The following is a 115,343-nucleotide window of genomic DNA, read 5'->3' as shown; positions in this document are numbered from 1 at the left end:
GCCGCGACGATCGCTTCAAAGAGGGGCAAAGCGTGGTGCTCACCGGCTGGGGCGTGGGCGAACACCACTGGGGCGGGTTGGCCGAGCAGGGGCGCGTCTCCGGTGAGTGGCTGGTGCCGCTGCCGAACGGCCTGGATGAGCGCAAGGCGATGATCATCGGCACCGCCGGCTTTACCGCCATGCTGTGCGTGATGGCGCTGGAGGAAGGCGGAGTGCACCCGGACGACGGCGATATCCTGGTCACCGGCGCCAGCGGCGGCGTGGGCAGCACCGCCATCGCCCTGCTGGCGGCGCTGGGTTACCGGGTGACCGCCATCAGCGGCCGCGACAGCAATACCGACTACCTGAAAGCGCTCGGCGCCAAAGAGGTGATGCCGCGCGATGGCTATATCGACATGCCGCGTCCACTGGAGAAACAGCTGTGGGCCGGCGCGGTGGACACCGTCGGCGACAAACTGCTGGCGCGGGTGCTGGCGCAGATGAACTATAACGGCACCGTCGCCGCCTGCGGCCTGGCGGGCGGTTATCAACTGCCGACCACCGTGATGCCGTTCATTCTGCGCAACGTGCGCCTGCAGGGCGTGGATTCGGTGCATACGCCGCTGCATCGCCGCCAAACCGCCTGGGAACGGCTGGCCGGCATTCTGCCGGACAGCTTCTATCAGCAGGCCACGCACGAAATCTCCCTCGAGCAGGCGCCGGCCACCGCCGCCGCGCTGTTGAACAACCAAATCACCGGCCGCACCCTGGTGAAAATCCGCTGACCCTTTCCCCCCGGCGACGGGGGGATCGCCCGCTTCTGCGAAATTTCATATTTTCCCGCGTCCCCTCGCTTCCGGCCGCCTTTAGCGCCATGCTTATTTCATGGAGACCCGTTAGCCGCTCGCAGGCGGCGGGAATCAGTCGCGGAGAACATAAGCATGAACAAACACCCCAAATTGACCGAGGCCGACGTCACGCCGGAGAGCGTATTCCACCAGCGGCGCAAGGTGCTGCAGGCGCTCGGCATCACCGCCGCTTCGCTGGCGCTGCCCACCGGCGCACAGGCGGACCTGTTGTCGTGGTTCAAGGGCAACGATCGCCCCAAGGCACCACCGGGCAAAGCGCTGGAATTCAGCAAACCGGCCGCCTGGCAGGCGCAGCTGGCGATGACGCCGGAAGACAAGGTCACCGGCTACAACAACTTCTATGAGTTCGGCCTCGACAAGGCCGATCCGGCCGCCAACGCCGGCGGGCTGAAAACCGAAGGCTGGAAAGTGCGCATCGACGGCGAAGTGGCGAAGCCGATAACGCTGGATATCGACGATCTGATGAAGCGTTTCCCACTGGAACAGCGCATTTACCGCATGCGCTGCGTCGAGGCCTGGTCGATGGTGGTGCCGTGGATCGGTTTCGAACTGGGCAAGCTTATCAAGCTGGCCGAACCGAACGGCAACGCGCGCTACGTGGCCTTCCAGACGCTGTACGATCCGGAGCAGATGCCCGGCCAGAAAGATCGCTTTATCGGCGGCGGCCTGAAATACCCCTACGTCGAAGGGCTGCGGCTGGACGAGGCGATGCATCCGCTGGCGCTGCTGACCGTCGGCGTGTACGGCAAAACCCTGCCGCCGCAAAACGGCGCGCCGCTGCGGCTGATCACGCCGTGGAAATATGGCTTCAAAGGCATCAAATCGATCGTGCATATCCGTTTGGTGCGCGATCGGCCGCCGACCACCTGGAACCAATCCGCGCCGAACGAGTACGGTTTTTACGCCAACGTGAACCCGCACGTCGATCATCCGCGCTGGTCGCAGGCTACCGAGCGTTTCATCGGCTCCGGCGGCATTCTCGACGTCAAACGCCAGCCGACGCTGCTGTTCAACGGCTATGCCGACCAGGTGGCGTCGCTGTATCGCGGCATGGATCTGCGGGAGAATTTCTAAGTGCGCCTGACGCCTGTTCATATCAAATGGCTGAAAGCCGCCCTGCATCTGGCGGCGTTTCTGCCCTTTCTCTGGCTGGTGCTGGCGGTGGATCAAGGCTGGTTCAGCGCCGATCCGTCCAAGGACATCCAGCATTTTACCGGCAGGATGACCCTGAAACTGCTGCTGGCCACGCTGGCTATCGCCCCGCTGGCGCGCTACGCCCGCCAGCCGCTGCTGATCCGCTGCCGCCGCCTGGTGGGGCTGTGGTGCTTTGCCTGGGGCACGCTGCACCTGATAAGCTACTCCACGCTGGAGCTGGGGCTGAGCAACCTCGGCCTGCTGGGCAGCGAGCTGGTGAACCGCCCTTATCTGACGCTCGGCATCCTCACCTGGCTGATCCTGCTGGCGCTGGCGGCCACCTCGACGCTGTGGGCGATGCGCAAACTGGGCGCCAAATGGCAACTGTTGCACAACTTCGTCTATCTGGCGGCGATCCTCGCCCCCATCCACTACCTGTGGTCGGTCAAAACGTTTTCCCCTCAGCCGTTCATCTACGCGCTGCTGGCGGTGGCGCTGTTGGGCCTACGTTACAAGAAATTCCGCGCCTGGTGGCGCTGAACTACGCGGCGGCGCGCGTTATTGGTACGGAAAAACGCGCGCCGCCGGCGGGAACTTTTTCTGTGTTCCAGCGCTCATATTCCTGTCACGGATCCCCGAGTTCGTCGATTTGGGGTTGAATATCTTCGCTGATAAGACCAGTATTTAGCTGCGAATTGCTACGATATCGTTATAATGCCCGACCTTGTTTCTGTTCTCAGGGTGAATTTGCCCCTTAACAGGTGACAAATCGATAACATCGGGTTATTTTCTACGATGATGGTTTTATTGCCGGAGATACCAGCACAATGGCGGATAAGTTTCACATTTTGCTTCTGAACGGCCCCAATCTCAATCTGCTGGGGACGCGTGAGCCGGAGAAGTACGGCAGCACGACGCTGACAGAGATTGTTAACGGATTGGAAAACCAGGCATCCGCATTGGATATTACCCTGAGCCATCTGCAGTCCAACGCCGAGCATCAGTTGATCGATCGCATCCATCAGGCGCGCGGCAACACCGATTTCATTCTGATAAATCCGGCGGCGTTCACGCACACCAGCGTGGCGCTGCGCGATGCGTTGCTGGCGGTGCAGATCCCGTTCATCGAGATCCACCTGTCCAACGTGCACGCCCGCGAACCTTTCCGCCATCACTCTTACCTCTCGGACGTAGCGGTAGGGGTGATTTGCGGCCTCGGCGCGGATGGCTACGCTTTCGCTTTACAGGCAGCGGTTAACCGTCTGTCGAAAACCCACTAATTGCTCCACAAAAAGAGTACGGAATCACACTCATGGATATTCGTAAAATCAAGAAACTGATCGAACTGGTTGAAGAATCAGGCATTTCTGAACTGGAAATCTCTGAAGGCGAAGAATCGGTTCGCATCAGCCGTGCCGCACCGGCGCAGGCTTATCCCGTCATGCAGCAGGCCTACGCGATGCCGGCACAGCAGCAGCCAGCCCTGGCTAACGCCGTTGCCACCGCGCCTGCGGCAGAAACCCCTGCAGCACCGGCGGCCGTGAGTGGCCACGTCGTTCGTTCCCCAATGGTAGGCACCTTCTACCGCACCCCAAGCCCGGACGCGAAAGCCTTCGTGGAAGTGGGCCAGAAAGTGAACGCCGGCGATACCCTGTGCATCGTTGAAGCCATGAAAATGATGAACCAGATCGAAGCGGACAAGTCCGGCGTCGTGAAAGCCATCCTGGTGGAAAACGGCCAGCCGGTCGAATATGACGAGCCGCTGGTCGTCATCGAATAACGAGGCGCCCCCATGCTTGATAAAATTGTTATCGCCAACCGCGGCGAGATCGCGCTTCGCATCCTGCGTGCCTGTAAAGAACTGGGCATCAAGACCGTTGCGGTTCACTCCGCGGCCGACCGCGATCTGAAACACGTGCTGCTGGCCGACGAGACCGTCTGCATCGGTCCTGCGCCATCGGTAAAAAGCTACCTGAACATCCCGGCCATCATCTCGGCGGCGGAAATCACCGGCGCCGTGGCGATCCACCCGGGCTACGGCTTCCTGTCCGAGAACGCCGACTTCGCCGAGCAGGTTGAACGCTCCGGCTTCATCTTCATCGGCCCGAAAGCCGAGACCATCCGCCTGATGGGCGACAAGGTTTCCGCGATCAACGCCATGAAGAAAGCCGGCGTGCCGTGCGTACCTGGCTCCGACGGCCCGCTGACCGACGACATGGATAAAAACCGTGCCTTCGCCAAGCGCATCGGTTATCCGGTGATCATCAAGGCCTCCGGCGGCGGCGGCGGTCGCGGCATGCGCGTGGTGCGCAGCGACAAAGACCTTGAGCAGTCCATCAACATGACGAAAGCGGAAGCCAAAGCGGCTTTCAACAACGACATGGTGTACATGGAAAAATACCTGGAGAATCCGCGCCACATCGAGATTCAGGTATTGGCCGACGGCCAGGGCAACGCCATCTATCTGGCCGAGCGCGACTGCTCCATGCAGCGCCGCCACCAGAAAGTGGTCGAAGAAGCGCCGGCGCCGGGCATCACCAGCGAAATGCGCCGTTACATCGGCGAGCGCTGCTCGAAAGCCTGCGTGGAAATCGGCTACCGCGGCGCGGGCACCTTCGAGTTCCTGTATGAAAACGGCGAGTTCTATTTCATCGAAATGAACACCCGTATTCAGGTAGAGCACCCGGTTACCGAAATGATCACCGGCGTGGATCTGATCAAAGAGCAACTGCGCATCGCTGCCGGTCAGCCGCTGTCGATCAAACAGGAAGAAGTGAAGATCCACGGCCACGCGGTAGAATGCCGCATCAACGCCGAAGATCCGAACACCTTCCTGCCGAGCCCGGGCAAGATCACCCGCTTCCACGCGCCAGGCGGTTTCGGCGTGCGTTGGGAATCTCATATCTACGCCGGTTATACCGTACCGCCGTACTATGACTCCATGATCGGCAAATTGATCACCTTCGGCGAAAACCGTGACGTGGCGATTGCCCGCATGAAAAACGCCCTGGCTGAACTGATCATCGACGGCATCAAAACCAACGTTGAGCTGCAGCAGAAGATCATGAACGACGAAAACTTCCAGCACGGTGGCACCAACATCCACTATCTGGAGAAGAAGCTGGGTCTGCAGGAAACCTAAGGCAGCACGCAGCATCGTCTGACGAAAGGCCGGTTAATCACCGGCCTTTTTCTTTGGCGTTGCCGCCAGTAACGGCTTGGCAAAACGCCGTCATGCCGTAAAATTCCCTACCTTTGATGAATCCATCACCGTAAACCTATGGGAGACACGGATGGACAAACGCTTTATTCAGGCGCACCGCGAAGCGCGCTGGGCGCTGGGGCTGACGCTGCTCTACCTGCTGGCCTGGGGGCTGGCGGCCTATCTGCCGGACAGCGCTATCGGCGTCACCGGCCTGCCGCACTGGTTCGAAATGGCCTGCCTGCTGGTGCCGCTGCTGTTCATCGGCCTGTGCTGGCTGATGGTGCGCACGGTGTTCCGCGACATTTCGCTGGAGGACAGCGATGCAAACTGAAGTGATCCTGCCGCTGGTCGCCTACCTGCTGCTGGTATTCGGCCTGTCGGTATACGCCTATCGCCGCCGTCAAAATGGAAATTTCCTCAGCGAATATTTCCTCGGCAACCGCTCGATGGGCGGCTTTGTGCTGGCGATGACCCTGACCGCCACCTACATCAGCGCCAGTTCGTTTATCGGCGGCCCCGGCGCCGCCTACAAATACGGCCTGGGCTGGGTGCTGCTGGCGATGATCCAGCTGCCGGCGGTGTGGCTGTCGCTCGGCGTGCTGGGCAAGAAATTCGCCATCCTGGCGCGCCGCTACAACGCTATCACCCTCAATGACATGCTGTATGGCCGCTACCAAAGCCGCCTGCTGGTGTGGCTGGCCAGCCTCAGCCTGCTGGTGGCGTTCCTCGGCGCCATGACGGTGCAGTTTATCGGCGGCGCACGCCTGCTGGAAACCGCCGCCGGCATTCCTTACGACACCGGCCTGCTGATCTTCGGCATCAGCATCGCGCTGTACACCGCCTTCGGCGGCTTCCGCGCCAGCGTGCTGAACGACGCCATGCAGGGGCTGGTGATGCTGCTCGGCACCGTGCTGCTGCTGGTGGCGGTGATCCATGCCGCCGGCGGACTGGACAGCGCAGTCAGCAAACTACAGCAGATCGATCCGGCGCTGGTGTCGCCGCAGGGCGGCGATCAGATCCTCAGCCTGCCGTTTATGGCGTCGTTCTGGATCCTGGTGTGCTTCGGGGTGATCGGCCTGCCGCACACCGCCGTGCGCTGTATCTCCTACAAGGACAGCAAGGCGGTGCACCGCGGCATTCTGCTCGGCACCGTGGTGGTGGCGGTGCTGATGTTCGGCATGCACCTGGCCGGCGCACTCGGCCGCGCGGTGTTGCCGGATCTCAAGATCCCCGATCAGGTGATCCCGACGCTGATGATCACCGTGCTGCCGCCGTACGCCGCCGGGATTTTCTTGGCGGCGCCGATGGCGGCGATCATGTCGACCATCAACGCCCAACTGCTGCAATCCTCCGCCACCATCATCAAGGATCTCTACCTTGGCGTACGCCCACAGCAGATCCACAACGAGCGGCTGATCAAGCGCTTCTCCAGCCTGACCACGCTGATCCTCGGCCTGTTGGTGCTGTTGGCGGCCTGGCGGCCGCCGGAGATGATCATCTGGCTCAACCTGCTGGCTTTCGGCGGGCTGGAGGCTGTGTTCCTGTGGCCGCTGGTGCTGGGCCTGTACTGGGAACGCGCCAATGCTCAGGGAGCGCTTAGCTCAATGGTGTCGGGTGCGGTATGCTATACGCTATTGGCCAGCTTCAACCTGCAGCCGGCGGGGCTGCACCCTATCGTGCCTTCGCTGTTGCTCAGCCTGTTGGCGTTTTATCTCGGTAACGTCGTCGGCGAAAAGCGCCGGACGGCGTCATCATTACCCTCTTGAAGAGAATTGCTATGCCTTGGATCCAACTCAAACTGAACACCACCGGCAGCCAGGCGGAAGACCTGAGCGACGCGCTGGTGGAAAGCGGCGCCGTGTCGGTGACCTTCCAGGACACCCACGACAACCCGGTGTTCGAACCTTTGCCGGGTGAAACCCTGCTGTGGGGCGATACCGACGTGATCGGCCTGTACGACGCGGAAACCGATATGGCCGAGGTGGTGGCGATGCTGGAACAGCACCCGCTGCTGGGCGCCGGTTTCCGCCACAAGATAGAGCAGCTGGAAGATAAGGACTGGGAGCGCGAATGGATGGATAACTTCCACCCGATGCGCTTCGGCGAGCGTTTGTGGATCTGCCCGAGCTGGCGCGACGTGCCGGATCCCGATGCGGTCAACGTGATGCTCGATCCGGGCCTGGCGTTCGGCACCGGCACCCACCCGACCACCGCGCTGTGCCTGCAGTGGCTGGACGGCCTCGATTTGGCCGGCAAAACCGTTATCGACTTCGGTTGCGGTTCCGGCATCCTGGCAATCGCCGCGCTGAAGCTGGGTGCAGCGCGCGCTATCGGCATCGACATCGATCCCCAGGCCATTCAGGCCAGCCGCGACAACGCGCAGCGTAACGGCGTTTCAGAGCGTCTGGAGCTGTATCTGCCGAAAGACCAGCCGGCGGACCTGCTGGCGGACGTGGTGGTCGCCAACATCCTCGCCGGCCCGCTGCGCGAGCTGGCGCCGCTGATCGGTTGCCTGCCGAAGGCCGGCGGCCATCTGGGGCTGTCCGGCGTGCTGGCCAGCCAGGCGAGCAGCGTTGCGCAAGCCTACGAAGAGAAGTTCACGCTCGACCCGGTCGCCGAGCGTGAAGAGTGGTGCCGCATCACCGGCCGCCGCAAGTAAGCGTCACGGTCTATTGCTCCCTCATCCACCGGCCCTGCGCCGGTGGATTTTTTTTGCCTGGCGATCGGCCCGCGGGCGAGACAAAATTTTATGCAATTTTTCGCCGTTCAACGACGGATCGCCCTGACAATGCGCCTTCTAGGCAGGCTATCCCGGCAAAAAACGCGGGTGAATGCAGATAATATTCTGCGCAAAGGTGAATATTTTACCGCACACAAAATAAGCACTTTTCGTCAACTCATTGTAAAATATATACAATATTTTTATGAATCACTGCGCAGCGCATTTTTTGCCCTAATATCGCGCCAATTGGTTAAAGTTTGGCCTTTCATCTCGGCGCAAAAATGCGTAATATACGCGCCCTTGCGGACACAGTATGGTCACTCTTTGTCTATGCGCATTGGACACCACCAGCTTACTAATTGCCTGATTGCGGCCCCGATGGCCGGTATTACAGATCGCCCGTTCAGAACCCTCTGTCATGCAATGGGTGCTGGGATGGCTGTATCCGAGATGCTCTCCTCCAACCCGGAGGTGTGGCGGACGGATAAGTCGCGTCTGCGTATGGTGCATAGCGATGAACCAGGGATCCGCTCCGTGCAGATTGCCGGATGCGATCCTGATGATATGGCCGCCGCCGCGCGTATCAACGTGGCCAGCGGCGCGCAAATCATCGACATCAATATGGGATGCCCTGCCAAAAAAGTGAACCGGAAGCTTGCCGGGTCCGCTTTGTTGCAGTACCCGGATCTGGTTAAACGGATCCTCCACGCGGTGGTTGACGCAGTGGATGTGCCGGTAACGCTGAAGATTCGCACCGGCTGGGCGCCAGAGCATCGTAACTGTGTAGAGATTGCCCAACTGGCCGAAGACTGTGGTATTCAGGCCCTGACGATTCACGGCCGAACCCGCGCCTGTCTGTTTAACGGCGACGCGGAATACGACAGCATTCGGGCAGTTAAGCAGAGTGTTTCCATTCCGATTATCGCGAATGGGGATATTACTGACCCGCATAAAGCCAGAGCAGTGCTCGACTACACCGGGGCCGATGCCCTGATGATAGGCCGCGCTGCTCAGGGGAGACCCTGGATCTTCCGGGAAATCCAGCATTATCTGGACACTGGGGAGTTGCTGCCGCCGCTGCCGCTTGGCGAGGTGAAGCGCTTGTTGATTGGGCACATTCGGGAATTGCACGGCTTCTATGGCCAAGGCAAGGGATTCCGGATTGCTCGTAAGCACGTGTCCTGGTATCTCCAGGAACACGCTCCGAATGACCAGTTTCGGCGCACATTCAACGCCATAGAGGATGCCAGCGAACAGCTGGAGGCGTTGGAGGCATATTTCGAAAATCTTAGCGTAAAAAAAGAGCTGACAGAACTATGTTCGAACAACGCGTAAATTCTGACGTACTGACCGTTTCTACCGTTAACTCACAAGATCAGGTGACTCAAAAGCCTCTGCGTGACTCGGTTAAACAAGCACTGAAGAACTATTTTGCTCAACTGAACGGTCAAGACGTAAATGACCTGTATGAGCTGGTACTGGCTGAAGTTGAACAGCCACTGTTGGACATGGTGATGCAATACACCCGTGGCAACCAGACCCGCGCAGCCCTGATGATGGGCATCAACCGCGGCACGCTGCGCAAGAAGCTGAAAAAATACGGCATGAACTGATACTAGTCAGTTAACGTGTTGAAAAGGCGCTTTATCTCATTTGATAAGCGCCTTTTTCTTTTGGGGCGCGCCCGGTTTGCGGGCAATAAAAAAGGCCGCAGCGCGGCCCTTGTGGCAAAGCGGCGACCTTATTCGGTCACTTTGTTCTTGAGGCTTTCCGCCCCTTGCTTGGTCTTGTCCCAAGCCTTCTCTGAACCTTGCTTGGTGGAGTGCCAGGCCTTTTGCGAGCCTTCGCTCACTTTGCTGCCGACGCTGTCGCTCTTGCCTTCGGCGGCGTGCTTGGCTTTCAGCTTCAGCTCTTCACCCTTGTCCTGAGACTGGTGCAGCTTTTCTTTGGCGGTATCCGCTCCTTTGTGCGCTTCGGCAACGACCTCGTTGCTGGCGTGAGCGGCGGTGTCGGTCGCGGTCTCAGCGGCGAACACCGGGGAAGCGAGCAGCAGTGCAGACAAGGCAATGATTGATTTCTTCATAAGTCCCTCTTTTCTCAGATACGTGCCATTCGTCATGAAATAAGATGGCACACAATCCCGTTAAATAAACCTAAGAATAGTACGAAAACCAAAAATACCAACATAAAATATCAACACTCACATCTTTATTAACTTTTCATGCCATCAACGTTCAACAACGGCGAAATGGCACGAAAAAGTTAAATTTTATCTGTCACAAAACTATAATTTTTACGTTTTTTACCTCGTAATAATCAGTAATGACAGGGATGGATTCTATGGTTGCCGTCATCATCATAGGCGTTTTTATCGTCAGCTTCCTTTACGCACACTCCCGCGGCAAGGAGAAACAAAAGCTTACCCGCCAACTGTTCGATCACTCCACCTTTATGGGGCCGATCAATATGTTTATGACCGGTTTCTCCCGTTTGCCCGCCAGGCAGCCCTATTTCGACGAAAAAGTTTTCCCGGAGCTGCAGACGCTGACCGACAACTGGCAGGTGATCCGCGAGGAAGCGGTGCGCTTGCAGCATCACATCAAAAAGGCGCAGTCGCACAACGATGCGGGGTTCAACACCTTCTTCAAACGCGGCTGGAAACGTTTCTATCTGAAGTGGTACAGCGACAGCCACCCTTCGGCGCAGACGCTGTGCCCAAAAACCGTCGAGCTGCTCAACCGCATCCCGTCGGTCAAGGCCGCGATGTTCGCCGAGCTGCCGCCCGGCAGCCATTTGGGTAAACACCGCGATCCTTACGCCGGCTCGGTGCGCTATCACCTGGGGTTGATGACGCCCAACGACGATCGCTGCTTCATCGAGGTGGACGGCGAGCAGCACAGCTGGCGCGACGGCGAGGCGGTGATCTTCGACGAAACCTACGTGCACTGGGCGCAGAACGCCACCGAACAGACGCGCATCATTCTGTTTTGCGACGTCGAGCGGCCGATGAAATGGCGCTGGGCGCAGGCGGTCAACCACTGGGTCGGCGCCACGCTGATGTCGGCGGCCAGCTCGCCAAACGACGATCAGGACCGCACCGGCGGCATCAACCGCATCTTCAAATACGTCAACGCGGTGCGCGATGCCGGCCAACGCCTGAAGGCGCGCAACCGCCGCGGTTACTACCTGCTGAAATGGCTGGTGATCGCTGCGATTTTCGCCGCGATTATCATTCCCAGCCTATAAAACGAGCCAATCTTCAACTCAGGGGCAACGCGAATGAGAATATTCGCATGCCCCTCTTCCTCTGTACCCCGTACCCTGTGTTAACATACACGTTCCTAGAGCCGCCTCCGCTGGCCAACAGCTATCCCTCCGAAGCCTGATAGCAGCGCAAACCGCCCTTCGAATGTAAATGTTTAGTCAATTATGGAATTCCGACTAAACCCTGGCCGTACTTGGGTGTCTGAGTAGTCGTATCGCTATCGAGTGGATCCTTTATGCGTTACAGGTTGCTACCCCCTAACGCATAAACGAGCTGCTATGAAACGCCAAAAGAGATTTCAACTTTCCTTGCTGCACCCGCGCTACTGGCTGACCTGGTTCGGCCTGGCCCTGCTGTTCCTGCTGGTACAGCTCCCTTACCCGTTGCTCAATCGGCTGGGGGTGTGGATGGGGCGCACCTCGATGCGTTTTCTTAAGCGTCGCGTCACCATTACCCGCCGCAACCTCGAACTGTGCTTCCCCGAGATGGACGAAGCGCAGCGCGAACGTAAAGTGGTGGGCAACTTCGAATCGCTCGGCATGGGCCTGCTGGAAACCGGCATGGCCTGGTTCTGGTCGGATAAACGCGTCAAGCGCTGGTTCAACGTCTCCGGCATCAACCACCTCAAAATGGCGCAGCGCGACGATCGCGGCGTGCTGGTGATCGGCGTGCACTTTATGTCGCTGGAGCTGGGCGGCCGGGCGATGGGCCTGTGCCAGCCGATGATGGCGATGTACCGCCCGCACAACAACAAGGCGATGGAGTGGGCGCAGACCAAGGGTCGCATGCGCTCCAACAAGGCGATGATCGATCGCAAGGATCTGCGCGGCATGGTGCACGCGCTCAAGCGCGGCGAGGCGGTATGGTTCGCGCCGGATCAGGACTACGGCCCGCGCGGCAGCGTATTCGCGCCGCTGTTCGCCGTCGATCAGGCCGCCACCACCAGCGGCACCTTCATGCTGGCGCGTATGGCCAACCCGGCATTGGTGCCGGTGGTGCTGATCCGCCGCGAAGGCGGCCGCGGCTACGACCTGCTGATTCAACCGGCCCTGGAAGACTACCCGCTCAGCGACGAACAGGCGGCGGCGGCTTACATGAACAAAGTGATCGAGAAAGAGATCATGCGGGCGCCGGAGCAATACATGTGGCTGCACCGCCGCTTCAAAACCCGACCGGCCGGCGCGCCCTCGCTGTACTGACCCTCTTTTTTCCAGCCCGGCCAACGCCGGGCTTTTTTGTGCGCCACGTTTAAAAAGCGGCGGCTCGACACTCTACTTTCCTGTAATCTCCTTTTTTACCCGCACAGGAAAGGAAATGATGAAAGCTCAAGTTCGCATTGCTCTGGTCGGTGATTACAACCCGCAAGCCGTGGCCCATCAGGCCATCCCCGTGGCGCTCCAGCTCACCGCCGCCCATCTCGACATCGACGTGCAGCCCCAATGGCTACCGACAGAAACCCTGACCTCCCCCGACGTCCTGCAAAATTTCGACGCCATCTGGGTGGTGCCGGGCAGCCCGTATCGTTACGACGACGGCGCCTTTATGGCGATCCGCCATGCGCGGGAAAACGACGTGCCGTTCCTCGGCTCCTGCGGCGGTTTTCAATACGCCATCGTCGAGTACGCCCGCAACGTGATGGGCTGGCACGACGCCGGCCATGCGGAAACCGACAGCGGCGGCCGATTGGTGATCGCCCCGCTGAGCTGCTCGCTGGTGGAAAAAACCGGCGACATCGTTTTTCAGCCTGACACCCGCGTCGCGCAGGCCTACGGCAGCCTGAACACCCATGAAGGCTACCACTGCAACTTCGGCGTGAATCCGGAATTCGTCGCCGATCTTGAGCGCTTCCCGCTGATCGTCAGCGGCCACGACACCGAAGGCGACGTGCGCGCCATCGAACTGCCGGGCCGGCGTTTTTACGTCGCCACGCTGTTCCAGTCGGAACGCGCCGCGCTGCGCGGCGAGCTTTCACCGCTGGTGGTGGAACTCGTCAAAACCGCCGCCAACGGGTAAAAAAAAGCCCTCTTGCGAGGGCTTTCTCATCGGATACATCCCGCCGGCTTACGCCTGTCCGAGCTCGCGCAACGCCAGATTGAAGTGTTGCCCCAGCTCACGCCGATGAACCGGATGCTCCATCATCGACACATGGTCGCCGTTGACCTGGCTGACGCGGACGGTCGCCGGCGGCAGCAGCTTATCCCATCCCAACGCGGAAGCGTCTTCGCGGCAATATCCCGCCTGCTTGATCCTCTGCCAATACGCCTGGAACTGTGCGTTCTGCGAATTGACGGAAACCTGCTCCTGCTTCGCCTTGAACAGATGGATTTTCAGCGATGCGGGCTGCACCAGGGTCGCTTCCACCAGTTTGGCGTAGTGGTGCCGCTGCTGCCAGAGCGCCGCCTCGTCGGCCACTTCCTCACGCTGAGTCTTGATCCCGGCGCGTTGCACGGCCGCGATCGCCTCCGGCAACGGCAGCTCGGCCAACTGCTGACAGAACTGCGGATCCGGCCTTTCCTGCGTTGACTCCACCCAGTTCAGCAACAGCTGGACCGGGCTGTGCATCGCCTCCACCGGCCGCAACGTGTCGATCAACCCCAGGAAGGCGACCGCTTCCCCGGCCGATTGCAGCTGCTCGGCGATGGCATAGGCCAACACCCCGCCGGAAGAGTACCCCGCCAGATGGTATGGCCCCTGCGGCTGCACCTCGCGAATCAACGCCACGGCGCTGGCGGCCATATCGGACATGGTGGCCGGCTTCTCCTCCACCGCCGGCCACGGCACGGCGTAGACCGGGAAGGTCTCGTCGATCTCCTTGGCCAATTCAAACACGTAGGAGTGGTCGCCAAAGCCGGTCGGAACGAAGAATAGCGGCGGCCGGCTGCCGCTGCTGCGAGCCGGCACCGCTTTGCGCAGCGGAGCCTCTGCGGTGCGACGATCTATCCGCTCGGCCAGCTCGGCCAATATCGGATGGTTGAAGATCGCCTGTACCGGCAAGGTGATGCCTTGCTGACGCAGCTGGCTGGAAAGACGTACCGCCAGCAGCGAATGGCCACCGAGCTCGAAGAAATTGTCGTGGCGCCCTATCTGGCCAATCTCGAGCAGCTCACACCATACCCGCGCCAGCGTCGTTTCGGTTTCCCCCTGAGGCGCCGCATACTCCCGAGTGCCGACTGCCGCACGCTCCGGCTCCGGCAAGGCGCGCCGATCCAGCTTGCCGTTGGCGGTCAACGGCAGCGCATCCAGCCAGACATAAGCCGACGGCACCATGTACTCCGGCAAACGTTCGCTCAGATAGGCCCGTAGCTGTCCCTGCAACGCGCTGCGGTCAACGTCGGCCGTCGGTACGATCCAGGCGACCAGACGCGGATGATGTTCCGTCGAACAAACCTGCACCACCGCTTCCCGCACCCACGGGCTCGCCGCCAGCTGCACCTCAATCTCGCCCGGTTCGATGCGGAACCCGCGCAGCTTGATCTGCTGATCGCATCGCCCCTGGTATTCAAGACTGCCGTCCGGTAAATAACGCGCCAGATCGCCGGTGCGATACATGCGGCCGCCGCCGACCGGATTGAACGGATCGCTCAGGAAGCGCTGTGCCGTCAGTTCCGGTCGGTTCAGGTAGCCCAACGCCACCCCCACGCCGCCGATATGCAATTCCCCCACCGCCCCCATCGGCACCGGGCGCCCGCGGGCGTCCAGCAAGTAAGCGCGGGTATTGCCGATCGGTTTCCCAATCGGCAAGCGCGCCTCCCCTTCAGCCCGCTCGATACGTGCCGTTGTCGCAAAGGTGGTGATCTCCGTCGGCCCATAGGCATGGATCAGGTGCACCGGCCCCCGCTCTTGCAACAACCGCGCATAAGCGCCCGGATCCTCTTTCTCCCCCCCGCTGATCAGATATTTCAACTGCGCCAGTGCGCCGCTGATGCTGTGCACATACTGATTGAACAGCGCAGTGGTCAAGAACAGCGTGGTGATGCGATGGCGTTGCAGTTCGGCCGCCAGACGCTCGGCCTCCATCATCACCTCCGGCGCGATCACCACCAGCGCACCGCCATTCAACAGGGCGGCCCAAACCTCCATCGTGCTGGCATCAAATGCCGGATTGGCGGCAAAGGCGATGCGGTCGTCGGCGTCAAAGGCGGCGTAGCGGTTGTTGCGCACCAGACGCGTGATCCCCTGGTGCGGCGTCATGACGCCTTTCGGCGTACCGGTCGAGCCGGAGGTATACATGATGTAGGCCGTCGCGCCGCTCGACACGCGCAACGCCGGGTTACCGTTATGATCTTCAGCTTCGCGATCCTCGACCGTCAGCTGCGGGATCTCCTCGTCGCCGATGGCGTCCGTCAGCATCAGGCAGGCGCCGCTGTCATCGGCGATCCACGCCTGACGCGCGGCCGGCAGTTGCGGATCGATGGGTACATACGCCGCTCCGGCCTTGATTACCGCCAATTGGGCGCAGACCAGTTCGATGCTGCGCGCCAGCCGCACCGCGACCCGGTCGCCCGGTTGTACGCCGCGCTCAATCAGCCGATGCGCCAACCGGTTGGCGCGCGCATTCAACTGTGCGTAGCTGAGCCGTTGCGCATCCTGGATCAAAGCGATGGCCTGCGGCGTCAGCCGCGCCTGCTGTTCAAACAGTTCGTGCACGCAGGTATCCGCCGGGTAAGCTTCCGCCGTATGATTCCAGCGGCACAGCTGCAGCGCATACTCTTCATCCGGCATCACCTCCAGTTCACAGACCGGTGTCTGAGGCGCCTGCTCCAATGCCTGCGCCAATGCGCTCAACGCCTGCGCCATATAGCCACACACGCGCTGCGCTTCAATCGGCTGCCTGACCTGCGCCGTCAGGCCCAGCGAATCACCGCCGTCCTCGACCGACAGCACGAACGGATAGTTGGTGCGTTCCTGGCTATCGAGCAGCGTTACGCCGGTCGGCAATGCGGTGTCCTCGCCACTGTTATGCCGGTAGTTCAGCAGGGCACTGAACAGCGGCGTGCCCGCGGCGACGCCGCTGCAGCGCTGCGCCAACGCCAGCGGCGCATGCTCATGGGCCAGCAGCCCGCTCAGCCGGATGTGCGCCTGCAACACCACCGATTCCGCGCCGACCTCGTTGACATCCAGCCGCAGCGGCAACGTATTGATAAACAATCCGAGCGCCCGTTCCGCCCCGTCTCCGGCCTGCATGCGGCCCAACAATACGGTGCCGAATACCACCTCATCGCGGCCGGTAGCGCGCGCCAACACCTGCGCCCAGGCCAGGTGGCACAGGCTGGCCAGGCTGACGCCCAGCCGCCGCGCCTGCCGCCGCAGCTGTTGGTTGAGCGCAGGCGGTAAGGCCAGGTGTGCCGTCGAGATATCCCGCCCTTCGCCATGCACGTCGCTCAGGCCGAACGGCAACGACGGTTCATCGATATCCGCCAGCATAGTGCGGAAGAACCGTTCGTGTTCGGCCTTGCTGACGCCGAGCCTTGCCTGCGCCACCGCGTTGCGGAACGGCGGCGCCTTGGCCAGTTCGTCCCCGCGCCCGGCCAGGATCAGGTTGATCTCCTCCTGCATCACCGCCAAGGTCGAGTGGTCGCCGATCAGGTGATGCCATTGCTGGAGCACGCACCAACTGCCTTCTTCCCCCTGTGCGGCGACAAAGCTCAGCAACGGTGCGCGCGTCAGATCAGGCCGCACGCGGCGCGGATCAAACAACGCCGTCAGCCGCGAACCGATCTCGCCCTCTGCCGGATTGAGCCGCAGTTCTCGCAGCGACAACTCGGCCTTGCGCCACACCACCTGCACCGGTGATGACACGCCCTGCGTGATGAACGCAGTACGCAGAATGTCATGGCGATCGATCACCTGCTGCATCGCCGCCAGCCAGGCGTCCAGGCGCGCACGGCTGTCGAAACGCAGCACCGCGGACAGCTGGTACGGGTCGCCCCGTTCCGCCAGCAGATGGTGGAACAAAATCCCCTCCTGCAGCGGCGACAAGGCGTAGATATCCTGTACGTTGGCCACGCCGCCCGGCACCTGCGCCACCACCGCGTCGATCTCCGGCTGACTCAGCGTCGCCAGCGGCAACATCTCCGGCGTAATGGCTACGCAGCCCGGCAGGATACCGTTGGCCGGCACGCTCACTTCCTGCTGCGTGACCAACGTCTGCGCCAGCGTTGACAGCGTCGGCGCGGTGAACAGCGTTTGCACCCCGGCGCTCAGCCCGACACGGCGCAGCTGCGCCATCAACTTCACCGCCAGCAGCGAGTGGCCGCCCAATTCGAAGAAGTTATCGTGGCGCCCGACCCGCTCAATGCCCAGCAGCTCGCGCCAGATCCCCGCCAGCAGCGTTTCCAGTTCGCCTTCAGGTTCGGCGTAAACCTCACGCACGTAGGCGTCCTCCTGCGGCTCAGGCAGCGCGCGCCGATCCAGTTTGCCGTTCGGCGTCAGCGGTAGCGTATCCAGCGCCACCCAGGCCGCCGGCAGCATAAACTCCGGCAACATCCCCGCCAGATACTGTCGCAGCGTCACCGCCAACGTCTGGCGATCCGCGTCAGCCTCCGGCACCACCCAGGCTACCAGTCGCTTATTGTCCGCTTCGCCGAGGACATCCACCACCGCTTCGCGCACCGCCGGATGACCAGCCACTCGCGCCTCGATCTCACCGCATTCGATGCGGAAGCCGCGAATTTTCACCTGCCGATCGTTGCGTCCCAGGTAGTCGATATTGCCGTCCGCCAGATAGCGCGCCAGATCGCCGGTGCGATACATCCGCTCGCCTGGGTTAAACGGATCCGCCAGGAATCGCTCTGCCGTTAACTCTGCGCGGTTGAGATAACCCAGCGCCACCCCGGGGCCGGCGATGTAGATCTCGCCGGTCGCGCCGAGCGGCACCGGTTGCCCGTGCTCATCCAGCAGATAAATCCGGGTATTGCCGATCGGCCGCCCGATAGGCAAACGCTGCCAGGGATCCACTCGCTCGATCGTGGCCGTCGTGGCGAACACCGTACACTCGGTCGGCCCATAAGCGTTGATCAGCCGTACCGGCCCAGCCTCTTTCAGCATGCGGGCAAAGGCGTGCGGATCCGCCGCTTCACCGCCGCTCAGCAGATATTTCAACTGCGCCAGCGTCGCGGCGATGCTATGGGCATATTGGTTAAACAACGAGGTGGTCAGGAACAAGACGTTAATCCCTTGCCGCACCAGCGCCGCCGCCAACGCCTCGGCTTCCGTCAACACTTCCGGCGCAATGATCGCCAGACTGGCGCCATTCAACAGGGCTCCCCACATTTCCAGCGTGCTGGCGTCAAACGCCGGATTGGCGGCGAAAGCGAAGCGATCGCCGCGTTCAAACGACGCAAAACGATTGTTGATCGCCAGCCGGAGGATGCCTTGGTGCGTCACCATGACGCCTTTAGGCGTACCGGTCGAGCCCGAGGTATACATGATGTAGGCCGGTGCGCCGCCGGCGCGAGGCACCGCCGGATCGTGGGTCGGATTCTGCCGCAGCCGATCGATACGCAGGCAGGCGATTTCGCCGGCTATCTCGCGGTCGATATCGCGATCGCACAGGATCAACGACGCCCCGCTGTCGCCGATGATCCACGCCTGCCGCGCTACGGGCAGGTGCGGATCGAGCGGCACATAAGCGCCCCCCGCCTTGAGGATCGCCAGCTGGGCGATGACCAGAGAAACGCTGCGTTCAAGCGACGTGGCCACGCGATCGCCCGGGCGCACGCCCTGTGCGATGAGTTGGTGCGCCAGTTGGTTGGCGTGGGCGTTCAATTGGGCGTAGCTCAGGCTGTCCCGATCGTTCACCACCGCAACGGCGTCCGGCGTGCGCTGCGCCCACTGTTCAAACAGGACGTGGGCACTGCTCTGCGCCGGATAAACTTCCGCGGTTCGGTTCCAGCCGTACAACAACAGTTCGCGCTCGGCAGCCGGCAGCAGATCGAGATGCGACGCAGGCTGCGTAGCATTTGTCGCCATCGCCCGCAGCACCTGCACCAGGTAAACGCCATAACGTTCGGCGGTAGCGCGGTCGAACAGCGCCGTGGCGAAGTTCAGCGTACCGCTGATTTGCTCGTCGCGCTCCGCCAGATCGAGCGTCAAATCATACTTGGCGATCTGATAGCCCAACTCGGCACTCTCGGCCTGCAGCCCAGGCAGCGAGATATCGCGCACCGAGCCGTCCTGCCAGGCCAACATCACCTGGAACAGCGGGGTATAACCCAGGTGGCGCGGCGGATTGACCAGCTCCACCACCTGCTCGAACGGCAGATCGCGATTTTCCCGAGCCGCCAGCACCGTGTGGCGGATCCGCGCGATCAGCGTCGGCAGATCCGGATCGTCGCGAAGATCGATGCGCAGCGCCAGCGTGCTGACGAAGAAGCCGACCAGCGATTCGGTTTCCAACCGGCCACGGTTGGCCTCCGGCGTGCCGATCACCAGCTCCTGCTGCCCGGCCATGCGCGCCAGCACCAGGCTCCAGGCCGCCAGCACCGTCATGAACAACGTGCCGCCATGCTGCCGGCTGAACTGCCGCAACGCCTGCGTCAGCTCGGCGTCGATCGCGATCGGCACCTCCCCGCCGCTGAAAGACTGCACCGTCGGACGCGGCCGGTCGGTCGGCAGCGTCAGCAGCGCCGGCGCACCGATCAGCGTTTCGCGCCAGTATTGCGCCTGCGCCGCCAGCCGCTCCGGCGTCAGATAGCGACGCTGCCAGGCGGCGTAATCCGCGTATTGCAGCGTCAGCGGCGGCAGCGGATCGGCATCGCCGCGACGCAAAGCGCCGTACAACGCCCCCAAATCACGCAGCAGAATGCCGGTCGACCAACCGTCGGAAATGATGTGATGACAGGTGAGCAGGAACAGGTGCTCCTCATCCGCCAGGCGGATCAGCGCGGCGCGCACCAGCGGCCCCTGCGTCAAATCAAAAGGCGCCTCCGTCAGGCGCTGCGCCAGTTGCCGCGCCTGGCTCTGAGCATCCTGCCGCCCACGCAGATCGTGCACCGTCAACGGCAGCGCGTCTGCCGGCAGAATGTGCGCCTGCGGCTGCCCCTCGACGGTGACAAACCGGCTGCGCAACGCTTCGTGGCGGGCATAGAGCGCATCCAGGCTCTGCCGCCAGGCGGGCAGATCCAGCTCGCCGCGCAGGCTCAGCGCCAGGGGAATATGGTAAGTTTCACTCAGGCCTTCCAACTGCGTCAGGAACCACAAACGCTGCTGGGCAAACGACAGCGGCAACGCGGCGCCGCGTGGCATAGCCTCGATCGGCGGCAGCGCCTCATCGGTTCTCCGCAGTTGCTGCGCCAATGCCAGCAGCGTCGGGTTGGCGAACAGGACCTGCAACGGCAGCTGCCATTCCATCTGCTGCAGACGGTTGGTCAGACGTACCGCCAGCAGCGAGTGCCCTCCCAGTTCGAAGAAGTTATCGTGGCGGCCGACCCGCTCCACGTTCAGCAGCTCGCGCCAGATCGCCGCCAGCAGCGTTTCGTGTTCACCCTGCGGCGCTTCGTACGCTGCCTGGCTCTGCGCCCCCTGCGGCTCCGGCAACGCCCGCCGATCCAGTTTGCCGTTCGGCGACAGCGGCAACGCCGCCACCACCACCCAGGCCGACGGCACCATATAGTCCGGCAGCGCCGCGCTCACATGCTGCCGCAGCGCGCCCGCCAGCGTTTCTTCCGCCACGTCCGCGGCCGGCACCACCCACGCCACCAGCCGTTTGTCGTCGCCCACCGCCCGCGCATCCACCACCGCTTCGCGCACCGCCGGGTGCGTCGCCAGCGCCGCCTCTATCTCCCCGCATTCGATGCGGAAGCCGCGGATTTTTACCTGCTGATCGTTGCGCCCCAGGTACTCGATGTCGCCGTTCGCCAGATAACGCGCCACGTCGCCGGTGCGGTACATCCGCCCGCCCGGCGCGAACGGATCGCTCAAGAAGCGCTCCGCCGTCAGTTCAGGCCGGTTCAGGTAGCCCCGCGCCACCTGCACCCCGCCGATATACAGCTCGCCCACCGCCCCCAGCGGCACCGGCTGCCCGCGCTCGTCCAGCAGGTAGATGCGCGTGTTGGCGATCGGCCGCCCGATCGGCACCGACGCCCGCTCCGCCTCCCGCGAACAGTGCCAGGCGGTCACGTCCACCGCCGCCTCCGTCGGCCCATACAGGTTATGCAACTCCGCCTGCGGCAGCCGGCGGTAAAACTCCGCCACCAGCGCCGCCGGCAGCGCTTCCCCGCTGCACATCACCCGCACCACCTGCCCGCAGCGCGTCGCCGCCTGCCCGTCCGCCAGGAAGCTTTGCAGCATCGACGGCACGAAGTGCAGCGTGGTGACGCCGTACTGTTCGATGGCGCGGCTCAGGTAGTCCGGATCCTTGTGCCCTTCCGGCTTCGCCATCACCAGGCGCGCGCCGACCATCAACGGCCAGAAGAACTCCCACACCGAGACGTCGAAGCCGAACGGCGTTTTTTGCAGCACCGTGTCCGCCGCCGTCAGGCCGTAGGCCTCCTGCATCCACACCAGCCGGTTGACCACCCCGCGGTGTTCGTTCATCGCGCCCTTCGGTTTACCGGTCGAGCCCGAGGTGTAAATCACGTACGCCAGGTGCGACGCCTGCGCGCGCGGTGCCGGGTTCTCGGCGCTCAGCGTCTCCGGCAACGCCGCCTCCAGCGCCAGCTGCGGCGTCGCAGGCTCGCCCAGCGCCGCCCGGCCGGCGGCGTCCGCCAGCAGCAGCACCGGGTCGGCATCCTGCAGGATGTACTGCAGGCGTTCGCCCGGATAGGCTGGATCGAGCGGCACATAGGCGCCGCCGGCCTTGAGGATACCGAACAGCGCCGTCACCATGTTCAGGCCGCGTTCGGCGCACACCGCCACCCGGCTGTCCGGGCCGACGCCGCGCGCTATCAGCGCGTGCGCCAGCCGGTTGGCGCGGGCGTTCAGCTGGGCGTAGCTCAGGCTTTCCGCGCCGCTCACCAGCGCGGTGGCGTGCGGCGTGCGGCGCACCTGCTGCTCGAACAGCGCCGCCAGCGTCTGATCCAGCGGGTAGTCACGCTCGGTGCGGTTCCAGCCATGCAGCAGCAGTTCGCGTTCCGCCTCCGGCACCACCGCCAGTGAACACACCGGCGTCTCCGGCGCCTGCTCCAGCGCTTGCGCCAGTGAGCTCAGCGCCTGCACCATATAGTCACACACCCGCTGGGCATCGACCGTCTCGGTCACCTGCGCCGTCACGCCCAGCGAATCGCCGCCGTCCTCCACCGATAACACGAACGGATAGTTGGTGCGCTCTTCGGCGCTCAGCAAGCTGACGCCTTCCGGCAACGCCACTGCTTCGCCGTTGTTGTGGCGATAGTTGAGCAAGGCGCTGAACAGCGGCGCCCCAGGGCTGACGCCGCTGCAGCGCTGCGCCAATGCCAGCGGCGCATGTTCATGCGCCAGCAGCCCGCTCAGCCGCACGTGCGCCTCTCTTGCCGCCGTCTCCACGCCTCGCCGATCGATGTCCAGACGCAGCGGCAACGTGTTGATAAACAACCCCAATGCCCGTTCCGCGCCTTCGCCGCCCTGCAGACGCCCCAGCAATACGGTGCCGAACACGACCGTGTCTCGCCCGCTGACGCTCGCCAGCACCTGCGCCCAGGCCAGGTGGCACAGGCTGGCCAGGCTGACGCCCAGCCGCCGCGCCTGTTGCCGCAACCGCAGGTTCAGCGCCGAAGAGAGTGCCTGGTAGCGGCAGGCGATTTGCCGCCCTTCGCCGTGCACGTCGCTCAGGCCGAACGGCAGCACCGGCTCGCTGATATCCGCCAGCATGTCGCGGAAGAAGCTTTCGTGCTCCGCCTCGCTGAGAGCCAGGCGCGCCTGCGCCACCGCATTGCGGAACGGCTGGGCGACGCCCAACTGTGCCCCACGGCCGGCGAGGATCTCGCCGATCTCTTGCTCCATGAAGGCCAGCGTGGAGTGATCGCCAATCAGATGATGCCACTTCTGCAAGGCGCACCAGCTGCCGTCCTCCTCCTGCGTGACGGTAAAGTTGAGCAGCGGCGCGCGGGTCAGATCCTGCCGCTGCTGCAACGGATCAAAGCTGGCCGCCAGCTGTCGCCAAATCGGGCCGTCAGCCGGATCGAAACGCCGCTCGCTCAGCGCCAGCTCAGCCTTGCGCCACACCACCTGCACCGGCGAGGACATGCCCTGCGTGATGAACGCGGTGCGCAGAATGTCATGGCGATCGATCACCTGCTGCATCGCCGCCAGCCAGGCGTCCAGGCGCGCACGGCTGTCGAAACGCAGCACCGCGGACAGCTGGTACGGGTCGCCCCGTTCCGCCAGCAGATGGTGGAACAAAATCCCCTCCTGCAGCGGCGACAAGGCGTAGATGTCCTGTACGTTGGCCACGCCGCCCGGCACCTGCGCTACCACCGCGTCGATCTCCGGCTGGCTCAGCGTCGCCAGCGGCAACATCTCCGGCGTAATGGAGGCCCCGCCCGGTAAAATCCGGTTTTCCGGTATGTCGACCTCACCTTGCGCGCTCATCGCCTGCGCCAGCGCCGACAGCGTCGGCGTTGAGAACAGCGTCTGCACGTTCGCTCCCCAACCGGCGCGCCGCAGCTGAGCCATCAACTTCACCGCCAGCAGCGAGTGGCCCCCCAGCTCGAAGAAGTTATCGTGGCGGCCGACCCGCTCCACGTTCAGCAGCTCGCGCCAGATCGCCGCCAGCAGCGTTTCGTGTTCACCCTGCGGCGCTTCGTACGCTGCCTGGCTCTGCGCCCCCTGCGGCTCCGGCAACGCCCGCCGATCCAGTTTGCCGTTCGGCGACAGCGGCAACGCCGCCACCACCACCCAGGCCGACGGCACCATATAGTCCGGCAGCGCCGCGCTCACATGCTGCCGCAGCGCGCCCGCCAGCGTTTCTTCCGCCACGTCCGCGGCCGGCACCACCCACGCCACCAGCCGTTTGTCGTCGCCCACCGCCCGTGCATCCACCACCGCTTCGCGCACCGCCGGGTGCGTCGCCAGCGCCGCCTCTATCTCCCCGCATTCGATGCGGAAGCCGCGGATTTTTACCTGCTGATCGTTGCGCCCCAGGTACTCGATGTCGCCGTTCGCCAGATAACGCGCCACGTCGCCGGTGCGGTACATCCGCCCGCCCGGCGCGAACGGATCGGCAAGGAAGCGCTCCGCCGTCAGTTCAGGCCGGTTCAGGTAGCCCCGCGCCACCTGCACCCCGCCGATATACAGCTCGCCCACCGCCCCCAGCGGCACCGGCTGCCCGCGCTCGTCCAGCAGGTAGATGCGCGTGTTGGCGATCGGCCGCCCGATCGGCACCGACACCCGCTCCGCCTCCCGCGAACAGTGCCAGGCGGTGACGTCCACCGCCGCCTCCGTCGGCCCATACAGGTTATGCAACTCCGCCTGCGGCAGCCGGCGGTAAAACTCCGCCACCAGCGCCGCCGGCAGCGCTTCCCCGCTGCACATCACCCGCACCACCTGGCCGCAGCGCGTTGCCGCCTGCCCGTCCGCCAGGAAGCTTTGCAGCATCGACGGCACGAAGTGCAGCGTGGTGACGCCGTACTGTTCGATCGCGCGGCTCAGGTAGTCCGGATCCTTGTGCCCTTCCGGCTTCGCCATCACCAGGCGCGCGCCGACCATCAACGGCCAGAAGAACTCCCACACCGAGACGTCGAAGCCGAACGGTGTTTTTTGCAGCACCGTGTCCGCCGCCGTCAGGCCGTAGGCCTCCTGCATCCACACCAGCCGGTTGACCACCCCGCGGTGTTCGTTCATCGCGCCCTTCGGTTTACCGGTCGAGCCCGAGGTGTAAATCACGTACGCCAGATGCGACGCCTGCGCGCGCGGTGCCGGGTTCTCGGCGCTCAGCGTCTCCGGCAACGCGGCCTCCAGCGCCAGCTGCGGCGTCACGGGTTCGCCCAGCGCCGCCCGGCCGGCGGCGTCCGCCAGCAGCAGCACCGGGTCGGCATCCTGCAGGATGTACTGCAGGCGTTCGCCCGGATAGGCCGGATCGAGCGGCACATAGGCGCCGCCGGCCTTGAGGATGCCGAACAGCGCCGTCACCATGTTCAGGCCGCGTTCGGCGCACACCGCCACCCGGCTGTCCGGGCCGACGCCGCGCGCTATCAGCGCGTGCGCCAGCCGGTTGGCGCGGGCGTTCAGCTGGGCGTAGCTCAGGCTTTCCGCGCCGCTCACCAGCACGGTGGCGTCCGGCGTGCGATGCACCTGCTGCTCGAACAGCGCCGTCAGCGTCTGATCCAGCGGGTAGTCACGCTCGGTGCGGTTCCAGCCATGCAGCAGATGCTCCCGTTCGGCGGGCGGCAACAAATCGATATGGGATACTGACCGTGGGCTATTCAGCGTCATCGCCCGCAGCGCCTGTACCAGGTAAACGCCGTAGCGTTCGGCGGTGGCGCGATCGAACAATGCTGTGGCGAAGTTCAGCGTACCGCTGATGCCTTCGCCGGTATCGGCCAGATCGAGCGTCAGATCAAACTTCGCCGCGCTGTATTCCAGCCCGGCCAGCTCGGCCTGCAGCCCAGGCAGCGGAATATCGCGCACCGAGCCGTCCTGCCAGGCCAACATCACCTGGAACAGCGGGGTATAGCCCAGATGACGCGGCGGATTGACCAGCTCCACCACCTGCTCGAACGGCAGATCGCGATTTTCCTGCGCCGTCAGCACCGTGTGGCGGATCCGCGCGATCAGCGTCGGCAGATCCGGATCGTCGCGAAGATCGATGCGCAGCGCCAGCGTGCTGACGAAGAAGCCGACCAACGATTCGGTTTCCAGCCGGCCACGGTTGGCCTCCGGCGTGCCGATCACCAGCTCCTGCTGCCCGGCCATGCGCGCCAGCACCAGGCTCCAGGCCGCCAGCACCGTCATGAACAGCGTGCCGCCATGCTGCCGGCTGAACTGCCGCAGCGCCTGCGTCAGCTCGGCGTCGATCGCGATCGGCACCTCCCCGCCGCTGAAAGACTGCACCGTCGGACGCGGCCGGTCAGTCGGCAGCGTCAGCAGCGCCGGCGCACCGATCAGCGTTTCGCGCCAGTATTGCGCCTGCGCCGCCAACCGCTCCGGCGTCAGATAGCGACGCTGCCAGGCGGCATAATCCGGGTATTGCAGCGTCAGCGGCGGCAGCGGATCGGCATCGCCGCGACGCAAAGCGCCGTACAACGCCCCCAGTTCACGCAGCAGAATGCCGGTCGACCAACCGTCGGAAATGATGTGATGACAGGTGAGCAGGAACAGGTGCTCCTCATCCGCCAGGCGGATCAGCGCGGCGCGCACCAGCGGCCCCTGCGTCAAATCGAACGGTTGAGTGGCCGCCTGACGGCACAGCGTGTCGGCTTGCGCGGGGTGACGTCGCAGATCGTGGAACGCAAGCGGCAGCCCGTTTGCCGGCAAAATCTGCACCTGTGGCCGATCTTCCCGGGTGATGAACCGGCTACGCAGCGATTCGTGACGCGCATAGAGCGCATCCAGACTATGTTGCAGCGCCTGCCGGTCCAACCGGCCGTGCAGCCGCAGCGCCAGGGGGATATGGTAGGTTTCGCGCATCCCCTCCAACTGGGTCAGGAACCACAGGCGTTGCTGGGCGAACGACAGGGGCAAATCGCCGTCGCGCGCCACCGGCAGTATCGGCAGCGGTTCCTGAGCCGGCGCAACTTCCAGCGCCTGCGCCAGCACGTGCAGTACCGGGCTGGCGAACAGCGCCTGCAACGGTAACTGCCATCCGGCCTGTTGCACGCGGTTAGCCAGGCGCACCGCCATCAGCGAATGCCCGCCCAGTTCGAAGAAGTGGTCATAGCGACCGACGCGCTCTACGCCCAGCAGCTCGCGCCAGATAGCCGCCAGCAGGTTTTCTGCCTCGCCCTGCGGCGGCGCATAGGCTTCACGCACATAGGCGTCGACCTGCGGCACCGGCAGAGCCCGCTTGTCCAATTTGCCGTTGCCGGTCAGCGGCAACGCCTCCAGCCAAACGTAAGCCACCGGCACCATATAATCCGGCAGCCGCGCCTGCAGATGCTGACGCAGCCCGGTCGCCAGCGTAGCGCGTTCGGCTTCCGGTGCCGGAACCACCCACGCCACCAGTCGCTTGCCCCCGTCGCCATCGTCAATCGCGTCCACGGCTACGCTGCGCACGCGCGGATCGGTACTCAGCTGAGCCTCCACCTCGCCGCATTCGATGCGGAAACCGCGGATTTTTACCTGCTGGTCATTGCGCCCCAGGTATTCGATATCGCCACCCGGCAGATAGCGCGCCAGATCGCCGGTACGATACATGCGCGCACCCGGCGCCCGGTTGAAAGGATCATCGAGAAAACGTTCCGCCGTCAATTCGGGCCGGTTCAGGTAACCCCGCGCCACCCCTTCGCCGCCGACGTACAGTTCGCCGATCGCCCCCATCGGCACCGGTTCGCCGTCGGTGCCCAGCAGATACAAGCGCAAATCCGGGATGCGGCTGCCGATCGGACTGGTGGTGATCGCCGTATCCTGCGCCGACAGCGGCCGATAAGTCACATGCACCGTGGTCTCGGTGATACCGTACATGTTGATCAACCGTGTCTGCCGGTTCTCTGGACGAGCAAACCACGGCGCAAGATCGCAAGGCTTCAGCATTTCGCCACCGAACACGATCTCGCGTAGCTGCTGGCGCGCTTCGCTGTGCGCCTGAGCCTGGATAAAGGCTTTGAAGGCGCTCGGCGTCTGGTTCAATACCGTGATGCCGCTGCGGCAGACGAAATGATAAAAATCCAGCGCCGAGCGGGCGATCGCCTGCGGTACGATGAACAGCTGGCCGCCATACAGCCAGGCGCCCCAGACCTCCCAGACCGAGAAGTCGAAGGCGAATGAGTGGAACAGGCACCACCTGTCGGCGGCGCTGAAGTTGAACCAGGCGTTCGTCGCGCTGAACAACCGCGCGACCTGCCGGTGCTCCACCATCACCCCTTTGGGTTTGCCGGTCGAGCCGGAGGTATAAATCACATATGCCAGGTGCGCCGGGCGCACCCCGACGTCCTGCAGATCGTCGCTTTCTCCCGTCAGTGGCTGTTCCAGCGCCAGCACCGGCACCTCGCAGCCACCCAGCGCTTGTCGGCCGAGCTCATCCGCCAACAGCAGCACCGGCGCTGAGTCCGCCAGGATGTACTGTAGCCGCTCGCCGCTATAGGCGGGATCCAGCGGCACATAGGCGCCGCCGGCTTTGAGGATCCCCAGCAGCCCGACCAGCATCGGCAGCCCGCGCCCGGCACACAGCGCCACCAGGCTGTCCGGCTGCACGCCAAGCTGTACCAGCCGATGGGCCCAACGGTTCGCCTGGGTATTCAATTCCGCGTAGGTCAGGCTGTCATCGCCATACGTCACCGCGATCGCCTCCGGCGTCCGTTTAACCTGTGCTTCGAACAACCGGTGCAGACAGGCCGTCGGCGAATGTGAAGCGACGGTGTGGTTGAGGCCCTGCAGCAACTGCGCGCGTTCTTCCTCGGAAACCAGACTGAGTTCGCCGACGGTGCGACGATGAGAACCCGCCCTCACCGCGTCGTTGAGCAGCATCAGCAGATGTTGCGTCGCCCGCAACATCTGCTCGTCAGCCACGGAGGCGGCGTCGTAGACCCAACGGAAAGCGCCGTCAGCCTTGCAGATTTGCAATACCGCGCGCGAGCCGGAAGCCATGATGGCGGCAACCCCCTCGTCTTCAGGCTGCAACCCCTGCGCCGAGCGCCGGCTGACGATCGATACCGCCGTCGGCCAAGTCTGAGACGCTCGCAGGTCCGCATCGCGCGTCAGCAACGCGGGATGATAATCGGCATGAGCGCGCAGCTGGCTATATTCCTGTTCCAGCGCGGCCAACGCCTGCTGGAAATTGCCGGTGTGATCAACAGAGACCTGCAGCGGCAGCACGCGCGCGCTCAGGTGAGCCCAACGCCCCCAATTCCGATCGTCCGGGGTGATCCACCCCAGCTGAAAATCGGTTTCATTGCACATGCGCGCCAGATAAAGGGTTGCTGCCGCCAGCACCTGCTCGCCGGCAATTTTTTCCATGCGCTGCCAGGCCGTCGCCTGCCAGCGTGCGGGAAGATCCGCCTGGCGGCCAGGCCCCGGCGGGAACGGCGCCGGATAATAACGCGTCAGGCGCGGTTGCCAAAAAGCGGCGCTATCGGCGCTGGCGCCATACGCCGCGCCTAACAGCGAGGCTTCGGCAGCGTTAATCGTCGGCAAGACCGAGCCGACAGACAGGCCGCAGGCCTGCGCCAGCGCATCGCCTGGCTGAGCCGAGCCGTCGGCGCGCAAGAACGGCCCGACGCGCACCACGCCGGGGTTCGCGGCAATTACCCAGCCGTCGGCCTCGACGTGCAGCAGGGTACCGGGTTCGGCCTGCCGTTCATCGCTCATCGCCTGCAGCGCCGTCACGCCCAACACGCGCTCCGCCAGCAGCATCTTCGCCGCGCATCCCGCGCCATGGCTCAACGAGCTCACCAGGCGCTGCAGCGCCTCAGCCGGGCGATCCCAACGAATGATGCCGCCAGCAGGCGGTTGCCGACGGTTGGTGTAAAAGCTGCCGCCGGCATCGGTATCCGCCAGCGCCGCCACTTGCCGATCCAACGCCTCGATCGTCCCCGCCGTTGATGCGTTCAGCGCCCGTAAAATAAACTGGAAACGGCGCTGCAAAATATCCAGATCGCCTAATGAATTTGCATAATCGGCGTCAGAAAAAGTGACATCCAGCTCATTCGCCTGCTGGTCTTCATACAGCATAATCTGTAGATCGCCGGACGGAATATTCCCGCCATAATACCAACGGGTGCGGCATCCCCAGAAAGGATCGCCGTGGTCGAAAGAAACAATGTTAATTGAAGGGCCAAACCAGGCGGAATCCGTCGCGCCATTGTCACGCCGAATGTCCTCCCCACGATATAATTGATGACGAACCACTTTTGCTATTTCGGCTGCGACCTTTTGGATAAATTCGGCCAGACTCAGCTGGGGTTCAACCTTGATAATCAAAGGGACAACGTTAGAGGTCATACCAATACTGTTTCGTTCTCTCGTTCCGGTCACCGGCATGCTGAAATTAAGATATTCACTGCCGGTCAGGCTGTAGAAACATAATGCTACGGCGGCGGCCAATATATGTGCGCGGTGTACGCCGATATTGTCAGCTTGTTGCTGCAGCTGATCCAATGCCTCTTTTTCCAGCAGCTGCGTGTTGCGGTTCATCGCGGCGTCCGGGGTCAATATGGCTCTACGCGACAAACTCTGCGGCGCAGCGGCAGTATATTCCCGCCAAAAAACCTGATCGGAAGAAAAGCGTGAGGAGTCGCGGTATTTGATGTCGTTTTCATAAAGCAGAGAGAAATTGCAGTTGGCGAATTCAGGGATGACGCCGCCGGACGCCAGCGCGTTATAGTAAGCCGCGATGCGCCGCATCACTTCCTCGGCACTGCGGCCGTCGGTGATCATATGGTGGAAACGCCGATAGAGGACATAGCGCTGCGGAGCGAGCGTAATCACATAAAAACTAAAAGGTTCCTCTCCCGTGGCGCGGCGCGGCAGCGCCGCATCCGCCACCATCCAGCGCCTGGCCGCCTGCAGGGGATCGGGTTCCTTACTGAGATCGAGTGTGAACAGCGGCTCATGTGTGCGTGGCGCGCGGTATTGATAAAGCTCACCGTCTTTTTCCACAAAATGCGCTTGCAGAGCCGGCGTTTCTTCCACGATAGCATCGATGGCTTGCCGCAGCAGCTTAACGTCGAGAGGCCCGTCAACCTGCCCATAGCCCCAGATATTGAACGACAACTCTTTGGAAATGTTTTCCCCCAGCCAGAGTTCACGCTGGGCGATAGTCATTTCATGCAGTTCGACTTTCTCCGCCGCGGCCTGAGCACCCGTACGGAATTCCCCACTCTTCACATCAGTTTGTTTGTTCATAATATTCTCTAGCACGTTTTCATTACGTTAATGAAAGGGACCGTCCGGATTTAGGCAAAGCCTGGCCGTCCGACAGTTCAGGTCAGAATAAAAAAACCGTAGAAAAGTTGAGTCTCCCCCCAACTAAGAAAGGATGAAGTGGTTAATCCAGAGGTTCCCCCTGTGCCTCAATTTGTTGAGCTGTGAAGTATAGGAGAGGATATTTTTTTTGGCTAAATGTGCGAAAGGGAATAAATGACTATTTTATTTCCCCGATATTACTCAGGGATGACGAGCGTATTCCGCTTGTATTAATCTGAGATAATTAGAGAGGAACTCATATTCTTTTGTATTATTCACCGCAGTTAATGTGCAGCAATGCTTACGATAAGAGCCTCTCCATATCAATAAGTTATACTTTATTGTTTTTATGATAATAATTTATTATTTAATTAATTCATTGGCATTTAAAATGAACGGCAATTTTGCTCGCGGCGCATCTATCGTTTTTTGTTATAACGATGGGAAAAATTATGCTGAAAAATTTCTTCGTTTTTTCGGGCGTCAATCAACGGCATCGTTCCCAATGCCAGACAACGTAAAACGGGGCGGCAGAGCCCGCCCCGAGAGGTCTTACCACATCAGCCGACCGATCAGCGGCGCGGCCACCACCGTGATAATGCCGGCCAACATCATCACCAGGCTCGACACCACGCCCTCCTGCGGCCCCAGTTCATAAGCGCGGGCGGTGCCGGCGCCGTGTGACGAGGCGCCAAACCCGGCTCCCTTGGCCAGGCGGCTGCGCACCGCCAGCCGCAGAAACAGAATGTCGCCCACCGCCATGCCGAACACCCCGGTGATCACCACGAACAGCGCCACCAGATCCGGCTGCCCGCCCATCTGTTTGGCGGCCTCCAGCGCGAACGGCGTGGTAATCGAACGCACCGCCAGGCTGCGCTGCACCTCTTCCGGTAGCGTCAGCAGGCGCGCCAGCCACACCGAGCTGTACACCGCCACCAGCACCGCCGTCGTTACCCCGGCGGTCAGCGACAGCCAGTGGCGGCGGATGATATGCAAATTCTCGTACACCGGCACCGCAAAGGCGATGGTCGCCGGCCCCAGCAGCCACAGCAGCCAGTGGGTTTCGCCGATGTAGTCCTGATAAGAGATATGAGTGACCACCAGCAGCAGCACCAGGATCATCGGCGTCAACACCAGCGGCATCAGCAGCAACGTGCGGCGGCGGCGGTACAGCTTCTTGTTGGCGAAGTAAAGCGCCAGCGTCGCCAGGAAGCAGGCCAGGCTGAGGATAAAATCATTCATGGCGCTGCTTCCGCCGCTGCAGCCAAATCTCCAGCCGATACACCCTGTCCACCACCAGCCCGGTGGCGCCCAGCGTCAGCATGGTGCTGACCGCGATCACCAGAAAGATTTTCCAGCCCTCGACCATCAGCAGTTGGGCGTAGTTGACCACCGCCACCACCGCCGGCACGAAGAACAGCAGCATTTCCGCCAGCAGCCAGCGGGAACCGGCCTTGACCCAGCTCAGCGGCAGAATGCGCAGCAGGATCAGCGCCAGCAGCATCAGCATGCCGACGATATTGGCGGGGAGCGGCAGGTGGAATTGTTGCACCAGGCGATCGGCGATCAGGAACAGCGCCGCATACAACGCCACCTGAATCGGCACCTGCAAACGGGTCAGCAGGGAGGGGGCAACGCGGCGTAACGCCAGAGACATGAAAGATGACCTCAAACAATAAATTGACGGCCTACAGTATACGCAGCCGGGAAACCACGCCTGAAATGAATTAAAATTATCGACATCATGCCGGCCGGGAATAGTTTCCCGCCGGTAGCGCCCTCAAGGAGGCCCCTAACGTGGATGTCCGCACCCTGCGCTACTTCGTTGAAGTGGTGCGCCAGCAAAGCTTCACCCGCGCCGCGGAAAAACTGTTCGTCACCCAGCCCACCATCAGCAAGATGCTGCGGCATCTGGAAGAGGAGCTGGAATGCACGCTGCTGATCCGCGAAGGCCGCAAACTGCGCCTGACCGACAGCGGCCAGGCGGTGTATCAGCGCGGCCTGACGATCCTCGACGAATTCCGCCAGCTGGAGGCGGAGCTGGAAGACATCAGCTCGGTGAAAAAAGGCGTGCTGCGGCTGGGCATTCCGCCGATGGTGGGCAGGCAGATCGCCGATCTGATCCGCCGCTTTCGCCAGACCTATCCCGGCATCGAATTGAAAATTTCCGAGCTGGGCGGGCTGTCGGTCGAACAGGCGGTGATGTCCGGCGAACTGGATCTGGCGATGACGGTGCTGCCCTTCGATTCGGAACAGCCGCTGACCTTTCTGCCGCTGCTGGGCCACCCGATGTGCGTGGTGGCGCCGCGCACGCCGCAGTGGCTCAACCGCACCCGCATCAATATCGCCGAATTGGCCGACAGCCCGATCCTGATTTATAACGAAGACTTTGCGCTGTACAAGATGTTGATGAAGGCGTTTCGCCAGGCCGGTTTTGAACCGCAAATCGCGGTGCGCAGCGGCCAATGGGATTTCCTCGCCTCGATGGTGCAGGCCGGCGTGGGCATCGCCATGCTGCCGGAGCCGGTCTGCCGCTGGCTGGACAAGGAAAACCTGGTCTGGCTGCCGCTGGAGCCACGCATGGAGTGGAAAATCGGCCTGATCTGGCGCCAGGGCAGCTACCTGTCGCACAGCGCGCAGGCCTGGATCGCCTGCTGCCGCGACTACTGGCCGCCGCTCAAGTAGCCAAAAAACAAGGGCCGCACAGGCGGCCCTTCAGGACAGAAATAAAGAGGAAACGTTTATTCCTCTTCTGGAGCTTACCCTTCTCGTTCGATCAGCAGCGCTTCGAGCAAGTCGAGATCGTGCAGCAGTTTTTGCAGCGTCTCGTTGCTGATTTTCTGCGTGGCGCGCAGATGGTACAGCTCGCCGCGTTCGGCACGCAGCGCCGTCAGGCGGAAACGCCGCTCGAGGTTTTCCATCGCCAGCGCATTCTCGATGTCGTCTTTCGAGGCGATACGCCGCCGCAGCATGCCCGTCACCCGCGAGCTGACCTCTTTCAACACCTGCGGATCGAGGTTCTCTTCGGTATCGGCAACCAGGCGCTCTTCCATTTTATTCACGCTCTCGATCGCCACTTCGGCCGCCATGGCGATCGCCATGCGTTCTTCCTGCTTGCTGGCGCTCTTGTCGGCCACCTGCACGCCGCGCAGCAGCAGCGGCAATGCCAGCACGCCGACGATCAACGACAGCAGGATCACCCCGGCGGCGATAAACACCAACTGATAGCGCGCCGGGAAGGCGGTGCCGTCGCTCAGCAACAGCGGTATCGACAGCACACCGGCCAGGGTAATCGCCCCGCGCACCCCGGCGAACGACGCCACCCACAGCTCACGCGTGCTGTAGTCGCCGAACTGCAGCGGGCGCTTTTTCATAAAGCGGTTGCTGGCCTTCTTCATTACCCACAGCCAGGTGAAACGCAGCACCAGCAGCGCGGCGTAGATGGTGGCCACGTCGGCGAACAGGTACCAGGTCTGGATGGTCGGATCCAGCTCCGCCTGCAGGATGGAGGTCTCAAGAATGCCCGGCAGCTGCAGGCCCAACATGATGAACACCATGCCGTTGAACACGAATTCCAGCATCGCCCATACGCTGTTGGCGCGCAGGCGCATCGCCAGCGGCGCGTTGCGGATCACGCCGGATTGGCTGATGGTCATCCCCGCCGCTACCGCCGCCAGGATGCCGGAAACGCCGATATGTTCGGCGATCAGGTAAGAAGCGAACGGCAGCAGCAGCAGGAACACGATCTGGGTCGCCGGATCGTCGCCGCTCCAGCGGCTCATCACCCGCAGCGATTTACTGTAGGTCCAGGTGACCGCCACGCCGGCCAGCAGGCCGCCGATCGCCACTTTGAGAAACTCGAGGGTTGCGCCGCCCACGGTGAACACCATGGTGCCCATCGCCACCGCGATGGCGAACTTGAGCGACACCAGGCCGGACGCGTCGTTCATCAGCGCCTCGCCCTCGAGCACGCCCATGATCGGCTTGGGAATGCGCCCTTTGCCGACGATGCCGGACAGCGCCACGGCATCGGTCGGCGACAGCACCGCCGCCAGCGCGAAGGCTGCCACCAGCGGAATGCCCGGCACCATGGCGTAGATCAGATAACCGACACCGACCACGGTGATCAGCACCAGCACCAGCGCCAGGCCGAGAATTTCACGCCCGTGGTGCAGGAATTCGCGCGTCGGCGTTTTCCAGCCGTCGGCGAACAGCAGCGGCGGAATGAACAGCACCAGGAACAGTTCGGGATCAAAGTCGACGTGCAGCCCGAAATGCGGCCAGGCCAACAGGGCCCCGATGGCGATTTGCATCAGCGGCAGCGGCACCTGGAACGGCAACATGCGCGTCACCACCCCGGACAGGGAGACCACCAGGATCAAAATGAGGATTGTAAAAAAGATTTCCATGCTTTCCTTAGACTCTACGATTCAGACGACATCGGCTCAGGGCCTGCGTTGGTCCCGATAGTAGATCACTTTTTTTACAGCCGTTAAAGCTTGTTGTGCCTTTCAAAACGCGGTGCAGAGCAGAAGAAGACTTATCTTAAGAAGGGAATTGCCGTGACAGCTTCCCTCGCCCGCCGGGCGAGGGAAACCCGAGGGCTTAGATCGCCCAGCCGCCGGCGTAGAACGCCACCAGCGCCACGGCGATCAGCACGGTGCCGATGTTCAGCTTGCGCCATTCGCCGGAGAAGATGCGGCCGATGACCAGCGAGCTGAAGCCCAGCATGATGCCGGTAACGATGTTGCAGGTCAGCACGATGAACACCGCGCACAGCAGGCCGGCCATCGCGTCGACGAAGTCGTTGAAGTCCAGCTTGGTGACGTTGCTCAGCATCAGCAGGCCGACGTACATCAGCGCCGGTGCAGTGGCATAGACCGGCACCAGATAGGCCAGCGGCGACAGGAACAGGATCAGCAGGAACAGGATGCCGACCACGGTGGCGGTCAGGCCGGTCTTGCCGCCCGCGGCGGTGCCGGCGGCGGATTCGATGTAGACCGCGGCGGGCGCGGCGCCCACCAGGCCGGAGAAGATGCTGCTCAGGGAATCCGAGGTCAGCGCCTTGCCGCCGTTGATGATCTGCCCGTCTTTATCCAGCAGGTTGGCCTGCCCGGCCACCGCGCGGATGGTGCCGGTGGCGTCGAACACCGCGGTCATCACCAGCGCCAGCACGCTCGGCAACACCACCGGCTGCAACGCGCCCATGATATCCAGGCTGAAGATCAACGATTTGCCGTCCGCGTCCGCCAGGCTCGGCATGGCGAACAGCCCCTGGTATTTCACCGCCGGGTCGAAGATCAGGCCGATGATGGAAATGGCGATGATCACCAGCAAAATGCCGCCGGGCACGCGCAGTTTTTCCAGGCCGAAGATCACCGCCAGGCCGACCAGCGTCATTACCACCGGGAAGGAGGTGAACGCGCCGAGCGCCACCGGCAGGCCATCCAGAGGATTCTTCACCACCAGGCCGACGCCGTTGGCGGCGATCAGCAGCAGGAACAGACCGATACCGATGCCGGTGCCGTGCGCCACGCCCATCGGCAGGTTGCGCAGGATCCAGGCGCGGATACCGGTGACCGAGATAATGGTAAACAGTACGCCCATCAGGAACACCGCGCCCAGCGCCACCGGAATGCTGATGTGCTGGCCCAGCACCAGGCTGAAGGCGGTGAAGGCGGTCAACGAGATCGCACAGCCGATCGCCATCGGCAGGTTAGCCCACAGCCCCATCAGCAGCGAGCCCAGACCGGCCACCAGGCAAGTGGAGACAAACACCGCCGCCGGCGGGAAGCCCGCTTTGCCCAGCATGCTCGGCACCACGATCACCGAGTACACCATCGCCAGGAAGGTGGTCAGCCCCGCCACCACCTCCTGGCGCACGCTGCTGCCGCGCGCGGAAATTTTAAAATAGCCATCAAGCCCGCCGGTTGGTTTTGCGGCGTGGTTCGCTTGAGAGTTCGACATAGGTTACTTCCCCTGTGTTTCATGAATCGGCCCGTCGCAGCAGGCCTGTAATCTCGCCCGCGCCCGATCGTCACGTAATCGTTTACGTCACGTTCCGCATCCGTGCCCTTCCGTCGCAGCGCCAACGGCGATGCGCACCAAGGCAAACGTTTAACTCGCAGCGCGCGGTACGGGTGATTTATGGTGGTTTATTCAAGGCAAACGATTATCCTGCCTTCCCTAGCGTCTAATCAACTAAAGATCGCGGCAATTTATGCAGAAAGCGGCGAAAATGGCGCCTGCACGATAAAACCGGGGCGACGAGCGCCCCGGCGAATTCCGTCACGGCGGGGTTATTGCGCCTGCGCCGCCGCGGGATCCATATACATCAATTCCCAGATATGGCCGTCCAGATCCTGAAAACCGTGGCCGTACATCACGCCGTAGTCCCGCGGCGGGTGGTAGGTGTTGCCGCCGCCGGCGACCGCCTTGCGCACCAGTTCGTCCACCGCCGCCCGGCTGGGCTGCGACAGGCACACCAGCACTTCGGTGGCCTGTTTGGCGTCGCCGATCGGGTTCGGGGTAAACCCCCTGAATTTGTCATGGGTCAGCAGCATCACGTAAATCGTGTCGCTGACCACCATGCACGCGGCGGTGTCATCGGTAAATTGCGGGTTGAAAGTGAAACCCAGGCGGGTGAAAAACGCCATCGAGGCGGGCAGATCGCGTACGGGCAGGTTAACGAAGATTTGCGTAGCCATGGGCTACCTCCGATGAAGAATGACCCCATCGAGTATAGCCCATCCGGTTAACTCAGCAGGTCGTAAGGGCCGCCCTGCTCCAACGCCCGCTGGTAGGCGGGCCGGGCGTGAATGCGCTGCAGAAAACCGCGCAGTTTCGGGCAATCATCCAACGCGCCGCGCGCCGCCATCGCCTCCAGCGGGAAGCTCATCTGTATGTCCGCCGCGCTGAAGTCGTTGCCGACGAACCAGCTGCCCTTGTTCAGGTGCTGCTCGAGATACTCGCAGTGCGGCGCAATCTGCTTGTCGAGATATTCGCGCTGCACGCCCTTGCCGATCGCGCCGGCCACCGGCCGCAGCAGCCAGGGGATCGGCGGCTGGCCGAGGCGGCTGAACACCAGTTTCATCACCAACAGCGGCATCAGCGATCCTTCGGCGTAGTGCAGCCAGTAGCGGTATTGCTGGCGCGCGTGGAAGTCGGTCGGCATGAACATCCCTTGCACGTCATAGGCTTCCTGCAGGTATTCGATGATGGCGCCGGATTCCGCCAGCGTCAGATCGCCGTCGACGATCACCGGTGATTTGCCCAGCGGGTGGATCTTTTTCAGCGCCGCCGGCGCCAGCATGGTCTGCGGATCGCGTTCGTAGCGTTGCACCTGATAGGGCACGCCCAGCTCTTCCAGAAACCACAGAATGCGCTGCGAGCGCGAATGATTGAGATGATGAACAATGATCATAAAGAAGCTCCTGTCCGCTGCCACACCAGTTCGCCCACCTGCACGCCGTTGCCGAGCTGCAAGGGCACCGTGCGCAACGTCAGCCGATCGCCGCTGAAAGCGTAAAAACGCACCTGACGGCTGCCTACCCAGTTGGGGAACGAGCAGCCTTCGACCTGATGCACCACCCGCTGCTCGCTTTCCTCCACCTGATAGCGGCCGAAGTAGCAAATCATATTGATGAAGGCGGCGCGGATCTCCCGCTCGGATCCCTGCGCCAAATCGTCGGCGGCGAAACGCGGCCGCACGGCGCTGTAAAGCTGCGCCGCCATCGTGCCGTTGGCCTCATAATGGATGCGCCCCAGCACCTGCTCGCCCAGCGGGTAATTCAGCTCGCCGTCCTGGTTCTCAAATGCCGAGGACACCAGCGCCCAGCTGCCGATAAATGCGTTTACCGTCATTACGCTTCTCCGGTTAAGGATCGTCTGTAAAGGGTAGTGGCGATTTTTACCGCGCGCCAGCGGATGAAAAAACAATCAGTTTATTTGACAGAGATACTCAAAACTCTCCGATTTTTTATTCCAGCCTGCCGCACTACTATTTAACACATCGAGAGACAACGGGCTCTCATCCAATCAATACGCTGAGGAATACATCATGAAAAACGTCAAAATTTTTGCTACCGCTGCGCTGCTGGCTACCGCTTCTTTCGCTACCTTCGCCGCTGACCTGCCGTCCAGCCAACCCGCTGCAGACGCCCAGAAAATCGGCGTAGTCTCCGTTAGCGGCGCCAGCAACCTGAGCGCGCTGGAAAGCGAACTGGCCAGCAAAGCCGCTGCGTCGGGCGCCAGCTCATACCGCATCGTCGCCGCCGGCGGCCAGAACAAACTGTACGGCACCGCAGAAATCTTCAACTGATCGTCGAACAGCCAACCGACGGAAGAAAGAAGCCCCGCAAGGGGCTTTTCTCGTTGTGGGCAGGCAAAGCTCTTTGTGAACAGTGGCCGCCAGACATTTCACCGATACTGGGAATAACGCCTTACCCTCACCCACTTTGGAGAAATAACATGACCACAGCACACCCTCTGCATGGCAAAGTCGCGTTCGTCCAGGGCGGCTCACGCGGCATCGGCGCCGCCATCGTGAAACGGTTGGCGAGCGAAGGGGCCGCGGTCGCCTTTACCTACGCCGCCTCGGCCGATCGCGCCGAAGCGGTGGCAAGCGCCGTTACCGCCGCCGGCGGCAAAGCCCTCGCCATCAAGGCCGACAGCGCCGATGCGGCGGCGCTGCAGCAGGCGGTGCGCCAGGCGGTCAGCCAGTTCGGCAACTTGGATATTCTGGTGAACAATGCCGGGGTGTTTACGCTGGGCAGCACCGAGGAGCTGGCGCTGGACGATCTGGATCGCATGCTGGCGGTCAACGTGCGCAGCGTGTTCGTCGCCAGTCAGGAAGCGGCGCGCCACATGAACGACGGCGGCCGCATCATTCACATCGGCAGCACCAACGCCGAGCGCGTGCCGTTCGGCGGCGCGGCTGTGTATGCGATGAGCAAATCGGCGCTGGTCGGCCTGACCAAAGGCATGGCGCGCGATCTCGGCCCGCACGGCATCACCGTCAATAACGTGCAGCCCGGCCCGGTAGACACCGAGATGAACCCGGACGCCGGTGAGTTCGCCGAGCAGCTCAAGCAGCTGATGGCGATCGGCCGCTACGGCAAAGATGAAGAGATCGCCGGCTTCGTCGCCTACCTCGCCGGCCCGCAGGCGGGTTATATCACCGGCGCCAGCCTGAGCATCGACGGCGGCTTCTCGGCGTAACCATCCCTGAAATGCAAAAAGCCCCGTGAAGGGGCTTTTTTTTGGCTGCAAACGGCCGGATATCAGAACGGGATATCGTCGTCGAAATCCATTGGCGGTTCGTTGCTGCTGGCCGCCGGAGCGCTGTTCTGCGCCGGGCGCGACTGCTGCTGGCCGCCGCTGAACTGGTTGCCGCCCTGTGGCTGCTGAGGCTGGCCCCAACCGCCCTGGCCGCCGGCAGATTGACCGGCCGGTGCGCCGCCGCCCTGACGGCCGCCCAGCATCTGCATGGTGCCGCCGACGTTAACCACGATCTCGGTGGTGTAGCGATCCTGGCCGCTCTGATCCTGCCATTTACGGGTCTGCAGGGAGCCTTCGATGTAGACCTGAGAGCCTTTACGCAGGTATTCGCCCGCCACTTCGGCCAGTTTGCCGAACAGCACGACGCGGTGCCACTCGGTCTTCTCTTTCTGTTCGCCGGTCGCCTTGTCACGCCAGCTTTCGGAGGTCGCCAGGGTAATGTTGGCCACTGCGCCGCCGTTCGGCATGTAACGGACTTCTGGATCCTGACCCAGATTCCCGACCAGAATTACTTTGTTTACGCCTCTGCTGGCCATGAGCACTTCTCCCGATGATTGATTTCTACACAGTATAAACGCGTCAGTTTACCACGCTGAGTGCGAAACCACACCCGTGTTGATAAGTGCGAATTGCATTCCAGAATTGTCTTTTCGATCGACCTTGTTTGCATTCGCATACTGGATATTCATTCAGGTTTTTTTGTGTCATAATTATGCGTTTCGACCTGGCTGTGCCGGTTTTTTGCGAGATCCATCACAAAATCCCCCGCAAAAATCGCGACAGGCGCGGTGTATCATCAAGACGGGAAGTGTAAATGGACAATATCGAAGTTCGTGGTGCTCGAACCCATAATCTGAAAAACATCAACCTGATTATCCCGCGTGACAAACTGATCGTCGTCACCGGCCTGTCCGGTTCCGGCAAGTCATCGCTGGCTTTCGATACGCTGTATGCCGAAGGGCAACGCCGCTACGTCGAATCGCTCTCCGCCTATGCGCGCCAGTTCCTGTCGCTGATGGAAAAACCGGACGTCGATCATATCGAGGGCCTGTCGCCGGCGATCTCCATCGAGCAGAAATCCACCTCGCACAACCCGCGATCCACGGTCGGCACCATCACCGAAATCCACGACTACCTGCGCCTGCTGTTCGCCCGCGTCGGCGAGCCGCGCTGCCCGGATCACCATGTGCCGCTGGCGGCGCAAACCGTCAGCCAGATGGTCGATAACGTGCTGAGCCAGCCGGAAGGCAAGCGCCTGATGCTGCTGGCGCCGGTGGTGAAAGACCGCAAGGGCGAACACACCAAAACGCTGGAAAACCTGGCCGCCCAGGGCTATATCCGCGCGCGCATCGACGGTGAAGTGTGCGATCTGTCCGATCCGCCGAAGCTGGAGCTGCAGAAGAAACACACCATCGAAGTGGTGGTCGACCGGTTCAAGGTGCGCGAGGACATGGCGCAGCGCTTGGCCGAATCGTTCGAAACCGCGCTGGAGCTGTCCGGCGGCACCGCGGTGGTGGCGGATATGGACGACGAGAAAGCGGACGAGCTGCTGTTCTCCGCCAACTTCGCCTGCCCGATCTGCGGCTACAGCATGCGCGAGCTGGAACCGCGCCTGTTTTCCTTCAACAACCCGGCTGGTGCCTGCCCGACCTGCGACGGCCTGGGCGTGCAGCAGTTCTTCGATCCGGATCGCGTGGTGCAAAACCCCGAGCTGTCGCTGGCCGGCGGCGCGATCCGCGGCTGGGATCGCCGCAACTTCTATTACTTCCAGATGCTGCGTTCGCTGGCGGAGCACTATGAGTTCGACGTCGAAGCGCCGTTCAACACCCTGAGCGCCGACGTGCAGAAGGCGGTGCTGAGCGGCTCCGGCAAAGAGTCGATCGAATTCAAATACATCAACGATCGCGGTGATACCACCGTGCGCCGTCATCCGTTCGAAGGCGTGCTGCACAACATGGAGCGCCGCTATAAAGAGACCGAATCCAGCGCGGTGCGCGAAGAATTGGCGAAGTTCATCAGCAACCGCCCTTGCGCCTCGTGCCACGGCACCCGCCTGCGCGAAGAAGCGCGCAACGTGTTCGTCGAAGATACCACGCTGCCGGAGATTTCCGATCTGAGCATCGGCCATGCGATGACCTTCTTCCAGAACATGAAGCTCAGCGGCCAACGCGCCAAGATCGCCGAAAAAGTGCTGAAAGAGATCGGCGATCGCCTGAAATTCCTGGTGAACGTCGGCCTGAACTACCTGTCGCTGTCCCGCTCGGCGGAGACGCTCTCCGGCGGCGAAGCGCAGCGTATTCGTTTGGCCAGCCAGATCGGCGCCGGCCTGGTGGGCGTGATGTACGTGCTGGACGAGCCGTCGATCGGCCTGCACCAACGCGACAACGAGCGCCTGCTGGAAACGCTGATCCACCTGCGCAACCTCGGCAATACGGTGATCGTGGTGGAGCATGACGAAGACGCCATCCGCGCCGCCGATCACGTGATCGACATCGGCCCCGGCGCCGGCGTGCACGGCGGCCAGGTGGTGGCGGAAGGCACCGTCGACGACATCATGGCGCAGCCGGACTCGCTGACCGGCCAGTTCCTCAGCGGCAAGCGCGAGATCGCCATTCCGGCGCAGCGCGTGCCGGCCGATCCGACCAAGGTGCTGAAGCTGAGCGGCGCGCGCGGCAACAACCTGAAGGACGTGACGCTGACGCTGCCGGTCGGTCTGTTTACCTGCATCACCGGCGTTTCCGGCTCCGGCAAATCGACGCTGATCAACGATACGCTGTTCCCGATCGCCCAGCGCCAGCTCAACGGCGCCACCATCGCCGAACCGGCGCCGTTCCGCGAAGTGACCGGCCTGGAACATTTCGACAAGGTGATCGACATCGATCAGAGCCCGATCGGCCGCACGCCGCGCTCCAACCCGGCCACCTATACCGGCATCTTCACCCCGGTGCGCGAGCTGTTCGCCGGCGTGCCGGAATCGCGCAGCCGCGGTTATACGCCGGGCCGTTTCAGCTTCAACGTCAAGGGCGGGCGCTGTGAAGCCTGCCAGGGCGACGGGGTGATCAAGGTCGAGATGCACTTCCTGCCGGACATCTACGTGCCGTGCGACCAATGCAAGGGCAAGCGCTATAACCGCGAAACGCTGGAAGTGAAGTACAAGGGCAAGAGCATCCACGAAGTGCTGGAGATGACCATCGAAGAAGCGCGCGAGTTCTTCGACGCGGTGCCGGCGCTGGCGCGCAAGCTGCAGACCCTGATGGATGTCGGGCTGTCCTACATCCGCCTCGGCCAGTCGGCCACCACGCTCTCCGGCGGTGAGGCGCAGCGCGTCAAGCTGGCGCGCGAGCTGTCGAAGCGCGGCACCGGCCAGACGCTGTATATCCTCGACGAACCGACCACCGGCCTGCACTTCGCCGATATCCAGCAGCTGTTGGCGGTGCTGCATCAGTTGCGCGATCAGGGCAACACCATCGTGGTCATCGAGCATAACCTGGACGTGATCAAGACCGCCGACTGGATCGTCGATCTGGGGCCGGAAGGCGGCAGCGGCGGCGGCGAGATCCTGGTGGCCGGCACGCCGGAAACCGTGGCCGAGTGTGAAAAATCGCACACCGCACGCTTCCTGAAACCGCTGTTGAAGCCGTAGTGCCGCCGGCGTGCGGGCCGTCGCTCAGGCGGCCCGCACGCCGGCCCGTTTCGCTGCAATCAAACAGAAACAGGCAAGATTTCGACATTTTCAGGCATTTCCCTCCGCGCTCACCGCTTTTATCATCAATGTTCCCTCGGCGGCCGCCCTGTCTGACTCAGGCCGCGTCTCACCGGCACTCGCTGCCGGCCAAGCGTTGTCCCCCATACATTGATAACTGGAGCGACCATGAACATTACCCATGCCTATGCCGCGCATGACGCGAAGTCTGCGCTGGTGCCTTTCGATTACCCACCGCGCGCCCTGCGCGAGCACGATGTGCAAATTCAGGTGTTGTTCTGCGGCGTGTGCCATTCGGATCTGCACCAGGCGCGCAATGAATGGAGCAATACCATTTACCCGGTGGTACCGGGCCACGAAATCGTCGGCCGCGTTAGCGCCGTCGGTGGCCATGTCTCGCGTTACCGGGTCGGCGATCTGGTCGGCGTCGGGTGCATGGTAGATTCCTGCCGCAGCTGCCCGAGCTGCGATGAGGGGCTGGAGCAGTATTGCGAGAACGGCTTCACCGGCACCTATAACGGTCAGGACCGCCAGACCGGCGCCGTGACCTACGGCGGCTACTCCACCGATCTGGTGGTGGATCAGGACTTCGTGCTGCGCGTGCCGGAAAATCTCGATCCGGCCGGGGTCGCGCCGCTGCTGTGCGCCGGCATCACCACCTATTCGCCGCTGCGCCAGTGGGGCGCGGGGCCAGGCAAAAAAGTCGGCATCGTCGGGCTCGGCGGGCTGGGGCACATGGGCGTCAAACTGGCGCGGGCGATGGGCGCGCACGTGGTGCTGTTCACCACCTCGCCGTCGAAAATCGAAGACGCCAAGCGTCTTGGCGCGCATGAAGTGGTGATTTCGCGCAACCCGGAGGAGATGGCGCAGCACGTCAACAGCTTCGACTTCATCCTCAACACGGTAGCGGCCCAGCACGATCTGAATCCGTTCCTCAACCTGCTGCGCCGCGACGGCACCCTGACGCTGGTCGGCGCGCCGGAGCACGATCATCCGTCGCCGCAGGTGTTCAATCTGATCATGAAGCGCCGCCGCATCGCCGGTTCGCTGATCGGCGGCATCGCGGAAACGCAAGAGATGCTGGACTTCTGCGGCCAACACGGCATCACGTCGGATATCGAGCTGATCCCGATGCAGCAGATTAATGAAGCCTATGAGCGCATGCTGAAAAGCGACGTGAAGTACCGCTTCGTGGTGGATATCGACTCGCTGCGGGTCTGATGACGGCGGGCGCCCAACGGCGCCCGTTTCTTATAGCTGCTTGATGATCCTGGCCGGGTTGCCGCCCACCACGCAATTGGCCGGCACGTCTTTGGTTACCACCGCGCCGGAGGCAACGACCGCATTGTCGCCGATGGTCACCCCCGGATTGATCACCGCGCGCCCGCCGATCCACACGTTGTCGCCAATCTTGACCGGTTTGCCGAACTCCGCGCCGCCGACGCGGGTCTCGGCGTCCAGCGGATGGGTCGCGGTGTAGATATGCACGCCCGGCGCCAGCAGGCAGTTGTCGCCGATATGCACCTCGCACACGTCGAGGATCACGCAGTCGAAATTGGCGTAGAAGTTCTTGCCCAAATAGATGTTGTAGCCGTAGTCGCAGCGGAAGGTCGGCTCGATGGTGCCGCCCTGATAGCCGCCCAGCAGCTCGCCCAGCCACTGTTTGCGCAGCACGCCCTCTTCCGGCGAGGAGTGGTTATAGCGATGCGTCAGCTGGCGCGCGCGCCGACGCTCGCTGCGCAGCAGGTCATCGCCGGCGTCGTACAGTTCCCCGGCGATCATCTTGCGCTTTTCTTCGCTGATGGCCATGTCGGCCTCCTTATTTTACCCGCGTTTCTTGAATGCCCAAGCGTAGCCGCTTTAGCCCGGCAACAGAAAGGGAACGTTCCCAACTTAAAACCACGATCACGCTTTAACATGAAAAAGCAGGAGAAAACGGGCGGCGCCGCCGCCCGGCAATCAGGCGCGCAGTTCCTGGCGCACGTGTTCGGGTAGGCCTTCCACCACCAGCTGATAGGAGCTGTCGATCAGCGTGTAAAACTGCGAGTTCGGCAGGTTGCCGTCAAGAAACACCGTGTTCCAGTGCGCCTTGTTCAGGCCATCGCAGGCGACGATCTCCGGATGGTGTTCACGCAGGCTTTCCGCCAGCTCCGGGCTGGACTTGACCGCCAGCGCCGGCCGCCCTTCGACCTCGCACACCATGGCGAACATCACGTCGCCCACCTTGATCTGGCTGGCCTGCCACTGGTTCTGGTCGCTTTGTTCCGCGCCCGGCTTCGCCATGCAGTACTCCAGCAATGCACTGTTATTCATTGGGTTATTCCCCCTGTAACGTGGCCACAATACGGCGTGCTCCGCCGTGGATGCGGTGCTCCCCCAGCCAGATGCCCTGCCATGTGCCCAACATCAGCCGCCCGTGCCTGACGGGCAGCGTCAGGGAAGCGCCCAGCAGCGAGGATTTGATGTGCGCCGGCATGTCGTCCGGCCCTTCGTAGTCATGCTGATAGGGTGCGTTTTCCGGCACCTGACGCAGGAAATGCTGCTCCATATCGGCTCGCACCGTGGGATCGCAGTTCTCGTTGAGCGTCAGCGAGGCCGAGGTATGCTGCAGCAACAGATGCAGCAGGCCGGTTTGCAGGCGGTGTAAGTGGGTTAACTGGTTGACGATTTCGTCGGTAACCAGATGAAAGCCACGCGCTTTTGCGCTGAGGATTAGCGTTTGCTGATGCCACATGAGTGAGCGCCCCTCAATCAGTATATTCTCTCTCCGGTTTGCGGCAACTTCGGCGGCGCGCCGGCAATAAAAAAGGAGCGATATCGCTATCGCTCCCCGATGAACGTCCGTTCAGACTAACAGGCGTTACTGCACCGCGGCAAACGCCTCGGCCACCTGACGCACGTTGTTGTGGTTCAGGCCGGCCACGCACATGCGGCCGCTGTGGATCAGGTAGACGCCGAACTCTTCACGCAGGCGATCGACCTGCGCCGCGCTGAAGCCGGTGTAGCTGAACATGCCGCGCTGCGCCAGCAGGTAATCGAAGTTGCGCTGCGGCAGCGCGCTCTTCAGGGTGTCCACCAGCGCGTGACGCATCTCGAGAATGCGGGTGCGCATGCTCTCCACTTCGTCCAGCCACTGGGTTTTCAGCTGGGCGTCGTTCAGCACCTTGGCCACCAGCTGCGCGCCGAAGTTCGGCGGGCTCGAGTAGTTGCGGCGCACGGTGGCCTTCAGCTGGCCCAGCACGCGCCCGGCCGCCTCTTCGCTTTCGCACACCACCGACAGGCCGCCGACGCGCTCGCCGTACAGCGAGAAGATCTTCGAGAACGAGTTGCTCACCAGGCACGGCAGGCCGGCCGCCGCGATGGCGCGAATGGCGTAGGCATCCTGCTCCATGCCGCCGCCGAAGCCCTGATAGGCAATGTCGAGGAACGGAATGATTTCACGCTCGGCGATCACCTTGACCACCTCATCCCACTGGGCAGGGGTCAGGTCGGAACCGGTCGGGTTGTGGCAGCACGGGTGCAGCAGCGCGATGCTGTGCTTCGGCAGCTGTTTCAGCGCAGCGAGCATGGCGTCAAACTTCACGCCCAGGCTTTCGCTGTCGAAATACGGGTAGGTATTCACCTTGAAACCGGCGCCGCTGAAGATGGCGACATGGTTTTCCCAAGTCGGATCGCTGACCCACACCTGCGAATCCGGGAAGTAGCTTTTCAGGAAGTCGGCGCCCACTTTCAGCGCGCCGGAACCGCCGACGGTCTGAATGGTGGCGATGCGCCCCTGCTGCAGCATCGGGTGCTGCGCGCCGAACAGCAGCTGCTGGATGGCGGAACGGTAGGGTTGCAGCCCTTCCATCGGCAGGTATACCGAGGCGCCGTGCTCGACGCTGTTCAACTGCGCTTGCGCCGCGGCGACCGCCCGCATCTGCGGGATGATGCCCTGCGCATCGTAGTACAGGCCGATACTCAGGTTCACCTTGTGCGCGCGCGGGTCTTGTTTGAATTTTTCCATCAGCGACAGAATGGGATCGCCGGCATAGGCGTCAACGTTCTGGAACACGGGGGTTTTCTCCTGGTTTATTTATTGTGGTTTGGGCACAGCGTTACGTTCCTAATATAGACGGAAAACCGCATTCGGTTTTAGCTTTATCTCGCCACCGGCAACAAACCGTTTTCCTTGATGCGATTGAGCACCACCGCCGTTTTGATATGCGCCACGCTTTTGTGCGGCGACAGCGTCTGGCTGATGAACTCGCTCAGCGCCGGCAGGTCCGCCACCGCCACTTTCAGCAGGTAATCGGCGTCGCCGGTGGTCTTGTAAGCGTCGAGGATCGCGTCCACCTCCTCCAGCATCTGATGAAAGCTATCGATCTGCTCCTGCGCGTGCGTGATCAGGCTAACTTCGATCAGCCCTACCAGCCCCAGGCCGACCGCCTCCGGCGCCAGCCGCGCGTGGTAGCCGCGGATCAGCTGCGCCTGCTCCAGGCTGATGCGCCGCCGCGAACATTGGGAGGCGGAGAGCCCGACCAGCTCGCTCAGTTCCTGATTGGTCAGACGGCCGTTGGCCTGTAACAGCGTCAGGATTTTCATATCAAAATCGTCAATGTTGTACATAGCCACCTGTAAACTGTGTTAATAAATGTTGACGTTACAGCCTACCAGTTTTTTTACCGTTGCCGACGTCACACCCTAGCGCTTAAATCGCGTACAGCAGCAACGCCCGGCGTTTTCGCCGGTAAGCGGCATAAAAAACGGCTAACTCATGCAGGTAAACGACAATTAACGGCGAAGTAACGCATAAAACCACGAATGTATAAAAAGGACGCCAGATGAAAAAGCTACTCCCTCTCGCGCTGCTGCTCGCCGCCGGCGGCGCCGGCGCGCAATCCCACCTGGACAAGGTGCTGCAGCAAAAGACCCTGGAGGTCTGCACCACCGGCGACTACAAGCCCTATACCTTCCTCAAGGAAGACGGCGGCTATGAAGGCATCGACATCGATATGGCGGAGTCGCTGGCCAAGAGCCTGGGCGCCAAAGTGAAGTGGGTGAAAACCAGCTGGAAAACCCTGACGCCGGACTTCACCTCCGGCAAGTGCGATATCGCGATGGGCGGCATCTCCGTCACGCTGGAGCGGCAAAAGCAGGTGTTCTTCGCCGACAAGCTGGATACCGACGGCAAAATCCCGCTGGTGCGCTGCACCGACGTGAAGAAATACCGCACTCTCGAGCAGATCAACAAACCGTCGGTGCGCCTGCTGGAGCCGGCGGGCGGCACCAACGAAGCCTTCGTGCACGCCTATCTGCCGAAGGCCAAGCTGACGCTGACGCACGACAACATGAGCATTTTCCAGCTGTTGGTAGACCGCAAGGCGGACGTGATGATCACCGACGCCTCCGAGGCGCTGTACCAGCAGAAGCGCTATCCGAAGCTGTGCGCGGTGAATCCGAGCAAACCGATGCAGTACGGCGAGAAGGCTTACATGCTGCCGCGCGACGATTTGAGCTGGAAACTGTATGTGGATCAGTGGCTGCACCTGGCCAAGGCGACCGGCGAGTATCAGAAGATTATCGATAAGTGGTTGGCGGTAAAGAAGTAACCCGCTGAGAAACGGGGCCGACGCGCGTCGGCCCCTGCTGCGCATCAGTCGCCGATGTATTCCATCGCCACGCGCTGCGTGAGCTTGGTGATAAGTTCGTAAGCGCTGATGCCGGTGCAGGCGGCGATGCGCTCGACCGGCAGCGTCTGGCCCCACAGCACCGCTTCATCCCCCACCTTATCGGCGGCGTCCGGCCCGAGATCGACCGAAATCATGTCCATCGACACCCGGCCGACGATCGGCACTTCGCGGCCGTTGATCAGGATCGGCGTACCGGTCGGCGCGCTGCGCGGGTAGCCGTCGCCGTATCCCATCGCCACCACGCCCAGCCGGGTATCGCGCGGGCTTACCCAGGTGCCGCCATAGCCGACCGCTTCGCCGGCCTTGTGCTCGCGTACCGCGATCAGGCTGGACTTCAGCGTCATCGCCGGCTGCAGCCCATGCTCGGCGCCGCTGCCGTTATCCAGCGGCGACACGCCGTACAGAATAATGCCGGGACGCACCCACTCGTTGTGGGCATCCGGCCACAGCAACGTGCCGCCGGACGCGGCGACCGAGCGTTGGCCCGGTTTGCCGCGCGCGAACTGCTCGAAGCAGGCGATCTGTTTCAGGGTGGCGTCGGATTCCGGCTCATCGGCGCGGCTGAAGTGGCTCATGATATTGACCGGCTGCGCCACGTTGCGGCAGGCGCACAGGCGCTGATAAAACGCTTCCGCCTGTTCGGGGCGCACCCCCAGCCGATGCATGCCGGTATCGAGCTTCATCCACACCGGCACCGGGCGCGCCAGCTCGGCCTGCTCCAGGGCTTCGAGCTGTTCGATGCTGTGTACCGCGGTTTCGATGTTGTTCGCCACCAGCACCGGCAGATCTTCGGCACAGAAGAAACCTTCCAGCAGCAGGATCGGTTTGACGATGCCGCCGGAGCGCAGCATCAGCGCTTCGCCGATGCGCGCCACGCCGTAGCAGTCGGCGTCTTGCAGGGTATGTGCTGTTTCCAGCAGGCCATGTCCATAAGCGTTTGCTTTCACAACGGCAATCAGGCGGCTTTGCGGCGCCTGGCGGCGCACCTGTTGCAGATTATGTCGCAGAGCGCGGCGGTCGATTACAGCGGTTGCCGCTTTCATTTCAGTTCCTTAGCTGATTATTCGTCATCGTATTGTGGCCCCGCGTAGTTATCGAAACGCGACCACTGGCCGTTAAAGGTAAGGCGCACGGTGCCGATCGGGCCGTTACGCTGCTTACCGATAATAATTTCCGCGATCCCTTTCAGATCGCTGTTCTCGTGATACACCTCATCACGATAGATGAACATAATCAGGTCGGCATCCTGCTCGATAGAGCCGGACTCACGCAGGTCGGAGTTGACCGGGCGCTTATCGGCGCGCTGCTCCAGGCTTCGGTTCAGCTGCGACAGCGCCACCACCGGCACCTGCAGCTCTTTCGCCAGTGCCTTCAGCGAGCGCGAAATCTCGGCGATCTCCAGCGTACGGTTGTCGGACAGGGCCGGCACGCGCATCAGCTGCAGGTAGTCGATCATGATGAGGCTAAGCCCGTCGTGCTCGCGGAAAATGCGCCGCGCGCGCGAGCGCACTTCGGTCGGCGTCAGGCCGGAGGAGTCGTCGATGTACATGTTGCGCTTCTCCAGCAGGATACCCATGGTGCTGGAAATGCGCGCCCAGTCCTCGTCGTCGAGCTGGCCGGTACGGATGCGCGTCTGATCCACGCGCGACAGCGACGCCAGCATACGCATCATGATCTGCTCACCGGGCATCTCCAGGCTGAAGATCAGCACCGGTTTTTCCTGGGTCATCGCGGCGTTTTCGCACAGGTTCATGGCGAAGGTGGTTTTCCCCATCGAAGGACGGGCGGCGACGATGATCAGATCGGACTTTTGCATGCCCGCGGTTTTCTTGTTGAGGTCTTGATAGCCGGTATCGACCCCGGTCACGCCATCGTGCGGCTGCTGATACAGCTGCTCAATGCGCGACACGGTGTCTTCCAGAATACGCTCGATGCCCTTCGGACCTTCGTCTTTGCTGGCGCGGTTCTCGGCGATTTGGAAGACGCGGGATTCCGCCAGATCGAGCAGGTCTTCGCTGCTGCGCCCCTGCGGATCGTAGCCGGCGTCGGCGATCTCGTTAGCCACCGAGATCATCTCGCGCACCACCGCGCGCTCGCGCACGATGTCGGCGTAGGCGCCGATGTTGGCGGCGCTCGGGGTGTTTTTCGACAGCTCGGCCAGGTAGGCGAAGCCGCCGACCGAGTCCAGTTCGCCCTTTTGTTCGAGCGATTCGGACAGGGTGATGAGGTCGATAGGCTTGCTCATCTCCAGCAGACGCTGCATCTCGGTAAAGATCAGGCGGTGCGGGCGGCTGAAGAAATCGTTGGCGACCACGCGCTCCGCCACGTTGTCCCAGCGCTCGTTATCCAGCATCAAACCGCCCAACACCGACTGCTCGGCCTCCAGCGAGTGCGGCGGCATCTTCAGCCCTTCCATCTGACGATCTCTGGAACGCTCTCTGGTTTCGTCCGCGTTTGTTTTGTTGGTTGGTTTTTTTCCTGCCATGAAACGTAGTCTTTATCCGGTTGCGAATGAAGGATCCTGACGCGAGAGTATACGTGATTTTTGCGCCATAACCGATGCAAAAAAGGTATTGAACCCCGCACGGGCAAACTGGATCTCCGAGACTAAAAAGAATAGGGTGAAATCAGACACTCCAACGAGGTAACGATATGGCCAAGCGCATTCAATTCTCCGCCACCGGCGGGCCGGAAGTCTTGCAATACGTTGATTTTACACCACTCGATCCGGCTGCCGGGGAAGTGCAGATCGAGAACAAGGCGATCGGCATCAACTACATCGACACCTATGTGCGCAGCGGGCTGTACGCGCCGGCCAGCCTGCCGAGCGGCCTCGGCACCGAGGCGGCCGGCGTGGTAGTCAAGGTCGGCGCCGGGGTCAGCGCGATCAAACCGGGCGACCGGGTGGTGTATGCGCAGTCGTCGCTCGGCGCCTACAGCGAGATCCACAACGTGCCGGAAGAAAAAGTGGCGCTGCTGCCGCACAACCTCAGCTTTGAGCAGGGCGCCGCCTCTTTCCTCAAAGGGCTGACGGTGCACTACCTGCTGCGCCAGACTCACGAAGTGCAGCCGGGTGAAGTGTTCCTGTTCCATGCCGCCGCCGGCGGGGTTGGCCTTATCGCCTGCCAATGGGCCAAAGCGCTGGGTGCGCGCCTGATCGGCAGCGTCGGCTCCGACGAGAAGGCCGCCCTGGCGAAACAGGCCGGCGCCTGGGCCACCATCAACTACCACAAAGAGGATATCGCCCAGCGGGTGGCCGAGCTGACGCACGGCGAGAAAGTTGGCGTAGTGTACGATTCGGTGGGGCAAAGCACCTGGCAGGCCTCGCTCAACAGCCTGAAACGCCGCGGCCTGATGGTCAGCTTCGGCAATGCCTCCGGCCCGGTGACCGGCGTCGATCTGGCGCTGCTCAACCAGAAAGGATCGCTGTACGTCACCCGCCCTTCCCTCAACGGCTACGTCACCAACCGCGCCGAACTGCAGTACGCCAGCAACGAGCTGTTCTCGCTGATCGGCAGCGGCGCCATTCGGGTGGAGGTGAGAGACGAGCAGAAATTTGCGCTGGCCGACGCCCAGCGGGCGCACCAGGTGCTGGAAAGCCGCAGCACCAGCGGCTCCAGCCTGCTGATCCCCTGATAGCGGCAAAAGAAAAGGGCTCCTTGCGGAGCCCTTTCTGTTACTGCGTTTTGTAGGGGTAGAGCAGAGTCCGCCAGAGACAGGGGGTTGCTTTAGCAACACGAATTTTGGTTGTCTCTCACGGTGATGAAATCGGTCGCATCACTGCATCGCCCCACATCCTAACAGCCCCGTTCGGCAAAAAACACGCTTTATGTGCCACATCGCCGGGGAAAACTGCCAAGCTGTGATCGTTGCCGCATTCGCGGTGCGAAAAATTGTGCAAGTTTCAGTGTGACTGTCTGATTATTCAGCAAAAAATCAGTAACGCCTGGCCTGCGGTTTCTGCATCGTGCGGTAAATCCATACCCCGACCACCGCCAAAATCAGCCACGGCAGCAGCTTGATGACCACCGCGAACAACCCGCCCACCAGCATGAACGCCGCCGCCGCCAACAGCGCAGCGAAGATCCCCAGCAGCGAGATGCCGGTCACCATCAGCATCACCACAAAGCCAATGAGAAAGAAGATTTCCAACATGATTGCTCCTTTGCAACTCAACGTATCTGCTGAATGGATTACAAGAAGCGTGCCAGAATGGCGGAAGGGCTAACCAATTGAAAAGATGGGACAGGCATCCGGCAACGCGCCGAATGCCTGGCGAAAAAGACTAACTGTTGGTCAAAATTTTTGTGGGTTACGCCATTTCGACACGCGGCTGACGCACCAGCGCCAGCGCCTGCTCCACCACCCGCGCATCGGCGCCCGGCTTGTGGGCGTTCTCGCTCAGGTGGCGACGCCACTGGCGCGCGCCCGGCACGCCCTGGAACAAACCGAGGATGTGGCGGGTGATGTGGCCGAGATAGGTGCCGTTAGACAGCTCGCGCTCGATATACGGATACAGCGCTTCGACGATCGCCACGCTGTCCGGCACTGCGGTCTGCGCGCCGAACAGTTCGCTGTCGACCCGCGCCAGGATGCCCGGATTCTGGTACGCCTCGCGCCCCATCATCACGCCGTCCAGATGCTGCAGGTGCTGCCGCGCCTCCTCCAGCGTTTTCACCCCGCCGTTGATGGCGATGGTCAGCGCCGGGAAATCCCGCTTCAGCTGATAAACGCGCGGGTAGTCCAGCGGCGGCACTTCGCGGTTCTCTTTCGGGCTGAGGCCGGAGAGCCAGGCCTTGCGCGCGTGAATGGTGAACATGTCGCACTCACCGCGCCCGGCGACGGTCTCGATAAAGTCGCACAGGAAGGCGTAGCTGTCCTGATCGTCGATGCCGATGCGGGTCTTCACCGTCACCGGGATCGACACCACGTCGCGCATCGCCTTGATGCAGTCGGCGACCAGCGTCGCCTGCCCCATCAAACAGGCGCCGAACATGCCGTTTTGCACGCGATCGGACGGGCAGCCGACGTTGAGGTTAATCTCGTCGTAACCGCGCTGCTCCGCCAGTTTGGCGCAGTGCGCCAGCGCGGCCGGATCGCTGCCGCCCAGCTGCAGCGCCACCGGATGCTCTTCTTCGCTGTAGGCCAGGTAGTCGCCTTTACCGTGGATGATCGCGCCGGTGGTCACCATTTCGGTGTACAGCAGCGTTTCCTTGGTCAGCAGGCGGTGGAAGTAACGGCAATGACGATCGGTCCAGTCGAGCATCGGCGCGATGGAGAAACGATTGGCGGCGTAGGTTGGGGCGTGGTTGTCTTTCGTCATGCTGAGTTACTGGCTACCTGAGTCTGTCTGGGTTCAACGAACGGCGCGCGGCCGCAAACGGCTATTATAACGACAATCGGCGCCGTTGGGAAAACCGCCTTATCTGCGCCCTATTCCAACGCGCGGATAACCCGGCACGGCTGCCCCAGCGCCAGCACGTTGGCCGGGATGTCGCCGGTCACGATGCTGCCCGCGCCGATAGTGGTGCCGTCGCCGATGGTCACGCCCGGCAAGATCACCACGTTACCGCCGATCCACACATTGCTGCCGATGGACACCGGCTGCGCCGAGGTGCGGAAAGGGAAAGCCGGGTCACCGGTAAAGCGTTCACCGGCCTTCAGCGGATGACTCGGCGTGTAGATTTGCACGTTGGGGCCGATCAGCGTGTTGTCGCCGATGGTGATGGTATTGCAGTCGAGGAACACCGCATTGACGTTGATAAAACAGTTCTTGCCGATGCGGACATGTTGCCCGTAGTCGCACCAGAACGGCGTTTCGATCCAGCTCGCCTCGCCCCAGGCGCCGAACAGTTCGCCGAGCAGACGGTTTTTCTCGTCCGCCTGATGCGAACCCAGCTCGCCCAGGCTTTTGGTCAACGCTCTGGCCCGATGGTACATAGCAATCAATTCTTCATCGCGGCTGTTGTACACCTGGCCGCTTAACAGCTTCTCTCTTTCCGTCATCGTACAATGGCTCCTGCTCATCACGCGGGTGAAGCGCGTTATACCGCTCTCGCCCGCCGCTCTCCAGCGCTAAAACCGGCAATGTTGATTTGTCGCCCTGCGGCGGGGAAAAGTTGTGATGCATCTCTCTTTTAGCGCACTCTGCGCGCCTTTCCCTGCGCAATCCTCAGGGGAAAAGGGGGCAACTCTCGGCGATTCGCCGTAATCATGGTAAAATCGGCTTTTTTACGTACCGGGATATTTGCGATGAACTCAACCACCCAGGAAAAGCTGCTGGCGCAGGCGGAACGCCTCTGCCAGCAACGCAATGTGCGATTGACGCCGCAGCGGCTGGAAGTGCTGCGTCTGATGACTCAGCAACCCGGTGCAATCAGCGCTTATGACCTGCTCGATCTGCTGCGCGTCGCCGAACCGCAGGCCAAGCCGCCGACGGTCTATCGCGCGCTGGATTTTCTGCTGGAGCAAGGGTTTATCCATAGAGTGGAATCCGCCAACAGCTACGTGCTGTGCCACCATTTTGAACAGCCGATGCACACGTCCGCACTGTTTATCTGCGATCGCTGCGGCCAGGTGACCGAACGCACCACCGAAGGCGTAGAGGAAACGCTGCAGAAGCTGGCGCAGGAAGCCGGATTTGCGCTGCGGCACAGCGTGGTGGAAGCGCACGGTCTGTGCGCCGGCTGCGTGGAGGTTGAGGCGTGCGACAGCAAGCATGACTGCGCCGAACACGATCACAGCATCGCCATCAAGAAGAAGTAAGACGAAGTCAGGTACCTCCCTGTACCTGCGGCCGGGGCGCCAGAGGATGAGAGCGACGCCGGCCTGCGCTGGGCAAGCCGCCTTCAATGGCGGCCCTGCAAATTACCAGCGGTGCTTGGTGTGTTCTTCCCAGGCCTTCACCTCTTTCTCGGCCGCCTCTTTCTGGTAACCGTAGCGCTCCTGGATTTTGCCGACCAGCTGTTCGCGTTTCCCTTCGATGACCGTCAGATCGTCATCGGTCAGCTTGCCCCATTTTTCCTTCACTTTGCCTTTCAGCTGCTTCCAGTTACCGTCGGCTTGATCTTTATTCATAGTCTCTCCGTTAACCTGTGGTGAATCAGTGATCCCTGTCGCCGGCCGGGGTTAACCAGAAATTTTTCTGGCTGATGCTCCCTTCACCTTAAGGAGCACCGTTCCCCTTCATGTACCAGCCACATGATTCATTCTAGTTAAACGTGGAAATAAAAAAGCCAAAACACAGAATAAAAAACCATTAACTGACAAAATAAAAACAAAAAACGCCAGTAAACAACAAACTAACGCGAACGGGACCAGGCTGAAAACATGTAAGCAAACATGACAAAAAACATAAGAAAAACTAATTATTACCCCAACAGAACGCCCGGGTTAATGTGCGGTAAACCAGCTGCCGCGCACCTGGTGGCGGTGCCAAATCCAGCCCAACGCCACGCCGCGCAACGTCAGAAACACCGCCAGCGCCAGCCAAAGCCCGTGGTTACCAAGCAGTGGCACGCTGAACAGCGTCAGACCATACCCTGCCGCAGCCACCGCCATGCTGTTACGCATCTCGGCGCCGCGCGTGGCGCCGATAAACATGCCGTCCAGCAAATAGCACCACACCCCGACCAGCGGCAGAATGACCTGCCACGGTAAATAATGGGCGGCCAACGCACGCAGCTCCGGCAAGGAGGTCAACGCCGCCACGATCTGCTGGCCGGTAACGGCATACGCCAGGCCGAAGGCCAACGCGACCAGCCCCGCCTGCCTGCAGGCCGCGTGCCACACCTTACGCAGTTGGCTATCGTCCCGGGCGCCGTAGGCGTGGCCTGAATGGGCCTCCACCGCATAAGCGAAGCCGTCGAGTGCATAGGCGGTGAACGTCAGCAGATTCATCAATACCGCATTGACCGCCACCACCTCGCTCCCCAGGCGAGCGCCGAAAATGGTCAGCGACGCAAAGCACAGTTGCAGCAACAGTGAACGCAGCATGATGTCGCGGTTGAGCGCCAGCAGGCGACGCAGATCGCCGCGCCAGGCCTGGCGCAGCATCGGCAGGGTAATACCGCGCAGGCGCATCACCCGCCACGCCAGCCACAGGCCGAGCAACAGCGTGGCGTATTCGGCGATGGCGGTGGCCGCCGCCGCCCCTCGCACGTTCCAGCCCAGGCCCATCACCAGCCAGATATCCAGTACGATATTCAGCAGGTTGCCGACGATCAGCAGGATCACCGGCGCCCGCACGTACTGCACGCCGAGCAGCCAGCCCAGCAGCACCAGATTGGCCAGCGCCGCCGGGGCGCTGAGCCAGCGGATCTCAAGAAAACGCCGCGCCTGTTCCAGCACTTCGCCATCGCCACCGACGATCCGCAGCGCCAGTTCGATCAGCGGATAACGCAGCAGGACGATCGCCGCTCCGGCCAGCAGCGCCAACAGCAGCGGTTGCATAAAGGCGCGCGCCAGCGCCTGCGGGTTCTGTGCCCCCAGCGCCTGCGCCGCCAGGCCGGTGGTGCTCATGCGCAGGAACAACAGCAGCATGAACAGGAAGCTGGTCGCCACCGCGCCGATCGCGACGCCCCCCAGATAGATCGGGCTGTCGAGGTGGCCGATCACCGCGGTGTCCACCAGCCCGAGCAGCGGCACGGTAATATTGGAGAAAATCATCGGCAGGGCCAGGCGCCACAGAGCTTTATCGGTGTCGCTGGTAAAGGCGGAAATCAAGCGCATGATGAGACGTTCCCGTAGCGGTGGCGAATGGCAAGGTCAGAAACAAAAACGCCCCAGAACAGGGGCGATTGATACAGGAGGCGGCACTGAGGGTGCGACGATTAAATCCAGTCGCCGTTGCGGATCACGCCGACCGCCAGCCCTTCGATAGTGAAATTCTGCTGACGCAGATCGACCACGATCGGTTGGAATTCGTTGTTCTCTGGCAGCAGTTCAACCACGTTGCCGTGCTTTTTCAGGCGCTTGACCGTCACTTCGTCTTCGATGCGCGCCACCACGACCTGGCCATTGCGCACGTCTTGCGTTTTGTGTACCGCCAGCAGATCGCCATCCAGAATGCCGATGTCGCGCATCGACATGCCGTTCACCCGCAGCAGGAAATCGGCGCTCGGTTTAAACAGGGAAGGATCCACCTGGTAGTGCCCTTCGATGTGCTGCTGCGCCAGCAGCGGCTCGCCGGCGGCGACGCGGCCGATCAGCGGCAGCCCCTCTTCTTCTTCCATCAGCAGGCGGATACCGCGCGAAGCACCGGAGACGATTTCGATCACGCCTTTGCGTGCCAGCGCCTTCAGGTGTTCTTCGGCGGCGTTAGGCGAACGGAACCCCAGACGCATCGCGATCTCGGCACGCGTTGGCGGCATGCCCGTTTGCGAAATGTGCTCGCGAATCAGGTCGTAGACCTCTTGCTGTCTGGTAGTTAGTGCTTTCATTCCGCCCCCTGTTTGTTTATACAGTCTTGCTGTGAGTATATACAGGTAAGCGCGGATTGGGAACCGAAGATTAAATAAAAATCAGTCAGTAGGCGCTTTTCGTCAGCCGAAGTGCTGCCATAAGACCGTGCCCCAAACGAACAGAGCCAGCACGATCGCCAGCGACACCGCCGCCGATCCCATGTCCTTGGCCCGGCCGGACAGCTCGTGATGTTCGCTGCCGATGCGATCCACCACCGCCTCGATCGCGCTGTTCAGGATCTCGACAATCATCACCAGCGCTACCGATCCGATCAATAAAATGCGCGCTATCGCACCCACATCCAGCCAGACAGCCAGTATGATAGCCAGGAGGGTGACCACCAGTTCCTGGCGGAACGCCGCTTCGTGTTGCCAGGCGGCGGAAAGCCCTTTATAGGAATAGCCGGCGGCCTTGATGATGCGGGTCAGGCCGGTTGCTTGGTTTGCCATGTTTTCGTGCCTTTCTCAGAGGTCGGTCATAATAAAAAGAGTCTAGAACAGTCCGCGCTGACGGCTCTCGGTTTTCGAACACCACAGATCTGCTACCCGGTTTCTGGTATGCTTGCGGCGCATTGCTAACAAGAGGCTTCACGTTGTTATGTCAGGTTGGCGTAAAATTTATTATAAAATATTGAATTTACCACTTAAATTGTTGGTAAGAAGTAAGGTCATCCCTTCAGATCCGGTTACCGAGCTAGGGTTGGATCCCTCACGGCCGATTTTGTATGTTTTACCTTACAATTCCAAGGCGGATTTGCTGACGCTGCGCACCCAGTGCCTGGCGCAGGATCTGCCCGATCCGCTCAACTCGCTGGAGATCGACGGCACCGTGCTGCCGAGCTACGTGTTCATTCACGACGGCCCGCGCGTGTTCCGCTATTACACCCCGAAAGAAGAGTCGGTAAAGCTGTTCCACGACTATCTGGATCTGCATCGCAGCAATCCGGATCTCGACATTCAGATGCTGCCGGTTTCGGTGATGTTCGGCCGCTCGCCGGGCCGCGAAGGCCACGGTACGCCGCACCTGCGTCTGTTGAACGGCGTGCAGAAATTCTTCGCCGTGCTGTGGCTCGGCCGCGACAGCTTCGTGCGTTTCTCCAACACCGTTTCGCTGCGCCGCATGGCCACCGAACACGGAACGGATAAAACCATCGCGCAGAAACTGGCGCGCGTGGCGCGCATGCACTTTTCGCGTCAGCGCCTGGCCGCCGTGGGCCCGAGCCTGCCGGCCCGTCAGGATCTGTTTAACAAGCTGTTGGCGTCCAAAGCGATCGAAAAAGCGGTCGAGGACGAGGCCCGCAGCAAGAAGATCTCACACGAGAAGGCCCAGCAAAACGCCATCGCGCTGATGGAAGAGATCGCCGCCGATTTCTCCTACGAAACCGTGCGCCTGTCCGACCGCGTGCTGAGCTGGACCTGGAACCGGCTGTATCAGGGCATCAACGTCACCAACGCCGAGCGCGTGCGCCAGCTGGCGCAGGACGGCCACGAGATCGTCTACGTGCCCTGCCACCGCAGCCACATGGACTATCTGCTGCTGTCCTACGTGCTGTATCACCAGGGCCTGGTGCCGCCACACATCGCCGCCGGCATCAACCTCAACTTCTGGCCGGCCGGCCCGATCTTCCGTCGCCTGGGCGCGTTCTTCATCCGCCGCACCTTCAAGGGCAACAAGCTGTACTCGACGGTGTTCCGCGAATACCTCGGCGAGCTGTTCACCCGCGGTTACTCGGTGGAATACTTCGTGGAAGGCGGCCGTTCCCGCACCGGGCGCCTGCTGGAGCCGAAGACCGGCACCCTGTCGATGACCATCCAGGCGATGCTGCGCGGCGGCACCCGTCCGATCACGCTGGTGCCGATTTACATCGGTTACGAGCACGTGATGGAAGTGGGTACCTATGCCAAAGAGCTGCGCGGCGCCACCAAGGAAAAAGAGAGCCTGCCGCAGATGCTGCGCGGCCTGCGCAAGCTGCGCAACCTGGGCCAGGGTTACGTCAACTTCGGCGAACCGCTGCCGTTGACGGCTTACCTCAACCAGAACGTGCCGCAGTGGCGCGAGTCGATCGATCCGATCGAAGCCCAGCGCCCAAGCTGGCTGACGCCGACGGTCAACGATCTGGCCGGCCAGATCATGGTGCGCATCAACAACGCCGCCGCGGCCAACGCCATGAACCTGTGTTCCACCGCGCTGCTGGCCTCGCGTCAGCGTTCGCTGACCCGCGAGCAGCTGATCGAACAGCTCGAGTGCTACCTGCAGCTGATGCGCAACGCGCCTTACGCGCGTGACGTCACCGTGCCGACGCAAACGCCGGACGAGCTGCTGGATCACGCGCTGAACATGAACAAGTTCGAGGTGGAGAAGGACAGCATCGGCGACATCATCATCCTGCCGCGCGAGCAGGCGGTGCTGATGACCTATTACCGCAACAACATCCACCACCTGCTGGTGCTGCCGTCGCTGATCGCCAGCATCGTGATGCATCACCGCCGGGTATCGCGCGCCGAGCTGCTGCGCCAAATCGGCATGATCTATCCGATGCTGAAAGCCGAGCTGTTCCTGCATAACGACAAGGAACAGCTGCCGGAGGTGCTGCGGCCGGTGATCGACGAGCTGATCCGTCAACAGCTGATCTGCGACAAAGGCGACGAGCTGGTGCTGAACCCGGCGCGCATTCGCCCGCTGCAGCTGCTGGCCGCCGGGGTGCGCGAAACCCTGCAACGCTACGCCATCACCATGTCGATCCTCAGCGCCAACCCGAGCATCAACCGCGGCGCGCTGGAGAAAGAGAGCCGCATCATGGCGCAGCGTCTGTCGGTGCTGCACGGCATCAACGCGCCGGAATTCTTCGACAAGGCGGTGTTCTCCACCCTGGTGGCAACGCTGCGCGAAGAAGGCTATATCAACGACAGCGGCGATGCGATCCGCGAGCACACCCTCGAGGTGTACAACATGCTGAGCGATCTGATCACGCCGGAGATCAAGCTGACCATCGAAAGCGTCAACATGCCGGAAGAAACCAACGCCCTGCAGCAATCCGATGCGGAAGAAGAGAAAGACGAGTGATTTCGCCCGGCGCGGAAACACAAAAGGCACCCTCGGGGTGCCTTTTTTCTTGCGGAAGGGAAGCGTTACGTCGGCAGATAGCTCAGCGCGATACCGATGAACACCACCAGCCCCACATAGTTGTTCTGCAGGAAGGCCTTGAAGCAGGCCTCGCGCTCGCGGCCGGCGATCTGTTTCTGCTGGTGAATGAACAGCGCGCCCGCCAGCAGCAGTGACCAGTAAAACGCCCCGCCGAGCTGCGCCAGATAACCGACCCACACCAGCAGCAGCAGCGTCGCAAACTGCAGCAGCCCGACGATCAGCTTGTCATAACGGCCGAACAGGATAGCGGTGGATTTGATGCCGATCTTCAGGTCATCGTCGCGGTCGACCATCGCATACAGCGTGTCGTAGGCCACCGTCCAGCAGATGTTGGCCAGCAGCAGCAGCCAGCAGCTGAGCGGCAGCGATTCGCTGACCGCCGCATAGCCCATCGGAATGCCCCAGCCGAACGCGGCGCCCAGCACGAACTGCGGCAGGTTGGTCACCCGCTTCATGAACGGGTACGCCCAGGCCAGCGCCAGCGCCGCCAGCGACAGCCAAATGGTCATCGCATTGAGCGTCAACACCAGGCAGAACGAGACCAGCACCAGCACCACGAACAGCACCTTGGCCTCTTTCGCGCTCACCCGGCCGCTCGGCATCGGCCGCCCGGCGGTGCGTTTCACGTAGCCGTCCACCGCGCGATCGGCGTAGTCATTCACCACGCAGCCGGCGGCGCGCATCAGGAACACGCCGAGCACGAACACCAGCAAAATCGACAGCGGCGGCACGCCTTTCCCGGCCAGCCACAGCGCCCACAGCGTCGGCCACAGCAGCAACAGCGTGCCGATCGGTTTATCAATGCGCATCAAATGGCTGTAAGCCCGCCATTTACTTTGAGTCACGCTTCCCTCCAAGGTCTTGCTCTCCTCTTTTATGCAGGAACCGCTGAATACAGCGGTGAAGCCGGTAAAAACAGTTCGGTCAGCAACAGCGGTTTGCCCGCCAGCCGCAGCCGTGAACGACGCGCCCACAGCGCATCCTGTCGGCCGATATGGATATAGTCGCGGGTCAGCTCGCCGCTGCTGAACAGGTAGCGCCCCAGCGGCAGCGTGCCCAGATCCACCAGCGCCTGGTCGGGGCCGGTCAGCGTATTTTCCGGGATCACCGTGCGCCCCAGCAGCCAGGGCTGGTTGTCGCCCAGCAGCACCACTTCGCGCAGCCAATAGCGCGGGCTGTCGGGCAGGTGGTTCGCCTCGTCGCCCAGCGCCTCGCGCGTGACGAAGCATTCGCGCTGCGGTTCGACGCGCACCTGGGCGCAATGGCGTTCAAATCGGCGGGTCATGGAGCCTAACTCCATCAGCCAGTCGCTGACGGCGGCGGGCGCCGGAGGATCCTGTTCGGACAACCACTCCAGCGGCGGCAGGATGGAATCCCTGATGCCAGACATTGCTTTACTCCTCGCCTGAACCGCGGCCGGTACGGCGCGCCAGACGATACAAACTGTTAACAGGCCCCCATTGTAGCGCAGAAATGCGAAAGCGGCAGGCTGATTCGTGGCGAAAACGGCAGGCCTATCGGCCGGAAAAACCGGGGTTCTGTCATCTTTTTGCCATCCGTATTCTCTATCTTCGTTCCCCGGCACGATGACGATTCTGTGATCGCCTGCAAAGTTTCATCTTTGTCGCGTTGTTTTATCTACGCGCGTAGATACTCTGACACCGCAGCGTTGAATCGCCATGCGTCCGACATCATTTGTCGGCACACCTTTGTTGCCGGCACCAGGGAAACCATCTTTAACCGCGCCCCTCCAGGCGCAGAACAAAAGAGGATAGCACCGTCATGAGCGAAACAACGCTTGCCACTCCACAGACCGCCGACGCCGCGCTGGCGGCCGATGAACGCCTGGCAACCAAAGAGGGGCGCAGCCAATTTTGGCGCGCCACCTTCTCCTGCTGGCTCGGCACCGCCATGGAATACGTCGACTTCGCGCTGTACGGCCTGGCGGCCGGCATGGTGTTCGGCGATGTGTTCTTCCCCGAGGCCACGCCGCTGGTCGCTCTGCTGGCCAGCTTCGCCACCTACTCAGTCGGTTTCGTCGCGCGGCCGATCGGCGCGCTGGTGTTCGGCTGGATCGGCGATCGCAAAGGCCGCCGCGTAGTGCTGATCACCACCGTGGCGCTGATGGGCATTTCCACCACGCTGATCGGCCTGATCCCGTCCTATGCGCAAATCGGCGTCTGGGCGCCCACCTGCCTGGTGATCCTGCGCTTCGCGCAGGGGTTCGGCGCCGGCGCGGAGCTGTCCGGCGGCGCGGTGATGCTGGCGGAATACGCGCCGGCCAAGCGGCGCGGGCTGGTGGCCTCGATCATCGCCATCGGCTCCAACAGCGGCACCCTGCTGGCGTCGCTGGTATGGCTGCTGGTGCTGCAACTCGACAAGGAAGATCTGATGAGCTGGGGCTGGCGCATTCCGTTCCTCGCCAGCATTCTGATCGCCGGGGTGGCGCTGTACCTGCGCCGTCACGTGCGCGAAACGCCGGTGTTCGAGCGCGAGCTGCAACAAAACCACCAGCGCATGCTGGACGCCGCTCAGGCCGCGCCGGACTCACGCAGCTACCTGCAGCGCACCAAAGCGTTCTGGGTGATGCTCGGCCTGCGCATCGGCGAAAACGGCCCCTCCTATCTGTGCCAGGGCTTTATCGTCGGCTACGTCGCCAAGGTGCTGATGGTCGATAAATCGGTGCCGGCGCTGGCGGTGCTGATCGCCTCGCTGTGCGGTTTTCTGGTGATCCCGCTGGCCGGCTGGCTGTCCGATCGCTTCGGCCGCCGCGTCACCTACCGCTGGTTCTGCCTGCTGCTGGTGCTGTACGCCTTCCCGGCGTTCTGGCTGCTCGACAGCCGTGAACCGGCGATCGTCATCTCGGTGATCGTGGTCGGCATGTGCATCGCATCGCTGGGGATCTTCGGCGTGCAGGCGGCCTACGGCGTCGAACTGTTCGGCGTGAAGAACCGCTACTCCAAGATGGCGTTCGCCAAGGAGCTCGGCTCGATCCTCTCCGGCGGCACCGCGCCGCTGATCGCCACCGCGCTGCTCTCCGGCTTCGGTCACTGGTGGCCTGTCGCCGCCTATTTTGTTGTAATGGCGGGCATCGGCTTAATCACCACCTTCTTTGCTCCCGAAACCCGCGGCCGCGATCTCAACCTGCCGCAGGATGCCGCGTAGCGAGAAGGCGAACAGGATCTCAATTTGGATAATCACTCCGCGCGACGCGTTACCCGCGCCGACGTGGCCCGCGTAGCGGGCACCTCCGTCGCCGTGGTCAGCTACGTGATCAACAACGGCCCGCGCCCGGTGGCGGAAGCCACCCGGCTGCGCGTGCTGGCGGCGATCGAGCAGACCGGCTACCGGCCGAACGACATCGCGCGGGCGCTGGCCTCCGGCAGCACGCAAACCTACGGGCTGGTGGTGCCGGATATTTCCAACCCGTTCTTCGCCACTCTGGCGCGGGCGCTGCAGCAGGAAGCCTTCAGCCGCGGCCGCGTGCTGCTGCTGGGCGATGCCGGCGACGATCGTCAGCGCGAGTATGAGCTTATCAACAACCTGCTGCGCCGCCAGGTCGATGGCCTGCTGTACACCAGCGTCGATCGCCACCCGTGGTTCGATCTGATCCGCGCTTCCGGCACCCCCTGCGTGATGATAGACACCATCGACAGCCAGGCCGGCGTTTGCGCCATCCGCGTCGACGAGCGCGACGCCGCTTGCCAGGCGACCCGCCATCTGCTGCAGCACGGCTATCGCGACATCGGCATTTTTATCGGTCCGCTGACCATGCTCAACGCGCAGGATCGCCTGAACGGCTGGCGCGATGCGCTGCTGGAGGCGGGCATCGCGCCACGCGACGCGTGGATTTTCGAAGCGCCCTATACCCGCCAGGGCGGTTACCAGGCCACCCAGCGCCTGGTGCAAGGCCCGCGCCCGCGCGCCGTTTTCACCTCCAACGAGCAGCAGGCGCTCGGCTGCCTGTCGGCGCTGGCGGAGCATGGGCTGCGCGCGCCGGACGATCTGGCGCTGATCTGTTTTAACGGCACGCAACAATCCGAATTCAGCGTGCCGCCGCTCAGCGCGGTCGAGCAGCCGATCGACGCCATGGCCAAGCGGGCCATCGCCATGCTGGCCGCCGGCGCCGCGCCCGCCGAGCTGCATGAATTCGCTTTTCAACTGCGCATCCGCCGTTCGTGCGGCTGTTAGCGGTTTTTCAGGACACCTTATATGCGTTTAATCATTGATTGCGATCCCGGCAACGGCGTTCCCGGCGCTAACGTCGACGACGGCCTGGCGCTGGCCCTGGCGCTGGCGGCCAAACCGCAGCTGCAGCTGGAGTTGATCAGCATCGTGGCCGGCAACACCCCGCGCGAAGTGGGCTTCGCCGTCGCCAGCGATCTGCTGGCGCGGAGCGGTTATCAGGTGCCGGTCGCCCTCGGCGCGGCGCGCGCCCTGAGCGAACCGCCGGAGCCGTGGCGCGCACACCTGGACCGCCCGATCGCCGATCCTAAGCTGGCGGCGCTGTGGCGTGACCTGCCCGCGCCCTCGCTGGCCAACGCGCCCGCGCCGGACGCCGCCATCGCCATCGGCGAACTGATCTGCCGGCATCCCGGCGAGATCACGCTGGCGGCGATCGGCCCGTTGACCAACGTTGCGCACGCCATGCAGCTTTACCCGCAGATGGCGCAGGCGGTGAAAGAGATCGTGATCATGGGCGGCGTGTTCAACGTTGAGGGATATATCAAGGACACCAATTTCGGCCTGGATCCGGAAGCGGCGCGGCTGGTGTTGAACAGCGGCGCCGCTATCACGCTGGCGCCGCTGGATGTCACCACTCAGACCATGCTGACCCAGGCGGATCTGGCCGCGTTGACCCAGCCGGATACCCCGCTGTGCCGCTATTTGCGCGCCACGACGCAGCCGTGGATCGACTATTCGCGCCATACGCGGCACCTGCCGGGCTGCTGGATCCATGATGCGCTGGTGATCGCCTGGCTGCTGGCGCCGCAGCTGGTCACCACCGAGATGTTTCATGTGGATGTGGCGCTGGAAGGGGCGTTGACGCGCGGCAGCTCACGCCGCTGGCGGCCGGACAGCCTGCGCCTGACGGTCGGCATGCCGGCGCCGCAGGGCAAGCCGGTGCGCGTCATGCAACAGGTGGACAACGCCCGTCTGCTGGCGTTGATCGGCGCAACGCTGGCCCGCGGATGAAAAAAGGTGCGCCAAAGCGCACCAATCATCGAGCCAGCATCGGCAGCGCCGGGTGTTACCCCTTGCCTTTAACGCTGCTGATAAACGTTTTACGCGCGGTGCTTGAGCCCAGTTTCTCGGCCTCATTCATCAGCTTCAGCGCCTTGTCGATATCGCCCGCCTTCACCGCCTGCTTGATGCCGTTATTGAAGTAGCTTTCGGTATCGTTGAGCATCGGCTCCGCCGGTTTCTCCGGCGCAGGCGCAGGCGCCGCCACGGCGGCCGGTGCGGTCGAGCCCACCACCACCGGCGCCACGGTCGGCGCAGGCTGCAGCATGCCGATCATCACGTTGCCGGTGCCCTGTTCCGCGGTCACCTTAAGCTTCAGCGTGCCGGTCGTCGCGTGGCCGGCGATCGGATCCGGGATATCCGGCACCGCGTTGCCCACGCCCTGCGCGTAGGCCTTGGCCGGGTTGGTCAGCTGCGTGGTTTTCGCCAAGTCCTGGCGGGTGGTGTACACCAGCAGGTAAATCTGTTTTTGACCGAGCGCCGGCGTCAGTTTCAGCGTGCCTTCGAGGCGATCGGAGGACATCGCCCCCGGCGGCTGATACGGGAAATAGCTGCTCGGGTAATACGCCGCCGGGCGCAGATGCTCATCCAGCACCAGCACGCTCGGCGCATACAGCGAATTGTTTTTGGCGAGGCTGCTCAGCGTCACTTCCAGCGAACCGCGATCGGCCGGCAGCGTATAGGCGGCGATCGCCCCCTGAATTTCGCCCTGATTGAGCTGCGGGCTGACGGCGTCGAGCTTCACCTCTTGCGACACCGGCGGCTGCAGCGGCTGCCACGGCAGGCTTTGCAGCGTGGCAGCGCTGATGGCCGGCGCGACGGAAACGTTGGCCGGCGTGTCGGCGTTGGCCGCCAAAGGCGCGCCGACGGTCAGCGCCAGCGACAGGCAGAGTGACAGCAGATTCTTTTTCATCGTTATATCCTCTTTCAGCGCCACGGCGGATCAGGCAAGAGATCCGGCCGCGGCGAATGCGGTTGGGGGAGAGCCGATGGCCCTCCCCGCCCTGTCGTCGTTACCACCAAATTTCCATCTGGGCGCCGAAGGTGACTTCGTCATCCTTGCCGCGGCTGAAGGTATGCATGCTGGTGTCGTTGTAAGCGGTGCCGGTGTTATACCCGGTGTCGTCACCGGTGGCGTAGCCCCACTTCTCATCCCACTTGGCGTAGGTGGCGAACAGACGGATGGCCGGACGCGACCAGATGCTGTTGCCCGCCTGCCACTGCTGCGCCAGGGTCACTTTATACTGGCCGTTGCGATCGCCGGTGCGCTGGGATTTGACGTTGTCATAGCCGGCTTCCAGCAGGGTGCTCATGATCGGCGTCCATTTGTACATCGGGCGCACGCCCACGGTGTACCAGGTGGTGCCGTTGTTGTTATCGCGGTCGATGTCCTGGAACATGGCGACGTACATCAGCGCCCATTGATCGTTGAAGTCGATGGCGCCGTGATCCAGCACGCGGATCATCTTGCCGTTGTTATCGATGGTGGCGCCTTCGTTGCGGCCGTTGTTCTGCGAGGTCATCGAGTCGGTGGCGTACTGCAGCACGAACTTGTTGTAACCGTTCAGGATGCTCTGCGTGTGTTCCGCGGTGAACATCCAGCCGTCTTTGCTGGCGCCGTCGGCCAGGCGATAGTTATCCTGCGCATTGGCGCGGCCGTAGTCCACGCCCAGCTCCAGGGTGCCGCCCGGGTTCAGCTCCAGGCCGGCCAGACGCAGGTCGAAGGTGTCGTTGACGGTCGGGCGCTGTTTCCATTCGTTATCCAGGTAGCCGTAAGAGCCGCCGGATTCGGAGTTGCGGGTCACGGCGGCGGACAGCTTGCCGAAGCCCAGATCGATGTTTTCCAGACCGGCGCCCGGGCCGGAGATATCCCAGTAGTAGAAGTCGATCATGTGAACGTCATGACGCTGATAGAAGCGCTTACCGGCCCACAGCGTGGAGCCCGGCAACCAGTCGATCAGGTTTTTACCCTGCACGTTGACTTCGCGGAAGCCCGGGGTCACGTCTTCCCAGTCGGAACGTTGCGAGACCGAATAGGCCAGGTTGGTGTCGAAATAGAAGCTCTTGTCGCCTTCTTTCCACACTTCCTGCCCCAGTTTCAGTTCGGCGTAGGTTTCGCATTCGTTGCCGAGACGGTATTTGCTCGCGGCGCCGGTGGCCTTGAAGCACTGTTGCTCACCGCCGCTGCCGGTCCAGCCGATGCCGGAACGGGCGTAACCGTGAAAATCCACGGCCAGCGCCTGGGTAGAGAGAACACCGGCGGCGACAGCCAGTGCCAGAGGAAGTTTGCGCAGAGTAGTCATCATTATTCTCCTGTTATACCGACTTTGATGCTTTAAACGCCCGGCTCCTGGTGCAGCCGTTTACATGCCGTACCGTCTTCACGGAACAGGTGGCAACGATGAGGCGGCAGGCCGATGGCGAATGTGGCACCTTCTTCTACCAGCACCACGTCATTCTGGCGGTACACCAGGTTTTGACGGATGGCCGGGATTTGGATGTGGATTTGCGTCTCGTTGCCGAGCTGCTCCACCACCTGTACGTCGCCGGTAAGCCGCACTTCTGAGGCTTCGCCGGGCAGCAGATGTTCAGGGCGAATGCCCAGTGACAGGTTGGCGCCGGGCTGAACGCCCTCGCCTTCCACCGGCAGCCAGACCAACTGGCGGTTGGGCAGTTCGACCTGCACCTGTTGCGGCTGCGCCGCGGTCACCTTGACCGGCAGGAAGTTCATCTTCGGCGAGCCGATAAACCCGGCGACGAAGCGGTTGGCCGGGTAGTGATACAGCTCCAGCGGCTTGCCGACCTGCGCCACGCGACCGGCGTCGAGCACCACGATCTTGTCGGCCAGCGTCATCGCTTCGACCTGATCGTGGGTGACGTAAATCATGGTGCGCTGCAGGCGCTTGTGCAGACGGGAGATCTCGATGCGCATCTGCACCCGCAGCGCGGCGTCGAGGTTGGACAGCGGTTCGTCGAGCAGGAACACGTCCGGCTCGGCCACCAGCGTGCGGCCGATCGCCACGCGCTGACGCTGCCCGCCGGACAGCGCCTTCGGCCGCCGATCGAGCAGGTGCGCCAGCTGCAGCACCTCGGAAACCTGATTCACCCGTTGATTGATTTCCGCTTTCCTGGCGCCGGCCAGCTTCAGGCCGAACGACATGTTGTCCGCCACCGACAGGTGCGGATACAGCGCGTAGGACTGGAACACCATGCCGATGCCGCGCTCGGAAGGCGGCACCTCATTCATGCGTTTCTCGCCGATCAGCAGGTCGCCGGAGGTGATGTCCTCCAGCCCGGCGATCATGCGCAGCAGCGTCGATTTACCGCAGCCCGACGGCCCGACAAACACCACAAACTCGCCGTCTTCGATGGTCAGATTGACGTCTTTGGAAATCACGGCCTCACCGAAGGCCTTATAAACGCTGCGCAGTGTCACGCTAGCCATGCGTTACTCCCCTGCTTTCGCAGTTAACATGTCGTGTGAAAATGGCGGAGGCAAAGCCCGCCAAAACCCATTGATGACCCTCTTGCTGCGCGCCGTGCTGCCATGCCAACGGCAAGGTCGCCTCAGACGGCGCGGCCGCCTGAGTATAAGGCTGCAGGTTTATCAGCGCTTCAAGGCATTGATCCTGATGGGTAATAAGTAAGCGCACCACGCCGTCCCGCTGGCTGATCGCGTTCAATTCGCCGCGCTGGATGAGCGGCGAACGGCGCAGGGCCAACAGCGCCTGGCAGTAACGTAAGGTGGAGTGGCTGTCGTGCTGTTGGCGGCTGATGGCCAATGCGCGGTGTTCGATCGCCACCTGTTGATACCAGCTGATTTCGCCGGCGGTGACCTGTTCGGGGGCTTCATGCCACGGCATCGGCGTTTGCGCGCCGCGCGGATCCTGCAGCCCGGCGGCATGCGGCAGCCCCAGCTCCTCGCCCTGGTACAGACAGATCGGCGCCGGCAACATCGCCAACAGCGTCAAAAAGGCGGCGGCGGAACGCAGGTCGCCCTGCCCCCAGCGGCTGACCACTCTTGGCTGATCGGCGTCGCCGGTGCTCCACAGGCTGTCCGCCAACGTGGCGCGGCGGGCGTGCAGCACCGCCACCAGCTTCTCCGCGCTGAACGGCATCACGTCCAGCGCCAGCGCGCCGTGGACGAACCGCTGCGGCGCGACGGCATTGCGAACGCGGTTGGCTTCATCGCCGTACCACAGCGTCAACCCTTCGGCCGTCACCGTCGCCTCGGCCTCCGGCGCCAGCGTCTGCGGCAGCAACAGGCCGTCGATCGACAGCGCTTTCAGGTACGGCAGCGCCGCCAGCATGCCGTGCGCGTCGCCCACGCCGTCCCCGTTTCCGTCACGGAAACTGGCCGGATGGATCCGGTACAGGGTGGGCTGAGTGGCGATAGGCATTGACGACATAAATCCGGTATCCCTGCTGCGCGTGGCGTTAAAAATCAATGGGCCGATAGTGCGGGAGTTGCCGGAAAGGGTAATCATCCGTAACAGGATTTTTCATGGGGGAGGAGGCGGGAGGATGAGAGAACGACCGCGGCGATGAGAAGTTCCGCGCTTAAGGCAAATCTGTGATCCGTCTGGCAAAAATCGCCCCCCTATTTTGTGCCTGACGCCACAGAATAGAGCGCAACGTTAACTGGATCACACTCCTCATCTCAGGGGCGTAGAGGGGGGGAGGATGAGAATATGTCGCGTTGTGACCCACTATTACCGCGAAACGTCACTCCTTGATTTATGTGCCCACAAAAAGAAGGACTGGATTATGACTCGCAGCATTACCCTCGCCCGCACGCTGGCGCTCTCGGCACTGGCCACCCTGGTGCTCTCTTCTTCCGCCTTCGCCAAGATCGAGGAAGGCAAACTGGTTATCTGGATCAACGGCGACAAGGGCTATAACGGCCTGGCCGAAGTCGGCAAGAAATTCGAAAAAGACACCGGCATCAAGGTTACCGTCGAACACCCGGACAAGCTGGAAGAAAAATACCCGCAGGTGGCCGCCACCGGCGACGGCCCTGACATCATTTTCTGGGCCCACGACCGCTTCGGCGGCTATGCGCAGTCCGGCCTGCTGGCCGAAATCCACCCGTCTAAAGCCTTCCAGGACAAGCTGTTTCCGTTCACCTGGGACGCCGTGCGTTATGACGGCAAGCTGATCGGCTACCCGATCGCCGTCGAAGCGCTGTCGCTGATTTACAACAAAGACCTGGTCAAACAGCCGCCGAAGACCTGGGAAGAGATCCCGGCGCTGGACAAGCAGCTGCGCGCCAACGGCAAGAGCGCCATCATGTGGAACCTGCAGGAACCCTACTTCACCTGGCCTATCATCGCCGCCGACGGCGGTTATGCCTTCAAGTATGAAAACGGCAAATACAACATCAAGGATGTCGGCGTCGCCAACGTCGGTTCGCAGGCCGGCCTGCAGTTCATCGTCGATCTGGTGAAAAACAAGCACATCAACGCCGATACCGACTACTCAATCGCCGAAGCCGCGTTCAACAAAGGCCAGACCGCGATGACCATCAACGGGCCGTGGGCCTGGAACAACATCGAGCAGAGCAAAATCAACTACGGCGTGACGCTGCTGCCGACCTTCAAAGGCAAACCGTCCAAGCCGTTCGTCGGCGTGCTGACCGCCGGCATCAACGCCGCCAGCCCGAATAAAGAGCTGGCGACCGAGTTCCTCGAGAACTATCTGCTGACCAACGAAGGGCTGGCGGACGTCAACAAAGACAAGCCGCTGGGCGCGGTGGCGCTGAAGTCCTACCAGGAAACGCTGGCCAAAGATCCGAAGATCGCCGCCACCATGCAGAACTCGCAAAACGGGGAAATCATGCCGAACATCCCGCAGATGAGCGCCTTCTGGTACGCCGAACGCAGCGCGGTGATCAACGCCGTCAGCGGCCGTCAGACGGTGAAAGCCGCGCTGGACGACGTGCAGACCCGCATCACCAAGTAACGACGTCGTGCGGGGTGCCACGGTGCCCCGCCGTTGCTTCACAGAAAGGAACGCCCTATGCAATTCGCTCACGCCGGGACGCCTGCGCGTAAAAAATCGAAGTGGTGGCAAAGCGACGCGCTGAAATGGCTGGTGGTCGGCCTGTTCAGCCTGGTGACCTGCTACCTGATTGTGTTGATGTATGCACAGGGTGAATACCTGTTCGCTATCCTGACGCTGATCCTGGTCAGCGCCGGGCTTTACGTCTTCGCCAACCGCCGCGCCTACGCCTGGCGCTATGTGTATCCCGGCGTCGCCGGCATGGGGCTGTTCGTCCTGTTCCCGCTGATTTGCACCATCGCCATCGCCTTCACCAACTACAGCAGCACCAACCAGCTGACCTTCGAGCGCGCGCAATCGGTGCTGATGCAGCGCCAGTTCCAGAGCGGCAAAACCTTTACCTTCGGCCTCTACCCGGCGGAAAACCAGCAGTGGCGCCTGCAGCTGACGCCGCCGGACGGCGAAGCACCGCTGATCTCCGAGCCTTTCCGCCTCGACGCCGCCGCGCCGCAAACCCTGAAACTGACGGCGCAGAGCGCCGCGCCGCAGGGCGAGCACGCCACGCTGCGGGTGATCACCCAGAACCGGCAGGCGCTGAGCCAGCTGGTGGCGCAGTTGCCCGACGGCGGTGAATTGCGCATGAGCTCCCTGCGCCAGTTCTCCGGCACCCGCCCGCTGTATGCGCTGGACCAAGACGGCAGCACGCTGACCAATAACCAGACCCAGGTGCGCTACCGGCCGAACGGCGACACCGGCTTCTATCAGGCGATCAACGCCGACGGCGGCTGGGCGCAGGAAACCCTGAGCCCGGGCTATACCGTCACCACCGGCTGGAAAAACTTCCTGCGGGTGCTACAAGACGAGGGCATCAAAAAGCCGTTCGTGTCGATCTTCATCTGGACCATCGTGTTCTCGGTGATGACGGTGATCCTCACCGTGGCGGTCGGCATGGTGTTGGCCTGCGTGGTGCAGTGGGAGGCGCTGAAAGGCAAGGCGATCTACCGTGTGCTGCTGATCCTGCCCTATGCGGTGCCGTCATTCATCTCGATCCTGATCTTCAAAGGTTTGTTCAACCAGAGCTTCGGCGAGATCAACATGATGCTCAGCCATCTGTTCGGCATCAAACCGGCCTGGTTCAGCGATCCGCTCACCGCCAAGAGCATGATTCTGATCGTCAACACCTGGCTCGGCTACCCGTATATGATGATCCTGTGCATGGGGCTGCTGAAGGCGATCCCGGACGATCTGTACGAGGCCTCGGCGATGGACGGCGCCAACCCGTGGCAAAACTTCTTCCGCATCACCTTACCGCTGCTGATCAAGCCGCTGACGCCGCTGATGATCGCCAGCTTCGCCTTCAACTTTAACAACTTCGTGCTGATCCAGCTGCTGACCAACGGCGGCCCGGACATGATCGGCACCACGACGCCGGCCGGCTATACCGATCTGCTGGTCAGCTACACCTACCGCATCGCCTTCGAAGGCGGCGGCGGGCAAGACTTCGGGCTGGCGGCCGCCATCGCCACGCTGATCTTCCTGTTGGTGGGCGCGCTGGCGATCCTGAATTTGAAAGCCAGCAAGATGAACTTCGATTAGGGAGAATGACGATGGCCATGGTTCAACCCAAATCCCAGCGCCTGCGCCTGTGGATCACCCATATTTTGATGCTGTGCTTTATCGCCCTGATCATGTTCCCGCTGCTGATGGTGGTCGCCATCTCGCTGCGCTCCGGCAACTTCGCCACCGGCAGCCTGATACCGGAAACCCTCTCCTGGGATCACTGGCGGCTGGCGCTCGGCTTTAGCGTCACCCACGCCGACGGCAGCGTGACGCCGCCGCCGTTCCCGGTGCTGCTGTGGCTATGGAACTCAGTCAAGATCGCGGCGATCACCGCCATCGGCATCGTGACGCTGTCTACCACCTGCGCCTACGCCTTTGCCCGCATGCGCTTTCGCGGCAAGAGCACGTTGCTGAAAAGCATGCTGATCTTCCAGATGTTCCCGGCGGTGCTGTCGCTGGTGGCGCTGTACGCCCTGTTCGATCGCCTGGGCCAGTACATTCCGTTTATCGGCCTGAACACCCACGGCGGCGTGATCTTCGCCTACATGGGCGGCATCGCGCTGCACGTCTGGACCATCAAGGGCTATTTCGAAACCATCGACAACTCGCTGGAAGAGGCGGCGGCGCTGGACGGCGCCACGCCGTGGCAGGCGTTCCGTCTGGTGCTGCTGCCGCTGTCGGTGCCGATTCTGGCGGTGGTGTTCATTCTGTCGTTTATCGCCGCCATCACCGAAGTGCCGGTGGCGTCGCTGCTGCTGCGCGATGTGAACAGCTACACGTTGGCGGTGGGGATGCAGCAATATCTCAACCCGCAGAACTACCTGTGGGGCGACTTCGCCGCCGCCGCGGTGCTGTCGGCGATACCGATCACCGCCGTGTTCCTGCTGGCGCAGCGCTGGCTGGTGGGCGGCCTGACGGCCGGCGGCGTGAAGGGGTAATTTGTGCCACTGCAGTGCGTTTGATGTCTTTCCTTATCTTTTACCCTATGGATTTCAAGTTACAGCGAGTGCAGTCAACAACGCTGTAGCTTGAAAGACGACGGGTAATGATATCCTGTGTCTTCGGCGGCCTTGGGCCGCCATTTTTATCGCTACTCTCGTTTCAGCCGGTCGGTATTAGCCAGATAAAGCGTCACCACCAGCACCAATATCGCCGCGGCGTAGATCAGGGTATCGATAGGGTTTTTGTGATCCACGATAATCAAACGAATAATCGCGGTAATGCCAATGTAAATAAAATAGCGCAGCGGGAAATGATAACCCGACTCAAAATACTTGACGATCAAGGCGATAAATTCAAAGTACAGGAAATAAATCACAATGCCTTCAATCAACAGGTAAGAGGACGACTCTTCGCTGTTGATAAATAACACCTTCGCCAGATGGAGGGTTTCCTTGACCAGAAACACCACCAGAATGGCCGCCAGCAGCAGCAAGCCCACGTTCAGCACCCGCTGCAGCCCCTTCGCTATCATTATCGAACGCGACGTTTTTGCCATAAAACCTCTCTCTGAATACCGCGTATATGATTCAACCGTGCCAATATAGGCATTGTCCTAAAAATTCCGCCCCTCGCGAAAGCACTTTAAACCCCATTTAATTCATCACGTTATAATAAGATGTTTCTGACCTATAGATTTGTAGCAAATCGAAATGTCAACTATCATGGGACACAGAGATCTTTACATAAAACCAATAACCTCGAATTAACAAGGGAATTCTTTATGCGCGCTAAACTTAACGGACTGGTCGCTGCGGGCCTGTTTACCTGTGCATTGTCCGGCCACGCCGCCGGCCTGGTAGCCCCTGACAACGATCTGCGTAACGATCTCGCCTGGCTGTCTGACCGCGGCGTCATCAACGTCAGCCTGTCCACCTGGCCGCTGAGCCAGGAAGAGATCAGCTCCGTTATCGCGCAGGCCAAGCCGGTGACCAACACCGAGAAAAACGTTATCGACCGCGTACAACGCCGCGTCGATGCCCTGAAAGCCAACATTCGCGTCAGCGGTTACGCCTCGACCGATAAACCCGGTACCCCGCAGGGCTTCGGCCAAAACGAATACGCCGACGATCGCCTGACCATCGGCGCCGGCGCCAACGGCGAGTTCTGGGACGTGCGTCTGCAGGGCTCGGTGGAAGGCGATCAGCGCGTCAGCGACGGCTCCAAATTCAACATGAACGGCTCCTACGGCGCGGTGAAAATCTGGAACCAATGGCTCTCCTTCGGCGAGGTTTCCCAGTGGTGGGGCCCTGGCTACGACGGCAGCCTGATCCGCTCCGACGCCGCGCGCCCGGTGGCCGGCTTTATGCTGCAGCGCGCCGACCAATCGCCGTTTGAAACCCCGTGGCTGTCGTGGATCGGCCGCTGGCAATACCAGTTGTCCGCCGGCCAGCTGTCGCAGTACGCTGCCGTGCCGGACACCAAGCTGATCGGTGGCCGCCTGACCATGATGCCGACCGACTTCCTGGAGTTGGGCGCTTCACGCATCATGATGTGGGGTGGTGATGGCCGTCCGCACTCCTGGAGTTCCTTCTGGGATGGCGTAACCGGCAACGACAATACCGGCGATCCGAAAAACGATCCGGGCAACCAGTTGGGCGGTTTTGACTTCAAACTCAAGCTGCAGCCGCTGATCGGCATGCCGGTCAGCCTGTATGGCCAGATCACCGGTGAAGATGAAGCAGGCATGTTGCCTTCGCATAACGCCTACATGCTGGGGCTTGAAGGCCATCCGGAATGGGGCCCGACCACGATCAACTGGCATATCGAAGGTACTGATACCCGCTCTAACGGCAACGCCAACAACGTGATGTACAACCACTACATCTATCGGGGCGGTTACTACCAGCAAGGTTATCCGCTGGGCCATGCGATGGGCGGCGACGGTCAGATGCTGTCCGGCCGCGTGGAAATGGTGCTGGACGACGGCCAGCGTTGGAGCACCCGCCTGGTGTACGCCAAGGTGAATCCGAACAACCAAACCATCAACCGGGCGTTCCCGCGTTCCGATACGCTGAAAGGCATTCAGCTCGGCTGGGGTTACAGCTTCGATTCTCAGGTTAAATTCGATACCAGCCTGTGGTACACCAACAGCGATCACAGCACCGCCGACGACGTGGGCGCCGGCGTCAGCTTCGAAGTGCCGATCAACCTGTAATTTTTTGCAGACGTAAAAAAACCCGCCGCGGCGGGTTTTTTATTGGCTTCAGCTCAGGCGCTTAGCGCCATTCCTTGAAGCGGTTGATCAGCGCATTGGTCGAACTGTCGTGGCTGCTGATTTTCTCGCTGCCCGCCAGCTCCGGCAGGATGCGGTTAGCCAGCTGTTTGCCCAGCTCCACGCCCCACTGATCGAAGGTGAAGATGTTCAGGATCGCGCCCTGGGTGAAGATCTTGTGCTCGTACAGCGCGATCAGGCTGCCCAGGCTGAACGGGGTGATTTCGCGCAGCAGGATCGAGTTGGTCGGGCGGTTGCCTTCAAACACTTTGAACGGCGCCACGTGCTTGACCTGCTCAGGGGTTTTACCCTGCGCCGCGAACTCGGCCTCCACCACGTCCAGCGACTTGCCGAACGCCAGCGCTTCGGTCTGGGCGAAGAAATTGGACAGCAGTTTGGCGTGATGATCGCCCAGCGGATTATGGCTGATGGCCGGCGCGATGAAGTCGCAAGGCACCAGCTTGGTGCCCTGGTGGATCAGCTGGTAGAACGCATGCTGGCCGTTGGTGCCCGGCTCGCCCCAAATGATAGGGCCGGTCTGATAATCCACCGGATTGCCGTTGCGATCGACGTACTTGCCGTTGGATTCCATGTTGCCCTGCTGGAAGTAAGCGGCAAAACGGTGCATGTACTGATCGTACGGCAGAATGGCTTCGGTTTCGGCGCCGAAGAAGTTGTTGTACCAGATACCGATCAGCGCCAGCAGCACCGGCAGGTTCTTCTCCGCCGGCGTTTCGGCGAAGTGCTTGTCCATGGCGTGCGCGCCGCTCAGCAGCTGCTCGAAGTTGTCATAACCGATGGACAGCGCGATCGACAGACCGATCGCCGACCACAGGGAGTAACGGCCCCCTACCCAGTCCCAGAACTCGAACATGTTGTCGGTATCGATGCCGAACTCGGCCACCGCTTTGCCGTTGGTGGACAGCGCGGCGAAGTGCTTGGCCACGTGTTGTTGATCGGCGGCGCTGCTCAGGAACCAGTCGCGCGCGCTGTGGGCGTTGGTCATGGTTTCCTGAGTGGTGAAGGTTTTGGAGGCCACCAGGAACAGCGTGGTTTCCGGGTTCAGCGGCTGCAGCGTTTCGGCGATATGGGTGCCGTCGACGTTGGAGACGAAGTGCATGTTCAGGTGGTTTTTATACGGGCGCAGCGCTTCGGTCACCATGTAAGGGCCGAGATCCGAACCGCCGATGCCGATGTTCACCACGTCGGTGATCGGTTTGCCGGTGTAGCCTTTCCACTCGCCGCCGATGACGCGCGCGCAGAACTGTTTGATCTTGGCCAGCACCGCGTTCACTTCCGGCATCACGTCTTTGCCGTCGACCAGGATCGGGCTGTTGCTGCGGTTGCGCAGGGCAATGTGCAGCACCGCGCGATCTTCGGTGCGGTTGATTTTCTCACCGGCGAACATCGATTTGATGGCGCCTTGCAGATCGGTTTCTTTCGCCAGCGCCTGCAGCTTCTCCAGGGTTTCCTGCGTGATACGGTTCTTGGAATAGTCCACCAACATTTGGTCGTTGAAGGTCGCGGAGAACCTGGAGAAACGATCGCTGTCCTGGGCGAACAGGTCGGCGATCCGTACGTCTTTCATCTGTGCATAATGTTGCTGCAGGGCTTGCCAAGCAGCGGTTTGACTAGGATTGATATTTTTCATAGCAACACTCTTAGGCTTGAGAATAAAAATGACGCGTTGTCCGATTGTAGCCTGTTCGACTGTGATTATGATCTCTTTTCTTGCGATAGGCGCTAACTGTCAACGCAGTGCCGCCTCGTTTCAGCTTTCACTCTATACTTTTGGCTAACGGCCTGTTATCGGGGTTGCCGAATTGTCATCAGGCTGTGTCATCGTTGCTTATTTCGTCATTTGAAAGGGATCTCGCTTATGGAATTATCTGCCCCGCTCATGTTGGTGCTTATCGGCCTGGCGTCGCTGCTGGCGCAGTGGCTGGCCTGGCTGCTGCGCCTGCCGGCCATTTTGCCGCTGTTGCTGTTCGGCATCGTGCTCGGCCCGACGGTGCATCTGGTGCAGCCGGATCTGCTGTTCGGCGATCTGCTGTTTCCGCTGGTGTCGCTGTCAGTGGCGATCATCCTGTTCGAAGGGGCGCTGACGCTGCGTTTCGAGGAGATACGCGGCCTCGGCGGCGTGGTGCGCAATCTGGTCACCGTCGGCATGCTGGTCACCTTTCTGGTCATCAGCCTCGCCAGCTGGTGGCTGCTGGATTTCCCGCCGGAGCTGGCGGCGCTGATCGGCGCGGTGACGGTGGTGACCGGGCCGACGGTGATCGCCCCGCTGATGCGCGTGGTGCGGCCGAACGCCAACATTAACCAGGTACTGCGCTGGGAAGGGATCGTCATCGATCCGGTCGGCGCCATCTTCACCCTGCTGGTGTTCGAATTCATCGTGCTGAAACAGAATGCGGAGTCCTATACCCATCTGTTTTGGACGCTGGGCATGACCGCCGCCGTCGGCCTGATCGCCGGCGCACTGTTCGGCTACCTGCTCGGCCTGGCGCTGCGCCGCGTCTGGCTGCCGCGCTACCTGCAGAACCTGGCGGTGCTGGCGATCATGCTGACCGCCTTCGGCGTTTCCAACGCCATCGCCGACGAATCCGGCCTGCTGACCGTCACGGTGATGGGCATCTGGCTGGCCAACATGCGCGACGTGGACACCAGCGATATTCTGGCGTTCAAAGAGGAGCTGTCGGCGATCCTGATCTCGGCGCTGTTCATCATTCTGGCGGCGCGGCTCGATATCCAGGCGCTGTGGAACATGGGCTGGCCGCTGCTCCTGCTGCTGCTGGTGGTGCAGTTCATCGCCCGGCCGCTGTGCATCGCGGTGTCGACCTGGCGCTCTTCCCTGCACTGGCGCGATCGGCTGCTGCTGTGCTGGATCGCCCCGCGCGGCATCGTCGCCGCGGCGGTCAGCTCGCTGTTCGCGCTGACGCTGCAGCGCAGCGGCTACCAGGGCGCCGACCGGCTGGTGACCGTGGTGTTCGCCATCATCATCGGCACCGTGGTGCTACAAAGCCTGACCAGCGGGATGATGGCGCGCTGGCTGCGGGTGCAGCAGCAAAAGCCGCGCGGCGTGCTGATCGTCGGCGCCAACAGCGTGGCGCGCATGCTGGCGCAGGCGCTGATCAAGCTGAACGTGCCGGTGATCGTCACCGACAGCAGCTGGGAATACTACCGCCAGGCGCGCATGGAAGGCATCCCGGCCTACTATGGCCACGCCTACTCCGAACACGCCGAGAACTATCTCGATCTGAGCAATATCGCCCAGGTGCTGGCGCTGTCGCCCAATCGCCACCAGAACGCGCTGGCGGTCTACCACTTCGGCCATCTCTTCGGCGAGGATCACGTGTTTGCCATCCGTTCGGGTGCGCCGCTGAAAGGGCGCGGCGCCAGCGCGGAAAGCTCGCGTTTCCGCCGGCATGAAATTTTATTTAATCAGGAAGCCACCTACGGCCGCCTGAGCAGCCTGCTCGCCAGGGGAGCCACCATCAAAGCGACCAAATTGAACGAAAATTTCGGTTGGCTGGAGTATTTGGAGAAACATCAGGGCGTTATTCCGTTATTCAGCCAAAAGGAAGACGGTTCTCTGCAACCGATTGGCGCCGGTTCCACGCCCGCGATGCCCTGTACGCTTATCGCGCTGGTGCAAGATGAAAATCCCTCACCGTCTGTACGTTGACAGAATGGCGATAACCGGCTATTCCTAACAGCCTACTTGCGCACCCGGTGCGCAAGCCAGAAGAGGCGCGTCGCCTAGGTAGAGTGTCAGAGGAGCCGTTTCTCCGTTGACGGCACCCGAGGGGGAGCGACGCCGAGGTAGGGTAATGGCCGGCCATTATCCTATCGACTACAGGGGCTGAATCCCCTGGGTTGTCACCAGGGGATCGCCCGCAGGGCGATCGACAAGGTGGGGCGCTTCTGGGTGTATCGTAGCCTGACCTCTACGCCTGCCCCCTGTTTACCGCTCTCCCCTTGTGCCAAGGCTATGGAATTACAGTGCCCCCAAACGGGCATCCCTGACACGAGGTTTCTAGATGAACCAAGCAGCACCCCAGAATTCCACCGTGGTAGCCAAATTCGGCGGCACCAGCGTCGCCGACTTTGAAGCCATGAACCGCAGCGCCGACGTCGTGCTGGCCAACCCGCAGGTCCGCCTGGTGGTGTTGTCCGCCTCGGCGGGCGTCACCAACCTGTTGGTCGCCCTGGCCGAAGGTTGCGAGGCCGACAAGCGCAACTACCGGCTTGATGAGATCCGCCGCATCCAGTACGCCATCCTCGATCGCCTCACGGCGCCGGCGGTGATCCGCGAAGAGATCGACCGCCTGCTGGAAAACATCGCCATGCTGTCGGAAGCCGCGTCGCTGGCCACCTCGACGGCGTTGACCGACGAACTGGTCAGCCATGGGGAGCTGATGTCCACCCTGCTGTTCGTTGAAATCCTGCGCGCCCGCAACGTGCAGGCCGAATGGTTCGATGTGCGCAAAGTGATGCGCACCGACGATCACTTCGGCCGCGCCGTGCCGGACAGCGCCGCGCTCAGCGAACTGGCCCGGGCGCAGTTGCAGCCGCGCCTGCAGGAAGCGCTGGTGGTCACCCAGGGCTTTATCGGCAGCGAGCCGAAAGGCCGCACCACCACGCTCGGCCGCGGCGGTAGCGACTATACCGCCGCGCTGCTCGGCGAGGCGCTCGGCGTTGGCCGGGTGGATATCTGGACCGACGTGCCGGGCATCTACACCACCGATCCACGCGTGGTGCCGGCGGCCAAGCGCATCGACAAAATCGGTTTCGAAGAGGCGGCGGAAATGGCCACCTTCGGCGCCAAGGTGCTGCATCCGGCCACCCTGTTGCCGGCGGTGCGCAGCGACATTCCGGTGTTCGTCGGCTCCAGCAAGGATCCGGCGGCCGGCGGCACGCTGGTGTGCAACACCACCGAGAATCCGCCGCTGTTCCGCGCGCTGGCGCTGCGCCGCAAGCAAACGCTGCTGACGCTGCACAGCCTGAACATGCTGCACGCGCGCGGCTTCCTGGCGGAGGTGTTCAACATTCTGGCGCGCCACAACGTCTCCGTCGATCTGATCACCACCTCGGAAGTCAGCATCGCGCTGACCATGGACACCACCGGCGCCACCTCCGTTGGCGGCAGCCTGCTGACCACCTCGCTGCTGACCGAGCTGTCGTCGCTGTGCCGGGTGGAAGTGGAAGAAAACCTGGCGCTGGTGGCGATCATCGGCAACCAGCTGTCGCGCGCCTGCGGCGTGGGCAAAGAGGTGTTCGGCGTGCTCGATCCGTTCAATATCCGCCTGATCTGCTACGGCGCCAGCAGCTATAACCTGTGCTTCCTGGTGCCGGGCGAAGAAGCCGAACAGGTGGTGCGCACCCTGCATCACAACCTGTTCGAATAAGTCATTATCCCCGATTGCGGGCGCAGCACGCTGCGCCCCTGCGTCTAAAAAATCCGTTCAAAACCGGCAGGGGTTCAGCATGTTGAACCCGCAAAAAACACAACCACACCCACCGTTCTCAATCTGGCTAAGGAAAACCTGCATGTTGGCATTACTCACGCGTTTATTCCCCCTGTGGGCGATACTGCTGTCCGTCGCCGCCTATTACACGCCGACCACCTTTACCGGCATCGGCCCCTACGTCAGCCCGCTGCTGATGCTGATCATGTTCGCCATGGGCGTTACGCTGCGGCTGGACGACTTCAAACGCGTGCTGGCGCGCCCCGGCCCGGTGGCGGCCGGCATCTTCCTGCACTATCTGATCATGCCGCTGGCGGCCTGGATCCTGGCGATGCTGTTCCGCATGCCGCCGGATCTGTCCGCCGGCATGGTGCTGGTGGGCAGCGTGGCCAGCGGCACCGCCTCCAACGTGATGATCTACCTGGCCAAGGGCGACGTGGCGCTGTCGGTGACCATCTCGGCGGTCTCGACGCTGGTGGGCGTGTTCGCCACGCCGCTGCTGACCCGTTTGTACGTCGACGCCGAAATCAGCGTCGATATCATGGGCATGCTGCTGAGCATTCTGCAGATCGTGGTGATCCCGATCGGCCTGGGCCTGATCGTCCACCATACCCTGACCAAAACGGTGAAACGCATCGAGCCGCTGCTGCCGGCGCTGTCGATGGTGTGCATCCTGGCGATCATCAGCGCGGTGGTGGCGGGCAGCCAAAGCCATATCGCCTCGGTCGGTCTGGTGGTGATCGTCGCGGTGATCCTGCACAACGGTATCGGTCTGCTGAGCGGCTATTGGGGCGGCAAGCTGTTCGGCTTCGACGAATCCACCTGCCGCACGCTGGCGATCGAAGTCGGCATGCAGAACTCCGGGCTGGCGGCCACGCTGGGCAAAATCTACTTCTCGCCGCTGGCCGCGCTGCCGGGCGCACTGTTCTCGGTCTGGCACAACCTTTCCGGTTCGCTGCTGGCGGGTTATTGGTCCGGCCGCCCCATCAAGAAAAAATAAACCGCCTGTAGGGACGCAAACAATTGCGTCCCTTTTCTTTCCTGCGAAATTTCGTATTTCCCACTGGTCGGATTGTCATAATTCCCCTCATACCCTATCATCCGTGAAAAATAAAAATTCAGATTCTTCCTATCCATGCCGATAATGTTGGCAAGAGGAAGAGACGTTCTACTTTTTTTAATTAATTAAGTCACCAGGGTTGCCCGCCATAAAAGAAGCAGCCTAATTATTATTTAGATATATACCCACCGTCTTATTTGCCGCGGCAAATCAAGATACCTCGCAATGTGCATGTCGCTCATTATTTCGGGCCGGCCGTCGGCCGCCCGTGGTTAACCTCATGGATTGGGCTGGCTGCCCCGGCGGCCTCTCATAATGGATTACAATGATAAAAAAAATCACCGCTTTGACGCTGTTGGTCAGCACGGCCCTTTCCGCCGAAACCCTGCCGGACGCCCACATGATGCGGGATATGTCGATGGGGGAGTCGCGCCGCGCGCTGCAAGACAGCACGCGTGAAGTCAACCAGTTGATTGAGCAACGCCGCTACCAGCAGCTGAAGCAGCAACGCTTGCTGGCGGAGCCGGAACCGGCCGCGCCCGCCCTGCCGCAGTCCGCGCAGTGCCTGCCGATCGCCGGCGTTTATCTGCAGGGCGTCACCCTGCTCTCGCCGGCCGATTTATCCGCCCTGAGCGCGCTGCCGGAACAGTGCATCAGCAGCAACGATATCAATCGCCTGACCCGTGAATTAACGCGCCTTTATGTGCAAAAAGGCTATATCACCGCGCGCGTGCAAATTGTTCGCCCTAATTCACAGGGAGAATTGGGATTAAGCGTCACCGAAGGATTTATCGAGAAAATAGAAGGCGGCGATCGCTGGGTCAACAGCCGTTTATTATTTCCAGGGCTGGAAGGCAAACCGTTGAAATTAACCGAGCTCGACCAGGGATTGGATCAGGCCAACCGTTTGCAATCGAATACCACCAAGCTGGATATATTGCCCGGCCGCCAGGTTGGCGGTTCGGTCATTCGTTTGCGCAATCAGCATGCCAAGCCCTGGCTGATGACCGTCGGCACGGATAATTACGGCCAAAAAAGCACCGGCCAGTGGCTGGCTCGCGCCACCGCCACGCTGGACAGCCCGTTCGGCCTGTCGGACTTCGTCAGCCTGAACGCCAACAGCACGCTGGAAAACCCGGCTCACCGCTACAATCGCGCCTATACCCTGCTCTATTCGCTGCCGTACGGCGCGTTCACCTTCAGCGGGTTCGCCAGCTTCTCCTCCTATGAGAACCACCAGCAGCTGCCGCACAACCTGGTCAAACTGCACGGCCAGACCCAGCAGTACGGGCTGCGCAGCGACTACGTGTTTTACCGCGATCGCGATCAGATAGACAGCCTGAGCGGTCAGTTGACCTACAAGCGCATCGACAACTACTTCGAAAGCGTGCGCCTCGAGGTCAGCAGCCCCACCCTGACCCTGGCCGAACTGAGCGCCAGCCACCTGCAAATTCTGCCCAACGGGGTGTTCAGCGCCAACCTCAGCGTCGAACAGGGCCTGCCGTGGCTGGGGGCCGGTCGCCACCCAAGCTCGGTGCACCTCGACAGCCAGTTCACCAAAGGCAAGCTGTTCGCCAATCTCAGCCAGCGCCTTCACCTGGGTGACGCCACCTATCAGCTCAACAACCTGTTCTACGGCCAGTACAGCCGCGACCCGCTGCCCGGCGTGGAGTGGCTAAGCCTTACCGATCGCAGCGCCGTGCGCGGCTTCAGCCGCAGCACCCAGTCGGGCGACAGCGGCTGGTATCTGCAGAACACGCTGTCGCGCAGCTTCAATCTGGGTGCCACCACGCTGACGCCGCGCCTCGGCGCCGACGTCGGCCGCATTTTGCCGCGCCAGGACAGCTCGGGGTGGCGCAGCAGCGCCGGCCTGAGCAGCGGCGCCACGTTGCGCTATCGGCAGGCGCTGGTCGATCTCGAGGTCAGCCGCGGCTGGATCTTGTCGAATCACGCCACGCCGGAAGATCCCGTTCAGGTACTGGCGCGCTTTTCTTACACCTTTTAATCAGCAGTTTTGCAGGACCCCACGGCAATATACGGAGAAACATGGATGAAAAATAATAACTTCAGGCTTTCAGCAGCGGGCAAACTGGCCGCCGCGCTGGCGATTATTCTCGCCGCTTCCGCCGGCGCCTACGCCGCGGAGATCGTGGCGGCCAACGGCGCCAACGGCCCCGGCGTTTCCACCGCCGCGACCGGCGCGCAGGTGGTCGACATCGTCGCGCCGAACGGCAACGGGCTGTCGCACAACCAATACCAGGACTTTAACGTCAACCAGCCCGGCGCCGTGCTGAACAACTCCCGCGAAGCGGGGCTGTCGCAGCTGGCCGGCCAACTGGGCGCCAACCCCAATCTGGGCGGGCGCGAAGCCAGCGTGATCCTCAATGAAGTGATCGGCCGCAACCCGTCGCTGCTGCACGGCCAGCAAGAGATCTTCGGCATGGCGGCCGATTACGTGCTGGCCAACCCGAACGGCATCAGCTGCCAGGGCTGCGGGTTCATCAACACCAGCCGCTCCTCGCTGGTGGTCGGCAACCCGCTGGTGGAGAACGGCCTGCTGCAGGGCTACAGCACCCTGGACAACCGCAATACCCTGAGCCTCAACGGCGTCCTGAACGCCGGCGGCGTGCTGGATCTGATCGCGCCGAAGATAGACAGCCGCGGCGACGTGATCGTGCAAGACTTCACCCATCGCAACGGCAGCGTGACGCCGGCGGCGATCAACGCCATCAGCGGCCATAACCGGGTGGCGCGCGACGGCAAGGTGCTGGCCAGCGTACAGCCGACCACGGCGCTGGACAGCTACTACCTCGGCAGCATGCAGGCCGGGCGCATCAACATCATCAACACCGCGCAGGGCAGCGGCGTGAAGCTGGCCGGCACGCTGGCCGCCGGCGACGAGCTCAAGGTGAAAGCCTACGATATTCGCAGCGAAAGCCGCGTTGACGACGCCAGCAGCAACCGCAACGGCGGCGACAACTACCAGAACTACCGCGGCGGCATCTACGTCAACGATCGCAGCAGCAGTCAGAAGCTGACCCGCACCGAGCTGAAAGGCAAGAACATCAGCCTGGTGGCGGATAACCACGCGCACCTCACCGCCACCGATATTCGCGGCGAAGACATCACGCTGCAGGGCGGCAAGCTGACGCTCGACGGCCAGCAGTTGAAACAGACCCAGGGCCACACCGACGACCGCTGGTTCTACTCCTGGCAATACGACGTCACCCGTGAGCGCGAGCAGCAGCAGCAGGCGGGCAGCACCGTCGCCGCCGGCGGCAACGCCACACTCGTCAGTACCCGGGAAGACGTGAACCTGTTGGGCGCCAACGTCAGCGCCGATCGGGCGCTGAGCGTCAAAGCGGCGCGCGACGTGCACCTCGCCGGGCTGGTGGAGAAGGATAAGTCCACCGAGCGCGGCTATCAGCGCAACCACACCTCCAGCCTGCGCACCGGCAGTTGGAGCAGCAGCGACGAAAGCGAGAGCCTGAAGGCCAGCGAACTGCGTAGCCAGGGCGAACTGACCTTGAAAGCCGGCCGCAATGTCACTACCCAGGGCGCCAAGGTCCACGCCCAGCGCGATCTGACGATCGACGCAGACAGCCAGATCCAGGTCGGGGTGCAGAAAACCGCCAACGCCAAAGCGGTACGCGATGACAAAACCTCCTGGGGCGGCATCGGCGGCGGCGACAACAAAAACAACAGCAACCGCCGCGAGATCAGCCACGCCTCCGAGCTGACCAGCGACGGCACCCTGCGCCTGAACGGCCAGCAGGGCGTCACCATCACCGGCAGCAAGGCGCGCGGCAAGGAAGGCGGCCTGGTCACCGCCACCCAGGGCGGCCTGCGCATCGACAACGCGCTGAGCACCACCGTAGACAAAATCGATGCGCGCACCGGCACCGCCTTCAACATCACCAGCAGTTCGCACAAGGCCGACAACCGCTACCAGAGCAGCACCGCCAGCGAGCTGAAGTCTGACACCAACCTGAAGCTGGTCAGCCGTAAGGATACCGACGTGATCGGCAGCCAGGTCGCCAGCGGCGGCGAGCTGAGCGTGACGTCGCAGACCGGCAACATCAACGTCAAGGCCGCCGAACAGCAGCAAAAAATCGATGAGCAGAAGACCGCGCTTACCGTCAACGGCTACGCCAAAGAAGCCGGCGACAAGCAATACCGCGCCGGTTTGCGCATCGAACACACCCGCGACAGCGAGAAAACCACCCGCACCGAAAACCGCGCCTCGACCCTCAGCGGCGGCAGCGTGAAGCTCGAGGCGGAGAAGGACGTGACCTTCAGCGGCTCCAAACTGGTCGCCGACAAAGGCGACGCCAGCGTCAGCGGCAACAAGGTTTCGTTCCTGGCGGCCGACGATAAAACCACCTCGAACACCGAGCAGACCAAGATCGGCGGTGGTTTCTATTACACCGGCGGCATCGACAAGCTCGGCAGCGGCGTGGAAGCCGGCTACGAGAACAGCAAAACGCAGGCGCAGAGCAGCAAGGCGGTCACCTCCGGCAGCGACGTCAAAGGCAACCTGACTGTCAACGCCCGTGACAAGCTGACCCAGCAAGGCGCGCAGCACAGCGTCGGCGGTGCCTATCAAGAAAACGCCGCGGGCGTCGATCATTTGGCCGCCGCCGACACCGCCAGCAGCACCACCACCAAAACCGACGTCGGTGTGAACATCGGCGCCAACGTCGATTACAGCGCCGTGACCCGCCCGGTTGAGCGCGCGGTCGGCAAGGCGGCCAAGCTGGACGCCACCGGCGTCATCAACGACATTGGCGGCATCGGCGCGCCTAACGTCGGCCTGGATATCGGCGCGCAGGGCGGCAGCAGCGAAACACGCAGCAGCAGCTCGCAGGCGGTGGTCAGCTCGGTGAAAGCCGGCAGCATCGACATCAACGCCAAAGGCGAAGTGCGCGATCAGGGCACTCAGTATCAGGCGAGCAAAGGCGCGGTCACGCTGACGGCGGACAGCCACCGCAGCGAAGCCGCGACGAACCGCCAGGAAGAGCAGAACCGCGATACCCGCGGCAGCGCCGGCGTACGCGTCTACACCTCCACCGGCAGCGATCTGACCGTAGACGCCAAGGGCGAAGGCGGCACCCAGCGCAGCAGCAGCAACGCCAGCCAGGCGGTGACCGGCACGATCGACGCGGCCAACGGCATCAACGTCAACGTGAAACAAGATGCGGTCTATCAGGGCACCGCGCTGAACGGCGGCAGCGGTAAAACCGCCGTCAACGCCGGCGGCGATATCCGCTTCGATCAGGCCAGCGATAAGCAGAGCGAAAACCACAGCGGTTTCAACGTCAAAGCCTCCGCCAAGGGCGGTTTCACCGCCGACAGCAAAAACTTCGGCGCCGGCTTCGGCGGCGGCACCAACAACGGCGAAAGCAACAGCAGCACCGCGCAGGTCGGCAACGTCAGCGGCCAACAGGGCGTGGAGCTGAAGGCGGGCCGCGATCTGACGCTGCAGGGCACCAACGTCAAGAGCCAGGGCGACGTCACCCTGAGCGCGGGCAACAAGGTTGCGCTGCAGGCGGCGGAATCGACCCAAACGCGTAAGGAGAACCAGCTGTCCGGCAATCTCGATCTGGGCGCCGGCAGCAGCGACAGCAAGGAAAAAACCGGCGGCAGCCTCTCCGCCGGCGGCGCCTTCGACATCGCCAAGGTGAATGAGTCCGCGACCGAACGCCAGGGCGCCACTATCGCCTCAGACGGCAAGGTCACCCTGTCCGCCAACGGCAAAGGCGATGACGCGCTGCATCTGCAGGGCGCCAGGGTCAGCGGCGGCAGCGCCGCGCTCGAGGCGAAAAACGGCGGCATCCTGCTGGAGTCCGCCAAGAACGAGCAGCACAAGGACAACTGGAGCCTAGGCATCAAAGCCAACGCCAAAGGCGGCCAAACGTTCAACAAGGACGCCAACGGCAAGGTCGATCCGAACACCGGCAAAGACACCCATACGCTGGGCGCCGGTCTGAAGGTCGGCGTGGAACAGCAGGATAAAACCACCCACGCCAACACCGGCATCACCGCGGGCGACGTGGCGCTCAACAGCGGCAAGGATACCCGCCTCGCCGGGGCGCGCGTCGATGCCGACAGCGTACAGGGCAAGGTGGGCGGCGATCTGCGCGTTGAAAGCCGCAAGGACGTCGAGAAAGGCGTGAAGGTAGAGGTGGATGCCGGGCTGAGCCACAGCAACGATCCGGGCAGCAGCATCACCTCCAAGCTGTCGAAGGTGGGCACGCCGCGCTACGCCGGGAAAGTGAAAGAGAAACTGGACGCCGGGGTGAATAAAGTGGCCGACGCCACCACCGACAAGTACAACAGCGTGGCGCGTCGTCTCGATCCGCAGCAGGACACCACCGGCGCGGTCAGCTTCAGCAAGGCCGACGGCAAAGTGACGCTGCCGGCAACGCCGGCCGGCGAGAAGCCGCAGGGCCCGCTGTGGGATCGCGGTGCACGCACCGTCGGCGGCGCGGTGAAAGACAGCATCACCGGGCCGGCCGGTCGCCAGGGGCAGCTCAAGGTCAATGCCGACGTGGTGAACAACAACGCGGTCGGCGAGCAGTCGGCGATTACCGGTAAGCACGGCGTGGCGCTGCAGGTCGGCGGCCAAACCCAACTGACCGGCGGCGAGATCCGCAGCCGGCAGGGCAAGGTGGAACTGGGCGGCAGCAAGGTCAGCCAGCAGGACGTCAGCGGCCAACGCTATCAGGGCGGCGGCCGCGTCGATGCGGCGGCCACGGTAGGCGGGCTGTTAGGCGGCGCGGCGAAGCAAAGCGTCGACGGCAACGTGCCGTTCGTCAGCGGCCATGCTTCGACTCAGCAGGCGGACGCCAAAGCCGGCGTGTTCAGCGGCAAATAACGCGCCTCCCCTACGCAATGCCCCCGGTTTTCACCGGGGGCATTTTTTTACAGCGTGCTCGGGGTGTCTTCCCAGTCGCGATCGTCGTCCTTGGCATCCTGATCCAACACGTTGTAAGCCACGGCGCAGAACAGCGAGTTCAAACGCTTCATGTCCCCCAACAATCCCAAATGCAACGAACTGGTCTCGATGCTCTGCACGTTTTGCTGATGCAAACGATCGACGTGCGCGTGCGCGTAGCGGCGATCCAGAATGCGGAAGCGATGCTTGGAACGGCGCAGGCGCTTGGCGCTGGTGACGTCGCCGGACAGGAACACCGACAGCCCCAGGCGCAGATTGCCGATCAGCCGCTCGTGCAGCCCATCCAGTTCCGCCAGCCCTTCCGCCGAAAAGGCGCGGCGCGCGGCGTGCGACTTGGCGCCCACGTCGCCGGCCATGCGCTCGATGATGTCGCCCGCCTGTTCCAGGTTAAGCGCCATTTCGATGATTTCCGCCCAGCGGCGCGAGTCTTCCTCGCCCAGATCTTCCTTCTGGATCTGCGCCAGATACAGCTTGATGGCGGTGTACAGCACGTCGACGTCATCGTCGAGGCGTCGCACTTCTTTATCCACCCCTTGCTTGCCGTGCAGCACTTCGCGCTGCAGGATCATCATGTGTTCCACCACGTCGCCCATGCGCAACGTTTCGCGCGCCGCATTGGCCAACGCCAGCGTCGGCGTGTCCAGCGCGCTGGCGTCCAGATGGCGCGGACGCATGCGCGGATCGTCGGCCGCCACGTCGACGATCAGCCGCTCGCACAGCGTCGCCATCGGCCCGGCCAGCGGGATCATCACCAGACAACGGATCAGGTTGTAGAACACGTGGAAGTAGATCACCAGCTCTTCGCTGCCGCCCGGCAGCTGAGCCATCACATCCGCCAGATAGGAAACGAACGGCAGCACCAGCACACAGCCCACCAGCTTGAACAGCAGGCTGCCGAGCGCCACGCGCCGCCCGGCGGCGTTCTGGCCGCTGGCGTTGATCATCGCCAACAGGCCGCTGCCGAGGTTGGCGCCGATCACCAGGCAGAGCGCCACCTTCAGCGAGATCACGCCGGACGCGGTCAGGGTGGCGGTCAGCAGCACCGCCGCCAGGCTGGAATAGCTGACGATGGCGAACAGCGCGCCGGTCAGGGCGTCCAGCATCACGTCGCCGGTCAGCGACGAGAACAGCACTTTCACCCCGGCCGCCTGGGTGATCGGCGTGGCGGCGGCCACGATCAGCTCCAGCGCCAGCACGATCAGCCCAAGGCCGATCAGGACGCGCCCGATCTGGCCGATCCGCATCTGCTTGCGGCTGAGGAACAGGAAGACGCCGATCAGGATCAGCAGCGGCGACAGCCAGGAAAGATCGAAGGTCAGCACACGCGCCATCAGCGCGGTGCCGACGTCGGCGCCGAGCATGATCACCAGCGCAGGCGCCAGCCCCACCAGCCCCTGCGCGACGAAAGAGGTCACCAGCAGCGCCGTGGCGTTGCTGCTCTGTACCAGCGCGGTCACGCCGATGCCGGAAACGAACGCCAGCGGCTTTTTCTCAACGCTGTCGCTCAACACGCGCCGCAGATTGGCGCCGTAAACCCGCATGATCCCGGTGCGCACGATGTGGGTGCCCCACACCAACAGCGCCACGGAGGAAAGCAGGTGAAGAAGGGTCAGCACGGAAGATACGCTCCATTAACGCCCGGCCAAAGGAGGCTGGTACCCGATGCCTGTCAGGCGGTGCGGAAAGACGGAACGGTTCTGTTCGCCTTAGCCGCAGCCGGTAGGCCAAAAGATGACGGGTACAGCGCGCGGTCCCGCCTGCCGGGCGTAGGTCTGGCAGGACAGCGGGCGGGCGGCAGACCGCAGAAGAGAAGGGTTAATGCGGCGGCGGAAAGGCCCCGGCGCCGCGCTGCGAAGTCATGCAACTTCCCGCAATACAACAGGTTCCAAGTGTAGCCCAATTTGCTCGCCGTCGGGCCGCAGGTCGGCCACCGACCGGTTGAGCACGTCAACCAGCAATTCTACACCGCGAACCTGAATCCGATAGCGTACCACATTCCCGAGCAAACTGTGGCCCAGGATCACCCCGCCGATCCCCTGCCCGGCCGGCAACAGGCCGATCGATTCGGGCCGGATCGCCACCTTGCCGACATAGCTGCGCCCGGTCAGCTGGGCGGCCTGTTCGGCGGTCAGCAGATTATAGTTGCCGATAAACCCGGCGGCGAAGGCGTCCGCCGGCTGGGTATACAGGGTTTCCGCATCGCCGCTCTGCACGATCTGCCCCTTGTTCATCAGCACGATGCGATCCGACAAGGTCAGCGCCTCTTCCTGATCGTGGGTGACGAAGATCGCCGTCAGGTTCAGCTCGCGTTGAATGCGCCGGATCTGCTCGCGCAGGTGTTTGCGGATGCGCGCGTCCAGCGCCGACAGCGGTTCGTCGAGCAGCAGCAGCCGCGGGCGAGTGACCAGCGATCGCGCCAGCGCCACGCGCTGACACTGGCCGCCCGACAGCTGATGCGGATAGCGCTTCGCCAGATCGCTCAGCTCCACCAGCGCCAGCACCTCCTGCACCCGCTGGCCGATCTGCCCGGCCGCCAGCTTCTGCATTTTCAGCCCGAAGGCCACGTTGCCTTCCACCGTCATATTGGGAAACAGCGCATAGCTTTGGAACACCATGCCGATGCCGCGCTTTTGCGGCGCCAGCGGCACCAGATCCTGACCCTGCAACAAGATTTGCCCGCTGTCGACCGGGGTCAGGCCGGCCAGGCAGCGCAGCAGCGTCGATTTGCCGCAGCCGCTCGGCCCCAGCAGGGTGACGAACTCCCCCTCTTCGGCGGTGAAATCGATATCCTGAAACACCTGCGTCTGGCCATAGTGTTTGTTCAGGCGGGTGACGTTGAGATAAGCCATCAGGTTAACCCTTGTTTTTATTCAGCAGGTTCGCCAGCCAGGTGACGAGCAGCACCACGGCGAAATAGGAGATGACCAGCGCGCTGGTGAAGTGCCCGCTGCCGTTGCGCATGTTGTACAGGTAGACCTGCAGCGTTTCATACTGGCTGCCCACCAGCAGGTTGGCGAACACGAACTCGCCGATCAGGAACGAGAACGACAGCAGCACGGCGATCGTTCCGCCCTTGCGCAGGTTCGGCAGCACCACCCACAGCGCCGCCTGCCAGGTGCTGGCGCCAAGCAGGTGCGCGGCGTCCATCAGATCGCGCAGGTTGATCGCCTGCATGTTGTTGCTGATGGCGCGGTAGATAAACGGCAGCGCGATGGTGAAATAGCAGCCCACCAAAATCCAGGGAGTGCCGAGCAGCGGCAGCGGATCGGCGGCGAACAGCTGCATCAGCCCCACCGCCGACACCACCGGCGGCACGGCGAACGGCAGCAGAATCAGCACGTTCATCACCGCGTCCAGCCTGGGGAAGTAGTAAGCGATCACAAACATCGCCGGCAGGATCACCACTACCGACAGCAGCAGCGTGCCGAAGCAGATCAGCAGCGAGTGCCACAGCGCCTGCAAAAAGCGCGGGTCGCTCCACAGCGCCGTCAGCCACTTCAGGGTAAAACCGTCCGGCAAAATGGTGGCGCCCCACTGGGTGGCCAGCGCGTAAATCAGCGTCGCCGCCAGCGGCAGCAGCAGGATCAGCAGCAGCAGGCCGGTCACCGTGCGATGGTACAGGCGTTCAGCACGCGACATGAGCATTCTCCATCCGATTATGAGCGCGCATTGAGGTAGCTCCTGCGCAGCATCCATTGGTGGATCACCGTGATAAACGCCATCATCACCACCAGCAGCATCGCCAGCGCGCTGGCCAGGTTCGGATCGAGGGAGATATCCCCCGCCACCAATGCCGAGATGCGGATCGGGATCACGTTGAAGTTGCCGGTGGTCAGCGCGTACACCGTAGCGTAGGCGCCCAGCGCGTTGGCCAACAGAATGACGAAGGTGCCCATCAGCGCCGGCGCCAGCACCGGCAGGCCGATATGCCGCCAGTAGCGCCAGGGGCCGGCGCCGAGCAGCGCCGCCGACTCGCGCCAGTCGGCGCGCAGCGCGTCGAACGCCGGATACAGCAACAGCACCCCCAGCGGGATCTGGAAGTAGGTATACAGCACGATCAGGCCGCTCTTCGAATAGAGATTGAAACTCTCCATCAAACCGTATTTGCGCAGCAACAGCGTCAGGCAACCGTTCAGCCCCAGCAGAATGACGAAGGCGAACGCCAGCGGCACCCCGGCGAAGTTGCTGGTCATGTTGGTGAACGACATCACGAAGTCATGAAATCGGGTCTGGCCGAGCTGGCGCAGCGAGTAACTGCCCACTAACGCAATCAGCAAGCCGTAGACGCTCGACCACAGCGAGATCTCCAGCGAGAACTGAAAGGCCTGCAGGTAGAACGGCGAGGTGAGGATATCGACATAGTTGCCCCATCCCCAGCCGCTACTCTCGCTGAAAAAGCTGTGAACGGCGATCCACACCAGCGGGGCGATCTGAAACGCGCCGAACAGCACGATAAACGGCAGCAGGCACAGCGCGGCGATCCATTTGGTTTTGCCGTTCATCGCGCATCCTGCGCCAGCAGCGCCCGGCAGCGCGGCTTGTCATGCGGCACCTGCAGCAGATCGCAGATCGTACCGCACAGCTCGGTTTGCTGCGGATCGGCATCGTCCTGGCTGAAGCCCGAGCCGAACACGAACAGCGGCACCTGGCGCTCTTCCGGCAACACGCCGCCGTGGCTGCGATCGTCGTTCATGCCGTGATCGGCGGTGACCAGCACCTGATAACCGGCCGCCAGCCACTCGGGCAGATAGCGCGACAGCGAGCCGTCGGCGCGCCGCGCCGCGTTGCGGTACTGCGGCGAAGAGAGGCCGAAGCGGTGCCCGGCGTCGTCGATGTTCATCGGGTGGATCAGCAGGAAATCCGGCTGATGCCGCAGGCGCAGGCTTTCGGCGTCGTCGAACAGATGGCTGTCGGGGTAGCCGTCGTCGTAATAGAAATGCCCGTGCTGGATCGGCAGCTCGGGGGCGTCGGTATGGCGGTCGCGCGCGGCGTCGAACGGCGTGCGGTTATACAATTCGCTGAACCAATGATACGCGGCGGCGGCGGTGGTCAACCCGGCGGCGCGCGCGTAATGAAACACGCTTTGTTGATGAGAAAGGCGCGAGACGTGGTTGTGCACCACGCCGCTCTCCACCGGCGTGACGCCGGTGAGGATGCATTCATACAGCGGCCGGGAGAGCGAGGGCAGCTCGCTCTCCAACAGGTACAACCGTCCGCGTCCCGCCGCGCATTCGGCCTGCAGATAGCCCATGGCGTCGTGCGCCACCCGGTAGTTGAGGCCGTCCAGCAGCACGAGGATCGTTTTCATGGTGCGTTAACTCACTGCTGCATAAACATAATGACGTTTTCCTGCCACAGACGCGGCAGCGCTTTGGCGCTCTGTTCCCAGGCCGCCGGATCGGCGATCGGGTGCGCGTTCTTGTACTGCTCGGCCGGCAGCAGCTTGGCCTTGACGTCGTCCGGCAGCGTCAGATGCTCGGCGCGGATCGGGCGCGCATAGCCGCGCGCCAGGTTGATCTGGCCGGCGTCGGAGAAGATGTATTCGCGCGCCAGCTTGGCGGCGTTCGGGTGCTTGGCGTATTTGTTGATGATGGTGGTGTAGCCGGAGGTGATCGAGCCGTCCGACGGGATCAGCACTTCAAAACGGGTTTTGTCGATCTGGTCGCGGTAGTTCAGGCCGTTGAAGTCCCACACCACGCCAACCTGCACTTCCCCTTTTTCCAGCGATGCGATCACCGGGTTACTCAGGCTCAGACGGCCGGCCTTGGCCAGCTTGCCGAAGAATTCCAGGCCCGGCTTGAGGTTTTTCTCGTTGCCGCCCATGGCGTAGGTGGCCGCCAGCACGCCGCTGGCCGCCTGCGACGCGGTGCCGACGTCGCCGATGGTGACCTGATAGCTGCCCTTCAGCAGATCGGCCCAGCTGTGCGGAATGTCTTTCACCTGCTGTTTGTTGATGATGAAGGCGATGGTGCCGGTGTAAGCCAGCGCCCAGTGGCCGTCTTTGTCTTTCGCCCACTCCGGCACCTGATCCCAGGTAGAGGGTTTGTACGGCTGCGTCACGCCCTTCTGCACCGCTACCGGGCCGAAGGCCGCGCCGACGTCACCAATGTCCGCCGTGGCGTTGTTCTTTTCCGCATCGAATTTGGCGATCTCCTGCGCGGAGCTCATGTCGGTATCGACATGCTTCAGGCCATATTTGCTCAACAGATCTTGCCAGGTGCCTTTCCAGTTGGCCCAGCTGTCCGGCATGCCGACGCTGTTGACTTCGCCTTCTTTCTTCGCGGCATGCTCCAGCGCCGCCAGATCGGTATCCGCGGCCCAGCTCATCTGGCTGGATAACACGATGGCACTGGTTAACACAGAAGCGCACAAACGTTTCATAACTGATGCTCCAGGTGGTAGTGTGGGGAGGGCTGGACTAGTCCAGCAAGGACCAAACCAATCTAACGGACGAATGTGATAATTATATGTCAGCTTAAAAAAGCGACGGTTTTATCACCCATTGCAACGGCGAAAACGCGACGCTGGTCTACCTTAAGGGAGGCCAAACGCACTGAAACGGGACACCCGCTGTATGAGTGAAGCACCGACGACCGTAGCCACCATCTGCCAAACGCTGAACGCGCGCATCGCCGCAGGCGAGTTCGCCGTGGGCGGCAAGCTGCCCTCCGAACGCGCCCTGAGCGAACAGTTCGCCACCACCCGCATTACCTTGCAGGAGGCGCTCGGCCAACTGGAGGCGCAGGGGGTCATCTACCGCCAGGTGCGGCGCGGCTGGTTCATTTCGCCCCCGCGTCTGATCTACAACCCGCTGCAGCGCAGCCATTTTCACGCCATGGCGCAGCAACAGGGGCGCGCCGCCCATACCGAGGCGATCGACAGCGCGGTAGTCACGCTCGACGCGCCGCTGGCCGGCCGCCTGGCGCTGCCTCCCGGCGCGCAGGCCTATCGCATTCGCCGGCTGCGCTACATCGATGGGCGCGCGGTGCTGTACTGCGAGCACTACCTCAACCCGGCCTACTTCCCCGGCATACTGGACGAAGATCTGACCCAGTCGCTGACCGCGCTGTACGCCGCGCGCTACGGCATTCACTACGGCCGGGTGCGTTTCGACATGCTGCCCACCCTGCTGCCGCAGCAGGCCGCCGCCATGCTGAAGGTGACCTACGGCAGCCCGGCGCTGTTCATTACGCGGGTGAACCGCGATCAGCACGACCGGGTGATCGATTGCGATCTGGAGTATTGGCGTTACGATGCGCTGCACATCGACGTGGAAGCGCAGTAAATGACAAGGGCGCATCGCTGCGCCTTAAAGAGGAAATCAGTCGGCGTCGTAGCCGAGGTTAGGCGCCAGCCAGCGTTCGACCTCGCTCACGCTCATCCCTTTACGCGCCGCGTAGTCTTCCACCTGATCGCGCTGGATCTGCGCCACCGCGAAGTACTTGCTTTCAGGATGGCTGAAGTACCAGCCGGACACCGCCGCCCCCGGCCACATGGCGAAGGACTCCGTCAGCTCCATGCCGGTGTGGCGGTTGACGTCCAGCAGCTGCCAAATGGTCGCTTTCTCGGTGTGTTCCGGGCAGGCCGGGTAGCCCGGCGCCGGCCGGATGCCCTGATAGTTTTCGCGGATCAGCTCTTCGTTGCTCAGGCTCTCGTCGGCGGCATAGCCCCAGTGCAGCTTGCGCACCTGCTCATGCAGGTATTCGGCGAAGGCCTCCGCCAGGCGATCCGCCAGCGCCTTGACCATGATTTTGTTGTAATCGTCGTGCTGCGCGTCGTACGCCGCCGCCAGCGCGTCCTCCTCCAGCCCGCCGGTCACCGCGAAGGCGCCGAAGTAGTCGGCCTTGCCGCTGCTTTTCGGCGCCACAAAGTCCGCCAGGCAGTAGTTCGGGAAGTCGGTTTTTTCCGTCTGCTGGCGCAGATGGCGGCTCACCGCCAGCACCTCGTCACGCCGTTCGTCGCGGTACACCTCCACGTCATCGCCGACGCGGTTGGCCGGGAACAGACCGTAAACGCCGCGCGGGTTGAGGCTGCGCTCGGCGGCCAGCCGATCCAGCATCTGATTGGCGTCGTGGAACAGGCGCTTGGCCTCTTCCCCCACCACCTCGTCTTCCAGGATGCGCGGGTATTTGCCCGCCAGCGACCAGGTCATGAAGAACGGCGTCCAGTCGATGTAGTGGCGCAGCCTCTCGATGCCGGCCGCCACCGGGAACACGCCGAGCTGCCGCGGCACAGGCGGCTGATAATCGGCCCAGTCCAGCGCCATGGCGTTAGCGCGCGCCTTCTGCAAATCGACCGGCGGCGTGCGCGGCTTTTTGCGCGCATGCTGAATGCGCACCGTTTCATACTCTTTGCGGGTGCGCGCCACAAACTCGTCGCGCTGGGTGGCGGACAGCAGCGCCGACACCACGCCCACGGTGCGCGAGGCGTTTTGCACGTAGGTGGTCGGGCCGCTGTAGTTCTGCTCGATTTTCACCGCGGTGTGCGCCTTGGAGGTGGTGGCGCCGCCGATCAGCAGCGGCAACGTAAAGCCCTGGCGCTCCATCTCTTTGGCCACGTTGACCATCTCGTCCAGCGATGGCGTGATCAGGCCCGACAGGCCGATGATATCCACGTTCTCCTCGCGCGCGGTGCGCAGGATTTTCTCCGTCGGCACCATCACGCCCAGATCGACGATTTCATAGTTGTTACACTGCAGTACCACGCCGACGATGTTCTTGCCGATGTCGTGCACGTCGCCCTTCACCGTCGCCAACAGGATTTTGCCCGCGGAGGTGCCCTGCTGCTTGCTGGCCTCGATGTAGGGTTCCAGGTAGGCCACCGCCTGCTTCATCACGCGGGCGGACTTCACCACCTGCGGCAGGAACATCTTGCCCTCGCCAAACAGATCGCCGACCACGTTCATCCCCGCCATCAGCGGCCCTTCGATCACTTCGATCGGGCGTTCGGCCTGCTGCCGCGCTTCTTCGGTGTCCAGCTCAATAAACTCGGTGATGCCCTTCACCAGCGAATACTCCAGCCGTTTCTCCACCGGCCAGCCGCGCCATTCGGCCTGCTGCACCGCCACGTCATTATCTTTGCTGCCACGGTACTTTTCCGCCAGCTCCAGCAGGCGTTCGGTGCCGTCCTCGCGACGGTTGAGGATCACGTCCTCCACCGCGTCGCGCAGCTCGGCGCTTAAATCGTCATAAATCGCCAGTTGCCCGGCGTTGACGATGCCCATGTCCATGCCGTTGCGAATGGCGTGATACAGGAACACCGCGTGGATCGCTTCACGCACCGGATCGTTGCCGCGGAACGAGAACGACACGTTGGACACGCCGCCGGAGATCATCGCGTGCGGCAGGTGGGTTTTGATGTCGGCACAGGCTTCGATAAAGTCGACGGCGTAGTTGTTGTGCTCTTCGATACCGGTAGCGACGGCGAAAATGTTCGGGTCGAAAATGATGTCTTCCGGCGGGAAGCCGACGCGCTCGGTCAGAATGTTATAGGCGCGGCGGCAGATCTCGAACTTGCGCTCGCGGGTGTCAGCCTGCCCCACTTCGTCGAACGCCATCACCACCACCGCGGCGCCATACCGGCGCACCAGTTTGGCGTGGTGGATAAAGGCCTCTTCGCCCTCCTTCATCGAGATCGAGTTGACGATGCCCTTGCCCTGGATGCATTTCAGGCCTTTTTCGATTACCGACCACTTGGAGGAGTCGATCATGATCGGCACCCGGGCGATATCCGGCTCGCCGGCGATCAGGTTAAGGAAGCGCACCATCGCCGCTTCGGCGTCGAGCATCCCCTCGTCCATGTTGATGTCGATGATCTGCGCGCCGCTCTCGACCTGCTGGCGCGCCACGTCGAGCGCCTCGTTGTATTTCTCTTCTTTGATCAGCCGTTTGAATCGCGCCGAACCGGTGACGTTGGTGCGCTCGCCGACGTTGACGAACAGGGTGTTGGCATCGATGGTCAGCGGCTCCAGGCCCGCCAGGCGGCAGGCGACCGGGATTTCCGGCAGCCGGCGCGGCGGCACGCCCTCGACCGCCTTGGCCATCGCGGCGATATGTTCCGGCGTGGTGCCGCAGCAGCCGCCGATGATATTGAGGAAGCCGGCCTGCGCCCATTCCCCGACCTGGCGCGCCATCTCGGCCGCATCCAGATCGTACTCGCCGAAGGCGTTCGGCAAACCGGCATTCGGGTGCGCGGTGACGTAGGTCTCCGAGATGCGCGCCAGCTCGGCGACGTACTGACGCAGTTCGTCCGGGCCCAGGGCGCAGTTCAGGCCGAAGGTCAGCGGCTTGACGTGGCGCAGCGAATTGTAAAACGCTTCGGTGGTTTGGCCGGACAGGGTGCGGCCAGAGGCGTCGGTGATGGTGCCGGAAATCATGATCGGCAGTTCCACCCCCAGCGCTTCGAATTCGGTTTCCACCGCAAAGGCGGCGGCCTTGGCATTCAGGGTGTCGAAGATGGTTTCGATCATGATCAGATCGACGCCGCCCTCCACCAGCGCACGGGTCGATTCGCGGTAAGCCGTCACCAGCTCGTCGAACGAGATGTTGCGGAACGCCGGATCGTTGACGTTCGGCGAGATGGACGCGGTGCGGTTGGTCGGCCCCAACACCCCGGCGACGTAGCGCGGTTTTTCCGGCGTGCGCGCCGTCCATTCGTCGGCGCAGGTGCGCGCCAGGCAGGCGGCCTGATAGTTAATCTCGGCGGACAGCGACTCCATGTGGTAGTCGGCCATGGCGATGGAGGTGGAGTTGAAGGTATTGGTTTCAAGGATATCGGCGCCCGCCTCGAGATAGGCGTAATGAATGGCGGCGATCACTTCCGGCTTGGTCAGCACCAGCAGATCGTTATTGCCTTTCAGATCGCTGCGCCAGTCGGCGAAACGCTCACCGCGGAAATCGCGCTCATCCAGACGATAGCTCTGGATCATGGTGCCCATGCCGCCGTCCAACACCAAAATGCGCTGCGCTAACTGGCGGCGCAGTTGTTCTACTCGATTCGTCACTGTAACCCCTTCCATTGCCATCCAGCCCATTGCTCAACTGCCGCAAAAACCAACGAGTCATCCTAGCACAGCTTGTAGGGACAAAGGGGCAGACGACAATTGAGAGTTTTTCAGGTTGTGCGCCAACACCTCCGATGAGCTGACGGCGACTTGCAATTCATCGACAAAAAACGAAAATGAATTCCATCATACGGAAAAAGGAATCTCACCCATGGCCACCCCTGCTCCCGCCAAACGCGGCAAGAAGCCCCGCGCAGCAGCCCCGGCCGCCAGTGCGGCGACCGGTCAGGTACAATCATTGACCCGTGGCCTGAAGCTGTTGGAGTACATTTCGGAAGCCCAGGGCAACGTGGCGCTGACCGATCTGGCCCAGCAGGCTGGCCTGCCGAACTCCACCACTCACCGCCTGCTCACCACCATGCAGCAGCAGGGATTCGTGCGCCAGGTCGGCGATCTCGGCCTGTGGACCATCGGCTCGCACGCCTTTGTGGTCGGCAGCAGCTTCCTGCAAAGCCGCAACCTGCTGGCGATGGTGCACCCGACGCTGCGCCGCCTGATGGAAGAGTCCGGCGAAACCGTCAACCTGGCGGTGCTGGATACCAGCGAGTACCAGGCGATCATCATCGATCAGGTGCAGTGTACGGCGCTGATGCGCATGTCGGCGCCGATCGGCGGCAAACTGCCGATGCACGCCTCCGGCGCCGGCAAGGCGTTCCTCGCCACCCTGCCGGACGATCAGGTGACCAAACTGCTGCACAAGAAAGGCATGCACACCTACACACCGCACACCCTGACGCCGCACAACCTGAAAGAGGGGCTGGCGCAGATCCGCAAACAGGGCTTCTCCTTTGACGACGAAGAGCACGCGCTCGGCCTGCGCTGCGTGGCGGCCTGCATCTTCGACGAGCACCGCGAAGCCTTCGCCGCCATCTCCATCTCCGGCCCGGTGTCGCGCATCACCGACGATCGCGTGATCGAGCTGGGGGCGCTGGTGATCCACGCGGCGAAAGAGATCAGCCTGGCCTACGGCGGCGTGCGCTGATCCCACCCCTCCGAGGGGCGCCCCTGCGCGCCCTCTCTCCTGATTCCTTGCTCTGTTGTCAGCATGTAACAGGCTATCGGCATCCTGTGTAGCGCACGGGAAAAAAGCTTGAAGCCGATCACAGTTAGCGATCCTCACGGCGAAAGCCCATTGCAACCGCTCAAACTTCCTTCGACAATGTTACCGATAACATGTTACCGGTAACAAACAAGCTGAACGAAGGTAACGTCACCCGGTGTTTTGGAGCCAAGCCATGACCAACAATCAAAATCGCATTTACGTCGTTATGGGCGTTTCCGGCAGCGGCAAGTCCGCCGTCGCCGCCGCCGCGGCCCGCCAACTCTCCGCCGGCTTCCTCGACGGCGACTTCCTGCATCCGCGCAGCAACATCCTGAAGATGGCCGCCGGCGAAGCGTTGAACGACGACGATCGCGCCCCGTGGCTGGCCGCGCTCAACGACGCCGCCTTCGCCATGCAGCGCACCAACAACGTGTCGATCATCGTCTGCTCGGCGCTGAAAAAGCAGTATCGCGACCGCCTGCGCGCCGGCAACGGCAACCTGTCGTTCATCTATCTGCACGGCGAGTTCCCGGTGATCGAATCCCGCCTGGCGGCGCGTAACGGTCACTTCTTCAAACCGCAGATGCTGGTCACCCAGTTCGCCGCGCTGGAGCAGCCCGGCGCCGACGAAAGCGACGTGATGGCGATCGACATCAACCAGCCGCTGGACGCGGTGATCGCCGATACCGTGCGCCATATCCAGAGCTTCCTGCCGCAGGACGTGTGCGCGTGAGTACCGTAACGCTGGTCGGTACCGCAGTCGGCTCGGTTTTACTGCTGTTATTCCTGGTGATGAAGGCGCGCATGCACGCCTTCGTCGCACTGATGCTGGTGTCCATCGCCGCCGGCATCTTCTCCGGCATGCCGCTGGACCATATTGCCGACACCATGCAAAAAGGCATGGGCGACACGCTGGGCTTCCTGGCGATCGTGGTGGCGCTCGGGGCGATGTTCGGCAAGATCCTGCATGAGGTCGGCGCGCTCGATCAAATTGCGGCGCAATTGCTGAAACGATTCGGACAAAGCAAGGCGCACTACGCGCTCGGCATCGCCGGCCTGATCTGCGCGCTGCCGCTGTTCTTCGACGTGGCGGTGGTGCTGCTGATCGGCATCGTGTTCGCCGTGGCGCGCCGCACCGACGGCAATATCGTCAAGCTGGCCATTCCGCTGTTCGCCGGTGTGGCCGCCGCGGCGTCCTTCCTGCTGCCGGGGCCGGTGCCGATGCTGCTGGCTTCGCAGATGAAGGCCGACTTCGGCTGGATGATCGCCATCGGCCTGGTGGCGGCGGTGATCGGCATGCTGATCGCCGGCCCGCTGTACGGCAGCTTTATCAGCCGCTTCGTCAACTGGCCGATGCCGCCGGAAGAGAACGAGCCGACGTTGACCAAGGGCAATTTGCCGTCGTTCGGCTTCAGCCTGGCGCTGGTGCTGTGCCCGCTGGTGCTGGTCGGCATGAAGACCATCGGCGCGCGGCTGGTCACCCCCGGCTCGCAGCTGCAGCAGTGGCTGGAGTTTATCGGCCACCCGTTCACCGCCATTCTGCTGGCCTGCCTGATCGTGATTTACGGCCTGGCGAAGCCGCGCGGCATGAGCAACGAACAGACGCTGGCCATCTGCTCCGCCGCGGTGCAACCGGCCGGGATCATCCTGCTGATGACCGGCGCCGGCGGGGTGTTCAAACAGATCCTGGTGGATTCCGGCGTAGGGCCGGCGCTGGGTGACGCGATGATCGGCGCCGGCCTGCCGATCGCCGTGGCCGCCTTCGCGCTCTCCGCCATGGTGCGGGTGATTCAGGGCTCGGCCACCGTCGCCTGTCTGACCACCGTCGGCCTGGTGCTGCCGGTCACCAGCCAGCTCGGGCTGAACGGCGGGCAGCTGGCCGCGCTGGCTATCTGCATCGCCGGCGGCTCCATCGTGCTGAGCCACGTCAACGACGCCGGTTTTTGGCTGTTCGGCAAATTCACCGGCGCCAACGAACTGCAAACGCTGAAAACCTGGACGGTGATGGAAACGATTCTGGGCAGCGTCGGCGGCGCTATCGGCATGATTGCATTCACGATGTTTTAAATCCTAAATCGCCCCCGGCCTTGCACACCAGGGCTGCAAATCATCCCCGGGGGCACCGCCACAGGCGGCGACTATAACAACAGCAATGTGAGGAAGGCATGATTAACCCAACCTTGTCCCGTGTCACGCAGCGCATCATCCACCGTTCCCAGGCCAGCCGCGCCGCCTATCTGGCGCGCATCGAGGCGGCCCGTTCCCAAACCGTCCACCGCGCGCAGCTGGCCTGCGGCAACCTGGCCCACGGCTTCGCCGCCTGTCAGCCCGATGACAAGACGGCGCTGAAAAACATGGTGCGCAGCGATATCGCCATCATCACCGCCTACAACGACATGCTGTCGGCCCACCAGCCGTACGAACACTACCCGCAGCGGCTGAAGCAGGCGCTGAAGGCGGTGGGCGCCGTGGGCCAGGTGGCCGGCGGCGTGCCGGCGATGTGCGACGGCGTGACGCAGGGGCAGGACGGCATGGAGCTGTCGCTGATGAGCCGTGACGTGATCGCCATGTCGGCCGCCGTCGGCCTGTCGCACAATATGTTCGACGGCGCGCTGTTCCTCGGCATCTGCGACAAGATCGTGCCGGGGCTGGTGATGGCCGCCCTCTCCTTCGGCCACCTGCCCGCGCTGTTCGTGCCGGCCGGCCCGATGAGCAGCGGCCTGCCGAACAAGGAAAAGGTGCGCGTGCGCCAGCTGTACGCCGAGGGCAAGGCCGATCGTCTGGCGCTGCTGGAAGCCGAGGCCGCCTCCTATCACGGCATCGGCACCTGCACCTTCTACGGCACCGCCAACACCAACCAGATGGTGATGGAAGTGATGGGCCTGCACCTGCCGGGCGCCTCTTTCGTGCATCCGGATACGCCGCTGCGCGACGCGCTGAACGACGCCGCTGCGCGCCAGGTGACGCGACTGACCGACACCGCCGGCAACTACCTGCCGATCGGCCGCCTGGTGGACGAGAAAGTGGTGGTGAACGGCATCGTCTCGCTGCTGGCCACCGGCGGCTCCACCAACCTGACCATGCATCTGGTGGCGATGGCGCGGGCGGCGGGCATCATCATCACCTGGGACGATTTCTCGGAGCTGTCGGAGGCGGTGCCGCTGCTGTGTCGCATCTACCCGAACGGCCCGGCCGACATCAACCAGTTCCAGGCCGCCGGCGGCGTGCCGCTGGTAGTGCGTGAGCTGTTGCAACACGGGCTGCTGCACGAAGACGTGCATACCGTGGCCGGTTTCGGCCTGCACCGTTACACCCAGGAACCCTGGCTGGATAATGGCCAGCTGGTGTGGCGTGAAGGCGTAACCGGTTCGCTCGACGCCAGCGTAATCGCCAGCGTCGCTCAGCCGTTTGAGCATCACGGCGGCACCAAAGTGATGGCCGGCAATCTGGGCCGTGCGGTGATGAAAACCTCGGCGGTGCCCGCCGACAACCAGATTATCGAAGCGCCGGCGGTGGTGTTCGACAGCCAGCACGACATCGTGCCGGCGTTTGAAGCCGGCAAGCTGGATCGCGATTGCGTGGTGGTGGTGCGTTTCCAGGGGCCGCAGGCCAACGGCATGCCGGAGTTGCACAAACTGATGCCGCCGCTGGGCGTGCTGATGGATCGCGGCTTCAAAGTGGCGCTGGTGACCGACGGCCGCCTGTCAGGCGCCTCCGGCAAGGTGCCTTCCGCCATCCACGTCACCCCGGAAGCCTATACCGGCGGCCTGCTGGCGAAAGTGCGCGACGGCGATCCGATCCGCGTCAACGGCCGCAGCGGCGAGCTGCAGGTGCTGGTCGACGCCGACGAACTGGCCCAGCGCACGCCGTGCCAACCCGATCTGAGCGCAGAACACATCGGCTGCGGCCGCGAGCTGTTCGGCGCGCTGCGCAGCCAGCTGTCCGGCGCCGAGCAGGGCGCCTGCTGCATCACATTTTAATCGATAGCCTGGCCGCATCGCCGCCTGGCAGCGGCCACAAAGGAGAACGTCATCATGAACAAGTGGAAAACAAGCGCCGAGCAGATCCTGACGGCGGGGCCGGTGGTGCCGGTGATCGTGATCAACAAGCTGGAACATGCGGTGCCGTTGGCGAAAGCGCTGGTCGCCGGCGGCGTGCGGGTGCTGGAAGTGACGCTGCGCACCGCCTGCGCCATGGACGCCATTCGCGCCATCGCCCAAGAAGTGCCGGAAGCTATCATCGGCGCCGGTACCGTGATCAATCCGCAGCAGTTGCGTGAAGTGACCGAGGCCGGCGCGCAGTTCGCCATCAGCCCGGGGCTGACCGACGAGCTGCTCAAGGCGGCCACCGCCGGGTCCATTCCGCTTATTCCGGGCATCAGCACCGTTTCCGAACTGATGCTGGGCATGGATTACGGCCTGCGCGAGTTTAAATTCTTCCCGGCGGAAGCCAACGGCGGCGTAAAAGCGCTGCAGGCGATCGGCGGCCCGTTCCCGCAGGTGCGCTTCTGCCCGACCGGCGGCATCTCGCCGGACAACTACCGCAGCTATCTGGCGCTGAAAAGCGTGCTGTGCATCGGCGGCTCCTGGCTGGTGCCGGCGGACGCGCTGGAAAGCGGCGACTACGCGCGCATCACCGAACTGGCGCGCGCCGCCGTCGCGGGCGCCCAGGCCTGATTTACATCGCAGCGGTGGCGGCCGGCAGCGCCGCCCCGCTGCGCTGGCTGAACCGCTGCTTCTTGCGGTAAGCGAACACGTCTTCCACGTGCCCCTCGCGGATGCGCTGCTGCAACCCGCGCCAATACTCCGCGGTAAACAGATCGCTGTGCAATTCTTCAAACACCTGCCGAATGCGCCGATCGCCGCACAGGAAGTGGCGGAACTCCTCCGGGAACACGTCGTTGGGCGCGATGCTGTACCACGGCTCGCTGGCCAGCTCGTCCTCCGGATAGCGCGGCGGCGGAATGTCGCGGAAGTTGACCTCGGTCATGTAGCAAATTTCGTCGTAGTCGTAGAACACCACCCGCCCGTGGCGCGTCACGCCGAAGTTCTTGAACAGCATGTCGCCGGGGAAGATATTGGCGGCGGCCAGCTGCTTGATGGCATTGCCGTACTCTTCGATCGCATCGCGCATCTGCTGGTCATTGGCCTGCTCCAGATACAGGTTCAGCGGCGTCATGCGCCGTTCCATATACAGATGCTTGATCACGATGCGATCGCCGAGATCTTCCAGCTTGCCCGGCACTTCGCGCTGCAGCTCCGCCAACAGCGCCGGGCTGAGGCGCGCCTTGTCGACGACGAAATTCTCGTACTCCTGGGTATCCGCCATGCGCCCGACGCGGTCATGCTCTTTCACCAGCTGATAGCAGGCCATCACCTGTGCCTGCGTCACCTCTTTTTGCGGGGCGAATTCGTCTTTGATCACTTTAAACACCCGATCGAAGGATGGCAGGGTGAACACCAGCATCACCATGCCCTTCACCCCCGGCGCGATAATGAACTGCTCCTGCGACTGCGCCATAAAGGTCAGGTATTCTCGATAGCATTCGGTTTTGCCGTGCTTCTGGCAGCCGATCGCCATGTACAGCTCGGCGGTGGTTTTGCCCGGCAGGATCTCGCGCAGCCACTCCACCATCGCCGCCGGCAGCGGCGCATAGACCATGAAATAAGATCGGGCGAAGCCGAAGACGATGCTGGCCTCGGCCTTACCGGTCAGGCAGGCGTCGATAAACAGCGCGCCCGACTCGCTGTGGTGGATAGGCAGCAAGAACGGATAAACGCCGTCGGCCAGACGCAGCTTGCCGACCAGCCAGGCGGCCTTGTTGCGATAGAACAGTTCGTTGGCGATCTGGAAGGTTGCCCCCGCCAGCTGCTGTGCGCTGAAGGCGCGTTGCAGCGCCTGAGTGATGTAGTGAATATCGCGCGTCAAATCCTCCCACGGCAGCCGCAGCGGCAGATCGCTCAGCACGCTGCGCAGCATCGCCGGCAGATCGCCATTGGGGGTGAAATCGCGCGCCAGCGGACGCGGAATGTCGCGAAAGCGCCGCTCCGGCTGCGAACTGAACACGAACAGCTTGTCCGGCGTCAGATCGCGGTGCTTGAACAGCCGGCAGTAGACCGAGTTAAAGAAGCTTTCGGCGATCTCGAAGCGCGGGTAGTCCGGCAGCAGGTCGATATAGACCGCTTTGACCCGGCTGGGGAAGTCAGCGTCGAAGTATTTCTGCCCGGTGATGCATTTGAGCTGCTCCACCACCAGGCCGACGTGATGGTCATACAGATGGATGCGCTTTTTCATCGCCCGCTGTACCGCCGGCCAGTCCGCCTGCTCGAAGCGCTGCTGCGCGCCGGCGGTCACTTCAAGAAAGCGGCCGTACTGCGCATCGAAGCCCTGCAGGATCGTCTGTGCGATCAACAACTCCAGTTTTGCCGCCATCCTTACCCCCGCCAGAAAAAGAAGCCTGCGCATGCAGGCTCCGGATGAAACGTCTTCAAGCTTGCCGCATCAGAACTGCTGTTCTTCCGTCGAACCGGTCAGCGCAGTGACCGAAGAGGCGCCGCCCTGAATAATGGTGGTGACCTTGTCGAAGTAGCCGGTGCCCACCTCTTGCTGGTGCGACGCGAAGGTGTAACCGCGATCCACCGCGGCGAACTCCGCCTGCTGCACCTTCTCGACGTAGTGTTTCATGCCCTCGCCCTGCGCATAGGCGTGCGCCAGGTCGAACATGTTGAACCACATGCTGTGGATGCCCGCCAGCGTAATGAACTGATACTTGTAGCCCATGTCCGACAGCGCCTGCTGGAAGCGGGCGATGGTCTGGTCGTCGAGGTTCTTTTTCCAGTTGAACGACGGCGAGCAGTTGTAGGCCAGCAGCTTGCCCGGGTATTTGGCGTGGATGGCGTCGGCGAAGCGCTGAGCGGCATCCAGATCCGGCGTAGAGGTTTCGCACCACACCATGTCCGCGTAAGGGGCATAAGCCAGGCCGCGGCTGATCGCCTGCTCGACGCCGGCATGGGTGCGGAAGAAGCCTTCCGCCGTGCGCTCGCCGGTGACGAAGGCGCTGTCATACGGATCGCAATCGGAGGTCAGCAGGTCGGCCGCATCGGCGTCGGTGCGGGCGATCACCAGCGTCGGCACGCCGAGCACGTCGGCCGCCAGGCGCGCGGCGACCAGTTTCTGGATCGCTTCCTGCGTCGGCACCAGCACTTTGCCGCCCATATGGCCGCATTTCTTCACCGCCGCCAGCTGATCTTCAAAGTGCACCCCGGCGGCACCGGCGGTGATCATCGCTTTCATCAGCTCGAAGGCGTTCAGCACGCCGCCGAAGCCGGCTTCCGCATCGGCGACGATCGGCAGGAAGTAATCGGTATAGCCTTTGCTGCCCGGCTCAATCTGGTTCGCCCATTGGATCTGATCGGCGCGGCGGAAGGTATTGTTGATGCGCTCGACCACCTTCGGCACCGAGTCCACCGGATACAGCGACTGGTCAGGGTACATGGCCGCCGCGCTGTTGGCGTCCGCCGCCACCTGCCAACCGGACAGGTAGATAGCCTCGACGCCGGCCTTGGCCTGCTGCAGCGCCTGGCCGCCGGTCAGCGCGCCCAGGCAGTTCACGTAGCCTTTGCGCGCCTTGCCGTTCAGCAACGCCCACAGTTTGGCGGCACCGTTTTGCGCCAGAGTGCATTCCGGGTTGACCGAACCGCGCAGGTTGATCACGTCTTCGGCGCTGTAAGGGCGGGTGATGCCTTCCCAACGGGCCGATTTCCATTCCTGTTCCAGCTGCTGGATCTGTTGAGAGCGAGAGGTAGACATAATTTTTATCCTTTCAGTCGTGTAGGGTTGATTGGGAAAATTCAGGCCAGCAGCTCATAGCCGGGCAGCGTCAGGAAATCGATTAACTCATCTTGCGTGGTGATGCGCTCCATCAGGCGCGCCGCCTCTTCGTACCGGCCGGCGTTAAAGCGCGCTTCCCCCACTTCTTCACGCACCACCAACATCTCTTCTTGCAGCATCTGGCGGAACAGCGCCTTGGTGACCCGGCGCCCGTCGCTCAGGCTCTTCTCGTGGTGGATCCACTGCCAGATAGACGTACGGGAGATTTCCGCCGTGGCCGCATCTTCCATCAAACCGTAAATCGGCACGCAGCCGTTGCCGGAGATCCAGGCTTCGATGTACTGCACCGCCACGCGAATATTGGCGCGCATCCCCGCTTCGGTACGCTCGCCATCGCACGGTTCCAGCAGCTGTGCGGCGCTGATCGGCGCGTCTTGCTCACGCAGCACCTCCAGCTGGTTTTGGCGATCGCCCAGCGCTTTGCCGAACACTTCCATCACCGTGTCCGCCAGCCCCGGGTGCGCCACCCAGGTGCCGTCGTGGCCGTTGCTGGCCTCCAGCTCTTTGTCCGCCCGTACCTTGTTCAGCACCCAGGCGTTTTTCTCGGCGTCTTTGCTCGGGATAAACGCCGCCATACCGCCCATGGCGAACGCGCCGCGCTTATGACAGGTTTTGATCAGCAGGCGCGAATAGGCGCTGAGGAAAGGTTTCTCCATGGTCACCGACTGACGATCCGGCAGCACGCGATCGCCGTGATTCTTCAGCGTTTTGATATAGCTGAAGATGTAATCCCAGCGGCCGCAGTTCAGACCCACGATGTGATCGCGCAGGTGGTAGAGGATTTCGTCCATCTGGAACACCGCCGGCAGGGTTTCGATCAGCACGGTCGCTTTGATGGTGCCGCGCGGCAGATCGAAACGATCCTCGGTAAAGCTGAAGACATCGCTCCACCAGGCCGCCTCTTCCCAGGACTGGGTTTTCGGCAGGTAGAAATACGGGCCGCTGCCCTTGGCCAACAGTTGGCGATAGTTGTGGTAGAAGTACAGCGCGAAATCGAACAGGCCGCCGGGAATAGCTTCATCACGCCACAGCACGTGCTTCTCCGGCAGATGCAGGCCGCGCACGCGAGCGATCAATACCGCCGGGTTCGGTTTCAGCTGGTAGATTTTGCCGGCTTCATTGGTGTAGGAAATGGTGCCGTTAACCGCATCGTGCAGGTTAATTTGGCCGTCGATAACTTTGTCCCAGCTTGGCGCCAGCGAGTCTTCGAAGTCCGCCATAAACACTTTTACGTTGGCGTTAAGCGCATTGATCACCATCTTGCGCTCGACCGGCCCGGTGATCTCGACCCGGCGGTCACGCAGGTCTTGCGGAATGCCGCGGATCTGCCAGTCACCTTCACGAATGGAAGTGGTTTCCGAAATAAACCCCGGCAGTTCGCCGCGATCGATATTTTGCTGCCAGCGGACACGCGCCGCCAGCAGCTCGTTGCGCCGCAGCGTGAATTTCCCCACCAGTTCCGCCAGGAATTCAACCGCTTCATCGGTCAACACCTGGCGCTCCGCTGCGGCGAAGCCCTGCGTAAACCTTAACTCCGTGCCTGCTATCTGTTGCGTCATGACCTTGCTCCTTCCCATCGTTGCGCCCGCGCGACCGGCGCATTTTCATCAGAAATCACTGTGGATCAGGGCGGATGAAACGATCCTCAACTGGTCAGATCTCATCCCGATAGCTCTAAGAATACTCAACAAAAAATAAAAATCAAAAACCATTTCCATTTTATTATTAAATATTTTATTAACACTTTATTATCAATTGGTTAGATAAAATAACAATAATGACAGGTAAGGAAATCGCTTCCAGTAACTTTGTGAAGACGCACTAACGCCTTGTTGAACAAAGAATTTACTGGAGAAGTGACGGATAAAAAGAGGATCTTGCAGAGGATCAACGGAGCGGCGGCCTCGATTCAGCCGCCGGCAGGCAGAAAAGATCAGTCGAGCGTCGGATTCATATGACGCAGATCGTACGGCGTGATCTGGTAGACGTAATAGTTGAGCCAGTTGGAAAACAGCAGATGGCCATGGCTGCGCCAGGTGGCTTTCGGTGTCAGTGCGGGGTTGTCATCGGGGAAGTAGTTGAGCGGAACGGCGGGATCGAGGCCAGCTTCGTGGTCGCGACAATACTCCCCCGCCAGGGTCAGCGCATCATACTCCGGATGGCCGGTGACGAACGCCAGGCGCTTATCCCTGCTGGCGAACAGGTAGGCGCCCGCCTGTTCGGATTCGGCCAGAATATCCAGGTCGGTATATTGGCGAATCACCTCGGTCGGGAAATCGGCATAGCGTGAATGCGGTGCCAGGAAACTTTCGTCAAAGCCGCGCGTCAGCAACGCATGCTGCTGCAGCGTTTGGTGTGGGTAAACGCCGGAGAGCTTCACTTCGCGCGTCATCTTGGGAATGCCATACAGAATATTCAACGCCGCCTGTACCGCCCAGCACACGAACAGCGTGGAGGTAACGTGGTGCTTGGCCCAGTCGATCACGCGCTCGATCTGCGGCCAGTAGGCAACATCGCAGAAATCGACCAGCCCCAGCGGCGCGCCGGTGACGATCAGACCATCGAAGTTCTCGTTCTGGATATCCTCGAAGTCGCAGTAGAAGTTATTCAGATGCTCGGCCGGCGTGTTCTTCGATTCGCGGCTGTCGATACGCAGCAGCTGGATATCAATCTGCAGCGGCGAGTTGGACAACAGGCGCAGAAACTGGTTTTCCGTTTCGATCTTCTTTGGCATCAGGTTGAGGATCAGCACTTTCAGTGGCCTGATTTCCTGTGTTTTTGCCCGCGAGGATGTCATCACGAAGACATTCTCACCGCGCAAGAAATTGACCGCAGGTAACTCATCAGGAACACGAATCGGCATTGCTTAACCCTCACACATCCATTTATACGTTTAGACTTCTAGATGCCCGAAGATAGCGTTTTTTTCCGTCGCTGTCGAGCATTCAGCGGAAAGGTGAAAATGTTTCATTGCGCGATCTGCGCCAAGATATGAGTAGAGAGAGTAAAAGGACTGAAAAGCAAAAAGGCCATCCTTTCGGATGGCCTCTTGGCTTATTTGATGCTTGGCAGTGTCCTACTCTCGCATGGGGAGACCCCACACTACCATCGGCGCTACGGCGTTTCACTTCTGAGTTCGGCATGGGGTCAGGTGGGACCACCGCGCTATTGCCGCCAAGCAAATTCTTTTTTCTGCCGAACTTCTAAACCCACTTTAAATAAAGTGGTGCTGATACCCAGAGTCGAACTGGGGACCTCACCCTTACCAAGGGTGCGCTCTACCAACTGAGCCATATCAGCACGCTTAATTTGATGCCTGGCAGTGTCCTACTCTCGCATGGGGAGACCCCACACTACCATCGGCGCTACGGCGTTTCACTTCTGAGTTCGGCATGGGGTCAGGTGGGACCACCGCGCTATTGCCGCCAGGCAAA

Annotated in this window: 84 protein-coding genes, 1 tRNA gene, 2 rRNA genes and 1 riboswitch (1 of these 88 running past the window's edge); of the genes, 41 read left to right on the top strand and 46 right to left on the bottom strand. The window is 62.2% G+C overall.

The window, feature by feature from the left end; all coding sequences use genetic code 11:
* From ABTW55_RS00435 to fis, 11 genes are all read left to right on the top strand, one after another.
* On the top strand, positions 1-764 hold the 3' portion of the coding sequence (locus ABTW55_RS00435; RefSeq protein WP_060422802.1) for an MDR family oxidoreductase. The gene continues 214 nt to the left of window position 1, outside the view; 764 of the gene's 978 nt are visible here — the last part of the coding sequence; its start codon lies off the left edge, out of view; it ends in the stop codon at positions 762-764.
* Positions 765-920: 156 nt separating this feature from the next.
* A complete protein-coding gene (gene msrP / locus ABTW55_RS00430; protein WP_033636176.1) occupies positions 921-1,922 on the top strand; it encodes a protein-methionine-sulfoxide reductase catalytic subunit MsrP in 1,002 nt (333 codons plus the stop codon).
* Entirely contained in the window at positions 1,923-2,522 is a 600-nt protein-coding gene (gene msrQ, locus ABTW55_RS00425) for a protein-methionine-sulfoxide reductase heme-binding subunit MsrQ (RefSeq protein ID WP_041036869.1), read from the top strand.
* Positions 2,523-2,809: 287 nt separating this feature from the next.
* Positions 2,810-3,262, top strand: coding sequence for a type II 3-dehydroquinate dehydratase (gene aroQ / locus ABTW55_RS00420; protein ID WP_004936891.1), 453 nt, complete (start codon positions 2,810-2,812; stop codon positions 3,260-3,262).
* Positions 3,263-3,294: 32 nt separating this feature from the next.
* Positions 3,295-3,762, top strand: coding sequence for an acetyl-CoA carboxylase biotin carboxyl carrier protein (gene accB, locus ABTW55_RS00415; RefSeq protein WP_033636178.1), 468 nt, complete (start codon positions 3,295-3,297; stop codon positions 3,760-3,762).
* A gap of 12 nt (positions 3,763-3,774) precedes the next feature.
* Positions 3,775-5,124 carry an acetyl-CoA carboxylase biotin carboxylase subunit gene (gene accC, locus ABTW55_RS00410; protein WP_004936886.1) on the top strand — a complete coding sequence of 450 codons (1,350 nt, stop codon included), beginning with the start codon at positions 3,775-3,777 and terminating at the stop codon, positions 5,122-5,124.
* A gap of 151 nt (positions 5,125-5,275) precedes the next feature.
* The gene (locus tag ABTW55_RS00405; RefSeq protein ID WP_033644445.1) at positions 5,276-5,518 is read left to right on the top strand and encodes a YhdT family protein; all 243 of its coding nucleotides are present in this window, start codon (positions 5,276-5,278) and stop codon (positions 5,516-5,518) included.
* Positions 5,508-6,953 carry a sodium/pantothenate symporter gene (panF, locus tag ABTW55_RS00400; protein WP_033636180.1) on the top strand — a complete coding sequence of 482 codons (1,446 nt, stop codon included), beginning with the start codon at positions 5,508-5,510 and terminating at the stop codon, positions 6,951-6,953. Before ABTW55_RS00405 ends, panF begins: the two co-directional genes overlap by 11 nt.
* 11 nt (positions 6,954-6,964) lie before the next feature.
* On the top strand, positions 6,965-7,846 hold the full coding sequence (prmA, locus tag ABTW55_RS00395; RefSeq protein ID WP_033636181.1) for a 50S ribosomal protein L11 methyltransferase: 882 nt from the start codon (positions 6,965-6,967) through the stop codon (positions 7,844-7,846).
* A gap of 393 nt (positions 7,847-8,239) precedes the next feature.
* Positions 8,240-9,244, top strand: coding sequence for a tRNA dihydrouridine synthase DusB (gene dusB / locus ABTW55_RS00390; RefSeq protein ID WP_004936856.1), 1,005 nt, complete (start codon positions 8,240-8,242; stop codon positions 9,242-9,244).
* On the top strand, positions 9,226-9,522 hold the full coding sequence (gene fis / locus ABTW55_RS00385; protein WP_000462905.1) for a DNA-binding transcriptional regulator Fis: 297 nt from the start codon (positions 9,226-9,228) through the stop codon (positions 9,520-9,522). Before dusB ends, fis begins: the two co-directional genes overlap by 19 nt.
* Before the next feature lie 128 nt (positions 9,523-9,650).
* Here the strand turns inward: fis and ABTW55_RS00380 are convergent, their stop codons facing one another.
* Complete coding sequence (locus ABTW55_RS00380) at positions 9,651-9,992, bottom strand: hypothetical protein (protein WP_004936850.1); 342 nt, start codon at positions 9,990-9,992, stop codon at positions 9,651-9,653.
* A 257-nt stretch (positions 9,993-10,249) separates the two neighbouring features.
* Between ABTW55_RS00380 and lpxO the strand changes: the two genes are divergently transcribed.
* The 3 genes from lpxO (at position 10,250) to ABTW55_RS00365 (ending at position 13,187) form a co-directional block, all read left to right on the top strand.
* Positions 10,250-11,155 (top strand): lipid A hydroxylase LpxO, encoded by a 906-nt coding sequence (gene lpxO / locus ABTW55_RS00375; RefSeq protein ID WP_060422799.1) that lies wholly within the window; start codon positions 10,250-10,252, stop codon positions 11,153-11,155.
* A gap of 297 nt (positions 11,156-11,452) precedes the next feature.
* A complete protein-coding gene (gene lpxP, locus ABTW55_RS00370) occupies positions 11,453-12,373 on the top strand; it encodes a kdo(2)-lipid IV(A) palmitoleoyltransferase (RefSeq protein WP_033648968.1) in 921 nt (306 codons plus the stop codon).
* A 115-nt stretch (positions 12,374-12,488) separates the two neighbouring features.
* Positions 12,489-13,187, top strand: coding sequence for a CTP synthase (locus tag ABTW55_RS00365; protein WP_223182021.1), 699 nt, complete (start codon positions 12,489-12,491; stop codon positions 13,185-13,187).
* Between the two features lie 48 nt (positions 13,188-13,235).
* Here the strand turns inward: ABTW55_RS00365 and ABTW55_RS00360 are convergent, their stop codons facing one another.
* The 3 genes from ABTW55_RS00360 to ABTW55_RS00350 all read right to left on the bottom strand — a co-directional run bounded on the left by ABTW55_RS00360 (position 13,236) and on the right by ABTW55_RS00350 (position 32,805).
* A complete protein-coding gene (locus ABTW55_RS00360) occupies positions 13,236-31,088 on the bottom strand; it encodes an amino acid adenylation domain-containing protein (RefSeq protein WP_342126792.1) in 17,853 nt (5,950 codons plus the stop codon).
* Between the two features lie 612 nt (positions 31,089-31,700).
* A complete protein-coding gene (locus tag ABTW55_RS00355; protein ID WP_004936833.1) occupies positions 31,701-32,390 on the bottom strand; it encodes an LrgB family protein in 690 nt (229 codons plus the stop codon).
* Entirely contained in the window at positions 32,383-32,805 is a 423-nt protein-coding gene (locus ABTW55_RS00350) for a CidA/LrgA family protein (protein WP_004936830.1), read from the bottom strand. Before ABTW55_RS00350 ends, ABTW55_RS00355 begins: the two co-directional genes overlap by 8 nt.
* A gap of 140 nt (positions 32,806-32,945) precedes the next feature.
* Here ABTW55_RS00350 and ABTW55_RS00345 point away from each other — a divergent pair, with 140 nt between their 5' ends.
* Positions 32,946-33,833: a LysR family transcriptional regulator gene (locus tag ABTW55_RS00345; protein WP_025304429.1), complete on the top strand. Its 888-nt coding sequence runs from the start codon at positions 32,946-32,948 to the stop codon at positions 33,831-33,833.
* A gap of 74 nt (positions 33,834-33,907) precedes the next feature.
* On the opposite strand, the gene ABTW55_RS00340 is transcribed toward ABTW55_RS00345, so the two are convergent.
* From ABTW55_RS00340 to ABTW55_RS00320, 5 genes are all read right to left on the bottom strand, one after another.
* Positions 33,908-35,557 (bottom strand): Na+/H+ antiporter, encoded by a 1,650-nt coding sequence (locus ABTW55_RS00340; protein ID WP_033636184.1) that lies wholly within the window; start codon positions 35,555-35,557, stop codon positions 33,908-33,910.
* Between the two features lie 196 nt (positions 35,558-35,753).
* Positions 35,754-37,115 carry an NCS2 family permease gene (locus tag ABTW55_RS00335; RefSeq protein WP_004936819.1) on the bottom strand — a complete coding sequence of 454 codons (1,362 nt, stop codon included), beginning with the start codon at positions 37,113-37,115 and terminating at the stop codon, positions 35,754-35,756.
* 332 nt (positions 37,116-37,447) lie between these two features.
* Positions 37,448-37,855, bottom strand: a complete 408-nt coding sequence (locus ABTW55_RS00330) for a VOC family protein (RefSeq protein WP_049195288.1) — start codon at positions 37,853-37,855, stop codon at positions 37,448-37,450.
* Positions 37,856-37,902: 47 nt separating this feature from the next.
* Entirely contained in the window at positions 37,903-38,571 is a 669-nt protein-coding gene (locus tag ABTW55_RS00325) for a glutathione S-transferase (protein WP_350429235.1), read from the bottom strand.
* Positions 38,568-39,011, bottom strand: a complete 444-nt coding sequence (locus ABTW55_RS00320; RefSeq protein ID WP_033636188.1) for a lipocalin-like domain-containing protein — start codon at positions 39,009-39,011, stop codon at positions 38,568-38,570. Before ABTW55_RS00320 ends, ABTW55_RS00325 begins: the two co-directional genes overlap by 4 nt.
* 196 nt (positions 39,012-39,207) lie before the next feature.
* Here ABTW55_RS00320 and ABTW55_RS00315 point away from each other — a divergent pair, with 196 nt between their 5' ends.
* Positions 39,208-39,468 (top strand): YdgH/BhsA/McbA-like domain containing protein, encoded by a 261-nt coding sequence (locus ABTW55_RS00315; protein WP_033636189.1) that lies wholly within the window; start codon positions 39,208-39,210, stop codon positions 39,466-39,468.
* Positions 39,469-39,617: 149 nt separating this feature from the next.
* Complete coding sequence (locus tag ABTW55_RS00310; RefSeq protein WP_060423765.1) at positions 39,618-40,367, top strand: 3-oxoacyl-ACP reductase family protein; 750 nt, start codon at positions 39,618-39,620, stop codon at positions 40,365-40,367.
* A gap of 62 nt (positions 40,368-40,429) precedes the next feature.
* Here ABTW55_RS00310 and ssb1 read toward each other — a convergent pair whose 3' ends face one another.
* Positions 40,430-40,963 (bottom strand): single-stranded DNA-binding protein SSB1, encoded by a 534-nt coding sequence (gene ssb1, locus ABTW55_RS00305; protein ID WP_033654707.1) that lies wholly within the window; start codon positions 40,961-40,963, stop codon positions 40,430-40,432.
* A gap of 278 nt (positions 40,964-41,241) precedes the next feature.
* Here ssb1 and uvrA point away from each other — a divergent pair, with 278 nt between their 5' ends.
* A complete protein-coding gene (uvrA, locus tag ABTW55_RS00300; RefSeq protein ID WP_060423768.1) occupies positions 41,242-44,070 on the top strand; it encodes an excinuclease ABC subunit UvrA in 2,829 nt (942 codons plus the stop codon).
* A gap of 228 nt (positions 44,071-44,298) precedes the next feature.
* Positions 44,299-45,351 carry an NAD(P)-dependent alcohol dehydrogenase gene (locus tag ABTW55_RS00295; RefSeq protein ID WP_060423771.1) on the top strand — a complete coding sequence of 351 codons (1,053 nt, stop codon included), beginning with the start codon at positions 44,299-44,301 and terminating at the stop codon, positions 45,349-45,351.
* A gap of 30 nt (positions 45,352-45,381) precedes the next feature.
* Here the strand turns inward: ABTW55_RS00295 and maa are convergent, their stop codons facing one another.
* The 5 genes from maa to ABTW55_RS00270 all read right to left on the bottom strand — a co-directional run bounded on the left by maa (position 45,382) and on the right by ABTW55_RS00270 (position 48,738).
* Positions 45,382-45,939, bottom strand: coding sequence for a maltose O-acetyltransferase (gene maa / locus ABTW55_RS00290; protein WP_060423774.1), 558 nt, complete (start codon positions 45,937-45,939; stop codon positions 45,382-45,384).
* Positions 45,940-46,089: 150 nt separating this feature from the next.
* Positions 46,090-46,443, bottom strand: coding sequence for an MmcQ/YjbR family DNA-binding protein (locus tag ABTW55_RS00285; protein WP_019453210.1), 354 nt, complete (start codon positions 46,441-46,443; stop codon positions 46,090-46,092).
* Between the two features lie 4 nt (positions 46,444-46,447).
* Positions 46,448-46,864: a secondary thiamine-phosphate synthase enzyme YjbQ gene (locus tag ABTW55_RS00280; protein WP_004936779.1), complete on the bottom strand. Its 417-nt coding sequence runs from the start codon at positions 46,862-46,864 to the stop codon at positions 46,448-46,450.
* 126 nt (positions 46,865-46,990) lie between these two features.
* Positions 46,991-48,184, bottom strand: coding sequence for an amino acid aminotransferase (locus ABTW55_RS00275; RefSeq protein WP_049195296.1), 1,194 nt, complete (start codon positions 48,182-48,184; stop codon positions 46,991-46,993).
* A gap of 86 nt (positions 48,185-48,270) precedes the next feature.
* On the bottom strand, positions 48,271-48,738 hold the full coding sequence (locus ABTW55_RS00270) for an Lrp/AsnC family transcriptional regulator (protein ID WP_004936775.1): 468 nt from the start codon (positions 48,736-48,738) through the stop codon (positions 48,271-48,273).
* A 215-nt stretch (positions 48,739-48,953) separates the two neighbouring features.
* On the opposite strand from ABTW55_RS00270, the gene ABTW55_RS00265 reads away from it, so the two are divergent.
* Complete coding sequence (locus ABTW55_RS00265) at positions 48,954-49,721, top strand: transporter substrate-binding domain-containing protein (protein ID WP_033654711.1); 768 nt, start codon at positions 48,954-48,956, stop codon at positions 49,719-49,721.
* Between the two features lie 44 nt (positions 49,722-49,765).
* Here the strand turns inward: ABTW55_RS00265 and alr are convergent, their stop codons facing one another.
* Entirely contained in the window at positions 49,766-50,845 is a 1,080-nt protein-coding gene (gene alr, locus ABTW55_RS00260; protein ID WP_033654712.1) for an alanine racemase, read from the bottom strand.
* Positions 50,846-50,862: 17 nt separating this feature from the next.
* Complete coding sequence (gene dnaB / locus ABTW55_RS00255) at positions 50,863-52,287, bottom strand: replicative DNA helicase (RefSeq protein ID WP_025160134.1); 1,425 nt, start codon at positions 52,285-52,287, stop codon at positions 50,863-50,865.
* A gap of 167 nt (positions 52,288-52,454) precedes the next feature.
* On the opposite strand from dnaB, the gene ABTW55_RS00250 reads away from it, so the two are divergent.
* On the top strand, positions 52,455-53,438 hold the full coding sequence (locus ABTW55_RS00250; RefSeq protein ID WP_033654713.1) for a quinone oxidoreductase: 984 nt from the start codon (positions 52,455-52,457) through the stop codon (positions 53,436-53,438).
* Positions 53,439-53,738: 300 nt separating this feature from the next.
* Here ABTW55_RS00250 and pspG read toward each other — a convergent pair whose 3' ends face one another.
* The 3 genes from pspG to ABTW55_RS00235 all read right to left on the bottom strand — a co-directional run bounded on the left by pspG (position 53,739) and on the right by ABTW55_RS00235 (position 55,808).
* Positions 53,739-53,957: an envelope stress response protein PspG gene (gene pspG / locus ABTW55_RS00245; protein ID WP_033654714.1), complete on the bottom strand. Its 219-nt coding sequence runs from the start codon at positions 53,955-53,957 to the stop codon at positions 53,739-53,741.
* Between the two features lie 157 nt (positions 53,958-54,114).
* Entirely contained in the window at positions 54,115-55,125 is a 1,011-nt protein-coding gene (dusA, locus tag ABTW55_RS00240; RefSeq protein ID WP_033636201.1) for a tRNA dihydrouridine(20/20a) synthase DusA, read from the bottom strand.
* A gap of 110 nt (positions 55,126-55,235) precedes the next feature.
* Complete coding sequence (locus ABTW55_RS00235; protein ID WP_033654715.1) at positions 55,236-55,808, bottom strand: sugar O-acetyltransferase; 573 nt, start codon at positions 55,806-55,808, stop codon at positions 55,236-55,238.
* Positions 55,809-56,054: 246 nt separating this feature from the next.
* Between ABTW55_RS00235 and zur the strand changes: the two genes are divergently transcribed.
* A complete protein-coding gene (zur, locus tag ABTW55_RS00230; RefSeq protein WP_015379223.1) occupies positions 56,055-56,567 on the top strand; it encodes a zinc uptake transcriptional repressor Zur in 513 nt (170 codons plus the stop codon).
* 102 nt (positions 56,568-56,669) lie between these two features.
* Here the strand turns inward: zur and ABTW55_RS00225 are convergent, their stop codons facing one another.
* The 4 genes from ABTW55_RS00225 to ABTW55_RS00210 form a co-directional block, all read right to left on the bottom strand.
* Positions 56,670-56,879, bottom strand: coding sequence for a CsbD family protein (locus ABTW55_RS00225; RefSeq protein ID WP_033636203.1), 210 nt, complete (start codon positions 56,877-56,879; stop codon positions 56,670-56,672).
* 315 nt (positions 56,880-57,194) lie between these two features.
* Positions 57,195-58,532, bottom strand: coding sequence for an MATE family efflux transporter DinF (gene dinF, locus ABTW55_RS00220; RefSeq protein WP_033636205.1), 1,338 nt, complete (start codon positions 58,530-58,532; stop codon positions 57,195-57,197).
* Between the two features lie 101 nt (positions 58,533-58,633).
* Positions 58,634-59,242 carry a transcriptional repressor LexA gene (lexA, locus tag ABTW55_RS00215; RefSeq protein ID WP_004936736.1) on the bottom strand — a complete coding sequence of 203 codons (609 nt, stop codon included), beginning with the start codon at positions 59,240-59,242 and terminating at the stop codon, positions 58,634-58,636.
* A gap of 102 nt (positions 59,243-59,344) precedes the next feature.
* Positions 59,345-59,713 carry a diacylglycerol kinase gene (locus tag ABTW55_RS00210; protein ID WP_015379225.1) on the bottom strand — a complete coding sequence of 123 codons (369 nt, stop codon included), beginning with the start codon at positions 59,711-59,713 and terminating at the stop codon, positions 59,345-59,347.
* 148 nt (positions 59,714-59,861) lie between these two features.
* Here ABTW55_RS00210 and plsB point away from each other — a divergent pair, with 148 nt between their 5' ends.
* Positions 59,862-62,327 (top strand): glycerol-3-phosphate 1-O-acyltransferase PlsB, encoded by a 2,466-nt coding sequence (gene plsB / locus ABTW55_RS00205; protein WP_060423777.1) that lies wholly within the window; start codon positions 59,862-59,864, stop codon positions 62,325-62,327.
* A gap of 65 nt (positions 62,328-62,392) precedes the next feature.
* Here plsB and ubiA read toward each other — a convergent pair whose 3' ends face one another.
* Complete coding sequence (gene ubiA / locus ABTW55_RS00200) at positions 62,393-63,265, bottom strand: 4-hydroxybenzoate octaprenyltransferase (RefSeq protein WP_033654716.1); 873 nt, start codon at positions 63,263-63,265, stop codon at positions 62,393-62,395.
* Between the two features lie 17 nt (positions 63,266-63,282).
* Positions 63,283-63,798: a chorismate lyase gene (gene ubiC / locus ABTW55_RS00195; RefSeq protein ID WP_060423780.1), complete on the bottom strand. Its 516-nt coding sequence runs from the start codon at positions 63,796-63,798 to the stop codon at positions 63,283-63,285.
* A gap of 392 nt (positions 63,799-64,190) precedes the next feature.
* Here ubiC and ABTW55_RS00190 point away from each other — a divergent pair, with 392 nt between their 5' ends.
* The 3 genes from ABTW55_RS00190 to ABTW55_RS00180 are packed head-to-tail and all read left to right on the top strand — an operon-like array spanning position 64,191 to position 67,604.
* Entirely contained in the window at positions 64,191-65,573 is a 1,383-nt protein-coding gene (locus ABTW55_RS00190; protein ID WP_033654718.1) for an MFS transporter, read from the top strand.
* A 24-nt stretch (positions 65,574-65,597) separates the two neighbouring features.
* Positions 65,598-66,599, top strand: a complete 1,002-nt coding sequence (locus ABTW55_RS00185) for a LacI family DNA-binding transcriptional regulator (protein WP_033649706.1) — start codon at positions 65,598-65,600, stop codon at positions 66,597-66,599.
* Between the two features lie 21 nt (positions 66,600-66,620).
* Positions 66,621-67,604: a nucleoside hydrolase gene (locus ABTW55_RS00180; protein WP_060423782.1), complete on the top strand. Its 984-nt coding sequence runs from the start codon at positions 66,621-66,623 to the stop codon at positions 67,602-67,604.
* Between the two features lie 55 nt (positions 67,605-67,659).
* On the opposite strand, the gene malM is transcribed toward ABTW55_RS00180, so the two are convergent.
* The 4 genes from malM to ABTW55_RS00160 all read right to left on the bottom strand — a co-directional run bounded on the left by malM (position 67,660) and on the right by ABTW55_RS00160 (position 72,061).
* Positions 67,660-68,565: a maltose operon protein MalM gene (gene malM, locus ABTW55_RS00175; protein ID WP_033654720.1), complete on the bottom strand. Its 906-nt coding sequence runs from the start codon at positions 68,563-68,565 to the stop codon at positions 67,660-67,662.
* A 100-nt stretch (positions 68,566-68,665) separates the two neighbouring features.
* Complete coding sequence (locus ABTW55_RS00170) at positions 68,666-69,955, bottom strand: maltoporin (RefSeq protein WP_033649704.1); 1,290 nt, start codon at positions 69,953-69,955, stop codon at positions 68,666-68,668.
* A gap of 32 nt (positions 69,956-69,987) precedes the next feature.
* The gene (malK, locus tag ABTW55_RS00165; RefSeq protein ID WP_033636214.1) at positions 69,988-71,097 is read right to left on the bottom strand and encodes a maltose/maltodextrin ABC transporter ATP-binding protein MalK; all 1,110 of its coding nucleotides are present in this window, start codon (positions 71,095-71,097) and stop codon (positions 69,988-69,990) included.
* The gene (locus ABTW55_RS00160) at positions 71,090-72,061 is read right to left on the bottom strand and encodes an alpha-amylase family glycosyl hydrolase (RefSeq protein ID WP_033638605.1); all 972 of its coding nucleotides are present in this window, start codon (positions 72,059-72,061) and stop codon (positions 71,090-71,092) included. Before ABTW55_RS00160 ends, malK begins: the two co-directional genes overlap by 8 nt.
* Positions 72,062-72,419: 358 nt before the next feature.
* Between ABTW55_RS00160 and malE the strand changes: the two genes are divergently transcribed.
* From malE to malG, 3 genes are read left to right on the top strand one after another with little or no spacing between them, the layout of a single operon-like run.
* The gene (gene malE, locus ABTW55_RS00155; protein ID WP_047570355.1) at positions 72,420-73,613 is read left to right on the top strand and encodes a maltose/maltodextrin ABC transporter substrate-binding protein MalE; all 1,194 of its coding nucleotides are present in this window, start codon (positions 72,420-72,422) and stop codon (positions 73,611-73,613) included.
* Between the two features lie 57 nt (positions 73,614-73,670).
* A complete protein-coding gene (gene malF / locus ABTW55_RS00150) occupies positions 73,671-75,248 on the top strand; it encodes a maltose ABC transporter permease MalF (RefSeq protein WP_049232860.1) in 1,578 nt (525 codons plus the stop codon).
* Positions 75,249-75,259: 11 nt separating this feature from the next.
* Positions 75,260-76,150, top strand: a complete 891-nt coding sequence (gene malG, locus ABTW55_RS00145) for a maltose ABC transporter permease MalG (RefSeq protein WP_021505147.1) — start codon at positions 75,260-75,262, stop codon at positions 76,148-76,150.
* 152 nt (positions 76,151-76,302) lie between these two features.
* On the opposite strand, the gene psiE is transcribed toward malG, so the two are convergent.
* A complete protein-coding gene (gene psiE / locus ABTW55_RS00140) occupies positions 76,303-76,710 on the bottom strand; it encodes a phosphate-starvation-inducible protein PsiE (protein WP_033636217.1) in 408 nt (135 codons plus the stop codon).
* A gap of 225 nt (positions 76,711-76,935) precedes the next feature.
* Between psiE and ABTW55_RS00135 the strand changes: the two genes are divergently transcribed.
* Complete coding sequence (locus ABTW55_RS00135) at positions 76,936-78,369, top strand: capsule assembly Wzi family protein (RefSeq protein ID WP_060423785.1); 1,434 nt, start codon at positions 76,936-76,938, stop codon at positions 78,367-78,369.
* A gap of 61 nt (positions 78,370-78,430) precedes the next feature.
* Here the strand turns inward: ABTW55_RS00135 and pgi are convergent, their stop codons facing one another.
* Positions 78,431-80,077, bottom strand: a complete 1,647-nt coding sequence (gene pgi, locus ABTW55_RS00130; RefSeq protein ID WP_033636219.1) for a glucose-6-phosphate isomerase — start codon at positions 80,075-80,077, stop codon at positions 78,431-78,433.
* A gap of 228 nt (positions 80,078-80,305) precedes the next feature.
* Here pgi and ABTW55_RS00125 point away from each other — a divergent pair, with 228 nt between their 5' ends.
* The 5 genes from ABTW55_RS00125 to ABTW55_RS00105 all read left to right on the top strand — a co-directional run bounded on the left by ABTW55_RS00125 (position 80,306) and on the right by ABTW55_RS00105 (position 91,834).
* Positions 80,306-82,114, top strand: coding sequence for a sodium:proton antiporter (locus ABTW55_RS00125; protein WP_033636220.1), 1,809 nt, complete (start codon positions 80,306-80,308; stop codon positions 82,112-82,114).
* Between the two features lie 52 nt (positions 82,115-82,166).
* Positions 82,167-82,361: riboswitch (Lysine riboswitch) on the top strand.
* Between the two features lie 108 nt (positions 82,362-82,469).
* The gene (gene lysC / locus ABTW55_RS00120) at positions 82,470-83,837 is read left to right on the top strand and encodes a lysine-sensitive aspartokinase 3 (RefSeq protein ID WP_033649702.1); all 1,368 of its coding nucleotides are present in this window, start codon (positions 82,470-82,472) and stop codon (positions 83,835-83,837) included.
* A gap of 142 nt (positions 83,838-83,979) precedes the next feature.
* Positions 83,980-84,897 (top strand): ketopantoate/pantoate/pantothenate transporter PanS, encoded by a 918-nt coding sequence (panS, locus tag ABTW55_RS00115; RefSeq protein WP_025304471.1) that lies wholly within the window; start codon positions 83,980-83,982, stop codon positions 84,895-84,897.
* A gap of 385 nt (positions 84,898-85,282) precedes the next feature.
* Complete coding sequence (locus tag ABTW55_RS00110; RefSeq protein WP_060423788.1) at positions 85,283-86,962, top strand: ShlB/FhaC/HecB family hemolysin secretion/activation protein; 1,680 nt, start codon at positions 85,283-85,285, stop codon at positions 86,960-86,962.
* Between the two features lie 45 nt (positions 86,963-87,007).
* Positions 87,008-91,834, top strand: a complete 4,827-nt coding sequence (locus ABTW55_RS00105; protein ID WP_060423793.1) for a hemagglutinin repeat-containing protein — start codon at positions 87,008-87,010, stop codon at positions 91,832-91,834.
* Positions 91,835-91,881: 47 nt separating this feature from the next.
* Here ABTW55_RS00105 and ABTW55_RS00100 read toward each other — a convergent pair whose 3' ends face one another.
* The 6 genes from ABTW55_RS00100 to ABTW55_RS00075 all read right to left on the bottom strand — a co-directional run bounded on the left by ABTW55_RS00100 (position 91,882) and on the right by ABTW55_RS00075 (position 98,296).
* The gene (locus ABTW55_RS00100) at positions 91,882-93,531 is read right to left on the bottom strand and encodes a Na/Pi cotransporter family protein (protein ID WP_033636226.1); all 1,650 of its coding nucleotides are present in this window, start codon (positions 93,529-93,531) and stop codon (positions 91,882-91,884) included.
* Positions 93,532-93,771: 240 nt separating this feature from the next.
* Positions 93,772-94,764 carry an ABC transporter ATP-binding protein gene (locus tag ABTW55_RS00095; RefSeq protein WP_033649699.1) on the bottom strand — a complete coding sequence of 331 codons (993 nt, stop codon included), beginning with the start codon at positions 94,762-94,764 and terminating at the stop codon, positions 93,772-93,774.
* A 4-nt stretch (positions 94,765-94,768) separates the two neighbouring features.
* Positions 94,769-95,554 (bottom strand): ABC transporter permease, encoded by a 786-nt coding sequence (locus ABTW55_RS00090; RefSeq protein ID WP_047570342.1) that lies wholly within the window; start codon positions 95,552-95,554, stop codon positions 94,769-94,771.
* Positions 95,555-95,571: 17 nt separating this feature from the next.
* A complete protein-coding gene (locus ABTW55_RS00085; RefSeq protein WP_039569690.1) occupies positions 95,572-96,417 on the bottom strand; it encodes an ABC transporter permease subunit in 846 nt (281 codons plus the stop codon).
* Entirely contained in the window at positions 96,414-97,223 is an 810-nt protein-coding gene (locus ABTW55_RS00080) for an alkaline phosphatase family protein (RefSeq protein WP_033649695.1), read from the bottom strand. The genes ABTW55_RS00085 and ABTW55_RS00080 overlap by 4 nt, the downstream gene beginning before the upstream one ends.
* Positions 97,224-97,234: 11 nt before the next feature.
* Entirely contained in the window at positions 97,235-98,296 is a 1,062-nt protein-coding gene (locus tag ABTW55_RS00075) for an ABC transporter substrate-binding protein (protein ID WP_060423796.1), read from the bottom strand.
* A gap of 193 nt (positions 98,297-98,489) precedes the next feature.
* Here ABTW55_RS00075 and ABTW55_RS00070 point away from each other — a divergent pair, with 193 nt between their 5' ends.
* Positions 98,490-99,200 (top strand): UTRA domain-containing protein, encoded by a 711-nt coding sequence (locus tag ABTW55_RS00070; RefSeq protein WP_033636232.1) that lies wholly within the window; start codon positions 98,490-98,492, stop codon positions 99,198-99,200.
* A 36-nt stretch (positions 99,201-99,236) separates the two neighbouring features.
* Here the strand turns inward: ABTW55_RS00070 and metH are convergent, their stop codons facing one another.
* Positions 99,237-102,932, bottom strand: coding sequence for a methionine synthase (metH, locus tag ABTW55_RS00065; RefSeq protein WP_110621382.1), 3,696 nt, complete (start codon positions 102,930-102,932; stop codon positions 99,237-99,239).
* A 196-nt stretch (positions 102,933-103,128) separates the two neighbouring features.
* Here metH and iclR point away from each other — a divergent pair, with 196 nt between their 5' ends.
* From iclR to ABTW55_RS00040, 5 genes are all read left to right on the top strand, one after another.
* A complete protein-coding gene (gene iclR, locus ABTW55_RS00060; protein WP_004936648.1) occupies positions 103,129-103,959 on the top strand; it encodes a glyoxylate bypass operon transcriptional repressor IclR in 831 nt (276 codons plus the stop codon).
* 253 nt (positions 103,960-104,212) lie between these two features.
* Positions 104,213-104,752, top strand: coding sequence for a gluconokinase (gene gntK, locus ABTW55_RS00055; RefSeq protein WP_033636235.1), 540 nt, complete (start codon positions 104,213-104,215; stop codon positions 104,750-104,752).
* Complete coding sequence (gntU, locus tag ABTW55_RS00050; RefSeq protein ID WP_033649721.1) at positions 104,749-106,086, top strand: gluconate transporter; 1,338 nt, start codon at positions 104,749-104,751, stop codon at positions 106,084-106,086. Before gntK ends, gntU begins: the two co-directional genes overlap by 4 nt.
* A gap of 98 nt (positions 106,087-106,184) precedes the next feature.
* Positions 106,185-107,999, top strand: a complete 1,815-nt coding sequence (edd, locus tag ABTW55_RS00045) for a phosphogluconate dehydratase (protein ID WP_033649690.1) — start codon at positions 106,185-106,187, stop codon at positions 107,997-107,999.
* Positions 108,000-108,053: 54 nt separating this feature from the next.
* Positions 108,054-108,695 (top strand): bifunctional 4-hydroxy-2-oxoglutarate aldolase/2-dehydro-3-deoxy-phosphogluconate aldolase, encoded by a 642-nt coding sequence (locus tag ABTW55_RS00040; protein WP_033649689.1) that lies wholly within the window; start codon positions 108,054-108,056, stop codon positions 108,693-108,695.
* Position 108,696: 1 nt separating this feature from the next.
* Here the strand turns inward: ABTW55_RS00040 and aceK are convergent, their stop codons facing one another.
* From aceK to rrf (ABTW55_RS00005), 7 genes are all read right to left on the bottom strand, one after another.
* Positions 108,697-110,451 carry a bifunctional isocitrate dehydrogenase kinase/phosphatase gene (aceK, locus tag ABTW55_RS00035; RefSeq protein ID WP_033649688.1) on the bottom strand — a complete coding sequence of 585 codons (1,755 nt, stop codon included), beginning with the start codon at positions 110,449-110,451 and terminating at the stop codon, positions 108,697-108,699.
* A gap of 69 nt (positions 110,452-110,520) precedes the next feature.
* Positions 110,521-111,828 carry an isocitrate lyase gene (aceA, locus tag ABTW55_RS00030; RefSeq protein ID WP_004936630.1) on the bottom strand — a complete coding sequence of 436 codons (1,308 nt, stop codon included), beginning with the start codon at positions 111,826-111,828 and terminating at the stop codon, positions 110,521-110,523.
* Between the two features lie 41 nt (positions 111,829-111,869).
* Complete coding sequence (gene aceB / locus ABTW55_RS00025) at positions 111,870-113,468, bottom strand: malate synthase A (RefSeq protein ID WP_060423801.1); 1,599 nt, start codon at positions 113,466-113,468, stop codon at positions 111,870-111,872.
* Positions 113,469-113,842: 374 nt separating this feature from the next.
* The gene (metA, locus tag ABTW55_RS00020) at positions 113,843-114,772 is read right to left on the bottom strand and encodes a homoserine O-succinyltransferase (protein ID WP_033654730.1); all 930 of its coding nucleotides are present in this window, start codon (positions 114,770-114,772) and stop codon (positions 113,843-113,845) included.
* A 200-nt stretch (positions 114,773-114,972) separates the two neighbouring features.
* Positions 114,973-115,088 (bottom strand): 5S ribosomal RNA (gene rrf, locus ABTW55_RS00015).
* 45 nt (positions 115,089-115,133) lie between these two features.
* Positions 115,134-115,209: transfer RNA gene (locus ABTW55_RS00010), tRNA-Thr, on the bottom strand.
* A 14-nt stretch (positions 115,210-115,223) separates the two neighbouring features.
* Positions 115,224-115,339, bottom strand: a 5S ribosomal RNA gene (gene rrf / locus ABTW55_RS00005).
* Between the last annotated feature and the right edge of the window lie 4 nt (positions 115,340-115,343).

It is taken from the genome of Serratia sp. SM04 (genome assembly GCF_040280225.1).
GTDB classification, from domain to species: domain Bacteria; phylum Pseudomonadota; class Gammaproteobacteria; order Enterobacterales; family Enterobacteriaceae; genus Serratia; species Serratia sarumanii.
This window is presented reverse-complemented; position numbering and strand designations above follow the sequence as displayed.

What these genes read in the sequence shown, in the direction of transcription:
- msrP (WP_033636176.1), top strand. Translation starts at nt 921, where the DNA reads ATGAACAAACACCCCAAATTGACCGAGGCCGACGTCACGCCGGAGAGC.
- aroQ (WP_004936891.1), top strand. Translation starts at nt 2,810, where the DNA reads ATGGCGGATAAGTTTCACATTTTGCTTCTGAACGGCCCCAATCTCAAT.
- accB (WP_033636178.1), top strand. Translation starts at nt 3,295, where the DNA reads ATGGATATTCGTAAAATCAAGAAACTGATCGAACTGGTTGAAGAATCA.
- accC (WP_004936886.1), top strand. Translation starts at nt 3,775, where the DNA reads ATGCTTGATAAAATTGTTATCGCCAACCGCGGCGAGATCGCGCTTCGC.
- ABTW55_RS00405 (WP_033644445.1), top strand. Translation starts at nt 5,276, where the DNA reads ATGGACAAACGCTTTATTCAGGCGCACCGCGAAGCGCGCTGGGCGCTG.
- panF (WP_033636180.1), top strand. Translation starts at nt 5,508, where the DNA reads ATGCAAACTGAAGTGATCCTGCCGCTGGTCGCCTACCTGCTGCTGGTA.
- prmA (WP_033636181.1), top strand. Translation starts at nt 6,965, where the DNA reads ATGCCTTGGATCCAACTCAAACTGAACACCACCGGCAGCCAGGCGGAA.
- dusB (WP_004936856.1), top strand. Translation starts at nt 8,240, where the DNA reads ATGCGCATTGGACACCACCAGCTTACTAATTGCCTGATTGCGGCCCCG.
- fis (WP_000462905.1), top strand. Translation starts at nt 9,226, where the DNA reads ATGTTCGAACAACGCGTAAATTCTGACGTACTGACCGTTTCTACCGTT.
- ABTW55_RS00380 (WP_004936850.1), bottom strand. Translation starts at nt 9,992, where the DNA reads ATGAAGAAATCAATCATTGCCTTGTCTGCACTGCTGCTCGCTTCCCCG.
- lpxO (WP_060422799.1), top strand. Translation starts at nt 10,250, where the DNA reads ATGGTTGCCGTCATCATCATAGGCGTTTTTATCGTCAGCTTCCTTTAC.
- lpxP (WP_033648968.1), top strand. Translation starts at nt 11,453, where the DNA reads ATGAAACGCCAAAAGAGATTTCAACTTTCCTTGCTGCACCCGCGCTAC.
- ABTW55_RS00365 (WP_223182021.1), top strand. Translation starts at nt 12,489, where the DNA reads ATGATGAAAGCTCAAGTTCGCATTGCTCTGGTCGGTGATTACAACCCG.
- ABTW55_RS00360 (WP_342126792.1), bottom strand. Translation starts at nt 31,088, where the DNA reads ATGAACAAACAAACTGATGTGAAGAGTGGGGAATTCCGTACGGGTGCT.
- ABTW55_RS00355 (WP_004936833.1), bottom strand. Translation starts at nt 32,390, where the DNA reads ATGAATGATTTTATCCTCAGCCTGGCCTGCTTCCTGGCGACGCTGGCG.
- ABTW55_RS00350 (WP_004936830.1), bottom strand. Translation starts at nt 32,805, where the DNA reads ATGTCTCTGGCGTTACGCCGCGTTGCCCCCTCCCTGCTGACCCGTTTG.
- ABTW55_RS00340 (WP_033636184.1), bottom strand. Translation starts at nt 35,557, where the DNA reads ATGGAAATCTTTTTTACAATCCTCATTTTGATCCTGGTGGTCTCCCTG.
- ABTW55_RS00335 (WP_004936819.1), bottom strand. Translation starts at nt 37,115, where the DNA reads ATGTCGAACTCTCAAGCGAACCACGCCGCAAAACCAACCGGCGGGCTT.
- ABTW55_RS00330 (WP_049195288.1), bottom strand. Translation starts at nt 37,855, where the DNA reads ATGGCTACGCAAATCTTCGTTAACCTGCCCGTACGCGATCTGCCCGCC.
- ABTW55_RS00325 (WP_350429235.1), bottom strand. Translation starts at nt 38,571, where the DNA reads ATGATCATTGTTCATCATCTCAATCATTCGCGCTCGCAGCGCATTCTG.
- ABTW55_RS00320 (WP_033636188.1), bottom strand. Translation starts at nt 39,011, where the DNA reads ATGACGGTAAACGCATTTATCGGCAGCTGGGCGCTGGTGTCCTCGGCA.
- ABTW55_RS00315 (WP_033636189.1), top strand. Translation starts at nt 39,208, where the DNA reads ATGAAAAACGTCAAAATTTTTGCTACCGCTGCGCTGCTGGCTACCGCT.
- ABTW55_RS00310 (WP_060423765.1), top strand. Translation starts at nt 39,618, where the DNA reads ATGACCACAGCACACCCTCTGCATGGCAAAGTCGCGTTCGTCCAGGGC.
- ssb1 (WP_033654707.1), bottom strand. Translation starts at nt 40,963, where the DNA reads ATGGCCAGCAGAGGCGTAAACAAAGTAATTCTGGTCGGGAATCTGGGT.
- uvrA (WP_060423768.1), top strand. Translation starts at nt 41,242, where the DNA reads ATGGACAATATCGAAGTTCGTGGTGCTCGAACCCATAATCTGAAAAAC.
- ABTW55_RS00295 (WP_060423771.1), top strand. Translation starts at nt 44,299, where the DNA reads ATGAACATTACCCATGCCTATGCCGCGCATGACGCGAAGTCTGCGCTG.
- maa (WP_060423774.1), bottom strand. Translation starts at nt 45,939, where the DNA reads ATGGCCATCAGCGAAGAAAAGCGCAAGATGATCGCCGGGGAACTGTAC.
- ABTW55_RS00285 (WP_019453210.1), bottom strand. Translation starts at nt 46,443, where the DNA reads ATGAATAACAGTGCATTGCTGGAGTACTGCATGGCGAAGCCGGGCGCG.
- ABTW55_RS00280 (WP_004936779.1), bottom strand. Translation starts at nt 46,864, where the DNA reads ATGTGGCATCAGCAAACGCTAATCCTCAGCGCAAAAGCGCGTGGCTTT.
- ABTW55_RS00270 (WP_004936775.1), bottom strand. Translation starts at nt 48,738, where the DNA reads ATGTACAACATTGACGATTTTGATATGAAAATCCTGACGCTGTTACAG.
- ABTW55_RS00265 (WP_033654711.1), top strand. Translation starts at nt 48,954, where the DNA reads ATGAAAAAGCTACTCCCTCTCGCGCTGCTGCTCGCCGCCGGCGGCGCC.
- alr (WP_033654712.1), bottom strand. Translation starts at nt 50,845, where the DNA reads ATGAAAGCGGCAACCGCTGTAATCGACCGCCGCGCTCTGCGACATAAT.
- dnaB (WP_025160134.1), bottom strand. Translation starts at nt 52,287, where the DNA reads ATGGCAGGAAAAAAACCAACCAACAAAACAAACGCGGACGAAACCAGA.
- ABTW55_RS00250 (WP_033654713.1), top strand. Translation starts at nt 52,455, where the DNA reads ATGGCCAAGCGCATTCAATTCTCCGCCACCGGCGGGCCGGAAGTCTTG.
- pspG (WP_033654714.1), bottom strand. Translation starts at nt 53,957, where the DNA reads ATGTTGGAAATCTTCTTTCTCATTGGCTTTGTGGTGATGCTGATGGTG.
- dusA (WP_033636201.1), bottom strand. Translation starts at nt 55,125, where the DNA reads ATGACGAAAGACAACCACGCCCCAACCTACGCCGCCAATCGTTTCTCC.
- ABTW55_RS00235 (WP_033654715.1), bottom strand. Translation starts at nt 55,808, where the DNA reads ATGACGGAAAGAGAGAAGCTGTTAAGCGGCCAGGTGTACAACAGCCGC.
- zur (WP_015379223.1), top strand. Translation starts at nt 56,055, where the DNA reads ATGAACTCAACCACCCAGGAAAAGCTGCTGGCGCAGGCGGAACGCCTC.
- ABTW55_RS00225 (WP_033636203.1), bottom strand. Translation starts at nt 56,879, where the DNA reads ATGAATAAAGATCAAGCCGACGGTAACTGGAAGCAGCTGAAAGGCAAA.
- dinF (WP_033636205.1), bottom strand. Translation starts at nt 58,532, where the DNA reads ATGCGCTTGATTTCCGCCTTTACCAGCGACACCGATAAAGCTCTGTGG.
- lexA (WP_004936736.1), bottom strand. Translation starts at nt 59,242, where the DNA reads ATGAAAGCACTAACTACCAGACAGCAAGAGGTCTACGACCTGATTCGC.
- ABTW55_RS00210 (WP_015379225.1), bottom strand. Translation starts at nt 59,713, where the DNA reads ATGGCAAACCAAGCAACCGGCCTGACCCGCATCATCAAGGCCGCCGGC.
- plsB (WP_060423777.1), top strand. Translation starts at nt 59,862, where the DNA reads ATGTCAGGTTGGCGTAAAATTTATTATAAAATATTGAATTTACCACTT.
- ubiC (WP_060423780.1), bottom strand. Translation starts at nt 63,798, where the DNA reads ATGTCTGGCATCAGGGATTCCATCCTGCCGCCGCTGGAGTGGTTGTCC.
- ABTW55_RS00190 (WP_033654718.1), top strand. Translation starts at nt 64,191, where the DNA reads ATGAGCGAAACAACGCTTGCCACTCCACAGACCGCCGACGCCGCGCTG.
- ABTW55_RS00180 (WP_060423782.1), top strand. Translation starts at nt 66,621, where the DNA reads ATGCGTTTAATCATTGATTGCGATCCCGGCAACGGCGTTCCCGGCGCT.
- malM (WP_033654720.1), bottom strand. Translation starts at nt 68,565, where the DNA reads ATGAAAAAGAATCTGCTGTCACTCTGCCTGTCGCTGGCGCTGACCGTC.
- ABTW55_RS00170 (WP_033649704.1), bottom strand. Translation starts at nt 69,955, where the DNA reads ATGACTACTCTGCGCAAACTTCCTCTGGCACTGGCTGTCGCCGCCGGT.
- malK (WP_033636214.1), bottom strand. Translation starts at nt 71,097, where the DNA reads ATGGCTAGCGTGACACTGCGCAGCGTTTATAAGGCCTTCGGTGAGGCC.
- ABTW55_RS00160 (WP_033638605.1), bottom strand. Translation starts at nt 72,061, where the DNA reads ATGTCGTCAATGCCTATCGCCACTCAGCCCACCCTGTACCGGATCCAT.
- malE (WP_047570355.1), top strand. Translation starts at nt 72,420, where the DNA reads ATGACTCGCAGCATTACCCTCGCCCGCACGCTGGCGCTCTCGGCACTG.
- malF (WP_049232860.1), top strand. Translation starts at nt 73,671, where the DNA reads ATGCAATTCGCTCACGCCGGGACGCCTGCGCGTAAAAAATCGAAGTGG.
- malG (WP_021505147.1), top strand. Translation starts at nt 75,260, where the DNA reads ATGGCCATGGTTCAACCCAAATCCCAGCGCCTGCGCCTGTGGATCACC.
- psiE (WP_033636217.1), bottom strand. Translation starts at nt 76,710, where the DNA reads ATGGCAAAAACGTCGCGTTCGATAATGATAGCGAAGGGGCTGCAGCGG.
- ABTW55_RS00135 (WP_060423785.1), top strand. Translation starts at nt 76,936, where the DNA reads ATGCGCGCTAAACTTAACGGACTGGTCGCTGCGGGCCTGTTTACCTGT.
- pgi (WP_033636219.1), bottom strand. Translation starts at nt 80,077, where the DNA reads ATGAAAAATATCAATCCTAGTCAAACCGCTGCTTGGCAAGCCCTGCAG.
- ABTW55_RS00125 (WP_033636220.1), top strand. Translation starts at nt 80,306, where the DNA reads ATGGAATTATCTGCCCCGCTCATGTTGGTGCTTATCGGCCTGGCGTCG.
- lysC (WP_033649702.1), top strand. Translation starts at nt 82,470, where the DNA reads ATGAACCAAGCAGCACCCCAGAATTCCACCGTGGTAGCCAAATTCGGC.
- panS (WP_025304471.1), top strand. Translation starts at nt 83,980, where the DNA reads ATGTTGGCATTACTCACGCGTTTATTCCCCCTGTGGGCGATACTGCTG.
- ABTW55_RS00110 (WP_060423788.1), top strand. Translation starts at nt 85,283, where the DNA reads ATGATAAAAAAAATCACCGCTTTGACGCTGTTGGTCAGCACGGCCCTT.
- ABTW55_RS00105 (WP_060423793.1), top strand. Translation starts at nt 87,008, where the DNA reads ATGAAAAATAATAACTTCAGGCTTTCAGCAGCGGGCAAACTGGCCGCC.
- ABTW55_RS00095 (WP_033649699.1), bottom strand. Translation starts at nt 94,764, where the DNA reads ATGGCTTATCTCAACGTCACCCGCCTGAACAAACACTATGGCCAGACG.
- ABTW55_RS00090 (WP_047570342.1), bottom strand. Translation starts at nt 95,554, where the DNA reads ATGTCGCGTGCTGAACGCCTGTACCATCGCACGGTGACCGGCCTGCTG.
- ABTW55_RS00085 (WP_039569690.1), bottom strand. Translation starts at nt 96,417, where the DNA reads ATGAACGGCAAAACCAAATGGATCGCCGCGCTGTGCCTGCTGCCGTTT.
- ABTW55_RS00080 (WP_033649695.1), bottom strand. Translation starts at nt 97,223, where the DNA reads ATGAAAACGATCCTCGTGCTGCTGGACGGCCTCAACTACCGGGTGGCG.
- ABTW55_RS00075 (WP_060423796.1), bottom strand. Translation starts at nt 98,296, where the DNA reads ATGAAACGTTTGTGCGCTTCTGTGTTAACCAGTGCCATCGTGTTATCC.
- ABTW55_RS00070 (WP_033636232.1), top strand. Translation starts at nt 98,490, where the DNA reads ATGAGTGAAGCACCGACGACCGTAGCCACCATCTGCCAAACGCTGAAC.
- metH (WP_110621382.1), bottom strand. Translation starts at nt 102,932, where the DNA reads ATGGAAGGGGTTACAGTGACGAATCGAGTAGAACAACTGCGCCGCCAG.
- iclR (WP_004936648.1), top strand. Translation starts at nt 103,129, where the DNA reads ATGGCCACCCCTGCTCCCGCCAAACGCGGCAAGAAGCCCCGCGCAGCA.
- gntK (WP_033636235.1), top strand. Translation starts at nt 104,213, where the DNA reads ATGACCAACAATCAAAATCGCATTTACGTCGTTATGGGCGTTTCCGGC.
- edd (WP_033649690.1), top strand. Translation starts at nt 106,185, where the DNA reads ATGATTAACCCAACCTTGTCCCGTGTCACGCAGCGCATCATCCACCGT.
- ABTW55_RS00040 (WP_033649689.1), top strand. Translation starts at nt 108,054, where the DNA reads ATGAACAAGTGGAAAACAAGCGCCGAGCAGATCCTGACGGCGGGGCCG.
- aceK (WP_033649688.1), bottom strand. Translation starts at nt 110,451, where the DNA reads ATGGCGGCAAAACTGGAGTTGTTGATCGCACAGACGATCCTGCAGGGC.
- aceA (WP_004936630.1), bottom strand. Translation starts at nt 111,828, where the DNA reads ATGTCTACCTCTCGCTCTCAACAGATCCAGCAGCTGGAACAGGAATGG.
- aceB (WP_060423801.1), bottom strand. Translation starts at nt 113,468, where the DNA reads ATGACGCAACAGATAGCAGGCACGGAGTTAAGGTTTACGCAGGGCTTC.
- metA (WP_033654730.1), bottom strand. Translation starts at nt 114,772, where the DNA reads ATGCCGATTCGTGTTCCTGATGAGTTACCTGCGGTCAATTTCTTGCGC.